The sequence below is a fragment of the Streptomyces flaveolus genome, assembly GCF_044765825.1.
Taxonomy (GTDB): domain Bacteria; phylum Actinomycetota; class Actinomycetes; order Streptomycetales; family Streptomycetaceae; genus Streptomyces; species Streptomyces flaveolus.
On the sequence record NZ_JBIWKU010000004.1, the window covers coordinates 424,430 to 537,129 of the forward strand.

The 112,700-nt window shown below is 72.7% G+C and carries 100 protein-coding genes and 2 pseudogenes (2 of these 102 running past the window's edge); 40 read left to right on the forward strand and 62 right to left on the reverse strand.

Going from position 1 to position 112,700, the window contains the following annotated elements:
• From ACIRG6_RS15065 to ACIRG6_RS15075, 3 genes are all read right to left on the reverse strand, one after another.
• Window positions 1-385, reverse strand: partial view of a nickel-dependent hydrogenase large subunit gene (locus ACIRG6_RS15065; protein ID WP_318215248.1) — the 5' portion only. 1,397 nt of this gene lie to the left of the window's left edge; the window shows 385 of its 1,782 coding nt (coding positions 1-385); its start codon is at window positions 383-385; the stop codon falls past the left edge of the window.
• Between the two features lie 90 nt (window positions 386-475).
• Window positions 476-1,564 (reverse strand): NADH-quinone oxidoreductase subunit B family protein, encoded by a 1,089-nt coding sequence (locus ACIRG6_RS15070; RefSeq protein WP_318215247.1) that lies wholly within the window; start codon window positions 1,562-1,564, stop codon window positions 476-478.
• A 54-nt stretch (window positions 1,565-1,618) separates the two neighbouring features.
• Entirely contained in the window at window positions 1,619-3,334 is a 1,716-nt protein-coding gene (locus tag ACIRG6_RS15075; protein ID WP_403322875.1) for a hydrogenase maturation protein, read from the reverse strand.
• Window positions 3,335-3,614: 280 nt separating this feature from the next.
• On the opposite strand from ACIRG6_RS15075, the gene ACIRG6_RS15080 reads away from it, so the two are divergent.
• On the forward strand, window positions 3,615-4,001 hold the full coding sequence (locus tag ACIRG6_RS15080; protein ID WP_403322877.1) for a hypothetical protein: 387 nt from the start codon (window positions 3,615-3,617) through the stop codon (window positions 3,999-4,001).
• A gap of 136 nt (window positions 4,002-4,137) precedes the next feature.
• The gene (locus tag ACIRG6_RS15085) at window positions 4,138-5,055 is read left to right on the forward strand and encodes a quinone oxidoreductase family protein (protein WP_403322879.1); all 918 of its coding nucleotides are present in this window, start codon (window positions 4,138-4,140) and stop codon (window positions 5,053-5,055) included.
• 15 nt (window positions 5,056-5,070) lie between these two features.
• Here ACIRG6_RS15085 and ACIRG6_RS15090 read toward each other — a convergent pair whose 3' ends face one another.
• Window positions 5,071-6,081, reverse strand: coding sequence for a bile acid:sodium symporter family protein (locus tag ACIRG6_RS15090; protein ID WP_403323142.1), 1,011 nt, complete (start codon window positions 6,079-6,081; stop codon window positions 5,071-5,073).
• Between the two features lie 170 nt (window positions 6,082-6,251).
• Between ACIRG6_RS15090 and ACIRG6_RS15095 the strand changes: the two genes are divergently transcribed.
• From ACIRG6_RS15095 to ACIRG6_RS15105, 3 genes are all read left to right on the forward strand, one after another.
• Complete coding sequence (locus ACIRG6_RS15095; protein WP_350714960.1) at window positions 6,252-7,139, forward strand: LysR substrate-binding domain-containing protein; 888 nt, start codon at window positions 6,252-6,254, stop codon at window positions 7,137-7,139.
• Between the two features lie 276 nt (window positions 7,140-7,415).
• Window positions 7,416-9,242, forward strand: a complete 1,827-nt coding sequence (locus tag ACIRG6_RS15100; protein ID WP_364677015.1) for an AMP-dependent synthetase/ligase — start codon at window positions 7,416-7,418, stop codon at window positions 9,240-9,242.
• Between the two features lie 83 nt (window positions 9,243-9,325).
• Complete coding sequence (locus ACIRG6_RS15105) at window positions 9,326-10,162, forward strand: aldo/keto reductase (RefSeq protein WP_403322882.1); 837 nt, start codon at window positions 9,326-9,328, stop codon at window positions 10,160-10,162.
• 73 nt (window positions 10,163-10,235) lie between these two features.
• On the opposite strand, the gene ACIRG6_RS15110 is transcribed toward ACIRG6_RS15105, so the two are convergent.
• The gene (locus ACIRG6_RS15110) at window positions 10,236-11,162 is read right to left on the reverse strand and encodes a class I SAM-dependent methyltransferase (RefSeq protein WP_364677011.1); all 927 of its coding nucleotides are present in this window, start codon (window positions 11,160-11,162) and stop codon (window positions 10,236-10,238) included.
• A 148-nt stretch (window positions 11,163-11,310) separates the two neighbouring features.
• On the reverse strand, window positions 11,311-13,047 hold the full coding sequence (locus ACIRG6_RS15115; protein ID WP_364677009.1) for a glycoside hydrolase family 6 protein: 1,737 nt from the start codon (window positions 13,045-13,047) through the stop codon (window positions 11,311-11,313).
• A gap of 517 nt (window positions 13,048-13,564) precedes the next feature.
• Between ACIRG6_RS15115 and ACIRG6_RS15120 the strand changes: the two genes are divergently transcribed.
• Window positions 13,565-16,486, forward strand: coding sequence for a glycoside hydrolase family 48 protein (locus ACIRG6_RS15120; RefSeq protein ID WP_403322885.1), 2,922 nt, complete (start codon window positions 13,565-13,567; stop codon window positions 16,484-16,486).
• Between the two features lie 231 nt (window positions 16,487-16,717).
• On the opposite strand, the gene ACIRG6_RS15125 is transcribed toward ACIRG6_RS15120, so the two are convergent.
• The 5 genes from ACIRG6_RS15125 to ACIRG6_RS15145 form a co-directional block, all read right to left on the reverse strand.
• A complete protein-coding gene (locus ACIRG6_RS15125) occupies window positions 16,718-17,374 on the reverse strand; it encodes a hypothetical protein (protein WP_364822897.1) in 657 nt (218 codons plus the stop codon).
• A gap of 114 nt (window positions 17,375-17,488) precedes the next feature.
• Window positions 17,489-18,037, reverse strand: a complete 549-nt coding sequence (locus tag ACIRG6_RS15130) for a hypothetical protein (protein ID WP_403322889.1) — start codon at window positions 18,035-18,037, stop codon at window positions 17,489-17,491.
• A 125-nt stretch (window positions 18,038-18,162) separates the two neighbouring features.
• On the reverse strand, window positions 18,163-20,037 hold the full coding sequence (locus tag ACIRG6_RS15135) for a rhamnogalacturonan lyase (protein ID WP_403322890.1): 1,875 nt from the start codon (window positions 20,035-20,037) through the stop codon (window positions 18,163-18,165).
• Window positions 20,038-20,113: 76 nt separating this feature from the next.
• Entirely contained in the window at window positions 20,114-20,854 is a 741-nt protein-coding gene (locus ACIRG6_RS15140) for a class I SAM-dependent methyltransferase (RefSeq protein ID WP_318215233.1), read from the reverse strand.
• Window positions 20,855-20,858: 4 nt separating this feature from the next.
• On the reverse strand, window positions 20,859-21,164 hold the full coding sequence (locus ACIRG6_RS15145) for a 4a-hydroxytetrahydrobiopterin dehydratase (RefSeq protein WP_239764420.1): 306 nt from the start codon (window positions 21,162-21,164) through the stop codon (window positions 20,859-20,861).
• A 141-nt stretch (window positions 21,165-21,305) separates the two neighbouring features.
• Between ACIRG6_RS15145 and ACIRG6_RS15150 the strand changes: the two genes are divergently transcribed.
• A complete protein-coding gene (locus ACIRG6_RS15150) occupies window positions 21,306-22,121 on the forward strand; it encodes a helix-turn-helix domain-containing protein (protein WP_364677001.1) in 816 nt (271 codons plus the stop codon).
• On the opposite strand, the gene ACIRG6_RS15155 is transcribed toward ACIRG6_RS15150, so the two are convergent.
• The gene (locus ACIRG6_RS15155; RefSeq protein WP_364677000.1) at window positions 22,103-22,528 is read right to left on the reverse strand and encodes a hypothetical protein; all 426 of its coding nucleotides are present in this window, start codon (window positions 22,526-22,528) and stop codon (window positions 22,103-22,105) included. The genes ACIRG6_RS15150 and ACIRG6_RS15155 overlap by 19 nt on opposite strands.
• 220 nt (window positions 22,529-22,748) lie before the next feature.
• Between ACIRG6_RS15155 and ACIRG6_RS15160 the strand changes: the two genes are divergently transcribed.
• The 6 genes from ACIRG6_RS15160 to narI all read left to right on the forward strand — a co-directional run bounded on the left by ACIRG6_RS15160 (window position 22,749) and on the right by narI (window position 31,076).
• Complete coding sequence (locus ACIRG6_RS15160) at window positions 22,749-23,612, forward strand: helix-turn-helix domain-containing protein (protein WP_350714939.1); 864 nt, start codon at window positions 22,749-22,751, stop codon at window positions 23,610-23,612.
• Window positions 23,613-23,655: 43 nt separating this feature from the next.
• Window positions 23,656-24,471, forward strand: a complete 816-nt coding sequence (locus ACIRG6_RS15165) for an SAM-dependent methyltransferase (protein ID WP_364676999.1) — start codon at window positions 23,656-23,658, stop codon at window positions 24,469-24,471.
• Window positions 24,472-24,572: 101 nt separating this feature from the next.
• Window positions 24,573-28,268, forward strand: coding sequence for a nitrate reductase subunit alpha (locus ACIRG6_RS15170; RefSeq protein ID WP_403322894.1), 3,696 nt, complete (start codon window positions 24,573-24,575; stop codon window positions 28,266-28,268).
• On the forward strand, window positions 28,268-29,863 hold the full coding sequence (gene narH, locus ACIRG6_RS15175) for a nitrate reductase subunit beta (RefSeq protein ID WP_403322896.1): 1,596 nt from the start codon (window positions 28,268-28,270) through the stop codon (window positions 29,861-29,863). The genes ACIRG6_RS15170 and narH overlap by 1 nt, the downstream gene beginning before the upstream one ends.
• Window positions 29,863-30,357, forward strand: a complete 495-nt coding sequence (gene narJ / locus ACIRG6_RS15180; protein ID WP_239764413.1) for a nitrate reductase molybdenum cofactor assembly chaperone — start codon at window positions 29,863-29,865, stop codon at window positions 30,355-30,357. Before narH ends, narJ begins: the two co-directional genes overlap by 1 nt.
• Complete coding sequence (gene narI, locus ACIRG6_RS15185) at window positions 30,354-31,076, forward strand: respiratory nitrate reductase subunit gamma (protein ID WP_364676994.1); 723 nt, start codon at window positions 30,354-30,356, stop codon at window positions 31,074-31,076. The genes narJ and narI overlap by 4 nt, the downstream gene beginning before the upstream one ends.
• 5 nt (window positions 31,077-31,081) lie before the next feature.
• Here narI and ACIRG6_RS15190 read toward each other — a convergent pair whose 3' ends face one another.
• From ACIRG6_RS15190 to ACIRG6_RS15205, 4 genes are all read right to left on the reverse strand, one after another.
• Window positions 31,082-31,507 (reverse strand): OsmC family protein, encoded by a 426-nt coding sequence (locus ACIRG6_RS15190; RefSeq protein WP_189232415.1) that lies wholly within the window; start codon window positions 31,505-31,507, stop codon window positions 31,082-31,084.
• A gap of 91 nt (window positions 31,508-31,598) precedes the next feature.
• Window positions 31,599-33,011 (reverse strand): amino acid permease, encoded by a 1,413-nt coding sequence (locus ACIRG6_RS15195; protein ID WP_365021172.1) that lies wholly within the window; start codon window positions 33,009-33,011, stop codon window positions 31,599-31,601.
• Window positions 33,012-33,095: 84 nt separating this feature from the next.
• Complete coding sequence (locus ACIRG6_RS15200; protein ID WP_381690733.1) at window positions 33,096-35,228, reverse strand: alkaline phosphatase family protein; 2,133 nt, start codon at window positions 35,226-35,228, stop codon at window positions 33,096-33,098.
• Window positions 35,229-35,353: 125 nt separating this feature from the next.
• A complete protein-coding gene (locus tag ACIRG6_RS15205) occupies window positions 35,354-35,755 on the reverse strand; it encodes a hypothetical protein (RefSeq protein WP_364676988.1) in 402 nt (133 codons plus the stop codon).
• An 83-nt stretch (window positions 35,756-35,838) separates the two neighbouring features.
• On the opposite strand from ACIRG6_RS15205, the gene ACIRG6_RS15210 reads away from it, so the two are divergent.
• Both ACIRG6_RS15210 and ACIRG6_RS15215 read left to right on the forward strand, forming a co-directional pair.
• Window positions 35,839-36,612: an MBL fold metallo-hydrolase gene (locus ACIRG6_RS15210; protein ID WP_239764406.1), complete on the forward strand. Its 774-nt coding sequence runs from the start codon at window positions 35,839-35,841 to the stop codon at window positions 36,610-36,612.
• Window positions 36,609-37,235: a DedA family protein gene (locus tag ACIRG6_RS15215; protein WP_403322900.1), complete on the forward strand. Its 627-nt coding sequence runs from the start codon at window positions 36,609-36,611 to the stop codon at window positions 37,233-37,235. The genes ACIRG6_RS15210 and ACIRG6_RS15215 overlap by 4 nt, the downstream gene beginning before the upstream one ends.
• An 18-nt stretch (window positions 37,236-37,253) precedes the next feature.
• On the opposite strand, the gene ACIRG6_RS15220 is transcribed toward ACIRG6_RS15215, so the two are convergent.
• The 5 genes and pseudogenes from ACIRG6_RS15220 to ACIRG6_RS15240 all read right to left on the reverse strand — a co-directional run bounded on the left by ACIRG6_RS15220 (window position 37,254) and on the right by ACIRG6_RS15240 (window position 42,622).
• Window positions 37,254-38,318 carry an MBL fold metallo-hydrolase gene (locus ACIRG6_RS15220; protein WP_365021175.1) on the reverse strand — a complete coding sequence of 355 codons (1,065 nt, stop codon included), beginning with the start codon at window positions 38,316-38,318 and terminating at the stop codon, window positions 37,254-37,256.
• Window positions 38,315-39,544 (reverse strand): annotated as a pseudogene (locus ACIRG6_RS15225) (aminotransferase class I/II-fold pyridoxal phosphate-dependent enzyme); the annotation flags it as partial. The gene ACIRG6_RS15220 and the pseudogene ACIRG6_RS15225, both read right to left, overlap by 4 nt.
• Window positions 39,545-40,004: 460 nt before the next feature.
• Entirely contained in the window at window positions 40,005-41,123 is a 1,119-nt protein-coding gene (locus ACIRG6_RS15230) for a hypothetical protein (protein ID WP_403322902.1), read from the reverse strand.
• Window positions 41,124-41,279: 156 nt separating this feature from the next.
• The gene (locus tag ACIRG6_RS15235; protein ID WP_364676980.1) at window positions 41,280-42,074 is read right to left on the reverse strand and encodes an RNA polymerase sigma factor SigF; all 795 of its coding nucleotides are present in this window, start codon (window positions 42,072-42,074) and stop codon (window positions 41,280-41,282) included.
• A 395-nt stretch (window positions 42,075-42,469) separates the two neighbouring features.
• The gene (locus ACIRG6_RS15240; protein WP_318215217.1) at window positions 42,470-42,622 is read right to left on the reverse strand and encodes a hypothetical protein; all 153 of its coding nucleotides are present in this window, start codon (window positions 42,620-42,622) and stop codon (window positions 42,470-42,472) included.
• Window positions 42,623-42,823: 201 nt separating this feature from the next.
• On the opposite strand from ACIRG6_RS15240, the gene ACIRG6_RS15245 reads away from it, so the two are divergent.
• From ACIRG6_RS15245 to ACIRG6_RS15255, 3 genes are all read left to right on the forward strand, one after another.
• Complete coding sequence (locus tag ACIRG6_RS15245) at window positions 42,824-43,231, forward strand: DUF2795 domain-containing protein (protein ID WP_403322905.1); 408 nt, start codon at window positions 42,824-42,826, stop codon at window positions 43,229-43,231.
• Window positions 43,232-43,252: 21 nt separating this feature from the next.
• A complete protein-coding gene (locus tag ACIRG6_RS15250) occupies window positions 43,253-43,684 on the forward strand; it encodes a CBS domain-containing protein (protein WP_350714909.1) in 432 nt (143 codons plus the stop codon).
• 112 nt (window positions 43,685-43,796) lie between these two features.
• Window positions 43,797-44,336, forward strand: a complete 540-nt coding sequence (locus ACIRG6_RS15255) for a type 1 glutamine amidotransferase domain-containing protein (protein WP_318215215.1) — start codon at window positions 43,797-43,799, stop codon at window positions 44,334-44,336.
• A 107-nt stretch (window positions 44,337-44,443) separates the two neighbouring features.
• Here ACIRG6_RS15255 and ACIRG6_RS15260 read toward each other — a convergent pair whose 3' ends face one another.
• Complete coding sequence (locus ACIRG6_RS15260; RefSeq protein WP_239764397.1) at window positions 44,444-44,722, reverse strand: DUF6158 family protein; 279 nt, start codon at window positions 44,720-44,722, stop codon at window positions 44,444-44,446.
• Between the two features lie 60 nt (window positions 44,723-44,782).
• On the opposite strand from ACIRG6_RS15260, the gene ACIRG6_RS15265 reads away from it, so the two are divergent.
• Window positions 44,783-45,904: a baeRF2 domain-containing protein gene (locus ACIRG6_RS15265; protein ID WP_364676974.1), complete on the forward strand. Its 1,122-nt coding sequence runs from the start codon at window positions 44,783-44,785 to the stop codon at window positions 45,902-45,904.
• A 29-nt stretch (window positions 45,905-45,933) separates the two neighbouring features.
• Here the strand turns inward: ACIRG6_RS15265 and ACIRG6_RS15270 are convergent, their stop codons facing one another.
• Entirely contained in the window at window positions 45,934-47,553 is a 1,620-nt protein-coding gene (locus ACIRG6_RS15270) for an ABC-F family ATP-binding cassette domain-containing protein (protein ID WP_403322908.1), read from the reverse strand.
• A gap of 120 nt (window positions 47,554-47,673) precedes the next feature.
• Between ACIRG6_RS15270 and ACIRG6_RS15275 the strand changes: the two genes are divergently transcribed.
• The 3 genes from ACIRG6_RS15275 to ACIRG6_RS15285 all read left to right on the forward strand — a co-directional run bounded on the left by ACIRG6_RS15275 (window position 47,674) and on the right by ACIRG6_RS15285 (window position 50,389).
• On the forward strand, window positions 47,674-49,188 hold the full coding sequence (locus ACIRG6_RS15275) for a bifunctional phosphatase PAP2/diacylglycerol kinase family protein (protein WP_350714899.1): 1,515 nt from the start codon (window positions 47,674-47,676) through the stop codon (window positions 49,186-49,188).
• 155 nt (window positions 49,189-49,343) lie between these two features.
• Window positions 49,344-50,165: a class I SAM-dependent methyltransferase gene (locus ACIRG6_RS15280; protein WP_364676970.1), complete on the forward strand. Its 822-nt coding sequence runs from the start codon at window positions 49,344-49,346 to the stop codon at window positions 50,163-50,165.
• A gap of 53 nt (window positions 50,166-50,218) precedes the next feature.
• Window positions 50,219-50,389, forward strand: a complete 171-nt coding sequence (locus ACIRG6_RS15285; protein ID WP_239764392.1) for a hydrophobic protein — start codon at window positions 50,219-50,221, stop codon at window positions 50,387-50,389.
• Window positions 50,390-50,423: 34 nt separating this feature from the next.
• On the opposite strand, the gene ACIRG6_RS15290 is transcribed toward ACIRG6_RS15285, so the two are convergent.
• The 13 genes from ACIRG6_RS15290 to ACIRG6_RS15350 all read right to left on the reverse strand — a co-directional run bounded on the left by ACIRG6_RS15290 (window position 50,424) and on the right by ACIRG6_RS15350 (window position 60,259).
• A complete protein-coding gene (locus ACIRG6_RS15290) occupies window positions 50,424-50,717 on the reverse strand; it encodes a gas vesicle protein K (protein WP_364822921.1) in 294 nt (97 codons plus the stop codon).
• A 1-nt stretch (window position 50,718) separates the two neighbouring features.
• Window positions 50,719-50,901, reverse strand: a complete 183-nt coding sequence (locus ACIRG6_RS15295) for a gas vesicle protein (protein WP_077799359.1) — start codon at window positions 50,899-50,901, stop codon at window positions 50,719-50,721.
• Complete coding sequence (locus ACIRG6_RS15300; RefSeq protein ID WP_364676967.1) at window positions 50,898-51,704, reverse strand: GvpL/GvpF family gas vesicle protein; 807 nt, start codon at window positions 51,702-51,704, stop codon at window positions 50,898-50,900. The genes ACIRG6_RS15295 and ACIRG6_RS15300 overlap by 4 nt, the downstream gene beginning before the upstream one ends.
• Window positions 51,701-52,027: a gas vesicle protein gene (locus ACIRG6_RS15305; RefSeq protein WP_161165809.1), complete on the reverse strand. Its 327-nt coding sequence runs from the start codon at window positions 52,025-52,027 to the stop codon at window positions 51,701-51,703. Before ACIRG6_RS15305 ends, ACIRG6_RS15300 begins: the two co-directional genes overlap by 4 nt.
• Complete coding sequence (locus ACIRG6_RS15310) at window positions 52,024-53,325, reverse strand: SRPBCC family protein (protein ID WP_365021181.1); 1,302 nt, start codon at window positions 53,323-53,325, stop codon at window positions 52,024-52,026. Before ACIRG6_RS15310 ends, ACIRG6_RS15305 begins: the two co-directional genes overlap by 4 nt.
• Window positions 53,322-54,005, reverse strand: coding sequence for a DNA primase (locus tag ACIRG6_RS15315; protein ID WP_403322913.1), 684 nt, complete (start codon window positions 54,003-54,005; stop codon window positions 53,322-53,324). The genes ACIRG6_RS15310 and ACIRG6_RS15315 overlap by 4 nt, the downstream gene beginning before the upstream one ends.
• Window positions 54,002-54,265 carry a gas vesicle protein GvpG gene (locus ACIRG6_RS15320; RefSeq protein WP_318215206.1) on the reverse strand — a complete coding sequence of 88 codons (264 nt, stop codon included), beginning with the start codon at window positions 54,263-54,265 and terminating at the stop codon, window positions 54,002-54,004. Before ACIRG6_RS15320 ends, ACIRG6_RS15315 begins: the two co-directional genes overlap by 4 nt.
• Window positions 54,266-54,270: 5 nt before the next feature.
• Complete coding sequence (locus tag ACIRG6_RS15325) at window positions 54,271-55,044, reverse strand: GvpL/GvpF family gas vesicle protein (protein ID WP_364676962.1); 774 nt, start codon at window positions 55,042-55,044, stop codon at window positions 54,271-54,273.
• On the reverse strand, window positions 55,041-55,478 hold the full coding sequence (locus ACIRG6_RS15330) for a gas vesicle structural protein GvpA (RefSeq protein WP_239764386.1): 438 nt from the start codon (window positions 55,476-55,478) through the stop codon (window positions 55,041-55,043). Before ACIRG6_RS15330 ends, ACIRG6_RS15325 begins: the two co-directional genes overlap by 4 nt.
• A 49-nt stretch (window positions 55,479-55,527) precedes the next feature.
• Window positions 55,528-55,926: a gas vesicle protein GvpO gene (locus ACIRG6_RS15335; RefSeq protein ID WP_364676960.1), complete on the reverse strand. Its 399-nt coding sequence runs from the start codon at window positions 55,924-55,926 to the stop codon at window positions 55,528-55,530.
• A gap of 111 nt (window positions 55,927-56,037) precedes the next feature.
• Window positions 56,038-56,976 carry a non-homologous end-joining DNA ligase gene (ligD, locus tag ACIRG6_RS15340; RefSeq protein ID WP_364822933.1) on the reverse strand — a complete coding sequence of 313 codons (939 nt, stop codon included), beginning with the start codon at window positions 56,974-56,976 and terminating at the stop codon, window positions 56,038-56,040.
• Window positions 56,973-58,820, reverse strand: coding sequence for a transketolase (locus ACIRG6_RS15345; RefSeq protein WP_364676956.1), 1,848 nt, complete (start codon window positions 58,818-58,820; stop codon window positions 56,973-56,975). Before ACIRG6_RS15345 ends, ligD begins: the two co-directional genes overlap by 4 nt.
• Window positions 58,817-60,259 carry an NAD(P)/FAD-dependent oxidoreductase gene (locus ACIRG6_RS15350; protein WP_364676954.1) on the reverse strand — a complete coding sequence of 481 codons (1,443 nt, stop codon included), beginning with the start codon at window positions 60,257-60,259 and terminating at the stop codon, window positions 58,817-58,819. The genes ACIRG6_RS15345 and ACIRG6_RS15350 overlap by 4 nt, the downstream gene beginning before the upstream one ends.
• 165 nt (window positions 60,260-60,424) lie before the next feature.
• Here ACIRG6_RS15350 and ACIRG6_RS15355 point away from each other — a divergent pair, with 165 nt between their 5' ends.
• Complete coding sequence (locus tag ACIRG6_RS15355; RefSeq protein ID WP_364677223.1) at window positions 60,425-61,387, forward strand: LLM class F420-dependent oxidoreductase; 963 nt, start codon at window positions 60,425-60,427, stop codon at window positions 61,385-61,387.
• A gap of 76 nt (window positions 61,388-61,463) precedes the next feature.
• Here the strand turns inward: ACIRG6_RS15355 and ACIRG6_RS15360 are convergent, their stop codons facing one another.
• Window positions 61,464-61,985, reverse strand: a complete 522-nt coding sequence (locus ACIRG6_RS15360; protein ID WP_364823503.1) for a phage holin family protein — start codon at window positions 61,983-61,985, stop codon at window positions 61,464-61,466.
• 71 nt (window positions 61,986-62,056) lie between these two features.
• On the opposite strand from ACIRG6_RS15360, the gene ACIRG6_RS15365 reads away from it, so the two are divergent.
• Complete coding sequence (locus tag ACIRG6_RS15365; RefSeq protein WP_318215201.1) at window positions 62,057-62,404, forward strand: VOC family protein; 348 nt, start codon at window positions 62,057-62,059, stop codon at window positions 62,402-62,404.
• A 38-nt stretch (window positions 62,405-62,442) separates the two neighbouring features.
• On the opposite strand, the pseudogene ACIRG6_RS15370 reads toward ACIRG6_RS15365, so the two are convergent.
• Window positions 62,443-64,443 (reverse strand): annotated as a pseudogene (locus ACIRG6_RS15370) (DUF5107 domain-containing protein).
• Window positions 64,444-64,588: 145 nt separating this feature from the next.
• On the opposite strand from ACIRG6_RS15370, the gene ACIRG6_RS15375 reads away from it, so the two are divergent.
• On the forward strand, window positions 64,589-64,936 hold the full coding sequence (locus tag ACIRG6_RS15375) for a DUF6204 family protein (RefSeq protein ID WP_318215199.1): 348 nt from the start codon (window positions 64,589-64,591) through the stop codon (window positions 64,934-64,936).
• Here the strand turns inward: ACIRG6_RS15375 and ACIRG6_RS15380 are convergent.
• The 7 genes from ACIRG6_RS15380 to ACIRG6_RS15410 form a co-directional block, all read right to left on the reverse strand.
• On the reverse strand, window positions 64,908-65,459 hold the full coding sequence (locus ACIRG6_RS15380) for a GNAT family N-acetyltransferase (protein ID WP_318215198.1): 552 nt from the start codon (window positions 65,457-65,459) through the stop codon (window positions 64,908-64,910). The two genes, ACIRG6_RS15375 and ACIRG6_RS15380, sit on opposite strands and share 29 nt — an antisense overlap.
• A 37-nt stretch (window positions 65,460-65,496) precedes the next feature.
• Window positions 65,497-66,423 (reverse strand): S66 peptidase family protein, encoded by a 927-nt coding sequence (locus tag ACIRG6_RS15385; protein ID WP_318215197.1) that lies wholly within the window; start codon window positions 66,421-66,423, stop codon window positions 65,497-65,499.
• Window positions 66,420-68,375: a S9 family peptidase gene (locus ACIRG6_RS15390; protein ID WP_403322917.1), complete on the reverse strand. Its 1,956-nt coding sequence runs from the start codon at window positions 68,373-68,375 to the stop codon at window positions 66,420-66,422. Before ACIRG6_RS15390 ends, ACIRG6_RS15385 begins: the two co-directional genes overlap by 4 nt.
• A 42-nt stretch (window positions 68,376-68,417) precedes the next feature.
• Window positions 68,418-69,737 carry a M20/M25/M40 family metallo-hydrolase gene (locus ACIRG6_RS15395; RefSeq protein ID WP_364682816.1) on the reverse strand — a complete coding sequence of 440 codons (1,320 nt, stop codon included), beginning with the start codon at window positions 69,735-69,737 and terminating at the stop codon, window positions 68,418-68,420.
• Window positions 69,730-70,563, reverse strand: a complete 834-nt coding sequence (locus ACIRG6_RS15400) for a M55 family metallopeptidase (RefSeq protein ID WP_318215194.1) — start codon at window positions 70,561-70,563, stop codon at window positions 69,730-69,732. Before ACIRG6_RS15400 ends, ACIRG6_RS15395 begins: the two co-directional genes overlap by 8 nt.
• Before the next feature lie 530 nt (window positions 70,564-71,093).
• Window positions 71,094-73,496, reverse strand: coding sequence for an MFS transporter (locus ACIRG6_RS15405; RefSeq protein ID WP_364682820.1), 2,403 nt, complete (start codon window positions 73,494-73,496; stop codon window positions 71,094-71,096).
• Window positions 73,497-73,645: 149 nt separating this feature from the next.
• Window positions 73,646-74,089, reverse strand: a complete 444-nt coding sequence (locus tag ACIRG6_RS15410) for an SRPBCC family protein (RefSeq protein WP_364823514.1) — start codon at window positions 74,087-74,089, stop codon at window positions 73,646-73,648.
• A gap of 157 nt (window positions 74,090-74,246) precedes the next feature.
• Here ACIRG6_RS15410 and ACIRG6_RS15415 point away from each other — a divergent pair, with 157 nt between their 5' ends.
• The 4 genes from ACIRG6_RS15415 (at window position 74,247) to ACIRG6_RS15430 (ending at window position 78,128) form a co-directional block, all read left to right on the forward strand.
• Complete coding sequence (locus tag ACIRG6_RS15415; protein WP_403322921.1) at window positions 74,247-75,293, forward strand: Rv2578c family radical SAM protein; 1,047 nt, start codon at window positions 74,247-74,249, stop codon at window positions 75,291-75,293.
• A 266-nt stretch (window positions 75,294-75,559) separates the two neighbouring features.
• On the forward strand, window positions 75,560-77,137 hold the full coding sequence (locus ACIRG6_RS15420) for an alpha/beta hydrolase (RefSeq protein ID WP_403322922.1): 1,578 nt from the start codon (window positions 75,560-75,562) through the stop codon (window positions 77,135-77,137).
• Between the two features lie 68 nt (window positions 77,138-77,205).
• The gene (locus ACIRG6_RS15425; RefSeq protein WP_364682828.1) at window positions 77,206-77,604 is read left to right on the forward strand and encodes a RidA family protein; all 399 of its coding nucleotides are present in this window, start codon (window positions 77,206-77,208) and stop codon (window positions 77,602-77,604) included.
• A gap of 20 nt (window positions 77,605-77,624) precedes the next feature.
• Window positions 77,625-78,128, forward strand: a complete 504-nt coding sequence (locus ACIRG6_RS15430; protein WP_364682907.1) for a GNAT family N-acetyltransferase — start codon at window positions 77,625-77,627, stop codon at window positions 78,126-78,128.
• A 21-nt stretch (window positions 78,129-78,149) separates the two neighbouring features.
• On the opposite strand, the gene ACIRG6_RS15435 is transcribed toward ACIRG6_RS15430, so the two are convergent.
• Window positions 78,150-78,743, reverse strand: a complete 594-nt coding sequence (locus tag ACIRG6_RS15435; protein WP_364682830.1) for an adenylosuccinate lyase — start codon at window positions 78,741-78,743, stop codon at window positions 78,150-78,152.
• A 376-nt stretch (window positions 78,744-79,119) separates the two neighbouring features.
• Between ACIRG6_RS15435 and ACIRG6_RS15440 the strand changes: the two genes are divergently transcribed.
• The 9 genes from ACIRG6_RS15440 to pssA all read left to right on the forward strand — a co-directional run bounded on the left by ACIRG6_RS15440 (window position 79,120) and on the right by pssA (window position 89,935).
• Window positions 79,120-80,925, forward strand: coding sequence for a 3-hydroxyacyl-CoA dehydrogenase family protein (locus ACIRG6_RS15440; protein ID WP_364682832.1), 1,806 nt, complete (start codon window positions 79,120-79,122; stop codon window positions 80,923-80,925).
• Between the two features lie 142 nt (window positions 80,926-81,067).
• Window positions 81,068-81,880 (forward strand): TetR family transcriptional regulator, encoded by an 813-nt coding sequence (locus ACIRG6_RS15445; protein ID WP_239764360.1) that lies wholly within the window; start codon window positions 81,068-81,070, stop codon window positions 81,878-81,880.
• Window positions 81,881-82,202: 322 nt separating this feature from the next.
• Complete coding sequence (gene ccrA, locus ACIRG6_RS15450) at window positions 82,203-83,546, forward strand: crotonyl-CoA carboxylase/reductase (RefSeq protein ID WP_225637585.1); 1,344 nt, start codon at window positions 82,203-82,205, stop codon at window positions 83,544-83,546.
• Window positions 83,547-83,556: 10 nt separating this feature from the next.
• The gene (locus ACIRG6_RS15455; RefSeq protein WP_364682837.1) at window positions 83,557-85,584 is read left to right on the forward strand and encodes a protein meaA; all 2,028 of its coding nucleotides are present in this window, start codon (window positions 83,557-83,559) and stop codon (window positions 85,582-85,584) included.
• On the forward strand, window positions 85,581-86,543 hold the full coding sequence (locus ACIRG6_RS15460) for an HpcH/HpaI aldolase/citrate lyase family protein (protein WP_350722995.1): 963 nt from the start codon (window positions 85,581-85,583) through the stop codon (window positions 86,541-86,543). The genes ACIRG6_RS15455 and ACIRG6_RS15460 overlap by 4 nt, the downstream gene beginning before the upstream one ends.
• 5 nt (window positions 86,544-86,548) lie before the next feature.
• A complete protein-coding gene (locus ACIRG6_RS15465; RefSeq protein ID WP_043377938.1) occupies window positions 86,549-87,061 on the forward strand; it encodes a MaoC family dehydratase in 513 nt (170 codons plus the stop codon).
• Complete coding sequence (locus ACIRG6_RS15470; RefSeq protein WP_318215181.1) at window positions 87,062-88,267, forward strand: acyl-CoA dehydrogenase family protein; 1,206 nt, start codon at window positions 87,062-87,064, stop codon at window positions 88,265-88,267.
• A gap of 170 nt (window positions 88,268-88,437) precedes the next feature.
• Window positions 88,438-89,094: a phosphatidylserine decarboxylase gene (locus ACIRG6_RS15475; protein ID WP_239764961.1), complete on the forward strand. Its 657-nt coding sequence runs from the start codon at window positions 88,438-88,440 to the stop codon at window positions 89,092-89,094.
• A 22-nt stretch (window positions 89,095-89,116) separates the two neighbouring features.
• Window positions 89,117-89,935, forward strand: coding sequence for a CDP-diacylglycerol--serine O-phosphatidyltransferase (gene pssA, locus ACIRG6_RS15480; RefSeq protein ID WP_225637618.1), 819 nt, complete (start codon window positions 89,117-89,119; stop codon window positions 89,933-89,935).
• Window positions 89,936-90,211: 276 nt separating this feature from the next.
• On the opposite strand, the gene ACIRG6_RS15485 is transcribed toward pssA, so the two are convergent.
• On the reverse strand, window positions 90,212-91,348 hold the full coding sequence (locus ACIRG6_RS15485) for a glycerate kinase (RefSeq protein WP_364682909.1): 1,137 nt from the start codon (window positions 91,346-91,348) through the stop codon (window positions 90,212-90,214).
• Window positions 91,349-91,500: 152 nt separating this feature from the next.
• On the opposite strand from ACIRG6_RS15485, the gene ACIRG6_RS15490 reads away from it, so the two are divergent.
• A complete protein-coding gene (locus ACIRG6_RS15490) occupies window positions 91,501-91,995 on the forward strand; it encodes an NUDIX hydrolase (RefSeq protein ID WP_364682840.1) in 495 nt (164 codons plus the stop codon).
• A gap of 12 nt (window positions 91,996-92,007) precedes the next feature.
• Here ACIRG6_RS15490 and ACIRG6_RS15495 read toward each other — a convergent pair whose 3' ends face one another.
• The 4 genes from ACIRG6_RS15495 to ACIRG6_RS15510 form a co-directional block, all read right to left on the reverse strand.
• Window positions 92,008-92,859, reverse strand: a complete 852-nt coding sequence (locus ACIRG6_RS15495) for an LLM class flavin-dependent oxidoreductase (protein WP_364823530.1) — start codon at window positions 92,857-92,859, stop codon at window positions 92,008-92,010.
• Between the two features lie 186 nt (window positions 92,860-93,045).
• Window positions 93,046-93,537 carry a methylated-DNA--[protein]-cysteine S-methyltransferase gene (locus ACIRG6_RS15500; RefSeq protein WP_318216380.1) on the reverse strand — a complete coding sequence of 164 codons (492 nt, stop codon included), beginning with the start codon at window positions 93,535-93,537 and terminating at the stop codon, window positions 93,046-93,048.
• A 19-nt stretch (window positions 93,538-93,556) separates the two neighbouring features.
• Window positions 93,557-95,044, reverse strand: coding sequence for an AlkA N-terminal domain-containing protein (locus tag ACIRG6_RS15505; protein ID WP_364682844.1), 1,488 nt, complete (start codon window positions 95,042-95,044; stop codon window positions 93,557-93,559).
• A 55-nt stretch (window positions 95,045-95,099) separates the two neighbouring features.
• Window positions 95,100-97,046: a heavy metal translocating P-type ATPase gene (locus ACIRG6_RS15510; RefSeq protein WP_403322929.1), complete on the reverse strand. Its 1,947-nt coding sequence runs from the start codon at window positions 97,044-97,046 to the stop codon at window positions 95,100-95,102.
• 50 nt (window positions 97,047-97,096) lie between these two features.
• Here ACIRG6_RS15510 and ACIRG6_RS15515 point away from each other — a divergent pair, with 50 nt between their 5' ends.
• Window positions 97,097-97,459 (forward strand): ArsR/SmtB family transcription factor, encoded by a 363-nt coding sequence (locus ACIRG6_RS15515; protein WP_239764355.1) that lies wholly within the window; start codon window positions 97,097-97,099, stop codon window positions 97,457-97,459.
• Here the strand turns inward: ACIRG6_RS15515 and ACIRG6_RS15520 are convergent.
• From ACIRG6_RS15520 to ACIRG6_RS15570, 11 genes are all read right to left on the reverse strand, one after another.
• Window positions 97,440-98,330: a DUF72 domain-containing protein gene (locus ACIRG6_RS15520; RefSeq protein ID WP_403322931.1), complete on the reverse strand. Its 891-nt coding sequence runs from the start codon at window positions 98,328-98,330 to the stop codon at window positions 97,440-97,442. The two genes, ACIRG6_RS15515 and ACIRG6_RS15520, sit on opposite strands and share 20 nt — an antisense overlap.
• A gap of 49 nt (window positions 98,331-98,379) precedes the next feature.
• On the reverse strand, window positions 98,380-102,294 hold the full coding sequence (locus ACIRG6_RS15525) for a glycoside hydrolase family 2 TIM barrel-domain containing protein (RefSeq protein WP_403322934.1): 3,915 nt from the start codon (window positions 102,292-102,294) through the stop codon (window positions 98,380-98,382).
• A gap of 352 nt (window positions 102,295-102,646) precedes the next feature.
• Window positions 102,647-102,994, reverse strand: a complete 348-nt coding sequence (locus tag ACIRG6_RS15530; protein WP_403322937.1) for a metallophosphoesterase family protein — start codon at window positions 102,992-102,994, stop codon at window positions 102,647-102,649.
• A gap of 171 nt (window positions 102,995-103,165) precedes the next feature.
• On the reverse strand, window positions 103,166-104,776 hold the full coding sequence (locus tag ACIRG6_RS15535; protein ID WP_403322939.1) for an alkaline phosphatase D family protein: 1,611 nt from the start codon (window positions 104,774-104,776) through the stop codon (window positions 103,166-103,168).
• A gap of 158 nt (window positions 104,777-104,934) precedes the next feature.
• On the reverse strand, window positions 104,935-105,444 hold the full coding sequence (locus tag ACIRG6_RS15540; protein WP_364682854.1) for an O-acetyl-ADP-ribose deacetylase: 510 nt from the start codon (window positions 105,442-105,444) through the stop codon (window positions 104,935-104,937).
• The gene (locus tag ACIRG6_RS15545) at window positions 105,441-106,850 is read right to left on the reverse strand and encodes a phytoene desaturase family protein (RefSeq protein ID WP_364682856.1); all 1,410 of its coding nucleotides are present in this window, start codon (window positions 106,848-106,850) and stop codon (window positions 105,441-105,443) included. Before ACIRG6_RS15545 ends, ACIRG6_RS15540 begins: the two co-directional genes overlap by 4 nt.
• A gap of 127 nt (window positions 106,851-106,977) precedes the next feature.
• A complete protein-coding gene (locus ACIRG6_RS15550; RefSeq protein ID WP_364823537.1) occupies window positions 106,978-107,826 on the reverse strand; it encodes an inositol monophosphatase family protein in 849 nt (282 codons plus the stop codon).
• Window positions 107,827-107,909: 83 nt separating this feature from the next.
• Window positions 107,910-109,748 carry a gamma-glutamyltransferase family protein gene (locus ACIRG6_RS15555; RefSeq protein WP_364682860.1) on the reverse strand — a complete coding sequence of 613 codons (1,839 nt, stop codon included), beginning with the start codon at window positions 109,746-109,748 and terminating at the stop codon, window positions 107,910-107,912.
• 102 nt (window positions 109,749-109,850) lie between these two features.
• Window positions 109,851-110,864, reverse strand: coding sequence for a CobW family GTP-binding protein (locus ACIRG6_RS15560; RefSeq protein ID WP_364682862.1), 1,014 nt, complete (start codon window positions 110,862-110,864; stop codon window positions 109,851-109,853).
• Window positions 110,861-111,499: a UbiX family flavin prenyltransferase gene (locus tag ACIRG6_RS15565; RefSeq protein WP_364682864.1), complete on the reverse strand. Its 639-nt coding sequence runs from the start codon at window positions 111,497-111,499 to the stop codon at window positions 110,861-110,863. Before ACIRG6_RS15565 ends, ACIRG6_RS15560 begins: the two co-directional genes overlap by 4 nt.
• A protein-coding gene (locus ACIRG6_RS15570; RefSeq protein WP_403322941.1) for an amidohydrolase family protein crosses the window boundary here: on the reverse strand, window positions 111,486-112,700 show its 3' portion. It continues 219 nt past the right edge of the window; 1,215 of the gene's 1,434 nt are visible here — the last part of the coding sequence; its start codon lies beyond the right edge, outside the window; it ends in the stop codon at window positions 111,486-111,488. The genes ACIRG6_RS15565 and ACIRG6_RS15570 overlap by 14 nt, the downstream gene beginning before the upstream one ends.

Here is a 112,700-nt window from a genome sequence, read left to right on the forward strand (position 1 = left end):
AGTCGACCCCGACCAGGTTCTCCTGGAAGATGTTGTGGTCGAACATGTACTCGGCGGACTCGCCGAGGTTGATGATCCACTCGCCCAGGTGCGGCGGCTTCACGCCGTACGCCATGTTCTGCGTGTACACCGAGCAGGTGGCGTGGTTGTCGCCGCAGATGCCGCAGATGCGGCTGGTGATGAAGTGCGCGTCACGCGGGTCCTTGCCGCGCATGAAGACGCTGTAACCGCGGAAGACGGACGAGGTGCTGTAGCACTCGGCGACCTTCTTCTGTTTGAAATCGATCTTCGTGTGGATGCCGAGGCTGCCCACGATCCGGGTGATCGGGTCCCACGCCATCTCCACCAGGCCGGTGCCGTCACCGGTCGTCGTCGAGGTCGCCATTGTGTCTGAGATGCCCTTCGGTCGGGTCGGGTCGGTGATCTGGTCTTCGGACGGTGCCTCGGCAGGCCGGCGGAGCGGGCGCGGCCGCGGTCACCAGGGGGGCCGGTAGCCGGTGGTGATCTCCCGGCCGGTGTGCCGCCACTTGGGCTCCTTGTCCACCGTTCTGGCCGTGATGGTCCGCAGCCTGCGGATGACCGCGCCGTAGGCGCCACTGGCGGTGCTGGAGAACTTGCCGCCGGGCGGCTCGTCCATGAACGGCATGAACTTGTCGGGGAAACCCGGCATGGTGCAGGCGATGCAGATGCCGCCCACGTTCGGGCAGCCCCCGATGCCGTTCATCCAGCCGCGCTTGGGCACGTTGCACTTCACGACCGGGCCCCAGCAGCCCAGTTTCACCAGGCACTTGGGCGAGTCGTACGACATGGCGAACTGGCCCTGCTCGTAGTAGCCGGCCCGGTCGCACCCCTCGTGGACGGTCGCGCCGAACAGCCAGTTCGGGCGGAGCTTGTCGTCCAGCGGGATCATCGGCGCCGACCCGGCGGCCTGGTAGAGCAGGTAGGTGAGGGTCTCGGCGAAGTTGTCGGGCTGGATGGGGCAGCCCGGTACGCAGACGATCGGGATGCCCGCCTTCGACGTCCAGTCCCAGCCCAGGTAGTCGGGTACTCCCATCGCGCCGGTGGGGTTTCCGGCCATGGCGTGGATGCCGCCGTACGTGGCGCAGGTGCCGATCGCCACGACGGCCAGCGCCTTGGGGGCGAGCCGGTCGATCCACTCACTGGTGGTGATGGGCTGGCCGGTCTCCGGGTTGTCCCCGAAGCCGCACCAGTACCCCTCCTGCTTGATCGCCTCGTTCGGGATGGATCCCTCGACCACGAGGACGAAGGGGTCGATCTCGCCGCGCTCGCCCTTGAAGAACCACTCGATGAAGGTGTCCGCTCCGCCGACCGGTCCGCACTCGAAGTCGATGAGCGGCCAGTGAACGGCGATTTTCGGCAGGCCAGGCAGCACACCGAGGGCGATCTCCTCGATGCTGGGCTGCATGGCGGCCGTCAGGGCGACCGAGTCACCGTCGCAACTCAGCCCGGCGTTGATCCAGAGGATGTGGATCGGCTTCTCTTCCGTGCCGGGCGCGCCGGAGGCGTCCGGCTCGGCGCTGGTGGCCGGGGGTGCTGCGTTCATCAGTGCTCCCAGGGAGGAATGCGGCAAAAGCTGACCAATGGGACCGCGATGTTGCTAAGAATCGGCCACAGCGGTCGCCGCCGCACTCGAAGAGGCCGTCCGGGCGGGCACGGCTTCCTTGCGGACGAAGGCCCGGCGCAGCGCGTGATACGGCGCTTCGGGGTCGAAAAAGATCGTGCGCATGCGTCCGAGTTCACGCTCACGGACCGCGGCCAACGGTGTGCCGCCCTCCCGGCGGTCGCGTTCGGCCTTCTTGTCGGCGAGCCGGGTACGCGCCACCGAGGAAGCCGCCCATCGCTCGGCCAGTCGGGTGACCTCGGCGGTGAACCGGGCGGGAGCGCACTCGATCACCCGGTCGACCAGTCCGATCCTCTCGGCCCGCCGGGCGCTGACGGGCAGCGCCTCCCGGGTGAGCCGTTCCGCCATGCCGGCACCCACCCGCCGCGGCAGGCTGTAGGTCCAGTACTCGGAGCCGTACAGGCCCATGTGCCGGTAGTGCGGGTTGAGCACGGAGCCGGCCCGGCACCACACCTCGTCGGCGGCCAGCGCCAGCATGACGCCGCCGGCCGCCGCGTTGCCGCCCACCGCGCTCACGACGAGGCGGTCCGTGGTGGTGAGGACGGCCTCGACGAGGTCGTTCATCGCGTTGAGGTTGGCCCAGGACTCCGCCGCCGGGTCGGGCGCCGCCTCGATGACGCCCAGGTGGATGCCATTGGAGAAGAAGTCCCGGGCGCCGCCCAGCACCAGCACGGCGGTCGGCCGTTCGCACGCCGCCCGGTAGGCGTCGAGCAGCCGTCGGCAGTGACCGGCGGACATCGCGCCGCCGGGGAACGAGAACGACAGCACGCCCACTTCCCCGGTCTCGCGGTAGCGGATGTCCGACCAGGTGTCGTCGTCCGCGGGCGGCAGGACGGGCGCCGGGACCTCCGGCAGCCCGGACAGCAGCCCGGCCAGGGCGAGCGTGGCCGGCAGCTTGCAGGCGCGCGGCGCGCCGGGACCGGTCCGGGCCCGCAGTTCGGGCAGCCACACCGCGCCGTCCGTCGTGGCCCGGCAGACCGCGCCCGCCCTGGTCGCCAGCAGTTCACCTGCGCGTCCGCGCAGGCGGGGCTCGGCGTGGCCGCCGTGCAGGAACCACTCACGACCGAGCAGTTCGTCGAGGACGCCGGGCTGGGAGTCGGCGGAGCGCAGCTTGCGCAGGACCTCCTCGGTGGGATCGTCGGCCCACGCGATACGCCGCGCCTCCTGCCGCATCGGGGGCCGGCTCCGGGCACCCGGGACTCCTGGCGCCGTGCTCTGCTTCAGGGGGGTGTACCGGCCGGACGCGAACCGGTCGACGGCCGTCAGTACCGCTTCCATGGCGGCGTCGGACAGCTCGTTGCGGTAGAGGTCGCTCTTGCCGGTGCGCGGCACGGGGAAGGTCCGGGTCGCCCACACCGGCCCGGCGTCCATCTCCTCCTCGGCCTGCAGGACCGTCACTCCCCACTCGGCGACGCCCTCGCGCACGGCCCAGTCCAGGGAGGCCGGTCCCCGGTCGCCGACCGGCCCGGGGTGCACGATCAGGCACGTCCGGGTCGTCCACACGTCACGCGGGACGACTGTCTTGAGCATGGGCGCCACGACGAGGTCGGGTGCGTGCCGGTCGACGGCGGCGCGCACGTCGTGGCCGCGGGGCGTCACCTCCACGGCCACGACGTGCCCGCGGTCCCGCAGCTCGGCGTGCACGCGCTGCGTGAGGCTGTTGTAGGCGCTGGCGATGAGCAGGATGCGCATGGCGACCCTTCCGACGGGGTTGCCGGCGGCGTCGAGGCGACCGGCTGCCTGCGATGGTCGGGCATCGGGCGCCGAGAGCGTCGACACGAATCCCGCACGTCACCCGCAGGGGTGACGCTTGTCGCCACATGGCTGCCGTCGCGGCAGGCCGCCGCATCACCCACCGGCGCCTCCCGGCCGACACGCATCGACATGTCGCGAAAGCGGATCGGTGGGAAACTTGAGAGGTCCGAGGCACGGGAAGGTGCCTTTCCACGAGAGCGGACAGGCAGGTCGGCTCATGCCTGAGGAACGCAAGTCACCGAAATCGCCGGACGACCGCGGGGCCGGCCGGCACCAGGGGTCCAAGCACCACGGCTGGTCCCCGGACGTCGACGAGACGCGACAACAGGACAATCCGAGCGCCCGCCGGTCCTTTCACGCCGAGGAGCACGCCCCCTCGCCGGGACCGGGCCGGAAGCGGTCCGAGCAGGAGCGCACCCCGACCCCCGGCGACGTGGCGAAGAGCGACGCGCGACGGGGTGAGGAGCACGGAGCGAAGCCGGAAACGGGTATGCGGGACACCGGCAGCAGAGGCCGGTCCGGCCGGCCCAGCGGCACGAAGGACGACTCCGCCTTCACCGGCGTCGACCCGGACGACGGCGGGAACAGGCGCCGGCCCGGCTGACCGGCGAGGGGTGCGACCGCCCGCGCCCCGCACACACTCGTCGGCCGCCGCGGACAGCCGCGGCGGCCGAAACCACTGGACTTCCCCATGACTTTGCCCATACCGTTGGGGCCACCAACGATATGGGGGTTCCTTGATGCGCCGCGTCCGTTACACGTCCCCCGCCGGCCCCCTGTTCCTCGAGCACGTCCCCGTGCCCGAGCCGGGCCCGGGTGAGCTGCTGGTGCGCTGCGAGGCGGTCGGCGTCACCCTGCCGGTGGTACGCAAGGTCACCGAGGCAGCCGAGCCCGTCCCGCTCGGCGGCGAGGTCGCCGGGGAGGTGGTGGCGGCCGGTGCCGGCGTGACCGGCTTCCGGGCGGGCGACCGGGTGACCGGGCTGTGCTTCGGGCACGGCTACGCCGACTTCGCCGTCCTGCGTCGGGAGATGGCCTCGCCGGTCCCCGACGGTGCCGGTGCGGTCGACGCGGTCGCGCTGGTCCGCAGCGGCCTGGTGGCGCTCGGCGCCCTGTCGGCCGCCCACCCCCGGCCGGGCGAGTCGGCGCTCGTGACGGCCGCGGCCGGTGGGGTCGGCCAGCTGGCCGTGCGGCTCGCGCGGACGCGCGGCGCGGCCCGCGTCGTGGGCGCCGTCTCCGACCCGGCCAAGGCGGACTTCGTGCGCTCCCTCGGCGCCGACGACATCGTGGTCTACGGCGACGACGACTGGGGCGAGCCCGTCGACTACGTCCTCGACGGGGTGGGCGGCGACCTGCTCACCCCGGCCGTCGCCGCCCTCGCCCCGGGCGGCCGGCTGGTGGCGTACAGCTCGGGCGGCGGGACCGTCCGGGCGTACGACCTGCTCGTCGGCGCCAGGACGGTGACGGGGTTCCAGATGGCGCGGATCGCCCGCGAGCGGCCCGAGCTGTACGAACGGTGGCGCCGGGAACTGTGGCGGCTGTTCGCGGACGGGGTGCTCCGGCCCGCCGTGCACGGCGTGTTCGGCCTGGCGGACGCGGCCCGGGCGCACGAGGCCGTCGCGTCGCGGCGCAACCTCGGAAAGGTCGTCCTCGTGCCCTGACACCGGCACGGCGGCTCAGCGGGAGCGCGCCCCCGTGCCGACGGCCGTCCGTGACGCCGCGGCCGGCTCGTCCGGAGCCGGGGCCTCGGGGTCGTGCGCCCGGCGTTTGGCGATGACGGCGCACACCATCAGCTGCATCTGGTGGAAGAGCATCAGCGGCAGCACGGCCAGCGAGGCGTGCGCGCCGAACAGGACGCTCGCCATGGGCAGACCGGAGGCGAGGGACTTCTTGGACCCGGCGAACTGGATGGCGATCCGGTCGGCCCGGCTGAAGCCCAGCGCCCTCGCCCCGTACCAGGTCAGCAGCAGCATCACGGCGAGCAGCACCGCCTCCACGACCAGCAGGCCGCCCAGCCGGACCGGGCTCACCTGGTGCCAGATGCCCTGCACCATGCCCTCACTGAACGCGGTGTAGACGACGAGGAGGATCGAACCGCGGTCGACGAGGCCGAGCACCTTCTTGTGCCGGGCGACGAACCCCCCGATCCAGCGGCGCAGCACCTGCCCGGCGATGAACGGCACCAGCAGTTGCAGCACGATCTCGACCACCGAGTCGGCGGAGAACCCGCCCCCGCTGCTGCCGAGCAGGGCCGCGGCCAGCAGTGGCGTGACGACGATGCCCGCCAGCGAGGAGAAGGAACCCGCACAGATCGCGGCGGGCACGTTGCCGCGGGCGATGGAGGTGAAAGCGATCGACGACTGGATGGTGGAGGGGACCAGGGTGAGGAAGAGCAGCCCCTGGTAGAGGGGGTCGGTCAGGAAGACCGGGACGAGCCCGCGGGCCGCCAGGCCCAGCACCGGGAAGACGACGAAGGTGCAGGCCAGCACGGTGACGTGGAGTCGCCAGTGACGCAGACCGTCCATCGCCTCACGGGTGGAGAGCCGGGCACCGTACAGGAAGAAGAGGAACGCGATCGCGATCGTGGAGGCCCCGGAGGCGACGTCGGCGCCCGCCCCGCGGGCCGGCAGCAGGGCCGCGAGGCCCACCGTTGCGAGCAGCAGCAGGACGTACGGGTCGATCGGCATCCAGCGCGGCCATCGCAGGCGTATCACGGTGCTCCACTTGCTCGTTCTCTTCTTGCTCCGGCGGGGTCACGGGTCCCCGCTCCATCCTGTGCCCCCACCCGGCGATCGGGAATCCGGTACACCGCTCTCACTGCCATCACGTATCGCGATGACCGGGTACGGTGGGGCGCGTGTACGACCCCTCCCAGCTGCGCACCTTCCTGACCGTGGCCCAGACGCTGAGCTTCACGCAGGCCGCACGGCGGCTCGGGCTGCGCCAGTCGACGGTGAGCCAGCACGTGCGGCGGCTGGAGGACGCCACCGGGCGGCAGCTGTTCACGCGGGACACGCACTCCGTGGAGCTGACCGAGGAGGGCGAGGCGATGCTGGGCTTCGCGCGCCGCATCCTGGAGGTGCACGAGCAGGCGGCGGCCTTCTTCGCCGGGACCCGGCTGCGCGGACGGCTGCGCTTCGGGGCGTCCGAGGACTTCGTGCTGACCCGGCTGCCGGAGATCCTCGAGGGCTTCCGGCAGGACCACCCGGAGGTCGACCTGGAGCTGACCGTGGAACTGTCGGGCACGCTCCACGAACAGCTGGCCGCCGGGAAACTCGACCTGGTGCTGGCCAAGCGGCGCCCCGAGGACCCGCGCGGCGAGCCGGTCTGGCACGACCGGCTGGTGTGGATCGGCGCGGAGCGGCTGCGCCTCGACCCGGACCGCCCGGTGCCGCTCATCGTCTATCCGCCGCCGGGCATCACCCGCGCGCTCGCGCTGGACGCGCTGCAACGGCAGGGCCGCGAGTGGCGCATCGCCTGCACCAGCGGCAGCCTCAACGGGCTGATCGCGGCGGCCCGGGCGGGCCTCGGCGTGATGGCGCACTCGCGGGGACTGGTCCCGCCCGGCCTGGTGCGCGTGCCGGACCGGGCCGGGCTGCCGGAGCTGGGCCGCGTCGACTTCGTGCTGGTGCACGGGCGCCGCCGCCCCTCGGCGCAGGGCGCCGCGGACGCCCTGGCGGCGGCGATCCTGGCGGGCGGCGACCGGCTGCACCCGTCCCGGCGCGCGGGACTCGCACAGGTGTGACGGAATCCGGTGCGCCCGCGCTGAAGGAGGAGACGGCGGCATCGCCGGCTCCTTGCCGGCGGTGAGCCGGTCGTACAGATTCGGTGGAGATTACGGCACCGAAACTTACTCAACCGTCAGGAAAGTGTCCGACCCTTCCCCATGTGAGCGCATTTCCTCTCAGTGACCAGCGCGAACATGAGCGCTGGTCGATTCCGCCGGGCCTCCCGTCCCCGCCCCGCGTGGGGTAGCTTTCACCGCGCTGTGCGGGGCGTCACCGGGAGCGGGGAGCGGGGTTTGCGCGAGTTCACCAACCCTCCGACGGCGTCGGCACCACCGGTGGGCGGTCTGGCCGACGTGGTCTTCCGGCATGCCCAGGAAGACCCGCAGCACATCGCCCTGGGCCGCAAGGACGAGGACGGGCGGTGGCGGGACGTGACCGCCGGCGCGTTCCGCGACGAGGTGCTGGCCCTCGCCAAGGGCCTGCTCGCCCAGGGCATCCGGTTCGGCGACCGGGTCGCCATCATGTCCCGCACCCGCTACGAGTGGACGCTCTTCGACTTCGCCCTGTGGACGATCGGTGCCCAGGTGGTGCCCGTCTACCCGACGTCCTCGGCCGAGCAGTGCCTGTGGATGCTGTACGACGCCGAGGTGACGGCGGCGGTCGTGGAGCACGAGGACCACGCGATGACCATCGCCACCGTCATCGACCGGCTGCCGCACCTGCGGGGCCTGTGGCAGCTCGACTCCGGCGCCGTCCAGCAGCTGTACGACGCCGGCGCCCACCTCGACGACGAGGTGGTGCACCGGCACCGGCAGGCGGTCACGCCCGACTCGGTCGCCACCGTCATCTACACCTCGGGCACCACGGGCCGCCCCAAGGGCTGCGTCATCTCGCACGGCAACCTCATGTACGAGGCGGACACCGTCATCAGGCGCTGGGAGCCGGTGTTCCACTCCAAGAAGGGCGACGAGGCGTCGACCCTGCTGTTCCTGCCGCTCGCGCACGTCTTCGGACGGATGGTGGAGGTCGCGGCGATCCGGGGCCGGGTCCGCTTCGGTCACCAGCCGCAGCTGAACGCCGCCGCGCTGCTGCCCGACCTGGCCGCGTTCCGGCCGACGTTCATCCTGGCCGTGCCGTACATCTTCGAGAAGGTGTTCCACGCGGCCCGGCGCAAGGCCGACAAGGAGGGGAAGTCCGGCCCCTTCGAGAAGGCCGTCGACGTGGCGGTGAAGTACGCGGAGGCGGTGGAGGCCAAGGCCTGGGGCATCGGCCCGGGCCCGTCGGCGGGCCTGCGCATGCAGCACCAGCTGTTCGACAAGCTCGTCTACACGAAGGTGCGGGCAGCGATGGGCGGACGCATCCGCAACGCCATGTCGGGCGGCTCGGCGATGGACCGGCGGCTCGGTCTGTTCTTCGCGGGCGCGGGCGTGCAGATCTACGAGGGCTACGGCCTGACCGAGTCCACGGCGGCGGCCACCGCCAATCCGCCCGAGCGCACCCGCTTCGGCACGGTCGGCCTCCCCATCCCGGGCGTCACCGTGCACATCGCGGACGACGGCGAGATCTGGCTGAACGGCGGCAACGTCTTCCAGGGCTACCTCAACAACCCGAAGGCCACCGACGAGACCCTGCACGACGGCTGGCTGGCCACCGGTGACCTGGGCTCACTGGACGAGGACGGCTACCTCACCATCACCGGCCGCAAGAAGGAGATCCTGGTGACCTCCGGCGGCAAGAGCGTCTCGCCGGGGCTGCTGGAGGAGCGCGTCCGGGACCACCCGCTGGTCAACCAGTGCATCGTCGTCGGCAACGACCGCCCCTATGTCGCCGCCCTCATCACCCTGGACCAGGAGGCGGTCGACCACTGGCTGACGATGCGCAACAAGCCCCGGATGTCCGCGGCCGAACTGGTGCACGACGCCGACCTGGAGACGGAGGTGCGGCGCGCGGTCGTCGCGGCCAACACGCTCGTCTCCCAGGCCGAGTCGATCCGCACCTTCCGCATCCTGGCCCAGCCCTTCACCGAGGAGCACGGGCTGCTGACCCCGTCGCTGAAGCTCAAGCGCAAGGCCATCGAGAACGCCTACGCCACCGAGGTCGAAGCCCTGTACCGGGCATGAGTTTCGCGGTCAGGAATGCACGACGCCTCGTGATCGTTGACGATGGGAGTACCACCTGACCACAACCGAAGGATCAAGAGCTCGTGAGCAGCAAGGTCCCCCCGATCATCCTGAACAACGGCGTCGAGATGCCCCAGCTGGGCTTCGGCGTCTGGCAGGTGCCGGACGACGAGGCCGAGACGGCCGTCGCCACGGCCCTGGAGGCCGGGTACCGCAGCATCGACACAGCGGCGATCTACGGCAATGAAGAGGGCACCGGCAAGGCCATCGCCGCTTCGGGCGTCGCCCGCGAGGACCTCTTCGTCACCACCAAGCTCTGGAACAGCGACCAGGGGTACGACTCCACCCTGCGCGCCTTCGACACGTCGCTGGCCAAGCTCGGCCTCGACTACGTGGACCTGTACCTGATCCACTGGCCGCTGCCGTCGAAGAACCGCTACGTCGACACGTACAAGGCGTTCGAGAAGCTGTACGCCGACGGCCGGGTCCGGGCCATCGGCGTCTCCAACTTCCTGCCGGAGCACCTGGAGCGGCTGATCGCCGAGACGTCGGTCGTCCCGGCCGTCAACCAGATCGAGCTGCACCCGCACCTCCAGCAGCACGCCGCCCGCGAGTTCCACGCGAAGCAGGGCATCGCCACGGAGGCCTGGTCCCCGCTCGGCTCGGGCAAGGGCATCCTGGAGATCCCGGCGATCGTGGCGATCGCCCAGAAGCACAACCGCACCCCGGCCCAGGTCGTGCTGCGCTGGCACCTCCAGCTCGGCAACGTCGTGATCCCGAAGTCGGTGACGCCGTCGCGGATCAAGGAGAACATCGACGTGTTCGGCTTCTCCCTGGACACCGAGGACCTCGCGGCGATCAGCGCGCTGAACGAGGACCGGCGCCTGGGCCCGGACCCGGCGGAGTTCGACGTCGCCTGACCCGCATGCGCACCGAGGGGCCCGGTCCGCGCGGACCGGGCCCCTCCTGCCTGTGCCGCCCGGGTCGCCGCCGTCAGTCCGCGGGCCGCACCGCCGTGTAGACGGTGTGCGCCAGCAGGACGAAGACGTCGGGCCGCCGGTGCACGCTCGCGGCGTCCCCGGGGTCGAGCAGGCGGTCGAGAGTGGCCCGGTCCTCGGCGTCGAGGCCCTCGCCGAAGCGCTCCCGCACCCGGGACAGCGAGGCGGCGACGTACGCGCGTGCCTCGTCGGAGACGGGCGCGGGCAGGTCCAGCAGGAAGCTGCGGGTGCCGGTGTGCTTCAGGCCCGCCGCGGTCAGCAGCGCCGGCCAGTCCTCGGCCTCGGCCACGGAGCCGGGAAGGCTCGCGCGCATCTCGGCGAACGCGTCCTCCTCGGCGGCGTGCAGCCGGGCCTGTAGCCCCGGGCGCCCGATGCCGATGTCCCGGGGCAGGAAGCGGGCGGGCAGCCCGCCCTCCAGGATCGCCAGCGTGCCGCCGGGGGCGAGGTGTCCGGCGAGCGCGGCGAGGGCGGCGCGCTGGTCGCCCAGGTGGTGCAGGCTCTGGCTCGCCCACAGCAGGTCGGCGGGGTAGTCGAGCTCGCCCAGGACGCCCGGCAGCTCACCGGTGAGGGTGCCGAAACGGTCGGCGACGCCGAGCCGGGCGGCCCGGTCGCGGGCCCGCTCCAGGAGGGGGCCGGCCCCGTCGACGGCGACGACCCGGGCGCCCGGGAAGGCGTCGGCGAACAGACAGGAGACGACGCCGGGTCCGCTGCCCACGTCGGCGATCAGTCCCGGCTCGGTCACCTCCCGGGCCAGCCAGGCCATCGCCCGCCGGTACAGGGGGGTGAACAGCTCCGCCTGCGCCTCCAGCAGGGGGGCCATCGCCGCCCAGTCGATGTCGTGATCGTGGTCGTGGTGATGACCGGGCTCGTGCCGGTGGTCACGCCTGTCAGGGTGGTCGTGCTGGTGGTGGTCGTGCGCCATGCCGGTCAGCCTTCCGTTCGCGAGGCCGTCAGGGTGCGACGGCTCACCGCGCCGGGGCAAGTCCTGTTGCCGCAATCGCAAAACGACCGTGCGGGGTCCGGCCGTGGGAGGCCGGACCCCGACGGTGTCTACCTACACCCGGGCCCGCTCACGGCAGGGGCGGGTAGGCGTTCTTCATCAGCTCCTGGAACTGCGCGGAGAACCACTTCCCGGAGAGCGGGGCGTCCGGGAGGGCGCCGGACATGCTGTTGCCGTTGCGGGCGTTGCCGGTGTACGTCGGGTCGCACATCCGGTCGAAGCCCTTGCCCTCGTTGTTCGGGATCTCCTTGCTCGCGCCGTCCGACTCACCCGGCGGCTTCATCCACACGTAGGCGTCGATGCCCGGCTCGGGGTTGGCCCGCGGCCGTTCGCCGAGGCCCGCTCCGGACTGGTTGCACCAGTTGCCGAGGTGGATGCGGCGGTCGTAGCGGCCGCCGTTGACGTAGGTGTCGACGTTGGTCGTGGCACCGGGGCCGGTGGGCCGCTGGGTACCGCCCCAGCCGTTGCGGGAGGTGTCGATGAGCATGCCGATCTTGCTGTCGAACCCGATCGACACCAGCTTGTCGCGCATGGCCTGGGCGTAGGAGAGCTCGTCGGTGTAGCGGTTCCAGTCGACCCACTTGGACTGGCGCACGGACGTGCCGTTCACGCTGTCCGTGATCTTGAAGTGGTCCTCCTTCAGCGCGCTGTAGTTGGCGGTGTTGACGATGAATCCGTGGACGTCGCTCAGGGTCGCGCCCTCGGTGGTGGCGGCCGTCTTGAACATGTCGGCGGAGGGGCCGAAGTTGTCGTCCCAGCCGAGCCAGCCGTGGTGGCCGGCGTCGATGTAGTTGTAGACGTTGCCGATGTCACCGAGCTTGTTCAGGGCGTAGCCGACGCCCTTCTGGTAGTTGCCGTTGGCCTTCATCACGTCGCAGTTGGGCACGGCGGTCGGCCGGCCCGAGACGTTGGTGACGAGGTTGGGCAGGGAGTCGATCTCGACCGTGGTGACGATCCGCAGCGAGGCGTACTTCGGGTCGGCGAGGATCGCGGCGATCGGGTCGATGTACTGCGTCTTGTACTTGTCGATCTCCGTCGGGCCCAGCTCGCCGTTGGAGGCCAGGGCCGAGCAGTCACGTCCGGGCAGGTTGTAGATGACGAGCTGGACGTACAGCTCGCCGGAGCCCTTCTGCTTCAGCGCCTCGTCGAGGTGGTCGCGCAGGCCCATGCCGCCGTTGACGCCGTTGATGGCCGCGATCCGGTCCAGCCAGACACCGGTGGGCTGGTTGGCGACCCGGCTGCCGCCGGGCTCGGCCGCCGCCTTCGCGGACCACTCCGGGTTCACGTATCCCTTGGCGCCGGCGTAGGGGTTGTCCACCCGGCCGGACGGACCGGTGGGGTCGGTCGGGTCCGTGGGATCCGTCGGGTCGGTCGGGTCGGTCGGTCCGCCGTCGACGTTGCAGGTCACGCCGTTGAGCGTGAAGGTCGCCGGGATCGCGTTGCTGCCGCTGTAGGTGCCCTGGAAACCGAAGCTCGCCGAACCGCCGGTGGCGAGCGTCCCGTTGTAGGACTCGTTGGCCGCCGTGACGGCGGCACCGCTCTGGCTGACCTTCGCGTTCCAGCTGTTGGTCACCTTCTGGCTGCCGGCGTAGGTCCACCCCAGCGACCAACTGGAGGTGGCGGCGCCGTTGTTGGTGACGGTCACGGCGGCGGTGAAGCCACTGCCCCAGTCGTTCTGCACCTTGTAGTCGACGGTACAGGCGGCGGCCGCCGCGCCGGCGCTCGCGGAGTGGGCGGCGAGGGCCGTGCCGGAGGCGCCGGCGACCAGCGTCAAAGCGGCGAGCATCGCGGTTCTGGTCCGGGTCATGAGTGGGGGTTCCTTCTTTCGTCGGGGTGCGGGTGCGGTCGTACGGGGCCACGCGCATGCCGGGCGCGGGCCGCTGCCGGACGGCATGGGGGCGCCGCCTCGGTCACAGGCCGGGAACGGCCCGCGGGCAGCGGCAGGCAGCCCGCGGGGGGAGCTGTGCACCGGTACATCGGACGATCGCGCGTCGGACCGGCCGCAACGGCGGCTAAAAGTCCTGAACGCGGGAGGTGGAGCGGGGGGTGTCGCACGAGCGACTCCTTGCAGTTCGGGCGCGCCGTGACGGACGCGCCGACTGATGGAACCGCTCCCACTGGTGCAGCGAAGGTAGCGCCAAGTGACGGCAAAGAACAGAGGAGTTACCGACTTTCCGTCCGCGCCGACTGTCGAATCTTTTCGACTCTTCACACACCTTGACCGCCCGGGACCCCCTCCGCACTATGGGAGCGCTCCCACTGGTTCAAGGCTTGTCGCTCCTCCCCCACTCCCCCCTCTTCGAGCCGCAGGAGGAACCAGCACCATGCATCCCCGACGCAGACGCAGACGCCATGGCACGCGGCGCCTGTGGACGGCCGCGGCGGCGGCCCTCGCACTTCCCCTGACCATGGTCGGAACCGGGTCGACTCCCGCTCGGGCGGCGGCACTTCAGTGCAGCGTGGACTACCGGACCAACGACTGGGGTTCCGGCTTCACCGCCGACCTGACCCTCACCAACCGCGGCACCGACGCCATCGACGGCTGGACGCTGACCTACGCCTACACGGGCGACCAGAAGCTGACGAACGGCTGGAACGGCACCTGGTCCCAGTCCGGCCGGACGGTCACCGTGAAGAACGCCTCGTACAACGCGCGGGTCGCGGCCGGCGCCGCCGTCTCCACCGGCGGGCAGTTCACCTACAGCGGCACCAACACCGCGCCCGCGAATTTCGCGGTCAACGGCACCCCGTGCACCGGCGCGCACCAGCCGCCGATCACCGTGCTGACCAGCCCGGAGGCGGGTGCCGTGTACTCGCAGGGTGAGGCGGTGCCCCTGGCGGCCACGGCCGCCGCCGCGGACAGCGCCACGATCAGCAAGGTGGAGTTCTACGACGACACCACCCTGCTCGGCACCGACACCAGCGCGCCCTATACGTACTCGGCCTCTGGCTTGACCGTGGGCAGTCATTCCCTGGTGGCGAAGGCGTACGACAGCATGGGCGCCTCCGCGGACTCCACCCCGGTCGGCATCACCATCGCCTCGGGACCGGCCGTGGTCGCCACGCCCGGCCAACTGGGCGTTCAGCAGGGCAAGTCGGGCACGTACGAGGTGAAGCTCTCCAAGCAGCCGGCCGCGAACGTGACCGTGACGACGGCGCGGGTGAGCGGCAACACCGGCCTGTCCGTCACCGGCGGGGCGAGCCTCACCTTCACCCCGTCGAACTGGCAGACCGCGCAGAAGGTGACCGTGGCCGCCGGCGCCTCCGGCACCGGCTCGGCGGTCTTCGAGTCGACGGCCCCGGGGCACGGCAAGGCCGCGGTGACGGTGACGCAGCTGGCGGCGGCGAAGGACTACGACGCCCGCTTCCTGGCGCTCTACGGCAAGATCACCGACCCGGCGAGCGGCTACTTCTCCCCGGAGGGCATCCCGTACCACTCGGTCGAGACACTCATCGTCGAGGCACCGGACCACGGCCACGAGACCACGTCCGAGGCGTACAGCTATCTGCTGTGGCTCCAGGCGATGTACGGCAAGGTGACCGGCGACTGGTCCAAGTTCAACAACGCCTGGGGAATCATGGAGAAGTACATGATCCCCACGCACGCCGACCAGCCGACCAACTCCTCCTACAACGCATCCAAACCGGCCACCTACGCCCCCGAGCTGGACACGCCGGAGGAGTACCCGGCGAAGCTCGACGGCACGGTGCCGGCCGGCCCGGACCCGATCGCCGGTGAGCTGAAGTCGGCGTACGGCACGGACGACGTGTACGGCATGCACTGGCTGCAGGACGTCGACAACGTCTACGGCTACGGCAACTCGCCCGGCAAGTGCGAGGCGGGTCCGTCCGACACCGGCCCGTCGTACATCAACACCTTCCAGCGCGGCGCGCAGGAGTCGGTGTGGGAGACGGTGCCGCAGCCGACCTGCGACGCCTTCAAGTACGGCGGCAAGAACGGGTATCTGGACCTGTTCACCGGCGACGCGTCCTACGCCAAGCAGTGGAAGTTCACCAACGCCCCGGACGCCGACGCGCGGGCCGTGCAGGCCGCGTACTGGGCGGACATCTGGGCGAAGGGCCAGGGCAAGGGCTCGGAGGTCTCCGGGACCGTCGCCAAGGCCGCCAAGATGGGCGACTACCTGCGCTACGCGATGTACGACAAGTACTTCAAGAAGGTCGGCAACTGCGTGGGTCCGGCGAGCTGCCCGGCCGGCACCGGCAAGGACTCCTCGCACTACCTGCTGTCCTGGTACTACGCCTGGGGCGGTGCCACCGACACCTCGGCGGGCTGGGCCTGGCGCATCGGCTCCAGCCACGCCCACGGCGGCTACCAGAACCCGCTGGCCGCGTACGCCCTGAGCAGCTATGCCGACCTGAAGCCCAAGTCGGCGACGGGCGCGGCGGACTGGGCCAAGTCCCTCGACCGGCAGCTGGAGTTCTACCGCTGGCTGCAGTCCGACGAGGGCGCCATCGCGGGCGGCGCGACCAACAGCTGGGCGGGCCGGTACGCGACGCCGCCGGCCGGTACGCCGACCTTCTACGGCATGTACTACGACGAGAAGCCGGTGTACCACGACCCGCCGTCCAACCAGTGGTTCGGCTTCCAGGCCTGGTCCATGGAACGGGTCGCCGAGTACTACCAGCAGAGCGGTGACGCGGACGCCAAGGCGGTCCTCGACAAGTGGGTCGACTGGGCGCTGTCGGAGACGACGGTCAACCCGGACGGGAGTTTCCGGATCCCGTCGACGCTCCAGTGGTCGGGCAAGCCCGACACCTGGAACGTCACGTCCCCCGGTGACAACGGCGGCCTGCACGTCACGGTCGCCGACTACACCAACGACGTCGGTGTGGCGGCCGCGTACGCCAAGACCCTGACGTACTACGCCGACCGCTCGGGCGACACGCAGGCGGCCTCGACCGCCAAGGCGCTGCTCGACGGCATGTGGGCGAACAACCAGGACGCGCTCGGCATCGCCGTCCCGGAGACCCGCGCCGACTACAACCGCTTCGACGACGGCGTCCATGTCCCGAACGGCTGGACCGGCACCATGCCCAACGGCGACACGATCGGCGCGTCGTCGACGTTCTCCTCGATCCGCTCCTTCTACCAGGACGACCCGGCCTGGTCGAAGATCGAGAGCTATCTCGCGGGCGGTGCCGCGCCCACGTTCACGTACCACCGGTTCTGGGCGCAGGCGGACATCGCCCTCGCCATGGGTTCGTACGCGGAGCTGCTCGAATAGTCCCCGCGGAGCGCTCCGCGGACGGGGCGGTCCTTCGGCTGCGGGCCGTGCGTGGCTGGTCGCGCAGTTCCCCCGCGCCCCTGGAGGGGCGCGGGGGGCCACCGCCTCTTCCCCGGTAGCGCTCGACGGCTTCGCGTGCTCGGTCCCGTCACCGGACGACGGGACCAACCTGCCGGGCGTCCCTCGTCCACGCCGAGGGACGCCCGGCCCCCGCATGTCCCCTGCCGCGCGCTACGTGATCTCGCCCGTGAAGATCGCGGTGTCCGATTCGAAGTCCGGGACGACCTCGATCTGGAGGAGCTTCTCGCCCTCGGGGAGCTCGCAGCCCCACGGCACGTTGATCGACCGTCCGGCCAGAAGCTGGGTCTCGGGACCGCCGTTCAGTCCGGTGGCGCTGTCGAAGACGGCCTCGCTGCTGTGGCCGTCCTTGCCGTAGGAGCAGTTGACGGTGAGCGCGGTGGCGTCGAGCGTCTCGCTGCCGCCGTTGTCGACCTTGACGGTGAACCTCACGTACGGCGTGCTCTCGGGCATGGCGGTGTCGGTGGACACCGCCCGCTTGAAGCCGGAGAGGCCGACGTGGACCTGGCTGTCGTAGGTGACGGTGTCGCCGAGGGCGTAGACCCCGTCGTCGGATGCCTCGGGGGCGGGTTCGGTCGCCTCGTCGGCCGCGGTGGTGTCCCCGGTGCCCACGGTCTCCGTCACGGTGACCGTGGGCGCCGGCTCGGCCTCGTCGCCGCCGGTGACACCGACGGTGACCGCGGCCGCGACCGCCGCGGCGACGACGGCCGCGGCGACCGCGATGAGCGCGGTCCGATTCTGCTTCGGGGGCTGCGGAGGCACCGGCGGCCAGTAGGGCGGCGCGGGCGGCGGCGTGGTGTGGTTGCTCAAGTTTCTTCCCCCGGAGGCGATGTCGTTGCGTGCTACATCATCCCCCGGAAACGCACCCCGTGAAGATCCCGTGACGAAATCGTGTCGGCACCACGGCACGCCCCGGTCCGCGCCCTAGCCGAGACTGGCACCGAACTCCCCGTTCTCGGCTTCCTCCGCGGAGAGCTGCACGGTTCCGCGGTGCGAGACCTCGACCTTGTAGAACTTCTCACCCTTGGGGACGCCGGGGACGGCGACGTCGAAGGCGCACGTGCCGACGAGTTCCTCGCTGTCGCCCAGCGCCCCGGTGGCGATCACGTCGCCGCTCGCCCCGTACACGGTGACACCGGCGCCTTCGCCGATGTCGTCGTAGCCGCTGTCGTAGCCGCCCGAGCAGCCGCCGTCGCCGTCGGAGGTGACCTCGTCGGTGAGGGTGAAGGTGCCCTCGAGGGTGAACGTCGCGGGTTCGCCCGGCCCGCTGTGGGCGGTGATCGCCCAGATTCCGCCGACGACTCCGGCGCCCACCGCCAGACCGAGGAGTCCGGCGGCGAGCGGGCCGAGTCTCTTCGCCTGCGCGGCCGGCGGCACGGCGGGCAGGGGAGGCGCGCCGGGCACGGTCGGCGGCTCGGCCGGGGCGGCAGGGGCGGGCGCGGTGGTGGGCTGTTCGGGAATGCTGTCGGTCATGGTCCCCCCAGGGATGTACGGAAACGGGATGCTATCGCCGCACGTCACCGCGGGAACCTGGCCTGTTGAAGATTCACCGATTCGAGATCGGGAGCGCCCCGGCCTCCTGACCGGGGCGTCCGCGGTCAGGGGGTGAACACCGCCGGCCTCGGGGCCGTTGCCATTCCGGCGCCGATGAAGAAGCTCGGGTGGGGCGGCTGGTTGTACGCCGTATTTTGCCAGGACAGGGCCGTGCGGTACTGGGTGTCGTGCAGCAGGGTCGTGATGCGGGTGTCCGTGTCGTACGGCGTGGAGTAGATGCGCAGGGCCCTGTTGTCGCCGGTCCGCCAGACGACCTCCTCGCGCCAGTCGCCGAGGATGTCGCCGGAGAGGACCGGGGTGGCCTTCGTGCCGTTGTTCGACGCCACGCCGGAGCCGGTGAGCAGGCGGGTGTCGCCGGAGGTGCCGTACTTGTCGATGCGGGTGCCGTCGAGGAGTTCGCGGACGGGGTCGCCGTCCCACCAGGACAGGAAGTTGGCGCTGGAGGGCTTGCGGCTGTTCACCACGGTGCCCTTCGGGTTGCGGATGCCGCTCTCGGCGGACGACCAGGACTCGGCGCCCGCGCTGCCGGACCAGATGTCGGCCGAGACGCCCCGGCCGTTGTCGCCGCTCGCGGGAGTGGACCAGATGACCTGGCCCGTGCGCGCGTCCGCCATCCAGGACGAGGGCTTCGAGCCGTCCTCGTCCACCTTGAACTCCTCCAGGCCCGCGCGGGACGGGTCGAGGTCGCCGACGTGCATGGCGTCGCCGTGGCCGTTCCGCGTGGTCCACAGGGCGTTGCCGTTGTCGTCGACGGCCATGGCGCCGTAGACGATCTCGTCCCTGCCGTCGCCGTCGACGTCCGCGACGGACACCTGGTGGTTGCCCTGGCCGTCGTAGCCCTTGCCGCTGTTGGTGGAGGAGTTGGTGTCGAAGGTCCAGCGGCGGGTGAAGGCGCCGCCGCGCCAGTCCCAGGCGGCGATGACCGTGCGCGTGTAGTAGCCGCGGGCCATGACCAGGGAGGGGCGGGAACCGTCCAGGTACGCCGTTGCGGCCAGGAAGCGGTCGACCCGGTTGCCGTAGGAGTCGCCCCAGGAGGAGACGGTGCCCCGGGCGGGGACGTAGTCGACGGTGCCCATGGCCTTGCCGGTCTGCCCGTTGAACATCGTCAGGTACTCGGGTCCGGACAGGACGTAGCCGGAGGAGTTGCGGTGGTCCGCCGAGGAACTGCCGATGACCGCGCCGGTGCCGTCCTTCGTGCCGTCGGCGGTCTTCATGGCGACCTCGGCCCTGCCGTCGCCGTCGTAGTCGTACACCTGGAACTGGGTGTAGTGGGCGCCGGAGCGGATGTTACGGCCCAGGTCGACGCGCCACAGGCGGGTGCCGTCGAGCCTGATGCCGTCGACGACGGTGTTGCCGGTGTAGCCGGACTGGGAGTTGTCCTTGGCGTTGGTGGGCTGCCACTTGAGGACGATGTCGAGCGCGCCGTCGCCGTCGAGGTCGCCGACGGAGGCGTCGTTGGCCTCGTAGGTGTAGGCGACGCCGTCGGGGGTGGTGCCGCCGTCGGGCGGGCTGATCGGGACGTCCTTGTAGCCGGACCGGAACTGGATCGCGTGGACCGAGTCGCCCTGCTCGGTGCCGTTCACCACGGCACGGACCGTGTAGTCGGCCTGGGAGGGGGCGCCGGCGTGGAAGTAGGTGGTGGAGCCGGTGACCGGGCTGGAGTTGACCTTCGTGCCGGCCCGGTAGACGTTGAACGCGACGTCGTCCGGGTCGGTGGCGAGCCAGCGCCAGCCGACCAGATTGCCGTCGCCGGTGTGGACGCTGACCACGCCCCGGTCGAGGGCCTCGACCTGGCGTGCGGTGGCGGCCTCGGCGGTGCCCGGGGCCAGGGTCGTCAGACCCGCCCCGACGAGGCCGGCGGCGGCGAGCGCTGCGGCCAGGACGAGGGGGCGTCTGCGGTGCTTGCGGGGGTGCCTCACGGGACGAACCTCCTGGAGGACGGATGCATTCCGCCTCTCGGTCGCCACCGGGGGCCGCCGGGTTGCCGCCCGGCGCCTACGGTTTCGCGAACGCCCTCAGGGTGAACACCGGGTCGGGGCGGGGCCGTTCCTGGTCCGGCAGCGCCTCGAGCCGGGTGGCGAAACGGTCGGCGAGCTCCCCGCCCGGCGGCAGCGTGACGAACCAGCCGCGCCGCAGGTCGGCCACCGTACGACGGGGGCTGCGGCCCTGGCCGTGGCCGGTGAAGCGGGCCTCGCCGGCCGGTGTCAGGCCGTGGGCGCGGGCGTAGGACTCGACCGCATCGGCGGCGTCGCGTGCGGTGCTGGGCGGGCGGGCGGCGAGCACGGCGTCGATGTCGCTGCCCACGTTGTGCGCGGCGCCCTTGTCGACCGTCGTCACGTACACCCCGCCGGGCCGCAGCACGCGGGCGCACTCGCCGACGATGGTGCGCACGTCCTCGGCGCCGGGGGCCAGGTGCAGCAGCCACACGCTGCTCACGGCGTCGAACTCGCCGTCCCGGAAGGGCAGCCGGCGGCTGTCGGCCAGCACGACGGCGCCGGGCAGCCGGGCGGCGGCCCGGCGGGCCATCGCGGGGGCGAGGTCGGCACCCGTCACGCGCAGGCCCGCCCGTCCGGCCGCGAGCCGTCCGGAGACGATACCGGTGCCGCAGGCGACGTCGAGCAGGCTGCGGGCGTGCGGGGGGACGAGGCTCAGGACCGCCCGGGCGGCGGCTTCGGCGCGGGGCTCTCCGCCGCGCAGGGCGTCGTAGCGTTCCGCTTCTTCGTCGTAGTCGAGCACACCGTCAGTGTGCCCCGTGGCTCCCCGCCAGGTCCTCCACCCTGCGGGCGAGCTCGGCGTCCTTCTCCGTGACGACGCCGCCCGCGCTGTGGGTGCTGACCGCCAGGGTCACCGTGTTGTAGCCGAGGGTCAGGTCGGAGTGGTGGTCGAGTTCCTCCTGCACCTGCGCGATGTGCACCACCATCGCGGCCGCCGCGAAGTGCGAGTCGAGCCGGTAGGCGCGGGTGAGGCGGTCCCCGTCGAGGGACCAGCCCGGCAGCTCGGCCAGGCGCTCCTCGATCTCCTTCTGCGACAGCGGTTCCACGGGCACGGGCTGCGCTCCTCGTCTGGTGGGGTACGGGCACGGCGCCGTACGGCTCGGTTCCCCTTCCAGCCTGCCACAGCAGAGCCGCCGTGGCCCTGGTCCGCGGCGCCGGACGAGCCGGGCCCGCGGTCGACTACCGTTCCGCGTATGACCGTACTCATGTCCGGTACCACCCCCACCGCCCAGGGCGTGGGCCCGCTGCTGCGGGCCTGGCGGGAACGGCGGCGGATCAGCCAGCTGGAGCTGTCGCTGCGCGCCGACTCCTCCGCCCGGCACATCAGCTTCATCGAGACGGGGCGTTCCCGGCCGAGCGAGGAGATGGTGCTGCGGCTCGCCGACCGGCTCGACGTGCCCATGCGGGAGCGCAACGCGCTGCTCCTTGCCGCCGGCTACGCCCCGCACTACCCGGAGACCCCGCTGGACGACCCGGCGCTGGACGCGCTGCGCGCGGGCATGGAGCGTCTGATCAGGGGTTACGAGCCCTATCCCGCGCTGGTGGTCGACGCGCGGTACGAGGTCCTGGCCGCCAACCGGGGCATCGCGATGCTGATGGACGGCCTCCCCGAGCACCTGCTCGTGCCCCGGCCGAACGCGATGCGGCTGGCCCTGCACCCCGAGGGCCTGGCGCCGCGCATCCTCAACCTGCGCGAGTGGCGCGGGCACCTGCTGGAGCAGATGCAGCGGCAGATCGCCCTGGACCGCTCACAGGCCCTGCGGGCGCTGTACGAGGAGGTCGCGGCGTACCCGGTGCCGGACGACGCCCGCGACGAGGAACCGGACGAGCCGGTGCCGTACTTCGCGCTGCCGTTGCGGATCGAGCACGAGGGCCGGACGCTGTCGTTCATCTCGTCCATCTCCACCTTCAACACGCCGATGGACGTGACGGTCGCCGAGCTGGCCATCGAGACGCTGCTCCCGGCCGACCCGGCGACGGTCAAGTACCTTCAGACGCTCATGTCCTGACGCTGCCTCAGCGCCGCGTACTGGAGCAGCGCGAATCCCGTGACGACGAGCGCCTGGAGCACCGTCCACACCGCGCCCGCCGTCGTGGGCGAGAGCCAGAGGGCCAGGGCGGCGAGACTCAGCGCCGACCAGGCCAGGTTCGCCTCCACGACGGCCCGCACCGCGAGGGCCGGCGGGTGCCGGCGTGCGGCCAGCAGGCCCACGGCGGCCGTGTACACGGCGAGGAACGCGCCGAGGCCGAGCAGCAGCCCGGAGCCGGCCCCGAGGAAGCGGCCCAGCGGCCCGGACAGGGCGAGGTAGGCGAGCGCGTTGGTGCCGGTCACGACCGCGTCCAGGGCCAGGAAGCGGCGGAGCATGAGCTGCGGCTCGAGGGTGCGGGCGAGTGCGGCGAGCTGGTTCGTGGACATGGCGAGTCACCCTCCGTCGGGATCGGGCAAGGCTGCGGGGGACCGGGGGCCGGGCCGGAGTGCGCCGGTCCGGCCCCCGGTGTGTCTCCACGATCCCGTCCGGACGGGAAACGGTCGATTACCCGAGGGGTAATGCGGTCACCGCCCCTGCGCCCCTGTGAGGCCGGCGGAGGAACATGACAGACTGCGGGGGGACTTGGGCGCGTTGGGGAGGCGTGGCGTGAGTGAGCGGCGGGTGGCACCCACCGTGGGCCAGGTGGTGCTGGGCAAGCGGCTCCAGGAGCTGCGGGAGCGGGCGGGCCTCAAGCGCGAGGAGGCCGCCAAGGTGCTCCGGGTGGCCCCGGCGACCGTTCGGCGCATGGAAATGGCCGAGGTCGCGCTGAAAATACCGTATGTCCAGATCCTGTTGACGGCGTACGGGGTGCCCGAGGACGAGGTCGCGGCGTTCGTCACGCTGGCCGAGGAGGCGAACCGGCCGGGCTGGTGGCAGCGCTACACCGACGTGCTGCCGGACTGGTTCAGCCTGTACGTGAGCCTGGAGGGCGCGGCACGGATCGTCCGCTCCTACGAGCCGCACTTCGTGCCCGGCCTGCTCCAGACCGAGGACTACGCCCGTGCGGTCCTGGACGCCGGGACGATAGGGACCGCGGGGCAGGAGGCCGTCGAACGGCACGTGTCCCTGCGCATGGAGCGCCAGCGCCTGCTGGACCGGCGGGACCCGCCGCACCTGTGGGTGATCATGGACGAGACGGTGCTGCGGCGCCCGGTGAGCGTCCACGGACGGGTGATGCGCGAACAGCTCGACCGGCTGCTGGAGTTCGCCGTCCGGGACCGGGTGACCCTCCAGGTCGCCGAGTTCGAGGACGGTCCGCACCCGGGGACGTACGCCCCGTTCACCCTGTTCCGCTTCGCCGAGCCGGAGCTGCCCGACCTGGTCTTCACCGAGTACCTGACCGGCGCGCTGTACCTCGACTCCCGCGCGGAGGTCTCCACTCACCTGGAGGTCCTGGACCACATGACGGCACGCGCCGCCTCCACCCAGCGCACCGAGAAGATCCTGCGGGAGTACCGCGAGAACTACTGACCCGGCCACCCGTCAGCACCATCCCTGAGGGAGAAGACACCGCATGACCGGATCCGACGCCGCTTCCACCCCCCTCGACACCAGCCGGCCGCATCCGGCCCGCGTCTACGACTGGTGGCTGGGCGGCAAGGACAACTACCCCGTGGACGAGGAGCTGGCCCGGAAGATCCTGGCCGTGGACGACACGGCGGTGCGCGGGGCGCGGGCCAACCGCCGGTTCATGCAGCGGGCGGTCCGTACGGTCGCCGACGCCGGGATCCGCCAGTTCCTGGACGTCGGCACGGGCATCCCCACCGAGCCGAACCTGCACCAGGTGGCCCAGGGCGTCGCTCCCGAGGCGCGGGTGGTGTACGCCGACAACGACCCGATCGTGCTCCGGCACGCCGAGGCGCTGCTGCACGGCTCGGCGGAGGGCAGCACCGAGTACGTCCACGCGGATGTCCGGGACCCGGACACCATCCTGCGGCTGGCCGGCGAGTGCCTGGACTTCGAGCGGCCGGTCGCCCTGTCGCTGGTGGCCCTGACGCACTACCTCGGGGACGCGGTGGACGGCGACGACGTGCACGGCCTGCTGAAGCGGTACGTCGACGCCCTGGCACCGGGCAGCTTCCTGATCCTCTCGCAGGTCACGCCCGACCTGAACCCGGAGGCGGTCGGCCGGGCCGCCGGTCTGTTCGCCCGCAGCGGCACGCCGTTCCACCCGCGCTCGCTCGCCGAGTTCGCGCGGTTCTTCGACGGTCTGGAGCTGCTGGGCCCCGGTGTCATCCCGGTGACCGGATGGCGGCCGGACCCCGAGGACGTGGCGGCCCAGACGGAGGGCATCGTCCCGGTGTACGCGGGGGTGGCGCGCAAGCCCTGAGCCGTCCCGGCGCCGCGCGCCCTGACCCGTACGGACGCCGCGGACAGGTGGGCGATCCCTGCGGCCCCTAGGTTCGGACCCAGGCGAGCAAGGGAGCGCACGTGACCGACACGCGGACACCGCCCACCGAGCCGGGCGCGGCGCTGCTGCGCGCGGGCCGGTTCTTCCGGCCCGGCACCGCGGCCCCCGACCTGCACAGCATCGGGCTGGTCGGCGGGCGGGAGTCGGACGCGTTCTACCGGGACCGCTGGAGCCACGACAAGGTCGTGACCTCCACGCACGGCGTGAACTGCACGGGCTCGTGCCGCTGGAACGTGTTCGTCAAGGACGGCATCATCACCTGGGAGACGCAGGCGACGGACTATCCGTCCGTCGGCCCGGACCGTCCGGAGTACGAGCCGCGCGGCTGCCCCCGGGGCGCCGCGTTCTCCTGGTACACGTACTCGCCGACCCGCGTGCGCTACCCGTACGTGCGCGGGGTGCTGCTGGACATGTACCGCGAGGCCCGGGCCCGGCTCGGGGACCCGGTGCTGGCCTGGGCCGACATCCAGGGCGACCCGGAGCGCCGGCGGCGCTACCAGCGGGCACGGGGCAAGGGCGGGCTGGTCCGGGCGAGCTGGGACGACGCGGTGGAGATGGTCGCGGCGGCCCACGTCCACACCATCGAGCACCAGGGGCCGGACCGGATCGCCGGGTTCTCCCCCATCCCGGCGATGTCGATGGTGTCGCACGCGGCCGGGGCCCGCTTCCACTCCCTCATCGGCGCGCCGATGCTGTCGTTCTACGACTGGTACGCCGACCTGCCGGTGGCCTCCCCGCAGGTCTTCGGCGACCAGACCGACGTGCCCGAGTCGGGTGACTGGTGGGACGCGGCGTATCTGATCATGTGGGGCACGAACGTGCCCGTGACCCGCACGCCGGACGCGCACTGGATGGCGGAGGCCCGTTACCGGGGCCAGAAGGTGGTCGTCGTCGCGCCCGACTACGCCGACAACGCCAAGTTCGCCGACCAGTGGCTGCACCCGCACCCGGGCACGGACGCGGCGCTGGCGCTGGCGATGGGGCACGTGGTCCTCAAGGAGTTCTTCGTCGACCGGGTCACGCCCTTCTTCGACGACTACGTGCGGCGCTTCACCGACCTGCCGTTCCTGGTGACGCTGACCGAGCGGGACGGGGCGTACGTGCCGGCGAAGTTCCTGCGCGCCGCCGACCTGGGGCAGGAGGGCCGGGACGGGGAGTGGAAGACGGTCGTGCTGGACGAGGTGACGGGCCGCGCGGTGGTGCCGGGCGGGTCGCTGGGCTTCCGCTGGAACGAGGCCGACCGGGGCAAGTGGAACCTGGACCTCGGTGACGTGCGCCCCCGGCTGAGCCTGCACGGCCACGAGGCGGCGGCGGGCGTCGAGGTGCTGCTCCCCCGCTTCGACACCGAGGGCGGCGCACACGGCCAGGGCCGCGGGGACGTCGTCCGGCGGGGCGTGCCGGCCACCCGGCTGGGCGGGGCGGGCGGGCCGCTGGTGACGACCGTGTTCGACCTGCTGCTGGCGCAGTACGGCGTGGCCCGTGCCGGGGTGCCGGGCGACTGGCCGGCGTCGTACGAGGACGCGGACGCGCCCGGCACCCCGGCGTGGCAGCAGACGCACACCTCGGTCCCGGCGGCGGCCTGTGTGCGGATCGCCCGCGAGTTCGCGCGGACCGCCGAGCGCTCCGAGGGCCGCTGCATGATCCTGATGGGCGCGGGCACCAACCACTGGTTCCACTCGGAGACGATCTACCGGACCTTCCTCGCGCTGCTCCAGCTGACCGGCTGCCAGGGCCGCAACGGCGGCGGCTGGGCGCACTACGTGGGCCAGGAGAAGTGCCGCCCGGTGACCGGCTGGGCGTCGCTGGCCGCCGCGTCGGACTGGTCCCGGCCGCCGCGCCAGATGATCGGCACGGCGTACTGGTACCTGAACACCGACCAGTTCCGCTACGACCGGTTCGGTGCGGACGTCCTGGCCTCGCCGCTCGGTGAGGGGCGGCTCGCGGGGATGACGGCCGCGGACTGCCTGGCGCTGTCGGCGCGCACGGGGTGGATGCCGTCGTACCCGACCTTCGACCGCAATCCGCTGGAACTGGGCGAGACCCCCGGTGACCCGGTGGCGAACGCCGTGGCCGAACTGCGCGCGGGCACACTGAGGTTCGCCTGCGAGGACCCGGACGCGCCGGAGAACTGGCCGCGGATCGTGACGCTGTGGCGGGCCAACCTGCTGGGCTCGTCGGCGAAGGGCGCCGAGTACTTCACCAAGCACCTGCTGGGCACGCACTCGTCGCTGCGCGCCCAGGAGGCGTCGCCCGAGGAGCGGCCCCGCGATGTGGTGTGGCACGAGGAGGCGCCCGAGGGAAAGGTCGACCTGCTGCTGTCGCTGGACTTCCGGCACACCTCCTCGACGCTGCTGTCCGACGTGGTGCTGCCGGCCGCGACCTGGTACGAGAAGCACGACCTGTCCAGCACCGACATGCACCCCTACGTCCACGCGTTCTCCCCGGCCGTGGACCCGCCCTGGCAGGCCCGCACCGACTTCGACACGTTCAAGGCGCTGGCCGAGAAGCTGAGCGAGCTGGCCGTCGGACGTCTCGGCGTCCGCAGGGACCTGGTGGCGGCGCCGCTCCAGCACGACACCCCGGGCGAGATCGCCCAGCCCGGCGGGGTCGTACGGGACTGGAAGCGCGGTGAGTGCGACCCCGAGCCGGGCAGGACCCTGCCGAACCTGACCGTCGTGGAGCGGGACTACACGGCGATCGGCGCCAAGTTCGCGGCCCTGGGGCCGCTGGTGGAGACCGAGGGGCTGCCCGCCAAGGGCATCACCCTGAGGCCGGACGAGGAGGTCGAGCTGCTGCGGCGGACGAACGGCGCGGTGCGCGGCGGCCCGGCCGACGGGCGCCCCGCGCTGGACACCGCGGTGAAGGCCGCCAACACCGTCCTCGCCCTGTCCGGCACCACCAACGGCCGCCTCGCCACGCAGGGTTTCCGCACCCTGGAGGCGAAGACCGGGCAGGAGATGGCCCACCTGGCCGCCGAGCACGAGGGCAAGCGCGTCACGTACGCGGACACGCAGGCGGCGCCCGTGCCGGTGATCACCTCGCCGGAGTGGTCGGGCAGCGAGGCCGGCGGGCGCCGGTACACGGCGTTCACCCTGAACACCGAGCACCTCAAGCCCTGGCACACCCTCACCGGCCGCCAGCACTTCTTCCTCGACCACGACTGGATCCACGAGCTGGGCGAGGCGCTGCCGGTGTACCGGCCGCCGCTGGACATGAGCAGGCTGTTCGGCGAGCCGCAGCTCGGCCCGGACGGACACCGCGAGGTGACGGTCCGCTACCTCACCCCGCACAACAAGTGGTCCATCCACTCCGAGTACCAGGACAACCTGTTCATGCTGGCGCTGTCCCGGGGCGGACAGACCATCTGGATGGCGCCCCAGGACGCGGACGCGATCGGCGTGTCCGACGACGACTGGATCGAGGCGGTCAACCGCAACGGCGTGGTCGTGGCCCGCGCCGTCGTCTCGCACCGCATGCCGCCCGGCACGGTCTACATGCACCACGCTCAGGAGCGCACGGTCAACGTGCCGCTCGCCGAGACGACCGGGAAGCGCGGCGGCATCCACAACTCGCTCACCCGGCTGCTCCTCAAGCCGACCCATCTCATCGGCGGCTACGCCCAGTTGTCCTGGGCGTTCAACTATCTGGGGCCGACGGGCAACCAGCGCGACGAGGTGACGGTGATCCGCCGCCGCGCCCAGGAGGTCGAGTACTGATGCGCCCGATGGCCCAGATCGCGATGGTCATGAACCTCGACAAGTGCATCGGCTGCCACACCTGCTCGGTCACCTGCAAACAGGCATGGACCAACCGGCGGGGCATGGAGTACGTCTGGTTCAACAACGTCGAGACCCGCCCCGGCCAGGGCTACCCCCGCCGCTACGAGGACCAGGAGACGTGGCGGGGCGGCTGGGAGCTGAACCGGCGGGGCGCGCTCAGGCTGAAGGCGGGCGGACGGCTGAAGAAGCTCGCCGGCATCTTCTCCAACCCGCGACTGCCCGAGATCAAGGACTACTACGAGCCCTGGACGTACGACTACAAGAACCTCACCGACGCCCCGCTGGGCGACGACTACCCGGTGGCGCGGCCGGTCTCGCAGCTCGACGGCAAGCCGATGAAGATCGGCTGGTCGTCCAACTGGGACGACAACCTGGGCGGCGCCCCCGCCTACGGCGAACTGGACCCGATGGTGGAGCGCACCCGCCGGGAGGCCTCGGACAAGGTGCGGTTCGCCTACGAGCAGACCTTCATGTTCTATCTGCCGCGCATCTGCGAGCACTGCCTCAACCCGTCGTGCGTGGCGTCCTGCCCGTCCGGGGCGATGTACAAGCGGTCGGAGGACGGTGTCGTCCTGGTCGACCAGGACCGCTGCCGGGGCTGGCGGATGTGTGTGACGGGGTGCCCGTACAAGAAGGTGTACTTCAACCACCGCACCGGCAAGGCCGAGAAGTGCACGATGTGCTACCCGCGCATCGAGGTGGGCCTGCCGACGGTCTGCTCGGAGACCTGCGTGGGGCGGCTGCGGTATCTCGGGGTCGTGCTGTACGACGCCGACAAGGTGACCGAGGCGGCGTCCACGCCGAACGAACGGGACCTGTACGAGGCCCAGTTGGGTGTCTTCCTCGACCCCGACGACCCCGAGGTGCGCCGGGCCGCCGAGGCCGCGGGGATCCCGCGCGACTGGCTGGAGGCGGCCCGGCGCTCCCCCGTGCACGCGCTGGTCAGCAGGTACCGGGTGGCGCTCCCGCTGCATCCCGAGTTCCGCACCCTGCCGATGGTCTGGTACATCCCGCCCCTGTCGCCAGTGGTGGACGCGCTGACGGAGACCGGGCACGACGGCGAGGACGCCGACAACCTGTTCGGCGCGATCGACACGCTGCGCATTCCGCTGGAGTACCTGGCGGAGCTGTTCACCGCGGGCGACGTCGCCCCGGTGCGGGCCTCGCTGGAGAAGCTGGCCGCGATGCGCTCCCACATGCGGGCGGTCAACCTCGGCGAGGAGACCGACCCGTCGGTCGCGGCCGCCGCCGGCCTGACGCCGACCGCGATCGAGGACATGTACCGGCTGCTGGCGATCGCCAAGTACGAGGAGCGGTACGTCATCCCCACGGCCGCCGTCGGGGACGCGCGGCGGCTGGAGGAGTCCGCGCTGCCGGACACGTGCAGCCTGGACGTCGACGGCGGCCCCGGCATGGGCGGCGACGGCCCGTTCGGCCAGGACTCGGGACGCAGGCGGCTGCCGCTGGTGCCGGTGGAGAACTTCCACATCCTGCGCCGGCGGCAGACCGCGGACGACGAGAGGGAGGTGTGATGCCCGGCTTCGAGGTCCTGTACCAGGCGGCGGCGCTCTGCCTGACCTACCCCGACGACGACTTCCGCGCCCGGCTGCCCCTGCTGCGCGAGGCCGCGCCGCAGCTGCGGGAGTTCACCGACCACGCGGCGGTGACACCGCAGGGCGCACTCCAGGCGCACTACGTGGAGGTCTTCGACTTCAAGAACCGGCACAGCCTGTACCTGAGCTGGTGGAGCGACGGCGACACCCGGCGGCGCGGGATGTCGCTGGTCCGCTTCAAGGAGCTCTACCGCGCCCACGGCCTGGAGTTCACCGGCGAGGAGCTGCCCGACTTCCTGCCGGCCGTCCTGGAGTTCACGTCGCGCACCGGGGACGTGGGGCTGCTGGTCGAGCACCGTGACGCCCTCGGCGAGCTCCACTCCCGGCTCACCGCCGCCGGCACGCCGTACGCATGTGTCCTGGCCGCCGTGTGCGCCACCCTGCCGCCCGCACCGACCGGAGCACGCCGATGACCCTCTTCCTCTGGGGCGTCCTGCCCTACGCCGCGTTCGTCCTGCTCGTCGCCGGGCTGGTCTGGCGGCACCGCTACGACCGGTTCGGCTGGACCACCCGCTCCTCCCAGGTCTACGAGTCGAAGCTGCTGAACATCGCCTCACCGGTGTTCCACTACGGCATCCTCTTCGTGCTCGTCGGCCACCTCATCGGGCTGTTCGTCCCGGCGTCGTGGACGCAGTCGATCGGCGTCGACGAACACGCGTACCACCTGTTCTCGCTGTACGGCGGCACCCTCGCCGGGGCACTGACGGTCGCCGGGATCGGGCTGCTGATCTACCGGCGCCGCACCAACGCACCGGTCTTCCGCGCCACCACGGCCAACGACAAGGTCATGTACGTCTTCCTGCTCGGCGCCATCGTGCTCGGCATGGTCGCGAAGCTGTCCGACACCTCCGGCAACGGCTACGACTACCGCACCACCATCGCCCCCTGGGCGCGCAGCCTGTTCACCCTGCACCCGAAGACGGTGCTGATGGAGGGCGTGCCGGTGCTCTACCACGTGCACGCGGTGATCGGGATGGTGCTCATCGCGCTGGTGCCCTACACCCGGCTGGTGCACATGTTCAGCGCCCCGCTGCCGTACGTGTTCCGCCCGTACGTGGTGTACCGGTCGCGCGACCCCAGACAACTGGGGCCGCGCCCGGACCGGCGGGGGTGGGAGCGGGCGGGCTCCTGACCCGGCTAGGCCAGCTTGGCCGTCAGGGTGATGGTCGTACCCGTGAGTGCCTGGCTGACCGGGCAGTTCTTCTTGGCGTCCTCGGCAGCGGCGACGAACGCGTCGTTGTCGATGCCCGGGACGGTGCCCTCCACGGTGAGGTGGATGCCCTTGATGCCCTCACCCGGCTGGAAGGTGACGTCGGCGGAGGTGGTGAGCTTGGTGGGCGGGGTGCCGGCGCCGGCCAGGCCGTGCGACAGCGCCATGGAGAAGCAGCTGGAGTGGGCGGCGGCGATCAGCTCCTCGGGGCTGGTCTTGCCGTTCGCCTTCTCGGCGCGCGACGGCCACGACACCGGCTGCTCGCCGATGCCGGACGAGTCGAAGGTGACGACGCCGCTGCCCTCGAGCAGGTTGCCTTCCCAGACGGTGTGTGCGGAGCGCGTGGTTGCCACGACGAGTCCTTTCCGGATTCCCTTGCGGTACTGGGGCGGTGGGAGCCCGTGCCCGGGTTCCCACCCCCATCCGATCACACTCCGGCTCAGCTCACCCGGAAGACCGGTCCCTGTGCGGGGTGCGCTGCCGCCGGGCCGCCATCACCGCGTAGACCAGGACGCCCGCGAACAGGAACAGCACACCCTGGTAGACCGCCGCGTAGCCGGCGCCCGCGACCAGCCACAGGGAGAACGCCGCCGCCACGGAGGCGATCACGGCGTCGCGCACCAGCCGGGCGCGGTTCACACGCTCGTGCTGCCCGGAGACCAGGTGGAAGAGCTGCGCCGCGGTGGCCAGCAGGTAGGGCACGGTCGCCGTGAAGGTGGTGACGAGGACCAGGACCTCGAAGACCTTCGCCGAGCCGGACGTGTAGTTGTAGACGGTGAGCAGGGAGGCCAGGACGACGGTGACGCCGACGCCGACCGTGGGGACACCGCGCCGCTTGCGGGCGAAGGCCGCAGGGAAGAGTCCGTCGCGGGCCGCCGCGTACGGGGTCTGGGCGCTGAGCAGGGTCCAGCCGTTGAGGCAGCCGGTCATCGACACCAGGGCGGCGAGCGCGACGGCCCAGCCGCCCCAGGCGCCGCCGAACATGGCGTTCACGGCGTCGGAGAAGGGGGCGGTGGAGTCGACCAGGCGGTCGTGGGCGACGGTGCCGAAGACGGAGAGGGTGCCGAGCAGGTAGACGAGCGCGGCGCCGGCGGTGCCGATGACGGTGGCCCGGCCGACCGTGCGGCGCGGGTCCTTGACCTCGCCCGCGCTGACCGCGGCGGACTCCACACCGAGGTAGGAGAAGAGCAGGATCGCGGCGGCGGCGGAGACCGCGCCGATGCCGCTGCCGCCGCTCGCGTTGAAGGCGCCGAGGTTGTCCGGGTCGAAGAAGAACAGTCCGCCGACCGCGACGAGCAGCAGCGGCGCGAACTTGAGCACCGTGGACACCATCTGGACGGCGCCCACGTAGCGGGTGCCGGCGAAGTTGGCGAGCGCCGGCAGCCACTGGATGACGAGCGCGGCCAGGCACGCGGTCCAGCGGTGCCCGTTCACCGGGATCAGGACGTCGAGGTAGCCGACTGCGGCGACGGCGAGCGCGGCGTTGGACACCCAGGTGGTGATCCAGTACGCCCAGGCGGCGAGGAAGCCGGCGAAGTCGCCGAAGGCCTCGCGGGCATAGACGTAGGGACCGCCGGTGCGCGGGTCGCGGGCGGCGAGCCGGCCGAAGACCAGGGCGAGGGCGATGGCGCCGACCGTGAGCACGCCGAAGGCGAGCAGGCTGATCGTGCCGAACGGGGCGACGGAGGCGGGGAGCAGGAAGATGCCGCCGCCGATGATGTTGCCCATGACCAGGGCGGTGGCGACGGGCAGCCCGAAGCGGCGGGCGTGCTTGTTGCCGTGGGGTGCCGGGCTGGGGGCGGCGGAGGTCTCCTGCGGAGCCGGAGCCGGTGGGGGGACGGTCCCGGTGACGTGCATGGGGTGGTACGCCTTCCTTGGAACTGGTGCCCGGGATCGCCGGGACGGCGTCCATGGTCCGGCACGGCCGCGAAGGGCTCCAAATCAGGCGGTTTTGTCCTGTGCGAGCCCGTCCGGGACCGCAAAAGGTGCGCTGCCGAGGCTCTGCGGCCGGGAATCGTCCAGGGGCACCTGCGGGCCGTTGGACTCGCGCAGCCAGCGGCGCAGGATCCGGTGGACGTGCTCGGCGCCGACGATGTCCGCCCCTTCGCCGTCCGGCGCGGACAGGACGGCGGGCGACAGCAGGAAGGCCCGCGACTGGGCGCCGCCGAGTCCGCCGTGGGAGCCGATCTGCTCCTCGAAGGCGAGGACCTCGCCGTCGGCCGGGTCGTGGAAGGAGTTGACCATGATGTCGGCGGTGTGCGGGAAGGAGTGCGTGCGGCGCACGGCGTCCGCGGCTCCGGGGCCGAACGGCGCGAGCGGGCCGGGCTCCTCGTCGAGCCGGTCCAGGGGGATCTCCGCGCCGCGCGCGCCGAGGACCACACCGCCGTGCTCCTCGCTGCGCACGAGCAGGAAGCCGACGCCGGGATGGTTGGCGAGGGTGGGCAGCAGCGCGGGGTGGCGGGCGTCGATCTCCTCGCGGGTCATCCGGTGCGGCACGTCCGGGAAGGAGACCAGGCCGAGGTTGCCGGAGGCCAGCACGACCGGCTCCGAGTGGCGGTGGGCGGGCCGGCGCAGTTCCTCGCCCTCCTCGACCGGCCGGTGCAGGGCGGCCCGTACGGCGGTGCGGGCCTCGGCACCGCTGCGGGTGCGCCGCGCCCGGCGTGGCACGGGCAGTCCGCAGCCGGCCCGCACCAGGTCGGCGAGGGTGAGGCCGTAGCGGGAGCGGAAGGTCTCGCCGGGGCTCTGGCCGTGGTCCGACAGGACGACGATCCGGTACCGGCGGGGCGCGTGTTCGGCGACCTTCTCGATCAGCGCGAGGGACCGGTCGAGCCGCTGGAGGACCTTCGCGGCGTCCCGGCTGCGCGGCCCGGAGTGGTGCGCGACCTCGTCGTAGGCGACCAGGTCGGCGTAGACGGCGGTGCGTCCGGCGAGCATGTCGCCCATCACGGCGGCGACGACGACGTCCCGCTCGACGACGGTCGCGAAGGCGCGCACGAAGGGGTAGAGGCCGCCGCGGGAGACGCGCGGGCGGACCTTGCGGAGGCGGGCCCGGGTGGACTGGCCGATCTCGCGGCCCACCTCGGCGACGAAGGACAGGGCGGTGCGGACCGCGTTGGCGGGGTCGGAGAAGTAGGCGAAGTAGCCGGACCGGGACCGGTTCTCCCGGCTGCGGCGGCGGGTGGCTATGGAGAGCACGAGGGCCTGTTCGTCGGCGCCGCCGCTGAACAGGTTGCCGCGGCTGGCGCCGTCGAAGGTGAGCAGTCCGCCGTCGCCGGTGTGCTCGATGGCCCGTCGCTGGAGGTCGGCGGCGCTGGTGGGGCGGTTGCAGACGACCACCTCGCCGCTGTCCTTCTCGTACCAGCGGAACGCCGGGACGTCGTGGTTGCTGCCGTGCAGGATGCCGAGCTGGCTGGCGCCGGTCTGGCTGGACCAGTCGGTGCGCCACGGGGCGAGCCGGTGGGTCGCGGAGGAGCCGTCGCGGCCGAGCCAGCGCGCGACGGTGGGCATCAGGCCCTCGTCGACCGCGTCCATCAGCACGTCGTGGCCGACGCCGTCCAGTTGCAGGAAGACGGTGCCGGGGCCGGTCGGGCAGGGCGGGCCGGATCTGCGGCGGCGGTCGGCGAGCCGGTAGAGCCGGCGCCGGTAGGCGTCGTCGTCGCGGACGGCCAGGGCGCCGCCGGTGGCCGAGGCCACGGCGGACATCACGGCGGCCACCACCACGGCGGTCTCCGGGGCGACACCGCCGCGCGCGGTCGGGTTCACGTCCAGTGCGAGGAGCAGCAGCCCGCCGTTGAGGAAGAAGACCAGCAGCCCGAGGACGAGCGCCGGCACCAGCAGCAGCAGCCGGACCAGCAGCGGCCACACCAGGGCCGACAGCAGGCCGAACGCGCCGGCGCCGACCGCGGCCGTGACGGCGATGTCGGTCGCGCTGTCACCGTCCGGGGACTGGAGCCGGAAGTCCGGGAGGATCCCCGCGAGCACCAGCATGGTGACCGTGGAGACGGCCCACACCGCGATGCTCCGCCCGACCTGACTGGCGCCCCGCCGCCAACGCCCTCCACCCACGCTCCGCACACCTCACGTCCCGGCCCGTCGTCCGCGCGGGCCCTCCCCACCCTGCCACAACGCTCCGGAACGCCTGTTTGTCCCCCCTGGCCCCGTTCACCCGGGACACGCCCGGTATCCCGGTGGGCCGGCAGTCAGCGGCCGTCGTATCCCGCCGTCGGCATCGACAGCCTGCGGTGCACGCACGCCTTCATCCGGGCGTCGTACGACGGTTCCTCGTGTCCGACCGTCTCCACCCGCACCCCGCGCCGCGCGCACTCCGCGGTGAACTCGGCCACGGACGACAGCGCGCTCTCCAGCACCCGGTGGCTGGGCGCCACGAACAGGTCCTGCCCGGAGCGCACGCCCTCCCACAGGGCGTCGTGGTCGGGGCGCAGTCCGCGGACCAGCAGTTCCCGGGTGACGACGTAGCCCTGCTCGGCGGCCCAGCGTGCGCACATGGCGTGCTGGCTGCGGGAGTCGACGAGGAACGGATCGTCGTCCAGTTGCTCCAGCGGCGTCAGACTCGCGATCGCCGTCACGCGTAGCGGCCTCATGGTGTCCCCCTCACCTCCCGTTTTCGCCGCCGACCCTACTCCTGGACGTAGGCTTCGGGGAGTCGCGCGAAGGAGGCAAAGAGGTGCCGGTGGAGCTCACGTGGTGGGGTCACGCCACCTGCACGGTCGAGGACTCGGACATACGTGTGCTCACCGACCCGCTGTTCGCCCGCAGACTCGCCCATCTGCGCCGCAGGCGGGGCCCGGTGCCGCCGTCGGACGCCTGTCGCGCGGACGTGACGCTGGTGTCCCATCTGCACGCCGATCATCTGCACGTGCCGTCGCTCGCGCGGCTCGCGCCGGGCACGCGCCTGCTCGTGCCCCGGGGCGCACGACGGGCGGTGCCGGGGCTGCGCCGGCTCGGGCACCTGAAGCTGACCGAGGTCGCGCCCGGCGACGAGACGGTGGTCGGCGACCTGCTGATACGGGCGGTGCCCGCGCGGCACGACGGGCGGCGGCTGCCGCTCGGCCCGCACCGCTCCCCCGCGCTCGGCTACGTCGTGGAGGGCGAGGGCCGTACGTACTTCGCCGGGGACACCGGCCTGTTCGACGGGATGGAGAAGGAGGTCGGGCCGGTCGACGCGGCGCTGCTGCCGGTCGGCGGCTGGGGACCGTACCTGGGACCCGACCACCTGGACGCGGGGCGGGCCGCCGAGGCGCTGGCCCGGCTGGCGCCGGCCACGGCGGTGCCGGTGCACTACGGCACGTACTGGCCGATCGGGATGGACGCCGTGCGCCCCCACGAGTTCCACACGCCGGGCGACGAGTTCGTGCGCCTGTCGGCGCTGCGCGCGCCCGACGTCGCGGTGCACCGGCTGGGGCACGGCGAGAGCGTGCGGGTGGAGGTCGCGAGGTGACCTGGCTGGGCACCGCCGTGACGACCATCCCGACCGAGCCGACGCAACAGGCGCTGGGCTATCCGTCGTTGTTCCTGCTGGTGCTGATCGGGGCGCTGGTGCCGGTGGTGCCGACGGGCGTGCTGGTGAGTTCGGCGGCGGTAGTGGCGATGCACCAGACGCTGCCGCTGTCGCTGCTGATGGTGTTCGTGACGGCGTCGCTGGCCGCGTTCTGCGGGGACATGGCGCTGTACTGGCTGGGGCGGCGCGGGGTCGGGTCGAAGAACGGCTCGCGCTGGCTGGAGGTGATCCGGTCCCGGGCGCCCGAGGACCGGCTGGAGCAGGCGCAGGAGAAGCTCGCCGAGCACGATGTCGCGGTGCTCGTGCTGTCCCGGCTGGTGCCGGCGGGCCGGATACCGGTGATGCTGGCCTGCCTGCTGGCCGAGTGGCCGTCGCGCCGCTTCGCCCGGGGCAACCTGCCGGCCTGCCTGGCCTGGGCGGCGACGTACCAGCTGATCGGCATCCTGAGCGGCTCCCTGTTCAGCAAGCCGTGGGAGGGCGTGGCGGCGGCGATCGCGCTCACGGTCCTGGTGAGCGCGGCACCGAGCGCCTGGCGCCGGCTGCGGGGGCCGGCGAAGGCGTAGGCGGCGGAGCGGGGCCGTTCACTCGTCGCCCAGCAGGCGGGAGCCGCCGACCGGCAGGTCCCACAGGTCCTCCCGGGGCAGGCCCGCCCGCTGCCAGGCGGCGCGTACGCGGGTGAGCGGTTCCATGACCGGTTCCGCCGACAGCACGAAGGTGCCCCAGTGCATCGGCGCCATCCGCCGGGCGCCGAGGTCCTGGACGGCCCGGACCGCCTCCTCCGGGTCGCAGTGCACGTCGCTGAGCCACCAGCGCGGGTCGTAGGCGCCGATGGGGAGCAGCGCGAGGTCGATGCCGGGGTAGCGGCGGCCGATGCGGGAGAACCAGTGGCCGTAGCCGGTGTCGCCGGCGAAGTACACGCGCCGGCCGTCGGCGTCGGTGAGGACCCAGCCGCCCCACAGCGTGCGGCAGGTGTCGGTGAGGCTGCGCTTGGACCAGTGGTGGGCCGGTACGAAGTCGAAGCGGACTCCGCCCAGCAGGGCCCCCTCCCACCAGTCCAGCTCGGTGACCCGGGTGAACCGGCGCCGGTGGAACCAGCGGCCGAGCCCGGCCGGGACGAACACCGGGGTGTCGCGCGGGAGCCTGCGCAGCGTCGGGGCGTCGAGGTGGTCGTAGTGGTTGTGGCTGATGACGACGGCGTCGACCCGCGGCAGGTCGCTCCAGGAGACGCCGACGGGGGTGATGCGGGCCGGGGTGCCGAGGATGCGGCGGGACCAGACGGGGTCGGTGAGCACGGTGAGCCCGCCGATGCTCAGCACCCAGCTGGCGTGTCCCGCCCAGGTGACGGCGACGGTGCGGGCGTCCACGCGGGGCAGCGGTCCGGGGGCGTACGGCAGCCTGGGGATGTCGGCGAGGCCCTCGGGGCCGGGTCTGACCGCGCCCTCGCGGGCGAATCTGGCGAAGGCCTTCAGACCGGGCAGCGGCGCGGTCAGGCGGTCGTGGAAGGTCCGCGGCCACACCCGGCGTTCGGCGAGCGGCCGGGGCTCCGCGAGCGGCGGGAAGGGGGAGGCCGTGACCGGTGGAGCGGCGGTGTCCTGGTCCGGGACGGGCGTGGTGGTGCTCGTGGTCGACCGGGGCTGCTGCGTCATCGAGGAAGCTCCCATCGCTGAGCGTCGCGGAGATCGCCGAAGACCGACTTCAGACCGGTCAACGCGGCGTGCACGTGCGGCAGTTCCAACGGGTCGGGGGAGGCGAGGCATTCCGCGCGCCGCTCGTCGGTGTCTCCCAGCAGCGGGCCGGTGGACAGCCGGACGCGCAGCGCGAGGAGGTCGTCGCCGAAGCGGTGGCCGCCGGGGGCGGGCATGCCGAGCCGGGCGGTGAGGAAGTCCTCCAGTTCCTGGGCGTCGCCGACGCCGTGGGCGCCGAGCGCGTCGCGCAGCGGGCCGAGGTCGGCGTACAGGTGGCGTCCGGCCTGCGGGGGGCGGGCGGTGGCGCCCGCGGCGACGACGGCGGTGTGCACGGCGGCGGCCACGCGCGCGTGCAGGCGTACGGCGGCCGACCGGCGGGCGGTGACCGGCTCCGGTTCGGCGAGCGCGTACCCGGCCGCGGCGGCGAGGGGCGCGGCGACGCGGGCACCGAGCGCGGTGAGCACGTCCAGCACGCGCGCGTGCAGGCCGTTCCCGGCGGCGGAGGCGGGGAAGCGGGCGACCGCGGCCGGCCAGCCGGGCGGCAGCAGGGCGCCGGCCAGGTCGGTGACGACGGTGACGTGGTCGGGCAGCATCTCGGCGGGGCTGAGCAGCACGGTGGCGTGCGGGTCGTGCAGGGTGTCGCGCCAGGTCTCGTCGCTGACCAGGTGCAGTCCCTCGCCGACGGCGGCCTCGACGGTCTCGTGCAGCAGCTCGGGCGGCGCGACGGTGCCGGTGGGGTCGTCGGCGACGGACAGCACGAGCAGCCGCGGGTCGCCGCCCTCGGCGCGGATGCGGCGCACGGTCTCCAGGAGGGCGTACGGATCGGGGACGCCGCCGGACTCGGCGGGCGTGGGGACGTGGAAGACGGGTCTGCCCAGCAGCCGCGCGTACGGCGCCCACCAGGCGGCGCAGGGGCGCGGCACCAGGATGTCGCCGCCGAGCGCGGCGGTCAGCGCGAGCAGCAGCGCGTTGGCGCCGGGGGCGGCGGCCACGTGGTCCGGGTCGGTGGGCAGGCCGCGCCGGTTCCAGTAGCCGCAGGCGGCGTCCAGCAGCGCCGGGGCGCCACCGGCGGGCTCCTCGTGACCGCGGCCCGCGGCGGCGGCGAGGACGGCGGACAGTTCGGGCAGGACGGGCAGCCCGTCACCGGGAAGGTGCGGACCCCGACGAACGGCACCGTGACCGTCGGGGGCGTGGCCTCCGGGGTGTCGCCCTCCGGGCGCGGGGTCTCCGGGGCCGTCGCCTTCGGGACCGCTCCCGGGCGTGGGACCTCCGGCGTGCTGTCCCCCGGCCGTGCGGCCTCCGGCATTGTCGCCCCCGAGCGGGCGACCTCCGGCGTCGTCGCCTCCGAGATCGTTGCCCCCGGCCGCGCGGCCTCCGGGCTGCTGCCCTCGGGGCGGGCGGCCTCCGGGGTCGTCGCCTTCGGGGGCGTGGCCGGCGGGGGTCCCGTCTGCGGGCGCCGCGTGGCGTTCGGGGGTGTCGTCTTCGGGGTCCGTCCGCCGCATGGGTGCCTCCGCGCAGTCCGTGGTGCCGAGTCCTGTCGCCGCCGGGCCCTGGTCCTCTTCCTCGCTCGTGCTCCGGTCGTGCACCAAGTACCCACCGGGCCGCCCGGCCATGGCCCCGGCCCGCGTTGCGTCGATCACCACCCCGTCAGTGGTCCCGGCTCTCCCCGCGCAGCCGCAGCCGCAGCCGGTACGCGGCTCCGCCGAACGCGCCCGCGATCAGGAGGCCGCCGGCGGCCAGGGCGGGCACGGAGTCGGTGAAGGACCCTCCCGTACCGGCCTGCACCCCGTGCTCGGCCTTCCCGCCACCGCAGGGCACGCCCTGCGGACCGGAGTTGCCGGGCCTGGCGGTGTGGCTGGTGGAAGCGGCCTGGCCGGGGAGGGCGGGCTGGTCGGAGGGGGCGGCCTCGGCGTACGGGACGGGCTCCTCGTCGGGAAGGGACGTGTTGCCCGGGACCTCCTCGTCCGGCACCGTCTCGTCGCCCGGGACGGCGGGCTCGGCGTACGGCACGGTCTCGTCGCGCGCCGTCGGCTCGCCGCCGGGGACGACGGGCTCCTCGCGCGGGGCGGCGGGTTCGTCGCGAGGCGCGACGGGCTCCTCGCGCGGGGCGGCGGGTTCGTCGCGAGGCACGACGGGCTCCTCGCGCGGGGCGGCGGGTTCGTCGCGAGGCACGACGGGCTCCTCGCGCGGGGCGGCGGGTTCGTCGCGAGGCACGACGGGCTCCTCGCGCGGGGCGGCGGACGGGCGGCAGGAGGGCTCGGGTGCGGCGCTCCCCCAGGACCGTCCGGGTTCGGGGGCCCCGCTCGCCGGGGAGGACACCGTCATCGCCGCGCTCCACGGCCTGCCCTCGCCACCGGACGCCGCCGGACAGGTGCCGTCGACGGTCCACGGCGAGGCCGGGCCCGCCGCGTCCGGGTCGCCCTGAAGGTTCCCGGCGGTGGCTACGCGCGCCGTACCGCGGTAGGCGGCCCCGGTGGTCCTGTCGTCGGCGCCGGCCACCTTCAGGAGCGCGACGGTGCCCCCTTCGAAGGCCGGGGAGACCGCGTCGAGGGCATCGGGCGCGGCCTCCCCGGCCCGGTCGCAGGTGACCGAGACGGTGACGGTGCCCCCCGGGCCGACGTCGGCCGGGCTGACCTCGGCGGCGGGTTCGCCGGCACCGGCGGGCCGTGGGGTGCCGCCCGGGTCCGCCGAGCCGGACCCGGCGAAGACGCCCAGGGCGGCACTGGCCAGTACGGCGACGGACAGGACACGGGAGGTGCGGCGCATGGGTTCGGGCTCCTTCGAGCGACGGCTGCGGGGGCACGGCACTCGCGCCCTCGGCCATCACAGCCCGCCCGGCCCGCCGGCGCGCGCCGCCGTGCGCCGTTCGCGGGACCGGGGCCCCCGTGCGGGTGAGGAACAGGTTTCGGACCGCCCGCCGGGTCAGGCCGCCGGATCCCGCAGCACCTGCTCCCGCACCCGGTCGCAGCACCGGCTGATCAGCCGGGAGACGTGCATCTGGGAAATGCCGAGCTGTTCGGCGATGCGGCTCTGGGTCATGTCGTCGAAGAACCGCATGTAGAGGATGGCGCGCTCCCGATCGGGCAGGGCGGCCAGCCGTTTTTTGACGGCCTCACGGTCGACGACGATGTCGAGGGCCGGATCGGGGGCGCCGAGGCCGTCGACGAGCGAGTAGCCGTCGTCACTGCCGGGGACCTCGGCGTCCAGGGACAGGGCCGTGAAGCTCTCCAGGGCCTCCATGCCCTCCCGGACGTCCTGCTCGCTCAGATCGGCGCGCTCGGCGATCTCGGCCACGGTGGGCCCGCGGCCGGGGGTGGTCCGGGCCAGGTCCTGAGCGGCGAAGCGGACGCGGTTGCGCAGTTCCTGGACCCGGCGCGGCACGTGCAGGGTCCACATGTGGTCACGGAAGTGGCGCTTGATCTCGCCGGTGACGGTGGGCACGGCGTAGCTCTCGAACGCGCTGCCGCGGGCGGGGTCGTACCGGTCGACGGCCTTGACCAGACCGAGGGCCGCGACCTGCCGCAGGTCATCGAAGCTCTCGCCGCGGCTGCGGAAGCGTCCCGCGAGCCGTTCGGCCATGGGCAGCCAGGCCTCGACGATCCGGTCCCGGACCGCGTGGCGCTCCGGGCCCTCGGGAAGCGTGGCGAGGCGGCGGAAGGCGTCCGCGGTGTCGGGGGCGTCGTCGTGCGGGTGCTTGGCTCCGGCTTGGATCGGCATGGTGCGTCGCAACTCCCTCGGAGTGCGGGGTCCTGTCGTGGCGCCGGGCGGGGTGCCCGGCCGGCGCGGGCCGGCACCGGGGCTCGCGGAGCTCTCCGGGGCGCGGGACGGGCGCCGGCGGTGCGACGACACGGCCCGGGGTTCGGGCGGTCACCGTGGGAGGGCGTCCGGGAGCCGGACGGACGCATCCGTGCGGCGTCACGCCGCTCCCACGGACGTGCCTCCTGTCCGAAGCACTGCACATGCCCCTGCCCCCGAGCATCCCCGTCAAACACCCCGATGCGGCATGCGGTTCCGGCGGGAGGAACAGGGGTGACGCGGCACCGTCGCGAACGCCTCCGGCCGCCTTGTCACCGCGTCGTGGCCTCGGGGGGCGGAGCCGTCTCGTCGGCCCGTCAGCGCGCCGACGGCAGTTCCGGCGCCGCGGCCGGTTCGGGATCACCGGGCGGCGGTGGGGTGCCCGGCAGCATCAGGTCCTCGTACCTGCCCAGGGCCAGCACCACGCCGAGCATGAGGACCGGGATGAACACAGCGAGCAGCACCGCCATGATCCGTCCTTCCCGAAAAGGGGTGGGCGTGGGGGGTGGTGCCCGGGGCGGGTTCCCCGTGGCCGCCGGGCAAACCCGCGGTGCACGCGTCCGTACGCTCCGTGTCGGGCAAATCGGGGCGGACCCGTCCGGGTGAATCCGTGTCGGCCGCCGGTGGCCGGGTACGCGGTCGGCACCCCCTGAGGATGTGGAGGGAGACACATGCAGCGAGGCAGTGACCGGATGAGCGTCCACCGCGACGACGAGATGAAGCACGAACTCCAGGGTCTGCTCAGGTCCGGGCACCCCACCCGCAGCGAGGAGTGGAACGACCCGGAACCGATCGCCGAGGACGATCCGGACGTCACGTACGGGCCGGTGACCCCGGGCCGCGGGCCGACGTACATGGAGGCGCTCCGGCTGGAGCTGGCCCGGAACCTGACGCGGGGCACCTTTCCCGCGGGTCCCCGGGAGCTGGGCCGCGCCCTGCGCCGCGGCAACGCGCCCGACGCCCTCGTCGAGGGTCTGGAACGGCTGCCCCACAAGGCGCGCTACGACAACGTCCAGGAACTGGCCGTCGCCCTGACCGAGAGCGGGGGGCCGGGCAGCGCCGGGCCACAGGGCGCGTAGGCGCCGGAAGGACGGGCCGTGATGGCCGAGTACGTGAGAGACGTCATGACTCCGGGTGTGGTCGCCGTCCGCCCGGACTCCTCCCTGGTCGAGGCGGCGCAGCTGATGCGCACGCAGAACATCGGTGATGTGGTGGTCGCGGACGGCCAGGACGTCGTGGGCGTGCTGACGGACCGGGACATCACGGTGCGGGCGGTGGCGGACGGCATCGACCCCATGGCGGTGAGTGTCCGCACGGTCTGCACCCCCGATCCCCTGACGGTCTCCCCCGGTGATCCGGTGGCGGACGCGGTCACGCTGATGCGTGAGCACGCCGTGCGCCGGCTGCCGGTCGTGGAGGACGGGCTGCCGGTGGGGGTGGTGAGCCTCGGCGATCTGGCCGAGGCCCGGGATCCCGACTCGGCGCTCGCCGACATCAGCCGCGCGGAACCGGACGCCGTGGACGGCACCTGACAGCGCTCCGCGGGGTCCGCAGTGCCCGCGGGGCCCGCGGCCTCGCGGCCGAACGAGACGCGTGCGCCGGGCGGTGACGGCCGCCGGCGCGCCGGAAAGGAATCCGAACCACATGCGCATCGCATTTCTGACCGCGCCCGAGGGCGTGGAGCAGGTCGAGCTGACCGAGCCGTGGCAGGCGGCGAAGGACGCGGGCCACGAGCCCGTGCTCGTCTCCACGCAGTCCGGGGAGATCCAGGCCTTCGACCACCTCGACAAGGCGGACACGTTCCCCGTCGACGAGGTGGTGGGCGAGACGTCGGCCGACTCCTTCGGCGGGCTGGTCCTGCCGGGTGGCGTGGCCAACCCGGACTTCCTGCGGATGGACGAGAAGGCCGTGGCGTTCGTCAGGGACTTCTTCGAGCAGGGCCGGCCGGTGGCCGCGATCTGCCACGCCCCGTGGACACTCGTCGAGGCCGACGTCGTACGCGGCCGCGTCGTGACCTCGTGGCCGAGCCTGCGGACCGACCTCCGCAACGCGGGTGCCACCTGGGTCGACGAACAGGTGAAGGTCTGCGACCACGGCAACAACACCCTGGTCACCAGCCGCAAGCCGGACGATCTCAAGGCGTTCTGCGAGACCTTCCTCGCGGAGTTCGCCAAGGCCGGCTGAGCCCCGCGGGGCAGCACCCGGCGTCACGAGTCCCGGCCGGCCGCGCGTATCGGTATGCGTGGCGGGCCGGGCCCGTGTGCGGGCGGCACACCGGTCGGACGCGGCGTTCAGGCGCCGGGGGCGGCGTTCTCCCCGGAGCTCCGTTCCCGGGCACCCTCGCGGGTGCGGCCCGAGGCGACCGGGCGCCGGGGGTTGCGGCGCAGCCATTCGCCCTCGAGCTGGGCCATGCGCCCGTTGTGGGCCCGCAGCGCGTCGTTCGAGCCGTACAGCAGGGTGTCGTGGCGCGTGCGGTGGATGGTCTCCAGCTCCTTCATGAGCTGCTGGTCGTCCAGGCGGCCCGGGTCCACCCCGATCGCGGTGTCGTCCCGCGTGTCGTGTTCGTTCATGCGGTCCGGGTACCCGCCCCGGAAGCACTACCACCCCCGAGCGGCATCCGGGAGGGAGCCATGGAACTCGCCTTTCTGCATCCACTCTACGAACATCAGGGTCCCTGGGCCTCCGTGTACGTCGACCTCTCCCAGCACACGGAGGACACCCCCCACGAACGTGAACTGACGGCCGCCGCGGTGGCCCGGGAGCTGGCCGCGCAGGGCGCTGACGACGCGACCTGCCGGGCCGTGCGGGAGGCCCTGGACGGGATGCGCCACTCCACCGACCCGCACGGGCGGGCGCTGTTCGCCCGGGCCGGGGAGGTGATCCTCGACCCGCCGCTGGCGCGCTCCCCGCAGGGCGGCACCGAGGCCCACTGGGCGCCGCTGCCGCACGTGGCGCCGCTGCTGGAGCTGGCGGGCGAGGACCCCGTGTGCGTCGTGGCGTACATCGACCGCAAGGGTGCCGACTTCGAGCTGCGCAGCGCGCTGGGCAGCCGGGACGCGGGCTCGGTGACCGGCCGGCAGTGGCCCGTGCACCGCACGAGCACCGTCGACTGGTCGGAGCGCCACTTCCAGCTGCGGGTGGAGAACACCTGGGAGCACAACGCGGCGGAGATCGCGGACGCGCTCGCCGTGTGCCAGGAGGAGACGGGCGCCGACCTGCTGATCCTGGTGGGTGACGACCGCGAGCGGCGGGCCGTGCACGAGCGGATGCCCAAGCGGCTGCAGGACCGGATCGTGGAGGCCGCGCACGGCGCGGGCAGCCGGCTGCTGGACGGTGACGTGGAGCGGCTGCGCGACGAGCACGTGCGCTCCCGGGCGCGGGATGACCTGGACAGGTTCCTGGCCGCCCGCGCACCCGACGGCGAGGGCCGGACCGCCGCGGCGGAGGGCGTGCCGGCGCTGATCGAGGCCGCCCGGGAGCACCGCATCGACGAGCTGCTGATCATCCCGGACGGGCCGGACACCCACCGCGAGGTGTGGATCGGCGAGGACGCCGACCAGGTGGCGATGCGCCGTACGGAGCTGAAGACGCTCGGCGAGCAGAACTCCTGGTCCGCCCGCGCGGACGACGCGCTGCTGCGCTCGGCGGTGATGACCGGAGCCCCGGCGATCTCGGTGACGCCGGCCCTGCCGCAGGACGCGGCGGACGACGCGCCGGTGGGCGGCCTCGGCGCCCTGCTGCGCTGGCGCTGAGCGCTCCCCGGATGCCTGGGGGCGGCCGGCTACCGGGCCCGTTCCACCCGCCGTTCGTCCCAGACCGGCTCCGGCGTCTCGCGGACGCGGCCGTCGCTGCCGAAGACGAGGTAGCGGTCGAAGGAGCGGGCGAACCAGCGGTCGTGGGTGACCGCGAGGACCGTGCCCTCGAAGCCCTCCAGGCCTTCCTGGAGGGCTTCGGCCGATTCCAGGTCGAGGTTGTCGGTCGGCTCGTCGAGCAGCAGGGCGGTGACGCCCTCCAGTTCCAGCAGGAGGATCTGGAAGCGGGCCTGCTGTCCGCCGGAGAGCCTCTCGAAGGTCTGCTCGGCCTGCTGGGTCAGCTCGTAGCGGCGCAGCCGGGACATGGCGGCACCCCGGTCCTGGGAGTGCTCGCTCCACAGGATGTCCAGGAGGGTGCGTCCCATCAGCTCGGGGTGGGCGTGGGTCTGGGCGAAGTGACCCGGCACCACGCGCGCGCCGAGCTTCCAGTTCCCGGTGTGTGCCACCTCCTCGCCGGCGAGCAGCCGCAGGAAGTGCGACTTGCCGGAGCCGTTGGAGCCGAGGACGGCGACCCGTTCCCCGTAGAAGACCTCCAGGTCGAACGGTTTCATCAGGCCGGTGAGTTCGAGGCCCTCGCAGGTGACGGCGCGGACGCCGGTGCGGCCGCCCTTGAGGCGCATCCTGATGTCCTGCTCGCGGGGCGGCTCGGGCGGCGGTCCGGCCTCCTCGAACTTGCGCAGCCGGGTCTGGGCCGCCGCGTAGCGCGAGGCCATCTCGTGGCTGACGGCAGCGGCCTGATGCAGCGTCAGCACCAGCTTCTTGAGCTGGGCGTGCTTCTCGTCCCAGCGGCGGCGCAGCTCCTCGAAGCGGGCGAAGCGCTCGCGGCGGGCCTCGTGGAAGGTGGCGAAGCCGCCGCCGTGCACCCAGGCGTCGGCGCCGGCGGGGCCGGGTTCGAGGGAGACGATCTTCTGGGCGGCGCGGGCGAGGAGTTCTCGGTCGTGGGAGACGAAGAGGACCGTCTTGCGGGTCTCCCTCAGCCGCTCCTCCAGCCAGCGCTTGCCGGGCACGTCGAGATAGTTGTCCGGCTCGTCGAGCAGCAGCACCTCGTCGGTGCCGCGCAGGAGCGCCTCCAGGACGAGGCGTTTCTGCTCGCCGCCGGAGAGCGTGCGCACCTGCCGCCACTGGGCCTTGTCGTAGGGGACGCCGAGCGCGGCCGTGGTGCAGATGTCCCACAGCGTCTCGGCCTCGTACCCCTGGACCTCGGCCCAGTCGGCGAGGGCCTGCGCGTAGCGCATCTGGGCGGCCTCGTCGTCGACCGTCATGATGGCGTGCTCGGCGGCGTCGACGGCGCGCGCGGCCTCGCGGATGCGGGGCGGCGCGACGGACACCAGCAGGTCCCGGACGGTCGTCCCGTCGCGCACGGAGCCCACGAACTGGCGCATCACCCCGAGGCCGCCGCCGACGGTGACGGTCCCGCCGTGCGGCTTGAGCTCCCCGGACAGCAGGCGCAGCAGGGTGGTCTTGCCGGCCCCGTTGGGTCCGACGAGGGCCACGACGGCGCCCTCGCCCACCCGGAAGGAGGCATCGCCGAGCAGCGCCCTCCCGTCGGGGAGGTAGTACTCCAGGTGCGCGGCTTCGAGATGACCCATGGGCCGGATTCTGCGGCTCCGGACGCCTTGCGGGCAAATGCTTTCCCCGGTACGGGCCGGGCCGGGGCACGTGCGGCACGCCACCCGCAGGAAACCCCGTCCGCCGGGTAGGCGGGAGGAATGAGTCCCGACGTAGACCTCACCGCCCCGACACCCGGCCCGCATCCGGTCCGCGACGGCCTGCTGCGGCTGGACCAGCGTGTGTTCGAGTCGGTCGCCGCCCGGCACTGGCCCGGCGCCGACCACCTGCTGCCCCGGCTCAGCCGCAGCGCCAACCACGGCGTGCTGTGGTTCGCGGCGGCCGCCGCGCTGGCCGCGGCCCGCACCCCGCGGTCCCGTCGCGCCGCCGTCCGGGGCCTGGCCTCGCTGAGCCTGGCCTCCTTGACGATCAACACGCTCGGCAAGCGCTCGGTCCGCCGCCCCCGCCCGGTGCTGGACCCGGTGCCGGTGGTCCGGCAGCTGAAGCGGCAGCCGATCACCACGTCCTTCCCGTCGGGACACGCCGCGTCGGCCGCCGCGTTCGCGACCGGTGTCGCGCTGGAGTCCCCGGCGTGGGGTGCCGCGGTGGCGCCGGTGGCTGCCGCGGTGGCCCTCTCGCGGGTCTACACGGGTGTGCACTTCCCGAGCGACGTGCTCGCCGGGGCGGCGCTGGGGGCGGGCGCCGCGTTCGCCGTACGGGGCATGGTGCCCACGCGCGCCCAGCTCATCCCGCCGGCCAGGCCGCGCGCCGACGTCCCGGCGCTGCCCCGGGGCGAGGGCCTGGTGATGGTGGCGAACATCGCCTCGGGCACCGCGGACCGGGTGCGCGCGCTGTGCGACGCGCTGCCCGGCGCCGAGGTCGTCGAGTGCGAGCCGGGGGACGTCGGCGCCGAGCTGGAGAAGGCGGCGGACCGCGCCCGGGTGCTCGGCGTCTGCGGCGGCGACGGCACCGTGAACGCCGCCGCGGAGATCGCGCTGCGCCACGGCGTGCCGCTGGCGGTGCTGCCGGGCGGCACGCTCAACCACTTCGCCTACGACCTGGGCGTGGAGGACGTCAAGGATCTGTGCCGGGCCCTGGAGGGCGGGGAGGGCGTGCGGGTGGACGTCGGCCGGTTCGCCTCCGGTGAGCTGCGCGGCATCTTCCTGAACACCTTCAGCCTCGGGGTGTACCCGGAGCTGGTGCGCGAGCGGGAGCACTGGTCGCCGCGGATCGGCGGCTGGCCGGCCGGGGTGCTCGCGGCGGTGCGGGTGCTGCGCGCCGACCGGCATCCGCTGGAGGCCGAGGTGCAGGGGCGCAGGCGCCCGCTGTGGATGCTGTTCGCGGGCAACGGCACCTACCACCGGATGGGTCTGGCCCCCGGCCGCCGGCTGGACCTGGCGGACGGGCAACTGGACATCCGGGTGGTGCACGGTGGCCGCCGGCCGGCCCTGCGGCTGCTCTCCGCGGCGCTCGCCGGGCCGCTGACCCGCTCCCCCGCCCACGCGGCCGTGCAGGTGGGCCGGCTCCGGCTGACCGGTGTCGCGCCGGGCACCCTGCTGGCGTACGACGGCGAGATCACCGAGACGCAGGGCGATCTGACGCTGGAGAAGCTGCCCGAGGCGCTCACCGTCTACCGGCCGCTGACCGGCAACCGGTCCTCTCAGCACGCGCTCTGACGGGCGGAAGACTTCTTTCTGACGGTACGTCAGTCCATATAGCAAAACGCCGGTCTCATCATGTGGTGCGCGGGCGTACGGTGATCCTGCTGCCGGGCGGGGTCGCCGCACCCCGCGCACCGGTGCGTCGCGCAGTCGCAAAGAGGGGATCGGCCATGTCGGGACAGCAGGAGACCGCCGTATACACGCACGGACACCACGAGTCCGTGCTGCGCTCGCACACCTGGCGCACCGCCGCCAACTCGGCCGCGTACCTGCTCGGCTCGCTGAAGCCGCACATGGCGATCCTGGACATCGGCTGCGGCCCCGGCACCATCACCGCGGACCTGGCGGAACTGGTGCCCGACGGGCACGTGACCGGCGTGGACCGGGCGCCGGAGATCGTGGAGGTGGCCCGCGCCACCGCCGCCGAGCGCGGCCTGACCCACACCGACTTCGCGGTCGCGGACGTGCACGCCCTGGACTACCCGGACGACACGTTCTGCGTGGTCCACGCCCACCAGGTGCTCCAGCACGTGGGCGACCCGGTGCGGGCGCTGCGCGAGATGAAGCGGGTGACGAGACCGAACGGCCTCGTCGCCGTCCGCGACTCGGACTACGGAGCCATGACCTGGTACCCCGCCTCCCCGGGCATGGACGCCTGGCTGGACCTGTACCGCAGGGTGGCCCGGGCCAACGGGGGCGAGCCGGACGCGGGACGCCGGCTGAAGGCCTGGGCGCTGGAGGCGGGCTTCACGGACATCACGGCGACCTCGGACACCTGGACCTTCTCGGCACCGGACGAGCGGGAGTGGTGGAGCGGCCTGTGGGCGGACCGCACCCTGGCCTCGGCCTACGCCGAACGGGCCACGGAGGGCGGCCACGCGACGGCGGAGGAGCTGCGGGCCGTGTCGGCGGCGTGGCGGGAATGGGGCAGGCGGCCGGAAGGCTGGTTCGGCGTCCTGCACGGGGAGATCCTGTGCCGAAAGGAAGCCTGAACGGCGCCTGATCGGTGCATTACGGGAAACCAGTACGACAGGAGGTACACATCATGGTCCCACTTCTGCTCGTGCTGCTTCTCGCCCTCATTCTGTTCGGCGCCGGATTCGCGTTGAAGGTGCTCTGGTGGGTCGCCCTGGTGGTCATCGTCCTGTGGCTGCTGGGATTCCTGGTCCGGGGGACGACCACAGGCGGCGGCCGAGGCCGCTGGTACAGGTGGTGAACGACAGGCGGTGAGGCTGCTGCCCCGGGGAGACTCACTCCCGGGGCAGCAGCGGTCCCAGCGGCCCGAGGTCCAGGTTCAGGTCCTCGGGCCGCAGTCCGTAGCGGTCGCGCAGCTCGGCCATGCGGTCGTCGAGCAGCATCAGGGTGAGCCCGATCCGCTCCTCCTGCTCCTCGCTCAGGTCACCCTCGTCCACGCGGCGCAGCGCCTGGCGCTCCATGAGCTGGCGCAGCAGCTCCACGATGGTCAGCACCAGTTTGACCAGGTCGCGCTCGACCGTGTCGGGATCCAGGTCGAGGTGCTTGCGGCGTTCGGGGTTCTCGGTCACGTCAGTCCCCGAACGGTGACGGCACATTGCGGTTGACCGAGCTGATCAACGCGTTGAGGTCGATGCGGACCAGGTCGACGTCCGCGATGCGCAGCGTGATGTCACCGGTGATGACCACTCCGCCGGCCAGCAGCCGGTCGAGCAGGTCCACGAGGGCGATCTCACGGCGTTCGACGACGGTCATGACTCCTCCCCCGCTGTCTCGCCCGCCGCCTTCTCACCGGAGATTTCCTCTCCCGCGAACGAATAGGCGGCCCACGGGCCGGTGAGTTCCACGCGCATTCCGGGAGTGTCGTCCTTCGTCCGGTCCACCATCTCCACGAATTCCTCGGAAACGTCCCGCGGCACCAGATAGGCGGCGTTGAGAACGTTCCGTCCGGCGGCGCCGGAGAGCGTGGGATTCTGCGGTGCGTGCAGCCGCGCGTCGGCGGCCCGCGAGGACAGGTTCGCGTGCAGTCGCATCGCGAACTCCTCGGCCCTGGACCACAGGTCCTCGTGCGCCCGCGTCTGCATGCGCCGCTGCCGCAGGTAGTCACGGCCGGTGGCGGGCTTGGGCGCGGGCTCCGCGGGGCGGTCCGGCTGGCCGGGATCCGTCTCGACGTACACCTTCACCCCCCACTCCACCCGGCCCTCCAGCCGGTCGAGGGTGCGCCGGAAGTCGTCCTCCCGCTCCTCCATCATCACGCGGACGCCGCTGTCGTCCCGGAAGACGGTGGCCAGCCGGAGCGGCAGCGGCGTGGTGACGACGGTGAGCGCGTCGACGACCTGCTGGTGGGCGCGGGCGGTCCCGGCGAGCCAGTCCAGGTCCTCCAGGTGGGCCCGCAGCGACTCCTCCGAGAAGTCGGCCTCGGGCACATGGCTGACCACGGCGACCAGACCGTGGTGGGTCAGCAGCCTGGGCGGGTCGCCCGCCACCCCGGACAGCTGGGACTGGAGGGGGACGTCGAAGGGCCGGCAGACGGCGTAGACGTACCGCAGTCCCGTCATCGTTCCTCCCTCGGTACGCGGCCCGACTCCAGCTCTCTCAGGCGTTCACGCAGCTCCGCGTTCTCCCGGGTCAGTTCGTCGCGCCGTGCGCGCGAGGAGAGCGCCGGGTCGCTCTCCCACCAGTCGATGCCCATTTCCTTGGCCTTGTCGACGGAGGCGACGATGAGCCGCAGCTTGATCGTGAGCAGCTCGATGTCGAGCAGGTTGATCCGGATGTCGCCCGCGATGACGACACCCTTGTCGAGCACCCGCTCCAGGATGTCGGCGAGATTGGCGCTCTGCCCCTGGCCATAGGGATCGGGCAGCCGGCTGGGAGTGGTCATCGACGGCTCCCGCGGTCGGCGTACTCGTCCTCGTCCGCGTACTCACCGCGGGACGCGTACTCGTCCTCGGCGTCGGCGCCGGCTTCCTCCTCCTCGTACTCTCCCTCGGGCTCCTCCTCGTAGCCGTCCTCGTCCTCGGGCTCGTCGGACTCCTCGGACTCCTCCTCCGTCTCGCCCTCGTCCTCGGCGTACGGAGCGTCCTCGTCGTCCTCCTCGTCCTCCTCGTCCTCGTAGGCGTCCTCCGCCTCGTCGGACTCCTCGTCCTCGTCGCCCTCGTCGCCCTCGTCGTGCTCGTCGCTGTCCCGGGCCTCGGGCTCCTCGCCCTCGTGGTCCTCCTCGCCCTCGTCGTGCTCGTCGCTGTCCCGGGCCTCGGGCTCCTCGCCCTCGTGGTCCTCCTCGCCCTCCTGGTTCTCCTGCTCCTCCTCCGCGACCGCGTCCTCGTGGCTGCGGACGACCTCGCCGTCGCGGATCTCGCCGCGCCAGCCGTCGTCGGCCTCGCCCTTGAAGGTGATGTGGCGGACGTAGTTCTTCAGGTCGAGGCGGGCCCGGCGGCCCTGGGCGCGCCAGATGTTGCCGGTCTTCTCGAACAGACCGCTGGGGTAGTACTCAATGACCAGGATGACGCGGGTCAGGCTGTCGGCGAGCTTGTGGAAGCTGACGACGCCCTTGGTGGTGCCCTTGGCGCCCTCCGACGTCCAGGAGATCCGGTCGTCGGGCACCTGCTCGGTGGTCTTCGCCTTCCAGCTGCGGTTGGACCAGAAGACCTTCAGCTGCCAGTCGGAGGACGTGTCGTCGGCGCGGCTCGCGCTCTTGACGCCCTTGGCGAAGGTGCTGAAGTCCTGGTACTGCGTCCACTGGTCGTAGGCCGTGCGCAGGGGCACGCCGACGTCGACGTACTCGATGATGACGGTCGGCTTCTGGCCGCCGCCCTTCTTCTTCTTGCCCTTGCCGCCGCCGAGGTTCTTGAAGGCGCCGACCACGTTGTCCTTCACCTTGCCGGCGCCGACCTCGAGCGCGGCCCGCACCGGGCTCTTGCCCTCGGCGAGCTTGCGTCCGCCGTCGAGGGCAAGCTTGGCGAAGCCGGGGCTGTTGCCCTCGGCTATGTCGTTCAGCTTGCCCGTGGTCTCGCCGAGCTTGGTTCCGACGCCGGTCAGCAGCCGGGTGACCTGGGCGGCGAGGTAGTCCTGCACCTCCGCCTTCAGGCGGTCGGCCGCCTCGCTCTGCGCCACGTCGGCGAGCGGGTTCTTCTTCGCGGCCTTTCCTGCCGAGGAGGCCGCGGAACCGAGGGTGTCGGTCATCGCTCACCACCGCCCTTCGACTGCCGGGACCCGGCGCCGCGTGCCGCGTTGCGGGCGGGGGCCGTCTTCTTGCCGGCCGCCTTCTTGGCGGGCTGTGCCCGCTTGGCGGCCGTCTTCCTCGCGGGCGCCTGCGCGGCGGCCTTCTTCGCCGGCCGCTTCGCGGGTGCCTTCTTCGCCGCCCCGCGCGCCGACTCGGACGCCTTCTTCGCGGGCCGCTCGCGGCGCCGCTCGGACTTCTGCCGCTCGTCCGGCTCGTCCGACTCGTCCGACTCGTCCCGCGGCTCCTCGTCCTCGTACTCCGAGTCCTCCGAGTCCTCGGAGTCACGGGAGTCGTCGGAGCCCACGCCCGGCGCCGCCGAGGCCACGCCGGAGAGCTGGTCGCGGACCTGCGCGGTGCGCCCGTGGAGGCGGTCGGCGAGCGCGTCGATCTGCCGCTCGACCATGGCCCCCGACGCGGCCTTGCCCACGCCCCGCAGGTCCGTGCGCAGCTGGTCCCCGATCTCCTTGAACTGCGGATTGTTCTGCAGCTGCGTGGAGACCAGTTCCGCGATGCCCTTCGGCGTCAGGTTCAGCTTCTTGCCTGCCACCATGGTGCCCACGGCGACCGCCATTTTCAGCTTCTTCGTGCGTCCCAGCAGATAGCCGGCCCCTACGGCGAGGCCCAGTCCCGTTCGATTCATGGTGCCGTCCCGTTGCCCAATCCCGCGCTGTGGCGCGTAGCGATCTCCAGCCGGTCCAGGAGCGCGTCCTCCTCCTGGTCGAACTCCTCCTCGGTGATCTCCCCGGCCTCCAACCGCTCTTCCAGTCGGGCGAGTTCGGCCCGGATCGTGGAGGGGTCGTAGTAGATGCGCTCGGCCTCCGCGAGCACCTGTCTGATGGCCCAGCCACCACCGCGTGCCGGAGCGAGCGGCAGCAGGAGGATCTCCGAGATGAGTCCCACGGCCGTCACCCCGCTCCGGCGTCCGCGCCACCGGCCGCGGTGCCCGCGGGCTCGGCCGGGCCGGGCTCGACGAAGCTGTACGGCGGCAGCGGTCCGTTCACCCGCACCTCCAGGTGCGGCATCTCCCTGCGGGCCCGCTCCACGGCGGCCAGGAACTCCTCGGCCGTCTCCCGCTTCACCAGGAAGGACACGTTGGCGAGCCAGCCGGTGGACTCGGGGCCCACGCTGACGGCGTCGGCGGCCGGCTCCAGGGCGCGCTCCAGCGTGGTGGCGTCCTCGGCCTCCTTGTCCTTGACGGCTGCGGCGACCATCTCGCCGAGCTGGATCTTGCTCTCGTAACTGCCGCCGCCCGACTTCCGGTTCGACTCCGCGAGGGCGCGGATCTCCGGGTTCTCGGCCATCACGTGGTGCAGTACCGCTTCCTCGACGTGGTTGGCCTTGATGTTGTACTCGACCCGGTCGTCCAGGGCCCGCAGCCGCTCCTGGTAGTGCTCGGCGCGCTCCGCGAGGACGCCGGTGACCGCGCTGTCGTCCGGTGCGACGCTGCCGAAGCGCATGGGCAGCACGCAGCCCTCCGCGCCCGCCTCGCTGAGCACGTTCTGGTGGGCGAGCAGCTCCCTGCGCTTGGGGCGCAGGTCCTCGGGGGCGTCGCTGACGATGGCCGCCAGGTCCCCCTCGTGGAGAACCCGCACCTCACTCGGCGGGTTGCCGACCCCTGTCAGCCCTTCCGGGAGCGAGGGGTGGGATCCTGCGGTGATGCCGTAGACGTACGTGCTCACTCCTGCTCCTCCTTGCGACGCGAGGGCGCGGACTTGCGGGCACGCGGACGCGAGGCGGTCTCCCGCTCGGAGCCGCTCTCGTCACGGGCCTGCTTGAACGCGTCCGAGATGGTGTCGGCGGCGCCGGACAGCGCCCCCTTGGACTTGCCGCGGGCACCGGACTCGGTCATCTCTCCGACCAGGTCGGGCAGGCCCGGGTCCTTGCGCGGCCCGGCCTCCAGGTCGAGCCGGTTGCACGCCTCGGCGAAGCGCAGATAGGTGTCGACACTGGCGACGACAACACGTACGTCGATCTTGAGGATCTCGATACCGACCAGGGACACGCGCACGAATGCGTCGATGACGAGCCCCCTGTCCAGAACGAGCTCGAGAACGTCGTAAAGGCCGCTGCTGCCGCCTCCGCCGCCGGTCTGTTGTGCCGGTACGACAGTCATGCCGGATGTCCTCCATCCATTCCGTGAGTGTGATGTCCGTCCGGGCGGTTCAGCGTCCGCCGGAACCTCGCGCGTCGGCGCGTCCGCGCTCGTAGCGCCTGACCCTGCGGTAACCGGTGAGCTGCCCTTCCGGGTCGAGTTCCACCAGGTAGCTGCCCATCAGGCTCATCGTGTCGGGCACCCGCTCGAGCTCGAGAACCTCGACCTCCAGCGACCAGCCCTCCTCCGTCTGCTCGAAGGACGACACGGTCTCCGCGGTCATTCCAGTGAGTTCCGCGAGCTGGGCCCGCGCCTCGCGGAGGATCTCCATCGGCCGGGGCCGACGCGCCTTCGGTGAGTTGTGTGTTTCCTGTGGTTCTTGCGAGTTCTGCGTCTTTTGAGGACTCTGTGATGTGCGTGAAGTCTTTTTCGGGGTCTGCGATTCGGACGTGTTGTTCGTGTTCGACATGGCCACCTCTCCCTCCGTGTGGCCGCAAGCGTGTTCGCCAAACCTCCACGGGCTCATGCATGTGCCACACGTCTGCGCAACCGGAGCGGTCGGCGTCCGGCCGTGCGGTGGTCAGCCGCGCAGGGCGTGCAGCCGTCGCCGGGCGGGTTCCAGCGCCCGGGCGCGGATACCGGCCCAGGGCCGGGTGCGTGCCTGCTCGACGGCGTCCGCGACGGTCCAGCGGCGGGCGTGCAGGCCCGGGTCGTCCAGCTGGTCCCAGGACAGGGGTGTCGCCACGGGCGCGCCGGGCAGGGCGCGGACGGAGTAGGGCGCCACCGCGGTCTGCGCGTAGGCGTTGCGCTGGATGTCGAGATAGAGCCGGTCGCCGCGGTCCTTCTTGCGGGCGGCGGTGGTCAGCCGGTCCGGGCGGGACGCGGCCAGGGTGTCGGCGACGTCCCGCGCGAACTCCCGCACCTCGTCGAAGTCCTGGTGGCCCTTCAGGGGAACGATCACATGCAGGCCCCGCGAGCCGGTGGTCATGAGGGCCGAGGGGAGCCCCAGCTCGTCGAGCAGCTCACCCAGCAGCCCGGCCGCCTCGCGGACCCGGGGGAAGTCGTCACCGGACGGATCGAGGTCGAAGACCATACGGTCCGGCCGGTCGGCCCGCCCGGCCCGGGACAGCCACCGGTGCAGGGTGAGGGCGGCCTGGTCGGCGAGGTACAGGAGGGTGGCCGTGTCGTCACAGACGGTGTGACATACGGTGCCGCCCTCCTTGGCCAGCTCGACGCGGGAGATCCAGTCCGGGTAGTGCTCCGGGGTGTTCTTCTGCATGAACCGGGGACCGTCCACGCCGTCCGGGTGCCGCTCCAGCATGAGCGGGCGGCCCCGCAGGTGCGGCAGCATGAACGGCGCGACGGCCCGGTAGTGGTCGACGAGATCGCCCTTGGTGTACTCCTCGGCTCCGCCGTTCCCGTCCCGGCCGCTCCCGGCGGGGAACAGCACCTTGTCGGGCCGGTGGACCTCCACGGTGCGCCGGCCGGCCCGGACGGTCCGTACGGCGTCGGGGCTCACGCGACGACCGCCTCCCCCACCAGCAGCCGGCCGGCCGCCGCGATGGAGTCGGCGTCGATGCCCGCCGCGCGGAGCTGCTCCTCGGGCGACGCCGAGCCGGGCATCGTCCGCACGGCGAGCCGGACCAGGCGCGGCACCGGCCGCCCGTCGGTGAAGGCGTCGAGGACGGCGTCGCCGATGCCGCCCTCCTCCCGGTGGTCCTCCACGGACAGCAGGCAGCCGGTCTCCTCGGCGGCCCGACGCAGCGTGTCCCGGTCCACGGGCTTGACCGAGTACAGGTCGATCACCCGGACCGCGATGTCCTCCCCGGCGAGGGCGTCGGCCGCGGCCAGCGCCTCGTGCACGGTGTCGCCCGCCGCGACGACGGTCAGCCGGTCGCGGTCCGAGGAGCGCAGCACCTTGCTGCCGCCGACGGGGAACTCCTCGTCGGGCCCGTAGATCACCTTGCTCTCGCCGCGGGAGGTGCGCAGATAGCGAATGCCCTCCAGCCCGGCCATCTCCGCGACGAGACGGGCGGTCTGGTTGGCGTCGCACGGGCACAGCACGGTGGAACCGTGGACGGCCCGCATCATGGCCAGGTCCTCCAGACCCATCTGGCTGGGCCCGTCCTGGCCGATGGCGACGCCCGAGTGCGAGCCGACGAGGTTGAGGCCGGAGCCGCTGATCGCCGCCATGCGGACGAAGTCGTAGGCACGGGTCAGGAAGGCCGCGAACGTCGTGGCGTACGGCACCCAGCCGCGCGCCGCCATCCCGACGGCGGCGGCGACCATCTGCTGCTCGGCGATGTAGCACTCGAAGTAGCGCTCGGGGTGCTTCTTGGCGAAGAACTCGGCGCGGGTGGAGTCGCCGACCTCGCCGTCGAGGGCGACGACGTCGCCGCGGGCGGTGCCGAGCGCGGCCAGTGCCTCGCCGAAGGCGTTGCGGGTGGCCAGCTCGTCGCCGATCTCGTACCGGGGCAGTTCGAGCTGCCCGGAGCCGGCCGAGTGCAGGGCCCGGGCGGACGGCGGCTCGTGCACCCGGACGGTGAGCTCGCGCGGGCCGCCGAGTTCGGCGATCGCCTCGTCGGCGTCAGGCACCGGCTTGCCGTGCTGGCCCTCGCGGTCCTCCACGGCCTGGACGCCCTTGCCCTTGAGGGTGCGGGCGATGATCGCGGTGGGCTGGCCCCTGGTGGACAGGGCCTCGCCGTAGGCGCGGTCGACGGCGTCGACGTCGTGGCCGTCGATCTCGATCGTGTGCCAGTCGAAGGCCCGGAAGCGGCGGGCGTAGGCGTCGAGGTCGTGGCCGTGCCGGGTGGGTCCGCGCTGGCCGAGCCGGTTGACGTCCACGATCAGGGTGAGGTTGTCGAGGCGCTCGTGTCCGGCGTGCTCGGCGGCCTCCCACACCGATCCCTCGGCCATCTCGCTGTCGCCGCACAGCACCCACACCCGGTAGTCGGCGTGGTCCAGCCGCTTGCCGGACAGGGCGATGCCGACGCCGACGGGCAGCCCCTGGCCAAGCGAGCCGGTGGCCGTCTCGACCCACGGCAGCCGCTGCGGCGTGGGGTGGCCCTCCAGACGGCTGCCCAGCTTGCGGAAGGTGAGCAGTTCCTCGTCGCCGATGGCGCCGGCCGCCTTGTAGGCGGAGTACAGCAGGGGCGAGGCGTGTCCCTTGGAGAGGACGAAGCGGTCGTTGCCGGGGTGGGCGGGGCGCTGGAAGTCGTAGCGGAGGTGGTTGGCGAGCAGTACCGCCATCAGGTCCGCGGCGGACATCGAGGACGTCGGGTGCCCGGAGCCCGCTGCGGCGGAGGCGCGCACGCTGTCGACGCGCAGCTGCTGACCGAGTTCGACGAGTTCACCGGTGTTCATGAGTCTCCTTCGAGGGGTCCGTCGGTACGCCTGACGGGACCGGGGGCGATTCCGGGGCCGGGCGGCGGCTGGCCGGCCGGCGGTTCGGGTCCGGGGTCGGCGGATTCGTGCTCCGTCCGCGCAGGCGCCGCCCCCGCCGGGACCCGTGCCAGCTCGGGGGACGCCGACTCCAGCGGCACCGACCAGGACCGTACGAGGCCCAGCTGCACGGCCTGCCGGGGCAGCACCGCGTCCAGCAGCCAGTCCGCCGCGACCCGGACGCGGTTGCCCGGCATCGCCGCGAGGTGGTACCCCCGGGCGACCGCGCCCGCCGCCGGGCCGGACAGCGGGACGCCGAGCGGGTTGGCCGCGGCCTTGGTACCGCCCAGGTCCACGACGAAGCCCAGGTCGCGGTGCCGGTAGGGCCGACGCTCACCGCCGAGGCCGAGCGACGCGGCGACGTTGTGGGCGCAGACCTTGCCGTGCCGCCAGGCGTGCTGCGCGGTCATCGGCGTGTACGCGCCGGGGTTGTTCGGATCGGGCACCGCCGCCACGTCGCCGCACGCGAACAGCTCGGGGCGCCCCGGCACCTGGAGGTAGGGGTCGACGAGCAGCCCGCCGCGTTCCATGGGCAGCCCGAGGGACTCCACGAGGGGGTCGGGGCGCACGCCCACGCACCACACCAGCGTGCGCGTGTCGACGGTCGTTCCGTCGGTGAGCACGACCCCGTCGTGGGTGGCCTCCTTGACCGAGGTGCCCATCCGCACGTCGACGCCCCGCTGCCGCAGCACCCGCTCGGCGGTGCGGGAGAGCCGTTCGTCCATCTCGGGCAGGACGCGCGGCGCCACGTCCAGCAGCATCCAGCGGGGCCGCATGCCCGTGCGCATCGGATGCTTGCGGACCTGCGCGTCGGTGTACATCTGGCCGTGCGCGGCGACCTCCGTGCCGGTGTATCCGGCGCCGACCACGACGAAGGTGCACCGGGCGGCGCTCTCCGCGCGGTCCCGCGCCGAAGCGGCCAGCTCCACCTGCCGGGTCACGTGGTCGCGCAGATACAGCGCCTCGGGCAGCCCGCGGAAGCCGTGGGCGTGCTCGGCGACGCCGGGAATCGGCAGCAGCTTGTTGACGCTGCCCGCGGCGAGCACCAGCCGGTCGAAGGGCAGGGTGCCCTCGCCGCCCTCCGGGTCGGTGTAGTGCACGGTGTGCCCGTCGAGGTCGATGCCGTCGGCCTCGCCGAGCACCAGCCGGACGCGCGGCAGGGTCCCGGACAGGGACACGCTGACGCGACGCGGTTCGAGAATGCCGGCGGCGACCTGGGGCAGCAGGGGCAGGTAGAGGAAGTAGTCGGTCGGGTTGAGCAGGGTGATGTCGGCCTGGTGCCGGGTGAGCCGGGACAGGGTGCGGGCCGTCCGGTACCCGGCGAAGCCGGCACCGACGATCACGATGCGGGGTCGGCTCACGGTTCGCCTCCGGGCTGTCGCGTACCTCGTGAGCCTTCCGCGTCCCCTGGGCCGGGGCACCCAAACGTCTCCGGCGGGCCCGCCGGGGCCCGGACCGCCGGTTTCCGGACCGGCGCCCGGGTACCCGGGCCAGGACCCACCCACCCCATGTCCCGGAGGCAGTCCATGCCCGAGTACGGCTATTTCCTCTCGTGCGAGCAGTACGGTCCCGCTGAGCTGATCGAGCAGGCGCGGATGGCCGAGCAGGCCGGATTCCAGGCGCTGTGGATCTCGGACCACTACCACCCGTGGAACGACGAGCAGGGACAGAGCCCCTTCGTGTGGTCGGTGATCGGCGCGCTGTCCGAGGCCGTGTCCCTGCCGGTCGAGACGGCGGTGACCTGCCCCACCGTGCGCATCCACCCGGCGGTGGTGGCCCAGGCGGCGGCGACCAGCGCGGTGATGACCGAGGGCCGCTTCCGGCTCGGCGTCGGCACCGGCGAGGCGCTCAACGAGCACATCCTCGGCGACGCGTGGCCGGCCGCGCACGTGCGTCTGGAGATGCTGGAGGAGGCCATCCTCGTCATGCGCCGGCTGCTGACCGGTGAGGAGGTCAACCACCACGGCACGCACTACACGGTGGAGAACGCCCGCCTCTACACGGTCCCCGACGAGCCCGTGCCGATCGACATCTCCGGCTTCGGTCCGGCGGCCACCAAGCTGGCGTCCCGGGTGGGCGACGGCTACATCACGATGATGCCGGACGCCTCGATGGTGGAGCAGTACCGCAAGGGCGGGGGCGGCGGCAAGCTGGTCAGCGGCGGCACGAAGGTCTGTTACGACACCGACCGGGACGCGGCGGTACGGACCGTGCACCGGCTGTGGGCCAACGAGCAGCTGCCGGGCGAGCTGGCCCAGGTGCTGCCCTCGCCGAAGCACTTCGAGCAGGCGCAGACGCTGGTCACCGAGGACATGGTGCGCGAGAACCGGGTGTGCGGCGAGGACGTGGACGAGCACGTCGCGGAGCTGAGGAAGTTCGCCGACGCCGGGTTCGACCGCGTCTACGTCAACCAGATCGGCCCCGACATGCGCGGCTTCTTCGACTTCTACCGCACGAAGGTGCTGCCGCAGCTGCGGGAGAGCACCTGATCCGCGGCTCCTCGTCCGCGCACGGCCGCGCCCCCGGACCGTCCGTCCGGGGGCGCGGCCGTTCCCGTGGGTCCGGTCAGGCGCCGCGGTGCGGTCGCTCGGGGCCGGCGTCGTCCCGGCGCGGCGCGGCGGTGTCGGTGCCGGTGCCGGTGCCGGTGTGCGTGCCGCCCGGTGCGGGGGCGGTGGGCGGCATGGGCGGGTACGGCACGCCGAGTCCGTTCGGCGGCGCGGCGGGGGTGTGGCCGCCGGCGGTGTGTTCGTGGCCGGCGGTGTGCCCGGAGCCCGGGGCGGCCCCCGGCCCCGACGCGTGCGGCCGTGCGGCGCCGCGCAGCAGACAGGCCGCGACGCCCAGGAGGGCGGCGGTGATCAGTGCGGCGGCCCAGTCGGGCAGGCCGACGGCGAGGGCGAGGCCCACGGTGAGCGCGAGGGCCGCGCCCGCGTACAGCGCGGCGGCACCGGAGGCGGCGTAGAGCGTGGCCTTGCGGCGCTGCTTCCGCGTCTGCTCGCGCAGCTCGTCGCGCACGGTCTCGCGTGCCACCTGAGCCAGTTCGTCGACCAGTTGCTTGTCCAGGTGTTCCAAGTGATCCATGCGGTCCATGCCTTGCGGGTACCCGGGGACGGCGGGTCCATGGGGCCCGCGCCGGGCAGCGGCCAACTAGGCTCGTCCGTATGGACATTCTGGGAGCCACACTGCGTATCTGTGTCGACGACCTGGACAAGGCGATCCCCTTCTACGAAGGTCTGGCCGGCGGCCCGGCGCTGCGCTTCGAGCGCGGTGGCGTCGAGGTCGCCGCGATCGGCTGCTTCCTGCTGATGAGCGGCCCCGAGTCCCAGCTCGAGGTGCTGCGCAAGGTGGCGGCGACGATCGCCGTGACGGACGTCGAGGAGACCCACCGGGTCCTGACCGAGCTGGGCGCGGACGTCATCGCGGGTCCGGTGGCCACGCCCGCGGGCCGCAACCTGATCGCCCGTCACCCGGACGGGGCGGTGTACGAGTACGTGGACCGGCGCGCGTAGGGTCCGCGCGCCGGAGTGACCGCCGGCCGGCCGGGGGCTCAGCCTCCGTCCGGCCGCATCCGGAAGTCGTGGCGGGCCGGGAGCGGCTCGTCGGTGAGCCGGGCCCAGAGCCGGCCGATGCTCTCGTCGCCCTCCCGCAGGTCGGCGACCTCGAAGCCCTCGTCGTAGACGGCCCGGGCCTCGGCGCTCCGGCCCTCGGCGTACAGCAGCTGTGCCTCGGTCAGCCGGAACCGGCCGCGGGTGCGGACCGCCTCGGGCAGCCGCTCCCACACGGCACGGGCGTCCCCCGTGCGTCCGGTCGCGAGCAGCGCCTCGATCGCCTCGCGTCCGAGCGCGGCGGTCGCCGCCCGCCACCGTTCGCCGTCGTCCTCCCGGCCCTCTTCGCGTCGCCGCGCGCACAGGTCGTCGAAGGCGTCGGCGTACCGGTCGGCGGCCCGTTCGGGGTGACCGCCCTCCCGGTCGGCCAGCGCGAGGCAGCGCAGCAGCGGCCAGCGGTCGGTGGCGCCCTGCAGGCCGCGCTCCCAACTGCGTTCCGCCTGCGCCAGGTCACCGGCGTGCCACTGGGCGATGCCGAGGTGGTACTCGGTGTCCGGCGTGGCGGGCGCCGTCTCCAGCATGTCCCGCCAGGGCCGGGCGACCAGCGTCTGCCCCGGCGGCCGGTGTCCGTCGGGCGCAGGGAGGTATCCGGCGCGCAGCAGGTGCAGCCAGGGTTCCTCGTCGTCGCCGAGGGTGCTCTCCTCGAAGGGCGTGCCGGGCAGCTTCCAGCCCGTGCGCAGCACCTCGAGCGCGCCCCAGCCCGAACCGGTGGCGAGGCGCTCGCCGGGCTCGGCGTCGGCGTACGGCTGCCAGGCCGCGTACGCGGCGTCCACGTCGGCGCGCGGCAGCGCGTGCTCCAGCCGTTCCTCCGCCCCGCGCAGCACCGCGTGCCACTCGCCCCCGGGCTCCGCGTCGAGCGGCCCGTACGCCTCCAGCTAGGACACCTCGCTCTCGGCCTCCAGTTTCACGTGCTCCAGCTGGGTGCGGGCGAGTCCGGCCTGGATCTCGCAGTAGCCGCCCGTGCCGGGTTCGGTGAGCCACTCCTGCCAACGCCGGCCACCGGGTCCCGAGCCCCACACGAAGAGCTTGCGGCCGCGCAGGACGTCGGTCGAGGTCTGCGCGAGCCCGTGCCCGTCCTCGTCGACCGCGGCGATCCAGCGGCGCCGGCCGTCGGGCACCTCGTAGAAGTAGTCGGCGGCGTAGGTGCTGTTGAGCGGGTACGTGCGGTCGGCGCCGTCGTACGACGGGACCGGGACGCGCCGCAGCCGGCGCTCGTAGCCGATGGGGGTACCTCCCACGCCTTCAAGGCAGTGGGGGAGCCAGGCCTCGTCGGCGGGGGCGAGGACGCGGCGGTCCTCGGGGACGGCGATGTTGGACCACCAGTACGTCGGCACCGGGCGCTCGTGCGGGTTGCGGATCCGGACGCCGACGCGGAGGAAGTCCGAGCCCTCGGGCAGCCACAGGTCGACCTGGAAGGGCAGGTCGCGCAGCCGCTCCCACTCCCACAGGCGCAGCATCTGCCCGCCGTCCGGTGCGGGCACCCGGGCGGCGTGCACGGGTGAGCAGGACAGGGTGGTGTGGCCGGTGGCGCCGATGTTCCATTCGATGCCGCCGGAGAACCAGGCGCCGTTGAGGGCGAAGTCGGCGGGCTGGAACACCGGGTTGACGTAGAGGAGTTCACGTTCCGTGGGCTTGTGGAAGAGGGAGGCGATCCGGCCGCCGAGGCCGGGCAGGACGGTGGCCCTCAGCCGGTCGTTCTCGATCACGAGCGCGTCCAGGGCGCGGGGCGAGCGGCTGCGTCCGTATCCGTCCCTGACGCTCACGGGCAGCAGGCTGCGCAGCGGCTCGTAGCCGACCTGGCGGGCCATGTCGCGGGGCAGGCCGGCCCGGTCCCGGTCGTCGATGCGGTGGGCCTCGTCCAGCGGGCGCAGCGGCGGCAGCGGGTTGTCCGGTCCCAGCGGCGCGGCGGGCAGCGTCAGTACCTCACGTCGGATCGTCGTCACGATTCCCCATGGAAGCCGCTCACCGGCGCGGTGAACAGGGGCGCCGCCGGTCGCGTTCGCGCGACGTGGCTCACGTTCAATTCGCTGGGCGCCGTGCCGGTGACGGCCTAATGTCGGACGGTCGGCGTATACGAAGGAGTGGCACGTGAGTGAGCAGCACACCTACCGGGTGATCGTCCGGGGCACCTGGGAGGCGCTGACGGAACAGGCGCGTGCCCGGCTGCTCGCCGAGGCCGCCGACCACGGGATGGCGAGCATGCGGTTCACCGAGGAGGGCTCGCTGTCGTACGAGCCGTCGCCGCTGAAGCACTTCTCGATGCGGTTCGTCGTGGTGTCGGACGCGGCGGACGGCGAGGAGATGGCGGGCGCGATCGCCGAGGACCGGGCGGAGACGGTGCTGCGCGGGCTCGGCTACGGGTTCGGCGACCTCAGGTCGACGGTCACCGACCTGGACACCATGAAGATCAACCGGAAGTCGCGGTCTCGACGGTGATCGCCCATCGCTGGTGGTCGCGCCAGGCCCCGTCGATGTAGAGCATCTTCGGCGAGAAGCCCTCCAGGTGGAAGCCGCAGGCGCGGGCCAGCGCGATGGAGGCGGCGTTGCCCGGCTGCACGTTGATCTCCAGTCGGTGCAGCCGCAGCGGCCCGAAGGCGTACCGCACGACGAGGTCCAGTCCCTCGCGCATCAGGCCGCGGCCCGCCGCGTGCGCGAAGGCGCCGTAGCCGAGGGCGCCGCTGAGGAAGCCGCCCCCGACGATGTTGTTGATGTTGACGAATCCGGCGATGCCGCCGCCGTCCCTCTCGCACACCAGGAACCCGGCCTTGGTCGGGTCCTCGATCAGCCGGGACGCGTAGGCGGCGTAGGCCTGCGCGCTGTCCGGCGGGAAGAGCCACGGGTGGTGCAGGTCCTTGCTCTCACGGACCCGGGCGGTGAATTCGGCACCGTCCTCGTACGTGAAGTGGCGTATGCCCACGCGGGGACCCTCGGCGAGGTGGCGGGGCGCGGTGTGCGGCATCCCGCCACTCTACGACGCACCCGGGCGGGCTGCCCGGTCAGCGCAGCGCCGGTTCGTCCAGCGTCAAGGTGCCCGCGTCCGCGTCGAGTTCCGCCGTCACTCCGAAGGGGACGGTCAGCGCCCCCGCGCAGTGGCCGAAGCCGAAGTCCTCGACGACCGGCACCCCGAGACCGGCGAGGCGGTCGGCCAGCATCGGGCGCAGCCGCTCGGCGGGCTCGCACTGCTCCCACGACCCGAGCAGCACCCCGGCGACGCCGTCGAGCCAGCCGGCGCGCAGCAGCTGGGTGAGGCAGCGGTCGAGGCGGTACGGCTCCTCCCCCACGTCCTCCAGGCACAGCAGCCCGCCGTGGGCGGAGGGCCGGGCGTGCGGGGTGCCGAGCTCGGCGGCGAGCAGGGCGAGGCAGCCGCCGAGGGTGACGCCCCGCGCGCGGCCGGGCACCATCGGCGTGCTGCCGTCGGAGGCGATGACGCGGACCGTCTCCGGGGCGAACAGGGTGGCCTTCAGGTGGTCCTGTGCCCGCGCGTTCTTGAGGAAGTCGATGCCCGCGGCCATCGGCCCGTGCAGCGTGACCAGGCCCAGCCGGCGGGCGAACGCCTCGTGCAACGAGGTGATGTCGCTGAAGCCGACGAACACCTTGGGTCCGGCCGCGCGCATTGCCTCCCAGTCGAGCAGGTCGATCATGCGCTGGACGCCGTACCCGCCGCGGGCGCACAGCACGGCGTCCACGGCCGGGTCGCACCAGGCGCTCTGGAGGTCGGCGGCGCGGTCGGCGTCGGTGCCGGCGAGGTAGTCGAAGGTGGCGTGCCGGTCCAGGACGTGCGGCGCCACGACGGGGTCGAGGTCCCAGCCGCGCAGCACGTCGAGGCCCGCCTGCAACCGCTCCTCGGGCACCGGTCCGCTGGGCGCGACGACGGCGACACGGGCGCCCGGTCCGAGCCGGGACGGACGCAGCAGGGGTTTCACTCGGTCAGCTCCAGGGTGGGGACGCCGGGCGACTCCAGCCCGAAGACCTGTGCGTAGAGGGAGAGTTCGGACTCCAGGGCGCGCACCATCGTCTCCGCCCGGCGGAAGCCGTGTCCCTCTCCCTCGAAGGCGATGTAGGCGTGCGGTACGCCGCGGCCCGCCATGCGGGTGAGGAACCGCTCGCACTGGACGGGCGGGCAGATCACGTCGTCGAGGCCCTGCAGCAGCAGGAACGGCGCGGTGACGCGGTCGGCGTGCTCGACGGGCGACCGCTCCGCGTATCGGTCCGGCACCTCGGCGAGGGGCCCGATCAGGCTGTCCAGGTACTGCGACTCGAAGTCGTGGGTCTCCCCCGTGCCCCAGCCGGTCAGGTCGAGGATCGGGTAGATGACCGTGCCGCAGGCGTAGACGTCGGTGGCGGTGAGCGACGCGGCCGCCGTCCAGCCGCCGGCACTGCCGCCCCTCACGGCGAGCCGTGCCCGGTCCGCGGCGCCCTCGTCGGCGAGGGCCAGGGCGACGGCCTCGCAGTCCTCCACGTCGACGACGCCCCACTGCTCGCGCAGCCGGTTGCGGTACTCCCGGCCGTGTCCCGTCGAGCCGCCGTAGTCGACCTCCGCGACGCCGATGCCGCGCGAGGTGAAGTAGGCGATCTCCAGGTCCAGTACCAGCGGCGACCGGCTGGTGGGGCCGCCGTGCGCCCAGATCACGTACGGCGGCAGTTCGCCGTCGGGGGCGGCGCAGGCGGGGTGGTGCGGCGGGTAGACGTGCGCGTGGATGTCGCGTCCGCCGGGGCCGGTGAAGGTGCGGATCTGCGGTTCGGGGTAGTGGGCGGGGTCCACGGCGTCGGCGTGCGGGGCACCGATCACGCGGGCCCGGCCGGTGCGCGTGTCCAGCTCCACCACCTCGTAGCCGCTGCGCGGACCGGCGCCGACGGACACCACCCGCTCACCGTGGGCGGCGAGGGTGGCCGCGAACTCGGTCCAGGGGCCGGCCGCGTCGACGACCTCGCCGGTCTCCGGGTCGAGTATGCCGAGGGCGGCGGCGCCGCGGCCGTGCAGGACGGCGATCAGGCCGCTGTCCAGCGGCGCGAACCAGCGCTGTCCGAGCTTCCACAGGGGCCCGCCGAACTCCTCCTCGCGGGTGCACAGCGGTCGCCCGTCGCGGTACAGGTTCCACCAGCCGGTGCGGTCCGAGGCGTACAGCAGGGCGCCGTCGGGGGCCCAGTCGGCCTGGGCGATCGACTCCTCGGGGCCGCCGGCGACGGTCCGGGCGTCCCGGAACGTGCCCTCGGGGCCGATGTCGGCGACGATCAGCTCGGTGCCGTCCCAGGGCATGCGCGGATGGTCCCAGGCGAGCCAGGCGGCGCGCCGCCCGTCGGGCGAGACGCGCGGGCCGGTGACGAACCGGTGCCGGTCGTCGCTGAGTTCGCGCACCGCTCCCCGGTCGTCGGCCGCCGATCCGTCCAGCGGCACCGCCGCCAGGACCCGGCGCACGTCGCTCGGTCCGTCTCCGGTGAACTCCTCCAGCACGCACCACACCTCGCCGCGTTCGGGGCGCGGTTGCGGTTCCGCCCAGCGCAGCCCGCCGCCCACCGGGGAGACGGGGGTCAGCGGACGCGGCTCGGCGCCGCCCGGCTCGTAGGCGTACAGCCGCTGGTCGGCAAAGTTCACGAAGACCACCAGCGGCCCGGCGGGGGCCGTGAGCGCGGCCCAGGGCCGGCCGCCGTACTCGATGACGCGGCTGCGCACGTTCCACGGCGCGGGCAGCACCGGTTCCTCGGTGCCGTCCGGGTACCGCCGGACCAGGGTGCGCCGGCCGCCCTCGGTGGGCCTGGGCGCCGTCCACCACACCTCGTCGCCGACGAAGCCCACGTCCTCGGGCCGCCCGTCGTGCGCGGCGGCGAGCGCCGCGTCGATCGGCGAGGGCCACGATCCGTACGCCAGAGTCTGCACTGACTCCCCCAACTTCTTCTCCAGAGCCTTGTCGAGCGGGCGCTAGGCGGTGCGCAGGAACCGGTCGAGGACGCGGACACCGAAGTGCAGTGCCTCGACGGGGACGCGTTCGTCGACGCCGTGGAAGAGGGCCTGGTAGTCGAAGCCCTCCGGCAGCCTCAGCGGCGCGAACCCGTAGCCGGTGATGCCGAGCCGCGAGAACTGCTTGGCGTCGGTGCCGCCGGACATGCAGTACGGCACGACGTGTCCCTCGGGGGCGAACTCCTCGACGGCTGCCCGCATCCTCGCGAACGTCGGCGAGTCCACCGGTGCCTGGAGGGCGACCTCGCGGTGGGCGAACTCCCAGTCCACGTCCGGCCCGGTGAGCCGGTCGAGGGTGTCGCGGAACTCGTCCTCGCAGCCGTACAGGAACCGCCCGTCGACGTGGGCGACCGCCTGGCCCGGGATGACGTTGAGCTTGTACCCGGCGTCCAGCATGGTCGGGTTGCTGCTGTTGCGGACGGTGGCCTCGACCAGCTTGGCGGCCGGTCCGAGCTTGTCCAGCAGGGCGTCGACGTCGTTCAGATCGGTGTCGATGCCGTACAGGGCGGCGAGTTCGGTGAGGGCGGCGCCGACGGTCGGGGTCAGCCGCAGCGGCCACTCGTGCTCGCCGATGCGGGTGACGGCCGCCGCGAGGCGGGTGACCGCGTTCTCCCGGTTCACCTTGGAGCCGTGTCCGGCCCGTCCGCGCGCGGTGAGCTTCAGCCAGCCGGTGCCGCGCTCGCCCGCGGCGATCGGGTAGATTTGCCGGCCGCCGCCGTCGTGGAAGGTGAACGCCCCGGACTCGCTGACGCCCTCGGTACAGCCCTCGAACAGCGCGGCGTGCCGGTCGGCGAGGAAGCCGGAGCCGTCCTCGGCGCTGGCCTCCTCGTCCGCGGTGAACGCGATCACCACGTCCCGCCGGGGCCGCACGCCCTGCCGGGCCCAGGTGCGGGCGACGGCGAGAATCATCGCGTCCATGTTCTTCATGTCGACCGCGCCGCGCCCCCAGACGACGCCGTCGCGGATCTCCCCGGAGAAGGGGTGCACGCTCCAGTCGCCGGCCTCGGCGGGCACCACGTCCAGGTGACCGTGGACGAGCAGCGCGTCGGCGGACGGGTCGGTGCCCTCGATGCGGGCCACGACGTTGGTGCGGCCCGGGGTCCGCTCCAGCAGCGTGGGCTCGATGCCGGCCTCGGCGAGCCGCTCGGCGGCGTACTCGGCGGCCGGCCGCTCCTGGCAGTCGCCGCCGCCCCGGTTGGTGGTGTCGATCCGGATGAGGTCGGAGGTGAACCGGACGACCTCGTCGAGCGCCTGCGCGTCGGTCCCCGTGTGCTCAGCCATACTGCTCCTCCACCGCCGCCGAGACGATCGTCGTGACCGCCTTGAACGTCCGGATCGCCTCGAACATCGTGTCGTGGGTGTACGCCACCTTCCGCTCCCCGACCTGCGCCACCCCGGGCACCACGGTCGAGGCCGCCGCCAGGTGCTCGGCGTCGAACTCCAGGGCGAGGGTGAACGGCCCGCCGGTCACCGGCTCGTGCCGCACCGCGAGCGCGGCGGCCTCCTTGGCCGCGGCCCGGATGTCGGCAGCGGTCCTGGCGGGTGTGCGGCACACGGCCGCGTAGCGCGACACATGGTCCTTGACCGCGACCTTCCGCGCCTCCGGCGCGTACCCGAGCGCGTCCTCGCAGGCCACGTCGTCGCCGGTGACCAGCACCACCGGCACCCCGTACTCGGCGACCACGTGGGCGTTGAGCAGGCCCTCACTGGCCCGTACGTCGTTCAGCCACACGCCGGTGAGCTGGTTGGCGAGGTAGGTGTGCGCGAGGACGCCCTCCATGCCGGCGCCGGCGTGGTAGCCGATGAAGGCGATGCCGTCCACGTCCCCGTGCTGCACGCCCTCGACCATGGACAGGGCCTTGTGCCGCCCGGTGAGCATCTCGGTCCGCTCGTCGAGCCGCTCCAGAAGCAGGTTGCGCATGCTCCAGTGCGCCTCGTTGACGAGCACCTCGTCGGCGCCGCCGTCGAAGAAGCCCTGCACGGCGGCGTTCACGTCCGAGGTGAACATCGACCGGCACCGCTCCCACTGCGGGGTCCCCGGCAGCACGTCGGCCGGCCAGGTGACTCCGGTGGCGCCCTCCATGTCGGCGCTGATGAGGATTTTCACGAATCGTGGTCCATTCGCAGGTCAGAGGCTTGCCGTGGGGCGGCGGGGATCTTCATGCCTCGAAACCGTACGCGCTGCCGGGCCGCCTCGGCCAGGCCTGTGGACAACTGTCGGTGGTCCGGACCACTGAACCCACCCCGTACGGCCCACGACCAGCCCTCCGGTCCGGTCGCCCTGTACCGAGTCGACGCCGGCACCACAGGAAGCAGCGCCGGGACCGGTCACGCCGTACGCACGAAGAGGGGCGCCGTCGTCGCGCCGGCACTGCCGCGCGAACCGCTCCGCCCGTGCCACGTCGGGTCCCAGGCGCCACGCCTCGGGCGGCAGTGTCTCGTCCTCCCCGACCAGGCCGTCCCATGCGGCCGGCCCCGGGTGGAGCGCCGTCAGCCGGGTCAGGAAGGCCACCAGCCGCGTCGCGCACTCGGCTGCGGACCCGGCCCGGGCGCCCCAGCGGGCCGGCACATGACTGAACTCGTGTGTCATCGCCGGGCAGGCTGTGTCAGGCCCCGCGCCGGCGATGCCCGTGGGTGTCAGTCCTCGTGCCCGAGCTGCAGGTCCCGTTCGGTGCGGCCGCCGCCCGCGACCTGGAGCACGGTGGCGACGGGCGGGTAGCCGGCGGCGATGACGGTGTACTCGCCGGACGACAGGTCGACGAAGCGGAAGGTGCCGTCGGGGCCGGTGGTCAGGGTGTCCACGACGTTCCCGGCCGCGTCGAGGAGCGTCACGCGCGCGTCCTCCACGGCCCGTCCGCCGCTGGCCCGCACGGTGCCGCGCAGGACGGCCCCGCCGGCCAGTTCGACGTCCTGCCGGGTCTCGCGGGCGGCCTGGACGCTGACCGGCAGGGCGGCCGGGCGGAAGGCGGGCGCGCTGGCGGCGAGGGTGTACTCGCCGGCCACCAGCTCGGTGATGACGTAACTGCCCTCGCGGGCGCTGCGGGTGGTGGCCACGACCTCGCCGTGGACGTTGGTGAGGGTGACGATCGCGTCCCGGACGGGGCTGCCGTCGGCGGTGACGACGCTGCCGGCCAGGCGACCGGCGCCGCCGAGGACCACGTCCAGCTCGACCGGGCGCTCGCCCACGGTCACGGAGACCGCCTGCGGCTGGTGACCACCGGCCGCGGCGATCAGGACGTACGACCCGGAGCCGGGCGTGGCCAGCGCGTACCGTCCGTCGTCGCCACTGGCGCCGCGGCCGATCTGCTGCCCGCCGACGTCGATCAGGGTGAGCGCGGCGCGGGGCACCACGGTGCCGTCGGGGTGCTGCACCGTGCCGCAGACGGCGATCCCGGCGGCGTAGGGCGAACGGGCCTGGGGGACGTGGGCGGTGGGCAGCGCGGTCTCGGGCTCGGTGACGGGGGCGTTGTGGGACACCAGTGGTTTCTCCTTGAGGAAGAAGGCGATGAGCAGGCCGAGGGCGAGTACCGGCACCAGGTACAGGAAGATGCGCGGCATGGCGTCGGCGTACGCCTGGATGTAGGCGTCGCGCAGCGCCGGGGGCAGGGTGTGGACGAGCTGCGGGGTGATGGACTCGGCGTCGGGCAGTCCGGTGCCCGCGCCGGCGGGAACGCGGTCGGCCAGGGCGTCGGTGAGCCGGCCCGCGAAGAGGGTGCCGAAGACGGCGGCGCCGACGCTGCCGCCGATCTGCCGGAAGTAGTTGTTGGCGCTGGTGGCGGTGCCGAGGTCGGCGGGGCGTACGGAGTTCTGCACGGCCAGGACCAGGACGGGCATCACCATGCCGATGCCGGCGCCGAGGACGGCCATCCAGATGCTGTAGTGCAGCCGGGGTGTGTCGACGTCGAGGCGGGAGAGCAGCCACATGCCGAGGACGGACAGCGCCCCGCCGAGGATGGGGTGGATCCGGTAGTGCCCGGTGCGGCTGATGAGCTGCCCGGAGATGATCGAGGCGCCGACGATGCCGCCCATCATGGGGAGCATCAGCAGGCCGGACTCGGTGGCGCTGGCGCCGTCGACCATCTGGAGGAAGGTCGGCAGGTAGCTCGCGGCGCCGAACAGGGCGACGCCGACGACGAGGCCGACCAGCGCGGTGACGTTGAAGACGGAGTCCCGGAACAGGCGCAGCGGGATCAGCGGTTCGGGTGCGAAGTGCTCGGCGATCAGGAAGAGGACGGTGGCCGCGACCGCGCCGGCGGCGAGGCCGAGGATGACCGTCGAGTCCCACGCGTACTCGGTGCCGCCCCAGCTGGTGAGCAGCACCAGGCAGGTGGAGGCGGTGGCGAGCAGCAGGGCGCCGAGGAAGTCCAGGCGGGGCTTGACGCGGGGCCGGGGCAGTTTCAGGACGACGGCGACGACGGCCATGGTGACGAGGCCGAAGGGCACGTTGATGTAGAAGCACCAGCGCCAGGAGAGGTGGTCGGTGAAGTAGCCGCCCAGCAGGGGCCCGGCGACCGAGGCGAGTCCGAAGGCGGCGCCGATCAGTCCCATGAACCGGCCGCGTTCCCTGGGCGGCACGATGTCGGCGATGATCGCCTGCACGCCGATCATCAGGCCGCCGGCGCCGACGCCCTGCACCGCGCGGAAGGCGATCAGCTGGTCCATGGTCTGCGCGCGCCCGGCGAGCGCCGAGCCGATGACGAAGACCAGGATGGCGAACTGGAAGACGCCCTTGCGGCCGAAGAGGTCGCCGAGCTTGCCGTAGATCGGCAGTCCGACGGTGGAGGTGAGCAGGTAGGCGGTGATCGCCCAGGACATCTTGTCCAGGCCGTGCAGCTCGCCGACGATCTTCGGCAGCGCCGTGGCGACGATCATCTGCTCCAGCGCGGCGAGCAGCAGGGCCAGCATCAGTCCGACGAAGACCAGCCGCACCCGGCGGGGGCTGAGCCCGGCGTCCCGGTCCGGCTCGGGAGCGGGGGCCTCGGGCGCCTCCGGGGGTGGCGCGGTGACCGGTTCGTCCTGCACCAGAGTGATCCCGCCCACGTACCGCTCCCCTCGTCGCACCTGCTCACTTTTGCCGCCAGAGGCGACAACTACGAGCAAGTGCGACAAGTTACGGCGTACGGCGCGATCAGCCGAGGATCACTCGAACCGGTGAGATGGCCAACACCCTTATTCGAAGGGGACGTTGACTACTTCTCCACCTCGGCGGCGAGCTTGGCGAGCATCGCGTCGTAGATCCGGCCCAGCCCCTTGGGCGCGAAGGTCTTCTCGAAGAAGCCGCCGATGCCGCCGGCGCCCTTCCAGGTGCTGGTGACCACGACCCGGGACCTGCCCTCGCCGGCCGGGGTGACCCGCCAGGTGGTGACCATGGAGGAGTTGCGGTCCTTCTCGACGAGCTCGCCGTCGCTCGGCTCGCTGACCTCCAGCAGGCAGTCGCGGATGCGCTTGCTGGTGGCCTGGAGCTTCCAGTGCACGAGGGTGCCCTCGCCGTCACCGCCCTCGCGGACCTCGTACTCGCTGAAGTGCTCGGGCAGCAGCTTCTCGCGCGCGCCGCTGTAGTCGGCGAGCGTGTCGAACACCGTCTCCGCGTCCGCGGCGACGATCCGCTCCGTCGTGGCCTCGACCTGCGCCATCGGGTTCCTCCAGGGCTGGTTCTCGGGGACGGGGCAAGCCAACCACCCCGCCGCCCGGCCACCAAATCCGGGGGCGCGAAACGGCGTCGTGCGACGCACCCGCACGATCAAGGGAACATGTGTTCTATTCTGTGGGGAGTGCTACCGAGGAGGCGTCATGCGCTGGGAGAACCTCACGGACTCCGACCACGCCCGGGCCGCTGATCCCGCGCTGTTCGGCGCGGACGCGGTGACCACCCGCACCTTCGACACGCCCGAGTTCCGCGGCATCACCTTCCACGAGGTGCGGGCCCGCTCGATCCTCAACCGGGTGCCGGGCGCCTCGCGGATGCCGTTCGAATGGACGGTGAACCCCTACCGGGGCTGCTCGCACGCTTGCGTGTACTGCTTCGCGCGCAAGACGCACAGCTATCTGGACCTCGACACGGGCCTCGGCTTCGACTCGCAGATCGTCGTCAAGGTGAACGCCCCCGAACTGCTGCGCCGCCAGCTGGCCTCCCGCCGCTGGCAGGGCGAGCACGTGGCGATGGGCACCAACGTCGACTGCTACCAGCGCGCCGAGGGCCGCTACCGCCTCATGCCGGGCATCATCACGGCCCTGACCGAGCGCGCGAACCCCTTCTCGATCCTCACCAAGGGCACGCTGATCCTGCGCGACCTGGACCTGCTGACCCGGGCGGCACGCGTCACGGACGTCGGCATCTCCGTCTCGGTCGGCTTCACCGACACCGAGCTGTGGCGCACGGTGGAGCCCGGCACGCCCGCACCGGAACGCCGGCTGGACGTCGTACGGACCCTGACCGGGCACGGCATCGGCTGCGGGGTGCTGATGGCGCCGGTCATCCCCTTCCTCAGCGACGAGCCGGCGCAGCTGCGCGCCACGGTCCGCGCCATCGCCGCGGCCGGCGCCGCGTCGGTGACACCCCTGGTCCTGCATCTGCGCCCGGGCGCCCGGGAATGGTTCATGGCCTGGCTGGGACAGCACCACCCGCACCTGGTACGCCGCTACGAACGCCTGTACGCGGACGGCGCCTACGCCCCGAAGTGGTACCAGCGCCGGATCACGGGCCAAGTGCACGCCCTGGCCCAGGAGTACGGCATCGGACCGACGCGCCCGGGAATGCCACGCCGGACCGAGAGCGAGCGGGCGGAGCAGGCGGACGCGTCCCCTACGACGGAGCCGGTGCAGCTGTCGTTCATGTGAGGGTCGGTGGCCGGTGGCGCGTCCCGCGCTTCGGCTGCAGCCGACGGTCCCATAAAGTCGGGCCAGGCCCGAGCTGAGGCGGCGACCGGCCCGCCCGGTCCAGCCTTGGCGCCCGCTCGGGAGCATTCGGGGGGATCCGGCGGACCAATCGGGTCACATATGGACAGTACGCGTTCCTCCGGGGGCTCTTCCCGGGACGATGCGGCGAGGACCGCGACCCTCGCGGGCCGCACTCTCCGTCAGCCTCTCCGTTCCCGGGAGTCTCCATGAGACAACGCGCAGCCGTGCTGTGCGGCGCCGCCGTCATCGCGGCCGGTGCCGTCACGGCCGTCCCCGCCGAGGCCGGCGCCCCGCTGCCCGCCGACGCCCCGCGCGCCGCCGGGATCGACTGGAAGAAGTGCGGGACGGACGACTATCCGACGCTGCAGTGCGCGTCGCTCACGGTGCCGCTCGACCACGCCCGCCCGGCCGGGAAGCGGATCACCCTGGCCCTGTCCCGCGTCCCGCACACCGCCAAGACGTACCAGGGCCCGCTGCTGGTCAACCCCGGCGGGCCCGGCGGCAGCGGTCTGACGCTCGCCGGGTTCGTGGCGTCCTCGCTGCCCAGGAAGGTGGCCGCCCAGTACGACGTCGTCGGCTTCGACCCGAGGGGGGTCGGCAGGAGCACGCCGGCCCTGGACTGCCGGCCGGGTCACTTCGCCGCGGTGCGCCCCGACACGCTGCCGGTCTCGCCGGCCGTCGAGAGCGCCAACCTCACGCGCGCGAAGTCCTTCGCTCAGGCCTGCGGCAAGAAGTACGCGGACGTCCTGCCCCACATCGACACCGTCAGCGCCGCGCGGGACATGGACGCGATCCGCGGGGCACTCGGCTCGGAGAAGATCAATTACTTCGGCTACTCCTACGGCACCTACCTGGGCGCCGTCTACGCCAAGCTCTACCCGCAGCGGGTGCGGCGCCTGGTCCTGGACTCGGTCGTCGACCCGACCGACGTCTGGTACCGCGCCAACCTCGACCAGGACCACACCTTCGACGACCGCCACCGCGCCTTCATGGCCTGGATCGCGAAGCACGACACGAGGTACGGGCTCGGTACCGACCCGGAACGGATCGAGGCCGCGTGGTACGCGATGCGGGCTGCGCTCGCGAAGAGCCCCGCCGGGGGAAAGGTGGGTGCCGCGGAACTGGAGGACACCTTCCTTCCGGGCGGCTACTACAACGGCTACTGGCCCTACCTGGCGGAGGCGTTCGCGGCGTACGTGAACGACGGGAACGCCGCCCCGCTCGTCGAGGCGTACGAGGACTTCGGCGCGCTGGACGCCTCCGGTGACAACGGCTACAGCGTCTACACCTCGGTGCAGTGCCGCGACGCCGGCTGGCCGCGCGACTGGGACGAGTGGCGCGAGGACAACTGGGCCGCGTACCAGAAGGCGCCGTTCATGACCTGGAACAACGCCTGGTACAACGCACCGTGCGCCTTCTGGCCGACGGCCTCCCGGCAGGCCGTGGACGTCGCCAACCAGCAGCTGCCGCCCGCGCTGGTGTTCCAGGCGACGGATGACGCGGCCACCCCCTACGAGGGCGGCGTCACCGTGCACCGGCTGCTGGGCGACTCCAGCCTGGTCGTCGAGGAGGGCGGCGGCAACCACGGCATCACGCTGAGCGGGAACGCCTGCCTGGACGAGCACCTGGCCGCCTATCTGGCCGACGGCACCGTGCCGCGCGGCACCGGTGAGGCCGACGCCGTGTGCGCGACGCTGCCCGCCCCGGAACCGCTGGAGTCCAAGGCGGCGTCGACGTCCTCGCGCGGCTCCACGCTGCACGGCCTGCTCGGCTTCCGGAGCTGACGCCGAGCGCTCCCGGCGTCTGACGGTCCGTCGGGGGCGCTGTCGGTGCCATGGTCCACCATGGGGGCATGAGTGAGCTGACCAGGATCGCCGCCCCCGACGGCGTCGCCCCCGCCGCCCAGTACAGCCACGTCGTCCTCGGTACGGGGCGGTTCGTGGCCGTCTCCGGCCAGCTCGCGCTGGACGAGGACGGCACGCTCGTCGGTGAGGGCGACGCGGCGGCCCAGGCACGGCAGGTCTTCGAGAACCTGCGGCGCTGCCTGTCCGCGGCCGGCGCCGGCTTCGACGACGTGGTGAAGCTGACCTTCTTCGTCACGGACATGGCGCACATGCCCGCGATCCGCGCGGCGCGCGCCGAGCACATACCCGACGACCGGCTGCCGGCCGCCTCCGCGGTGCAGGTCGCCTCGCTGGTGCGGCCGGAGTTCCTGATGGAGATCGAGGCGCTCGCGGTCGTGGCCCCGTGAGCGGGCCGCGCGTGCGGGAGATGACGCTCGCCGACTGCGACCGCGTGTCCGAGATCCGCATCCGGGGCTGGCAGTCGGCGTACCGGGACCTGATGCCGCAGCCGTACCTCGACGGACTCAGTGTCACCGAGGACGCCGAGCGGCGCCGCGCCCTCTTCACCCGGGCACCGGCCGGCCTGGTGAACCTGGTCGCGGAGGACGACGCCGGCGACGTCGTCGGCTGGGCCTGCCACGGGCCGTACCGGGAGGGCGAACTGCGCACCGCGGACGCCGAGTTGTACGCGATCTACGTCGACACCGGCCGTTTCGGCAGCGGCGTCGGGCAGGCCCTGCTGCGGGAGTCGGCGGGCCGGTGCGCAGCCGCCGGGCACCCGCGGATGCTGCTGTGGGTGCTCGAGGGCAACGCCCGCGCCCGGCACTTCTACGAGCGGGCGGGTTTCCACGCCGACGGCGCCGTGGAGTCGTTCGACGTGGACGGCGTCGCGGTGCCCGAGGTGCGGTACGCCAGGCCGCTCACCGGCTGACGGAGGGTACCGGCCGGCGGCTCACCGCTGCCCCGGGATCCGTGCCAGTGCCCGCACCGCCGCCTCGGCCAGCGCCGGGTGGGCGAGGGCGTCCTTCAGCACGGGCGCGGCCCGTTCGTCGCCGAGCGAGCCGAGCCCTTCGACACAGGCGAGCGCCACCCGCCGGTACGGGTCGTGCGGGCGCAGCCGGCGCGCCAGGGTGGTGATCAACGCGGGCACCGCCTCCGGGGCGCGCAGCTCGACCAGCAGGCGCACCGGCTGCAGGGCGTAGGCGACGCGCAGTTCGTTGGTGGCGAGGGCGGCGGCGGCGCGGGCGGTGCGCGGGTCGCCGAGCCGGGCGAGGGCATGGGCGGCCGAGGCGCAGCGCGGCGGGTCGCGGTGGTTGAGGAGCAGCACCAGGGACTCGAAGGCCCGCCGGTCCCCCGCCAGCCCCAGGCGGAACGCGGCCAGCTCCCGGGCCCACAGCGGCTGTCCGGGCTCGGTGAGCACCGCGGCCAGTGCGTCGTGGTCCCCGGTCCTGGCGAGCCGGTCGCACGCCGTCACGGCGTCCGGCGTACCGGAGGCGGCCGCCTCGGCCCGTAAGCGCTCCGTGAGCGATCGCAACTCTTCGTCCATGACACCGAGGTTAGGCGGGTCACACGCCGTGTGGGACCTACATCACGAACACCGGGGGCTGGCGCGCTCGTTACCCGCGAGTTAATCTCAGACGAGCGGGTCACCCACTCGCAGCACTCCTCACGACGGTTTGGTGACGCAGCCTTCGTGAGAGCAGATCAGCAGGTTCGGTGCCTCGGGCACCGCAGTGCGACCCGGCCTCGGGACAGGGCCGGTCGGACCCCGCCGCCGCCCGGGCGTGTGCACGCCCTGCGGACGGCACCGGGCGTGTGCGCATGCAGCCCGGCAACACCCGCACTCCTCACTCCCACGCACCCGGTGCGCCCCTCGGCGCACCCGGGCGTTCCGTCGTCACCCTCATTCCAGGAGTCCCGCGATGGCCACTCCCCAGTCCGACACCCCTCTGTCCCCGCTCCGCACCGTCGCCGTCGTCGGCCTCGGCACGATGGGCACCGGTATCGCCGAGGTCCTGGCCCGGGCCGGCCGTGACGTGGTCGGCATCGACATCAGCGAGGCGCAGGCCGCGACGGCCGTCGCCGCGCTGGAGGCGTCCACCGCCCGTGCCGTGGAGCGCGGGCGCCTGACCGAGCGGGAGCGCGCCGACGCGCTCGCCCGGGTCCGTACCGCCACGGACCTGCGGGCCGCGGCCGACGCCGACCTCGTCATCGAGGTGGCGCCGGAGTCGTACGAGATCAAGCAGCAGATCTTCCGGGAACTGGACGGGATCGTGCGCCCCGCAACGATCCTGGCGACGGGCACCAACGCGCTGTCGGTGACCCGGCTGGCCGCGGACTCGGCCCGTCCGGAGCGGGTCCTGGGCCTGCACTTCTTCAACCCGGCGCCGGCGATGAAGCTGGTGGAGGTCGTCTCCTCCGTGCTGACCGCGCCGGCCGCCGTCGCGGCGGTCACCGACCTCGCCCTGGACCTCGGCAAGGAGCCCGTCGCGGTGGGCGACCGGCCCGGTTTCGTGGCCGACGGGCTGCTGTTCGGGTACCTCAACCAGGCCGCGGCGATGTACGAGGCGAACTACGCCTCCCGCGAGGACATCGACGCCGCGATGCGGCTGGGCTGCGGGCTGCCGATGGGTCCGCTGGCGCTGCTGGACCTGATCGGCGTGGACACCGCGCGTACGGTCCTGGAGGCCATGTACTCCGCCTCCCACGACCGTCTGCACGCCCCCGCGCCCATCCTGAAGCAGCTCAGCGAGGCCGGCCTGACCGGCCGCAAGGCGGGGCGCGGCTTCTACACCTACGAGGCGCCCGGCAGCGCGGCCGTGGTGCCGGACGCCCTGACCCCGCGCGCGAGCGACACCCCGGCCGTCGGCCGTTCCGTGCGCTCCGTGGGTGTCGCGGGCTCGGGCACCATGGCGTCCGGCATCGCGGAGGTGTTCGCCAAGGCCGGGTACCAGGTCGTCCTCGCCGCCCGCAGCGCGGAGAAGGCGCAGACGGCCAAGGCCCGCGTCGGCAAGTCCCTGGCGCGCAGCGTCGACAAGGGCAGGCTCACCGCCGAGGCCGCCGCCGAGACGCTGGAGCGGATCACGCCGACGGGGACGTACGACGACTTCGCCGACGTCGAGCTGGCCGTGGAGGCGGTCGCGGAGGATCTGGAGGTCAAGCGGCAGCTGTTCGCCACGCTGGACAAGGTCTGCAAGCCCGGCGCGGTGCTGGCCACCACCACCTCGTCCCTGCCCGTCGTCGCCTGCGCCCGCGCCACCTCGCGCCCGCAGGACGTGATCGGCATGCACTTCTTCAACCCGGCGCCGGCCATGAAGCTGGTCGAGGTGGTCCGTACGGTGCTGACGGCGGACGACGTGCACGCCACCGTCCGCGAGGTCTGCGCCAAGGTCCGCAAGCACGCCGTGGACTGCGGCGACCGCGCCGGGTTCATCGTGAACGCGCTGCTGTTCCCGTACCTCAACAACGCGGTCAAGATGGTGCAGGAGCACTACGCGACGCTCGACGACATCGACGCGGCGATGAAGCTGGGCGGCGGCTATCCGATGGGCCCCTTCGAGCTGCTGGACGTGGTCGGGCTGGACGTGTCGCTGGCCATCGAGAAGGTGCTGCACCGCGAGTTCCGCGACCCGGGGCTGGCCCCGGCGCCGCTGCTCGAGCACCTGGTGGCCGCGGGCTGCCTCGGCCGCAAGACGGGTCGCGGCTTCCGCGAATATGCCCGCCGCTGAGCCGGGTCCTCCCGGCGACTGGTTCCGGTCCGAGGAGGACTGGGGCGGACTGCTCGGTCCGGCCGGGTCTCCCCCGCCCTTCGCGGGCGGGGGAATCCCCGGTCATGCGCATCGAGCTGCGCACATGCAGTACGTTCGGGTCATGTCCCAGCCCGCCAAGTCCTCACGTACACCAGCTACGCCCGACGCGCCGGAGAGCGCGGCCGGCAGCCGAGCCGCCGCCCAGCGGCTCAAAATGCGCCGGGAGCTGGCGGCCGCGGCGATGGAGCTGTTCGCGACCAAGGGGTACGAGGCGACCACCGTCGACGAGATCGCGGCCGCGGCCGGCGTCGCACGCCGCACGTTCTTCCGTCACTTCCGCTCCAAGGAAGAGGCGATCTTCCCGGACCACGACGACACCCTGGTCCGCGCCGAGGCCGTGCTCAACGCGGCGCCCGCGCACGAGCATCCGCTCGACACCGTGTGCCGCGGCATCAAGGAAGTCATGAAGATGTACGCGGCCCGGCCGGAGATCTCGGTCGCCCGCTACAAGCTCACCCGCGAGGTGCCCACCCTGCGCGAGGCGGAGATCGCGTCGGTGGCCCGCTACGAGCGTCTCTTCACCCGGTATCTGCTCGGCCACTTCGACGAGCACGCGCACGACGACGACGCCAACGACGACCCGCTGCTGGCGGAGGTCGCCGCGTCCGCCGTGGTCACCGCCCACAACCACGTGCTGCGGCGCTGGCTGCGGGCGGGCGGCCAGGGCGACGTGGAGGCGCAGCTCGACCACGCCTTCGCGATCGTGCGCAAGACGTTCGGCACGGGCATCGGCGCCGGGCGCAGTACGGCGTCCTCGCGGCCGGCCTCCTCCGCGGCCTCCGTGGAGGGCGAGGTGCTGGTGACGGTCGCCCGCACCGACGCCCCGCTGCACGAGATCATGCGCACCATCGAGCAGGCGCTCAAGGAGCGCTGACCGACTTTTCCCCTGTGACGACGGCCACCCACCGGGTGGCCGTTTTTGCATGTCAACGCCCCTTTTTCACCCCGCGTGACCCCCCATTCGATCGATCATCGCTCATATGTTGCGTAAAGATTTCATCTGAGTGCAGTTTCTGGCACTCAGTGCCTTGCGGGGTGACACGCGGTGTCATACGTTGAAGGTGTCCGGGCTGTCCCCGCACCCATCCCCTGCGCGCCCGGCGCCTGCGTCACAGGCACTTTCACCAACCCTCTGCTAGCACCGACGTACCCCTCAGCGCCCCTCCCTCAGGGCGCTCACCGCCGGAGGCAACACCGTGACCGTGAAGGACATCCTGGACGCGATCCAGTCGCCCGAATCCACGCCGGCCGACATCGCCGCGCTGCCGCTCCCCGAGTCGTACCGCGCGATCACCGTGCACAAGGACGAGACCGAGATGTTCGCGGGAATGGAGACCCGCGCCAAGGACCCGCGCAAGTCGATCCACCTCGACGAGGTGCCGCTGCCCGAGCTGGGCCCGGGCGAGGCCCTGGTGGCCGTCATGGCCTCCTCGGTCAACTACAACTCGGTGTGGACCTCGATCTTCGAGCCGCTGTCGACGTTCGGCTTCCTGGAGCGCTACGGCCGCACCAGCGAGCTGGCCAAGCGCCACGACCTGCCGTACCACATCATCGGCTCCGACCTGGCCGGCGTCGTCCTGCGCACCGGCCCGGGCGTCAACGCCTGGCAGCCCGGCGACGAGGTCGTCGCGCACTGCCTCTCCGTGGAGCTGGAGTCGTCCGACGGCCACAACGACACGATGCTCGACCCCGAGCAGCGCATCTGGGGCTTCGAGACCAACTTCGGCGGCCTCGCCGAGATCGCCCTGGTCAAGTCCAACCAGCTCATGCCCAAGCCGGGCCACCTCAGCTGGGAGGAGGCCGCGGCCCCGGGCCTGGTCAACTCCACCGCGTACCGCCAGCTGGTCTCCCGCAACGGCGCCCAGATGAAGCAGGGCGACAACGTCCTGATCTGGGGCGCGAGCGGCGGCCTCGGCTCCTACGCCACGCAGTTCGCGCTGGCCGGCGGCGCCACCCCGATCTGCGTCGTCTCCAGCGAGCAGAAGGCGGACATCTGCCGGTCGATGGGCGCCGAGCACATCATCGACCGCAACGCCGAGGACTACCGGTTCTGGAAGGACGAGAACACCCAGGACCCGAAGGAGTGGAAGCGCTTCGGCAAGCGCATCCGCGAGTTCACCGGCGGCGAGGACATCGACATCGTCTTCGAGCACCCCGGCCGCGAGACGTTCGGCGCCTCCGTCTACGTCACCCGCAAGGGCGGCACCATCACCACGTGCGCCTCGACCTCGGGCTACATGCACGAGTACGACAACCGCTACCTGTGGATGTCGCTGAAGCGCATCATCGGCTCCCACTTCGCCAACTACCGCGAGGCCTGGGAGGCCAACCGCCTCATCGCCAAGGGCAAGATCCACCCGACGCTCTCCAAGGTGTACTCGCTGGAGGACACCGGCCAGGCCGCGTACGACGTCCACCGCAACCTCCACCAGGGCAAGGTCGGCGTGCTGTGCCTGGCCCCCGAGGAGGGCCTGGGCGTGCGCGACGAGGAGATGCGTGCCCAGCACATCGACGCCATCAACCGCTTCCGGAACATCTGAGGAGCGTCACATGACTGAGCGTCAGAAGGACCGGCCGTGGCTCATGCGCACGTACGCCGGTCACTCCACGGCCGAGGCGTCCAACGAGCTGTACCGGCGCAACCTCGCCAAGGGGCAGACGGGTCTGTCGGTCGCCTTCGACCTGCCGACCCAGACCGGCTACGACTCCGACCACATCCTCGCCCGCGGCGAGGTCGGCCGGGTCGGCGTGCCCGTCGCGCACCTCGGTGACATGCGCCGGCTGTTCCAGGACATCCCCCTGGAGCAGATGAACACCTCGATGACCATCAACGCCACGGCCATGTGGCTGCTGGCGCTCTACCAGGTCGTCGCCGAGGAGCAGGGCGCGGACATCACCCGGCTCCAGGGCACGACCCAGAACGACATCGTCAAGGAGTACCTGTCCCGGGGGACGCACGTCTTCCCGCCGGGGCCGTCCCTCCGCCTGACGACGGACATGATCGCGTACACGGTCTCCCACATGCCGAAGTGGAACCCGATCAACATCTGCAGCTACCACCTGCAGGAGGCGGGCGCCACGCCGGTGCAGGAGATCGCGTACGCGATGTCCACCGCGATCGCCGTGCTCGACGCGGTGCGCGACAGCGGCCAGGTGCCGCAGGAGCGCATGGGCGACGTCGTCGGCCGCATCTCCTTCTTCGTGAACGCGGGCGTCCGCTTCGTCGAGGAGATGTGCAAGATGCGCGCCTTCGGGCAGCTCTGGGACCGCGTCACCCGCGAGCGGTACGGCATCGAGAACCCCAAGCACCGCCGCTTCCGCTACGGCGTCCAGGTCAACTCCCTCGGCCTGACGGAGGCCCAGCCGGAGAACAACGTCCAGCGGATCGTCCTGGAGATGCTGGCGGTCACCCTCTCCAAGGACGCCCGGGCGCGTGCCGTGCAGCTGCCGGCCTGGAACGAGGCCCTCGGCCTGCCCCGCCCCTGGGACCAGCAGTGGTCCCTGCGCATCCAGCAGGTGCTGGCGTACGAGAGCGACCTGCTGGAGTACGGCGACCTCTTCGAGGGCTCGAAGGTGGTCGAGGCGAAGGTGGACGAGCTGGTCCGGGAGTCGCTCGCCGAGATGGAGCGCATCCAGGAGATGGGCGGCGCGATGGCGGCCGTCGAGTCCGGCTACCTCAAGTCGCAGCTGGTCGCCTCGCACGCCGAACGCCGGGCCCGGATCGAGTCCGGCGAGGAGAAGATCATCGGCGTCAACGCCTTCCAGGGCACCGAGCCGAACCCGCTCACCGCCGACCTGGACACCGCGATCCAGACCGTCGACCCGGCGGTGGAGGCCCGCGTCATCGCCTCGCTCCAGCACTGGCGGGACACGCGCTACCAGCCGCCCTTCAACCACCCGCGCCCCTGCAAGGCGCTGGAGAAGCTGAAGGAGGCCGCCAAGGGCACCGACAACCTCATGGAGGCCACCCTGGAGTGCGCCCGCGCCGGCGTCACGACCGGCGAGTGGGCCGGGGCGCTGCGCGAGGTGTTCGGCGAGTTCCGGGCGCCGACCGGGGTGTCCTCGGCGCCGGTGGCGGTCGCCGCGGAGGAGGGCTCGGCCCTGGCCGAGGTACGCCGGAAGGTGGATCTGACGGCTCGCGACCTGGGCGTCGGCAAGCTGCGGTTCCTGGTCGGCAAGCCGGGCCTGGACGGCCACTCCAACGGCGCCGAGCAGATCGCCGTGCGGGCCCGCGACGCCGGGTTCGAGGTGGTCTACCAGGGCATCCGGCTCACCCCCGAGCAGATCGTGGACGCCGCGATCGCGGAGGACGTGCACGCGGTGGGCCTGTCCATCCTGTCCGGCTCGCACGCCCAGCTCGTGCCGGACGTGCTCGAACGGCTCCGTGTGGCCGGTGCCACAGATATACCGGTGATCGCCGGTGGCATCATCCCGAACGGTGACGCCGAAGAACTGCGGGCCGCGGGAGTGGCCGCGGTCTTCACCCCGAAGGACTTCGACATCACCGGCATCATCGGCCGGATCGTCGACGAGATCCGGAACGCGAACAAGCTCGACCCCCTGGAGGTCCCCGCATGACGACCGTCAACCGCCTTCGCCCCCGGCGCTCCTGCCTGGCCGTACCGGGCTCGAACCCGCGCTTCCTGGAGAAGGCCCAGGGCCTCCCCGCCGACCAGGTCTTCCTCGACCTGGAGGACGCCTGCGCGCCGCTGGCCAAGCCGGAGGCACGGCACACGATCGTCAAGTTCCTCAACGAGGGCGACTGGACCGGCAAGACCCGCGTCGTGCGCGTCAACGACTGGACGACCGAGTGGACGTACCGCGACGTCGTGACCGTCGTCGAGGGCGCCGGCCCGAACCTGGACTGCATCATGCTGCCGAAGGTCCAGGACGCCCAGCAGGTCGTCGCGCTGGACCTCCTGCTGACCCAGATCGAGAAGACGATGGGCTTCGAGGTCGGCCGCATCGGCATCGAGGCGCAGATCGAGAACGCGCAGGGCCTCAACAACGTCAACGAGATCGCGCAGGCCAGCCCGCGTGTCGAGACCATCATCTTCGGCCCGGCCGACTTCATGGCGTCCATCAACATGAAGTCGCTCGTCGTGGGCGAGCAGCCGCCCGGCTACCCGGCGGACGCCTACCACTACATCCTGATGAAGATCCTGATGGCCGCCCGCGCCAACAACCTCCAGGCGATCGACGGCCCCTACCTCCAGATCCGCAACGTGGACGGCTACCGCGCGGTCGCGCAGCGCGCCGCCGCCCTGGGCTTCGACGGCAAGTGGGTGCTGCACCCCGGTCAGGTCGAGGCGTCCAACGAGATCTTCTCGCCCTCGCAGGAGGACTACGACCACGCCGAGCTGATCCTGGACGCGTACGACTACTACACCTCCGAGGCGGGCGGCAAGAAGGGCTCCGCGATGCTCGGCGACGAGATGATCGACGAGGCCAGCCGCAAGATGGCCCTGGTCGTCTCCGGCAAGGGCCGCGCCGCCGGCATGCAGCGCACCAGCAAGTTCGAGATCCCGGAGGCCTGAGCGCGATGCAGTTCGGACGCACCTACGAGGAGTTCGAGGTCGGGGCGACGTACAAGCACTGGCCCGGGAAGACGGTCACGGAGTACGACGACCACCTGTTCTGCCTCCTCACCATGAACCACCACCCGCTCCACATGGACACGAACTACGCCGAGAAGACGACGGACTTCGGCAAGAACGTGGTGGTCGGGAACTACGTCTACTCCCTCCTGCTGGGCATGTCCGTGCCGGACATCTCCGGCAAGGCGATCGCCAACCTGGAGATCGAGTCGCTCAAGCACGTGGCGCCGACCTTCCACGGCGACACCGTGTACGGCCAGACCACCGTGCTCGACAAGTGGCCCTCGAAGTCGAAGAACGACCGGGGCATCGTCCACGTCGAGACCAAGGGCTACAAGCAGGACGGCACGCTGGTCTGCGTCTTCCGCCGCAAGGTGATGGTGCCGACCGAGACGTACATCAAGGAGCGCGGCGGCGAGCAGCCGGGCCGCCCCGAGCTGAAGGAACAGGGGAAGTAGATGAGCCGCCTCGCCCAGACCCACGGCCTCACGGACATCCAGCGGGAGATCCTCTCCACCGTCCGGGACTTCGTGGACAAGGAGATCATCCCGGTCGCGACCGAGCTGGAGCACCGGGACGAGTACCCGCAGGACATCGTGGACGGGCTGAAAGAGCTGGGCCTGTTCGGCCTGATGATCCCGGAGGAGTACGGGGGCCTGGGCGAGTCGCTCCTGACGTACGCACTGTGCGTGGAGGAGATCGCCCGCGGCTGGATGTCGGTGTCCGGCATCATCAACACGCACTTCATCGTGGCGTACATGCTCAAGCAGCACGGCACGCAGGAGCAGAAGGACCACTTCCTGCCCCGTATGGCCGCCGGTGACATCCGGGGCGCCTTCTCCATGTCGGAGCCGGCGCTCGGCTCCGACGTGTCGGCGATCTCCTCGAAGGCGGTGAAGGACGGCGACGAGTACGTCCTGAACGGCCAGAAGATGTGGCTGACGAACGGCGGTACGTCCTCGCTGGTGGCCGTTCTCGTCAGGAGTGACGAGGGTCACCCCGAGGGCACGGCGCCGCACAGGTCGATGACGACTTTCCTGGTGGAGAAGGAGCCCGGTTTCGGCGAGGTCCGCCCCGGTCTCACCATCCCCGGCAAGATCGACAAGATGGGCTACAAGGGCGTCGACACGACCGAGCTCATCATGGACGGCCTGCGCATTCCGGCCGACCGGGTGCTCGGCGGCGTCACCGGCCGAGGTTTTTACCAAATGATGGACGGCGTCGAGGTCGGCCGCGTCAACGTGGCGGCGCGTGGCTGCGGTGTCGCTCAGCGTGCCTTCGAGCTGGGTGTCCAGTACGCCCAGCAGCGTCACACTTTCGGCAAGCAGATCGCCCAGCACCAGGCCATCCAGTTCAAGCTGGCCGAGATGGCTACCAAGGTGGAGGCGGCGCATGCGATGATGGTGAACGCTGCACGCAAAAAGGACTCGGGCGAACGAAACGACCTGGAAGCGGGGATGGCCAAGTACCTCGCCTCCGAGTACTGCAAAGAGGTCGTGGAGGACGCCTTCCGGATCCACGGCGGCTACGGCTTCTCCAAGGAGTACGAGATCGAGCGGCTCTACCGCGAGGCTCCGATGCTGCTGATCGGTGAAGGCACCGCCGAGATCCAGAAAATGATCATCGGCCGCAGGCTGCTCGAAGAGTATCGATTCCAGGGTTAGATGTCCGGATACGGGGTGTTTTCTTGGAGAAGAAGGTCACACCCCGTAGGCACTGTTCGGCCGCCGACTCGGCTTCCTGGCTTACCCAGTTGCGGCTGATAGCCGCTACGATCGCCGGAAAGCCGCCGTCCCCCGTCAGAGCGCGGCATCATCCGCTACGAAGGTCATCCATGCCCCACAGCCAAACCTCTGCACCTCGCGACAGCCTCGCCGGCGTACGCCTCGCGCGCGGAGCATCGCCGTGGCTTCTGCCGACCGTCGCCACCGCAGCCGTCAGCCTGCTCCGCGCCCGCCGCTCGGGCGCGGCCAAGGCCGTCGCCGTCCCCACCACCGCGCTCGCGGCGGGGATGCTGTGGTTCTTCCGCGACCCCGAGCGCGAGATCACCCAGGGCCGGGTCATCTCGCCCGCCGACGGTGTGGTGCAGAGCATCATGCCGTGGAAGGACGGCCGTACCCGCGTCGCGATCTTCATGAGCCCGCTCAACGTCCACGTCAACCGTGCGCCCCTGTCGGGCACGGTGACGTCGGTCGAGCACATTCCCGGTGGCTTCGTTCCCGCCTTCAACAAGGAGAGCGAGAACAACGAGCGGGTGGTGTGGCACTTCGACACCGAGCTCGGTGACATCGAGATGATCCAGATCGCCGGCGCGGTGGCCCGCCGCATCGTCCCGTACGTGCCGCAGGGCACGAAGGTCGAGCAGGGCGAACGGGTCGGCCTGATCCGCTTCGGCTCACGCGTCGATCTCTACCTGCCGGAGGGCGTGGAGGTCGCGGTCGAGGTGGGACAGAAGACGGTGGCTGGGGTGACTCGCATTGACCGTGATTGATCCACAGACCCAGGCCGGGTGGGTGCCCGAGGCCGACGAGGTGGACGACGAGGAGGAGATGCCGCTCTCGCTCCGCCTGTCGATAGCGGACACCCTCACTCTCGGCAACGCCACGTGCGGCTTCATGGCGGTGTACTTCACCACCACCGGCATCCTGATCCCGCACCTGACGGGCAGCGAGGAGTCGGGCATGGCCCGGCACAGCGCGGCCACCGCGGTCATCCTGATGCTCTGCGCGGCGATCTTCGACCTGTTCGACGGGCTCGTGGCACGCAAGCTGCGCAGCTCGCCGATGGGCGCCGAGCTGGACAACCTGTCCGACCTGATCAGCTTCGGGCTGGCGCCGGCGTACTTCGTCCTGGTCTACGGGATGGTCGCGCACGACGCGTATCAGCGGGTCGCGGCGGTGGGCGCGATCGTGGTGCTGCTGGCGGTGGTGCTGAGGCTTGCGAGATTCTCGTGCGTCACCGTGAAGGACGGCACGTTCCAGGGCATGCCCTCGCCGTTCGGTGCGCTGACGGTGGTCTCGATCGTGCTGCTGGAGCTGCCCTTCGTGGCGACGCTCCTGGCCATCATCGGTACGGCCTGGCTGATGGTGAGCCGGGTCGAGTACCCGAAGCCGCGGGGACGCCTCGCGGTGGCGATGCTGTCGTGGATCGTCCTGTCGATGGGCCTGCTGGCCGGCTGGGCGTTCGACGCGCCGAGCGGGCAGCTGCTGCTGCAGACGGGGTGTGCGCTGCAGCTGGTGATGGGCGCGGTGATCCCCCTGTTCGCCACCGCTCGCAGGGTGAACAATTTCCGTGACAATCGGCGGGAGGCGCGAGCGGCACAGTTGCCGTAGCGGCGCGTTGGGAGGGCCCCGGACCTGGTTGGGTTCGGGGCCCTTTCGTTTGCCCGGTGCCCGGCCTCGGTGCGGGCCTCGCTGGGGGCTCCGCCCCCAGACCCCCGGCCTGTGCCCACCCACCGCCCGACTCGGTGGGCTGAAATGGGGCCGCAACAGACCACTCAGCCCGTCCGGCGTTTGAGGACGAGGCCCGTTCAGGGCCGAAGCGGGGGTCCGGGGGCGGCAGCCCCCGGGGGAACGGAATGGGAAGGGGCGGTGGGGGGCGAAACTCTGCTACGCCAGGAAGTCCCGTGCGATGCGCTCCGCGACCCGCTCCAGGATCGGCCCGGCATCGGCGATGCACTTCGCCACGTCCGGCTCCACGTCCGTCAGCGGATACGCCCGCCGGATCCCGGCCCGCCCGAGCGCCTCCGCCGGCAGCGCCAGCCGCCCGCACACCGCGACGACCTCCTTGCCCGCGGCCCGAGCCGCCGCCGCGACACCCGCCGGCGCCTTCCCGTGCAGGGTCTGCTCGTCCAGCGAGCCCTCCCCCGTGATCACGAGCTCGGCCCGCTCCAGCGCCGGCGCGAAGCCCAGCACGTCCAGCATCACCTCGATGCCGGCCCGGAACCGCGCCCCGAGCAGCAGCGCGCCGTAGCCGATACCGCCCGCGGCACCCGCACCCGGCGAGGCCGCGTACTCGGCGGCCCGGACCCCCACCGTTTCCTCCAGCACCTTCGCGAAGTGCGCGAGGGCCGCGTCCAGCGTCTCCACGTCCGCCGGGGAGGCGCCCTTCTGCGGGCCGTAGACGGCCGGGGCGCCCTTGGGTCCGGTCAGCGGATTGTCGACGTCGCTGGCGAGTACCAGCTCGACGTCCGTGAGCCGCGGGTCCAGGCCGGACAGATCGGCCGAGGCGACGTCGGCGAGACCCCCGCCGCCCGGCGCCACCGGCTCGCCGTCCGCGCGCAGGAACCGCGCGCCCAGCGCGGACAGCATCCCCGCGCCGCCGTCCGTGGTCGCACTGCCGCCGACCCCGAACACGATCGTCCGGGCGCCCGCGTCCAGCGCGGCCCGCAGCAGCTCGCCCGAGCCGTACGTGGAGGCGGTCAGCGGAGCCAGGACACCGGCGGGCAGCCGCTGCAGCCCGCTCGCCTCGGCCATCTCCACGACCGCCGTGTCGCCGCGCAGCGCGAACGCCGCGGTCACCTCGTCACCGAGGGGCCCGGCGACCCGCACTTCCCGGCGTTCGAACCCGGCCGCGACCGCCGCGGCCACGGTGCCGTCGCCGCCGTCGGCCACGGGCAGCGCCTCGACGTCGACGTCCGGCACGACCCGGCGCAGCCCGGCCGCGACCCGCTCGGCGACCTCGACGGCCGTCAGCGAACCCTTGAACTTGTCCGCGGCGACGAGCACCCGGCGGGCCCCGTCCACTGCAGCGTCAGCCACCTTGCTCTCCCCTTGCTCTTCGAGCCTTGCGCACGTCAAGGCAGTCGCGCCGCTGCGACCTTAACCGGAGCACACCCTCGCCGTCATGCCCCGACCGCTCCGTGGAACACCCCGCCCGACGGACATACCCTGCCAGGATGACGACGCTCGACTACGCCACGTACATCGCCGGACTCCCCCGCGTACTCGCCGGTGCCGCCGTGCTGTTCCGGGACGCCGCGGGCAGCGTGCTGCTCGTGGAGCCGAACTACCGGGACGGCTGGACCCTGCCGGGCGGGACCATCGAGTCGGACGACGGCGAGACCCCGCGCCAGGGCGCCCGGCGCGAGACCCTCGAGGAGATCGGGCTGGACGTCCCGCCCGGCCGGCTGCTCGCGGTGGACTGGGTGCCGGGTCTCGGCCGGCCGCCGCTGGTGTCGTACGTGTACGACGGCGGGGTCCTCGGCGAGGACGACCTCAAGGCGGTGCGTCTCCAGGAGGAGGAGCTGCTGTCCTGGCGCCTGGTACCGCGCGCCGACCTGGCCGGCCACCTCCTCGGCTCGTTGCACGGACGGGTCCTGGCCGCCCTCGACGTACTGGAGGACGGCTCGGGGACCGCCGAGCTGGAGAACGGTGTCCGGGTCGGCCGGTAGGCGGTCGACGGGTCAGAACAGGGCGTCGGTGAGGCGGTCGATCTGGTCGGGGTCCGACGACCAGCAGTAGAGGACGACCTCGTCGGCGCCGATGTCGCGGAAGGCGTCCACGGCCGCGCGGATCTCCCGGGCGGTCGTGAGCAGGCCCTTCGTCATGTACTCGGCGCGGCCGGTGAACGCGTAGTAGTCGCGCAGAGCGCCCCGGGCCCGGTCCGCCGTGCTGTCGGGGCCGAGGGCGACGCTCGCCTGGGCCACCAGACGCGGCCGGCCGGGGCGGCCGTGCCTGCGCCAGACCGCCTCGACGGCGCGGAACAGGCCGGCCATGTGCTCGGCGGGCAGGGCGGCGCCGAGGAAGCCGTCGCCGAAGCGGCCGACCCGTTCGAGGGCGGCCGGGGCGAAGCCGCCGAACAGCACCTCGGGCCCGCCGGGGGTCGCGGGGCGCGGGCCGATGGCGCCCACGTCCTGTCCGTAGGGCTCGCCCGCCCAGACGCGGCGGAGCAGGGTCATCTGCTCGTCGAGGCGGCGGCCCCGGCGGTGGATGTCGATGCCGGCGGCGAGGCAGTCGTCCTCGCGGCCGCCGACCCCGATGCCGAGGGTGAACCGGCCGCCCGACAGACGGTCGAGGGTCGCGGTCTGCTTGGCGAGGAGCGCGGTGCTGTGCACCGGGGCGATGAGGACCTCGGTCTGCACGCGGATGCGGGACGTGGCGCCCGCGAGGGCCGCGAGGGTGACCAGGGGTTCGGGGTTGTCGTAGACGAGCCGGTCGAGCAGGCCGAGCGTGCTGAAGGGGCCCGCGTCGGCGCGCCGGGCCCAGGTCAGCAGCAGGGCGGGGTCGTCGATGGGAAGGCCGAGGCCGATCTTCATGGGAGTGTCCTCCGGAGGGCATGCCTGACAGTGGCGCCGCCCTTCCATGGCTCCGCGCGGCTGTGCGCGGGCTTGCTCCCGTTCTGCGGCATCGTTCGAGAGAGCGTGTTCTGCAGAGTGCCGCGAGGCTAGTCCGTCCCGCCGGGCGTCGGCAACGCCTTTTCGTCCGTGCCCGCACGGACCGTCCTAGAACAGTGCCGCCCCCGTCGTCCCGCGTTCGAAGTCCAGCAGCCGCTGCTTGCGTTCCAGGCCGCCGCCGTAGCCGGTGAGGCTGCCGCTCGCGCCGATGACGCGGTGGCAGGGGACGATGATGCCGATCGGGTTGCGGCCGTTGGCGAGGCCGACGGCGCGGGAGGCGTTGGGGGTGCCGAGGGCGCCGGCGAGTTCGCCGTAGGTGCGGGTCTCGCCGTAGGGGATCTTCCGGAGCTGGTCCCAGACCGTGCGCTGGAAGGGGGTGCCACGGAGGCGCAGGGGGACGGTGAAGTCCAGCAGGCCGCCGGAGAAGTACGCCTCCAGTTGTTCCTCGGCCTCGGCGAAGGGCCCCTCGGCACGGGCGCCGAAGGTCTCCTCCGGCGGGCGGTGGCGCTGGTCGGTCATGTAGAGGCCGCACAGGACGCCGTCCTCGGCGACCAGGGTGAGCGGGCCGTACGGGCTGTCGATCACGGTGTGCTGTTTCAGGGATGACACGGGTCCGTCCTTACACGGGCAGGAAGTTGATCGGGTGGCTGTCGGTCGCCCACAGGTACTGGACCGCGTACGCCCGCCAGGGCCGCCAGGCCGCCGCGCGTGCGGTGAGCGCCGCCGGGGTCGAGGGCAGGCCCAGCTCCTGTGCGGCGCGGCGGATACCGAGGTCGGTGGGGAGGAAGGCGTCGGGGTCGCCGAGGGCGCGCATCGCGATGACGTCGGCGGTCCAGGGGCCGAAGCCGGGGAGGGCGAGCAGCCGGGCGCGGGTGTCCGCCCGATCGGTCTCGACGCCGAGGTTGAGCGAGCCGTCGGCGAGGTGGCGGACGAGGGTGGTGAAGGTGGTGCGGCGGGTGCGGGGCATCGCCAGCGTGTCCGGGTCCACCTCCGCCAGCGCCCCCGTCGACGGGAACAGGTGGGTCAGGCCGCCCTCGGGGTCGTCCACCGGGTCGCCGTGTGCCGTGACCAGGCGGGCCGCGTGGGTGCGGGCGGCGGCGGTGGAGACCTGCTGGCCCAGGACGGCCCGTACGGCGAACTCCGCCTCGTCGACCGTGCGCGGGACACGGCGGCCGGGCGCCTTGTCGACCAGCGGCGCGAGCAGCGGATCGGTGCGCAGCTGGTCGTCGATGGCCGTCGGGTCGGCGTCCAGGTCGAGCAGGCGCCGGCAGCGGCTGATGGCGACGGTCAGGTCGCGCAGGTCGGTGAGGGTGAGGCGGCAGGCGATGTGGTCGGGGGCGGGAGCGAGGGCGACGACGCCGTGGCCGTACGGGAGGCGCAGGGTGCGGCGGTAGGCGCCGTCCCGCCACTCCTCCACACCGGGTACGGCGGTGGCGGCGAGGTGGCCGAAGAGGTTGTCGGGGTTGAGGGGGGCGCGGAAGGGGAGGCGGAGGGCCAGCGCGCCGCCGGCGGCCTGGTCCGGCCGGTTCTTGGGGGCGCGGCGGGCGCGCAGCTCGCTCGGGGCGAGCGCGAAGACCTCGCGGACCGTGTCGTTGAAGGTGCGGACGGAGGAGAAGCCGGCCGCGAAGGCGATGTCCGCCATCGGCAGCGGGGTCGTCTCGATGAGCAGGCGGGCGGTCTGGGCGCGCTGTGCGCGGGCGAGGGCGAGGGGGCCCGCGCCCAGCTCGGCGAGCAGCTGGCGTTCGATCTGCCGGGTGCTGTAGCCGAGCCGGGCGGCGAGTCCGGGGACGCCCTCGCGGTCCACGATGCCGTCGGCGATCAGACGCATGGCGCGGGCGGTGAGGTCGGCCCGCTGGTTCCACTCCGGGGAGCCGGGGCTGGTGTCCGGGCGGCAGCGTTTGCACGCGCGGAACCCGGCCTGCTGGCAGGCCGCCGCGCTCGGGTAGAAGGTCATGTTCTCGGGCTTGGGCGGCACCACGGGGCAGCTGGGCCGGCAGTAGATGCGGGTGGTCAGGACGGCGGTGAAGAACCAGCCGTCGAAGCGCGCGTCCTTGGACCGGACGGCGCGCACGCAGCGCTCGGTGTCGGTGTGCATTCCCGTCTGCATGCGTCCAGGATGGTCCACTGGACGGATCGGGGCTGGCGAGAATCCGACATGGACCTCACGCTTCCTGGGACCCGCCGGATCGCCATGCGGACTCGCGCAGCAGCCGCAGCCCGTTGAGGCCGACCAGCACGGTAGAGCCCTCGTGCCCGGCGACGCCGAGCGGCAGCGGGAGGTGACCGACGAGGTCCCACAGGACGAGCGCGGTGATGAAGGTGCCGGCGATGACCAGGTTCTGCAGGACCAGCCCGCGGGCGCGCCGGGACAGGCGGACGACCGCGGGTACGGCCGTCAGCTCGTCGCGGACCACGACCGCGTCCGCCGTCTCCAGGGCCAGGTCGGAGCCCGCCCGGCCCATGGCGATCCCGGCGTGGGCCGCGGCGAGGGCGGGGGCGTCGTTGACGCCGTCGCCGACGAAGAGCACCTTGCGGCCGGCCCGCTCCCTCTCCCGAACGGCCTCCACCTTGCCGTCGGGCAGCAGGCCGGCGCGGACGTCGGTGATGCCGGTCGCGTCGGCCACGCGGGCGGCGGCGGACGCGTTGTCGCCGGTGAGCAGGGCGGGGGCGGTGCCGGTGAGGGCGGTGAGCGCCGCGGTGGCCGCGGCGGCGTCGGCACGGAGGCGGTCGGTGAGGGCGAGGGTGCCGAGCGGGGTGCCGTCGCGGGTGACCCGGACGGTGGTCTCGGCGCCCTCGGGTGCCTCGGCGCGGCCGACGTGCACCTCGTGGCCGCCGACGACCGCCGTGACGCCGTGTCCGGGCGTCGCGGTGAAGTCCTGGGCGGGCGCGACGCGCAGGCCGCGGGTGCGGGCGGCGGCGACGATCGCGCGGGCCAGCGGGTGCTCGCTGGGGTGCTCGGCGGCGGCCGCCAGGGCGAGGAGGGCGTCCTCGTCGAGGCCGGAGCCGGGCAGGGGGCGTACGGCGGTCACCTCGGGGGTGCCCTCGGTGAGGGTGCCGGTCTTGTCGAGGGCGGCGGTGTCGATCTCGCCGAGGCGTTCCATGGCGACCGCCGACTTGACGAGGACGCCGTGGCGGCCGGCGTTGGCGATGGCGGACAGCAGGGGCGGCATCGTGGCGAGGACGACCGCGCAGGGCGAGGCGACGATCATGAAGGTCATGGCGCGCAGCAGGGCGTCGGTGAGCTCGGCGCCGAGGGCGAGGGGGATGCCGAAGACCGTGAGGGTGGCGGCCACCACGCCGACCGCGTAGCGCTGCTCGATCTTCTCGATGAACAGCTGCGTCGGCGCCTTGGTGCGGGACGCCTCCTCGACCAGGGTGACGATCCGGGCGATCACCGAGTCGGCGGGGTCGCGGTCGACGCGGACGCGCAGGGCACCGGTGCCGTTGAGGGTGCCGGCGAAGACGTCGTCGCCGGGGCGCTTGAGGACCGGGAGGGACTCGCCGGTGATGGTGGCCTGGTCGACCTCGCCGGTGCCGTCGAGCACCGAGCCGTCGGCGCCGACGCGCTCCCCGGGCCGGACCAGGAGGACGTCGCCGACGGCGAGCTCGGCGGTCGGGACGGTCTCCTCGCGGTCCCCGGTGAGCCGGGTCGCGGTGGTGGGCGCGAGGTCGAGCAGGCCGCGCACGGAGTCGGCGGTGCGGGCGGTGGCCAGGGCCTCCAGGGCGCCGGAGGTGGCGAAGATGACGATCAGCAGGGCGCCGTCGAGGACCTGCCCGATGGCCGCCGCGCCGAGCGCCGCGACGATCATCAGCAGGTCGACGTCCAGGGTTTTCTCGCGCAGTGCGCGCAGGCCCTCGAGTGCGGGTTCCCAGCCGCCGGCGGCGTAGGCGGCCGCGTAGAGCGGGCCGTACGTCCAGGCGGGGGCGCCGCCGAGGTCCAGGGGGAGCGCCGCGAGGAAGGCGAGCAGCGACGCGAGGGCCCAGCGTGCCTCGGGCAGGGCGAGGACGCGGGTGCGGCGGGCGGGCGCCGGCCCGGCGGGCGAGGAGACGGGGGTAGGAGCGAGGGTCGTGGACACGCGGCCACCATACAGGAACACATGAAGACCCATTCATTCATTCATCCGTTCATGCGTACGGGTGGGTGCGTAAGATGACCGGCATGGGTCATGGAGCCGCCACCACCGCGCAGGACGCAGTCGAGCGTGTGCGCCTGGACGCGGACAACGTCGCCAAGGTCGCCACCACGCTCCAGGCCCTGTCCACGCCCTCCCGGCTGCTGATCCTCGCGCGGCTGCGCGAAGGCCCGCTGCCGGCCACGGAGTTGGCGGCGGAGGTCGGCATGGAGCAGTCGGCCTGCTCCCACCAGCTGCGCCTGCTGCGGAATCTGGGGCTCGTGGTGGGTGAGCGGCGCGGCCGGTCGGTGGTGTACGCGCTGCACGACCACCATGTCGCCGAGCTGCTCGACCAGGCCGTCTACCACGTGGAGCATCTGCGGCTGGGAATCAGCGACGCCTCTGAGTGAGCAGCCGCCGCATGTCCTCGGCGGCGCGTACGGCCGCGTCCGCGCAGCAGTTGTTGAACAGCACGTGCAGCTCGTCCGTCTGCCGGGCCGCGCGCCGCAACCTCGGTACCCAGGCGGCGAGTTCGGCCACGTCGTAGTCGTGCCGGAAGCGGTCCTCCTTGCTGCCCCTCCCCCACGCCGGGCTGCGGCCGTGGAACCGCACGACGGCGAGCGCGCGGCGGGTGACCGGCACGACGGGCGGCAGGGAGCCGGGCAGGCCCTGGGCCATGTCCACGCCGACGGCGGTGGCGCCGAGGCCCGTGAGCAGCGCCGCGGTGCCGTCCGCCCGGTGCGGCGCCCACCAGTCCGGGTGGCGGAACTCCACGGCGAGGGGCCTGCACCCCGTGCGCCGCGCACAGTCCCGGAGGGTGTCCTCCGCCTCCGGGCCCGGTGCGAACCAGGGCGGGAACTGGAACAGCAGCGTGCCGAGCCGTCCGGCCGCCCGCAGCGGTTCGACGGCGTCGGTGAACCGTCCCCACACCTCGTCGAGGAGCGCCGCGCCCGCCCGCCCGCGCCGCAGCAGGCCGCGCTCCTCGCCGCCGAGGCCGTCCCGCAGGTCGGCCGGGAGGGCCTCGGGACGGGTGGGGTGACCGGTCAGCAGCGAGAAGGCCTTCACGTCGAAGCGGAAGCCGTCCGGCGTGCGCTCCACCCACAGCTCGCTGTTGCGGCGGCTCGGCAACGCGTAGTACCCCGCGTCCACTTCGACGACGGGCAGCCGTGAGGCGTAGTGCCGCAGCCGCCCCTCGGCGTCCCGCCGTCCGCGTGGATACCAGCCGCTCGCGAGGAGTTGCCGGTCCGTCCACGAGCATGCCCCGACCAGAACGTCACCCATGGGAGCCCGGTTACCCCGGGCTCCCGGTTCGATCCGGTCCGATCCGGGTCTACTCGGTCGCCGTGGGCCGCCGCGAGGCCGCCATCGCGTCGCGCACGTCGGTGAGCGGGCGCAGCCGGTAGGTGTACGTGTAGTCCCGGTCGGCGAACAGCTTGAACTCGTCGTGCGTGTGCGCGCCCCAGCTGTTGTCGCCGCCCACACCCATCTGGCGGTGGTTCAGGCGCAGCACGACCTCGTCGCGCGGGGTGAGCTGGTAGTCGTGGCGCACGCCGGCCGACAGGTCCTCCGGTGTGAAGTGGGACGCGTTGGCCTCCAGCAGGGGTTCTCCGGAGGCGAGCAGGCCCGCTCCGCGGGAGTCGGTGAGCGCGATCCAGCGGACGTCGGTCTTGTTGCCGTTCTCCTGCGGGCGGATGTAGGAGGTCCACTGCTCGGCGACGGTCCCGGAGTACAGGCCGACGTCGGAACCGGTGTTGCGGTCCCAGTAGTTCTCGTCGGGGCCGCGGCCGTAGTAGTGCAGCCGGTCCAGGCGGCCGGGCAGCAGGAGCAGGGTGCCGACCTCCGGGATGTAGGGCAGGTTCGCGGCACCGGGGTGCAGGGTGTTGTCGACCTTGATCTCGGCGTTGCCGAACACCGTGTAGGTGGTGGTGTACGTCGACTCGGTCGTGGTCGGCAGGGTGCCGCTGACCCTGATCTCGACGGCCCGGTCGCCCAGGGCCCGCACGACGACGTCGGTCACGGTGCGGCGGGCGCCGGCGTCGCGCCAGGTCTGGTTGCGGGTGTGCTGGCCGTTGCCCTTGTCGTTGTCGGTGGGCGCCCGCCAGAAGTTGGGCACGGGCCCGGAGGTGATCAGGCGGGTGCCGCCGGCCTCGTACGAGGTGATGGTGCCGCTGCGCTTGTCGACGGTGACGGAGAAGCCCTTGCCGCGCACGGTGACGTCCTGGTCGCGGTCGTCGTGGCGCAGGGTGGGGACGCTCTCCAGGCGTACGGGGGTGACGGCCGGGCTGCCGGCGTCCAGCGGGAGCTGCTGCCGGGCCACCTCGAAGCCCGCCTCGGCCCACGGCGTGGCGTCCTTGGTGGTGAAGGAGAGCTGGAGGAAGTACTCGGTGCCCGGGTCCGGGTCGTCCGGCAGGCGTACGGGGACGGTGATGTCCTTGCCGGACATCGGCGGGACGTTCAGCTGGTCGCGGGTGAGTCTGCCGTGCCGTACGACCTTGCCGTCGGCGACCAGTTCCCACCGGGCGTCGAACTCGCGGAGGTCGGTGAACAGGAACTCGTTGGTGAGGGTGACGGCTCCCGGTGCGCCGCCGGGGGTGGGGGCGGCGTTGACCGCCTGGTAGACGCGCTTGACCTCGGTGGCCTTGCCGGTGTGGCCGCGGTCGGCGGTGATGATGCCGTCGGCGACGAAGGCGCCGTCGTTGGGGTTGTCGCCCCAGTCGCCGCCGTAGGCGAGGAAGGTCTTGTCCTTCGGCCGCTTCGTCGCGGTCTTCACGGTGGCCGCGTCGAACCAGAACCGCACGCCGTCGTCGCCGGGTCCGCGCCCGTCGGAGGCCAGTTCGGCGCCGGCGAGGGCACGGGCGTAGACGCGGGCGCGGCGGACGGTGCCGCTGAACTCGCGGGTCTGGGCGTCGGCGTCGGTGGCCAGGGAGAGCGGCGCGGTGTTGCTGCTGGGGCGCCGGTCGGTGGTGCGGGTGGCCTTCACCTCGCCGTCGACGTACAGGGTCAGGGTGCCGGCGTCCGCGTCGAAGACGCCCGCGATGTGGTGTTCGCGGCCGGTCCAGTCGTCCGGCACGGCCCAGGTCGCGGTGATCCACTGACCGGCCGAGTGGATGAAGAACTCCAGCTTGCGGTCGGTCTGCTTGAGCGCGTACTGGGTGTCGCCCTTGGCGAGGATGGGCTGGTGGTAGCCGGTGACGTGCGGGGTGACCCAGGCCTCCAGGGTCAGGGAGCCGGTGAGGTCGAGGCTGTCGTGGCGCTCGAAGACGGTGATGCCGGACAGGCCCTTGTCCCGGTCGAGGGTGCCGCGGGTGGCGAGGATCTCGCCGCGCAGCCCGGCCGGGCCGGACTCGGTCAGCAGGGTGCGGGCCGGGACGGGCGTGTACAGGGACTGGTCGACGAAGTCCCAGATCCAGCCGCCCTGCAGGACGTCGTACCGGCGGACGATGTCCCAGTACTTCTTGAAGTTGCCGGTGGAGTTCCCCATCGAGTGGGCGTACTCGATCATGACGTAGGGCCGGGTGTCGGAGGTGTCCTTCGCGCGCTGCTCGACGCGCTGCGGGCTGTCGTACATCTCCGAGCGGATGTCGCTGATGCCGGGGCGGTCGTCGCCCTCGTACTGGATGACGCGGGTGTCGTCGTAGGAGCGGATCCAGTCGTGCATGGCGGTGAAGGTGCTGCCGCCGCCGGCCTCGTTGCCGAGGGACCAGATGACGACGCAGGCGTGGTTCTTGTCGCGGTGGACCATGTTCTGGGCGCGGGCCACGCAGGCGGCGGTCCAGTCGGGGTGGTCGCCCGGGTACTGGCCGCGGATGCCGTGGGTCTCGAGGTTGGTCTCGTCGACGAGGTAGAGGCCGTACTCGTCGGCCAGTTCCAGCCAGTACGGGTTGTTGGGGTAGTGCGAGGTGCGGACGCTGTTGACGTTCATCCGCTTGATGATCTTGATGTCCTCGACCATGTCCTCGCGGGTCAGCGCCGTGCCGCGGACCGGGTGCATCTCGTGCCGGTTGGTGCCGCGGAAGGAAACGGGCCTGCCGTTGATCCGCATCAGCCCGTCCTTGAGGGCGAACTCGCGGAACCCGACCCGGTGGGAGAGGGTCTCCACGACCTTGCCGGACGGGTCGCGCAGGCGCAGGACGGCGGTGTAGAGGTTCGGGTGCTCGGCCGACCACAGCTTCGGCGCCGGTACGGCCTTGGCCGCGCGTACGGTGACGTCCTCGCCGGCGCGGACCGTGCCGAGGTCGGCGGGCTGCTGGAGCGGCCGGGACCAGACGGCGTGGCCGCGGGCGTCGTACAGCTGGGTCTCCACCGTGTACCGCCCGGCGTCGCCGCCGCCGTAGGAGCGCACGCTCGCGGTGACCTTCAGCTCGGCGTCGGTGTAGGTGCCGTTCAGCGGGGTGTCCAGCTTGAAGTCGCGCAGGTGCACGGCCGGGGCGGAGTAGAGGTAGACCGAGCGGAAGATGCCGCTCAGCCGGATCATGTCCTGGTCTTCCATCCAGTCGCCGTCGGAGTAGCGGTAGACCTCCACCGCGATCTGGTTGGTGCCCGGTTTCAGGTGGTCGGTGATGTCGTACTCGGACGGGGTGTAGGAGTCCTCGTCGTAGCCGACCAGTTCGCCGTTGATCCACACGTAGTGCGCGGACTTGACGCCCTCGAAGTGCAGGAAGGTGCGGCGGCCCGTCCAGTCGCGGGGCACGGTGAAGGTGCGCCGGTACTGGCCGACCGGGTTGTAGCGGGTCGGCGCGGCGGGGGGCTGCGGGTCCTCGCCGAGGCCGTTGGGTCCCCAGTACGGGTAGGTGATGTTCAGGTAGATCGGGAAGTCGTGGCCGTGCGTCTGCCAGACGGACGGGACCGGGATGGTGTCCCAGTCGCTGTCGTCGGTGTCGGTGCGGTGGAAGTCGGCGTCCCGGTCGTCGGGGCGGTCGGCGTAGGCGAACTTCCAGGTGCCGTCGAGGCTCAGCCGGTAGGGCGAGCGGGTGCGGTCGCCGGCCAGGGCCTGTCTCACGTCCGCGTACGGCATGAGCGTGGCGTGCGGCGGCTCGGTGCCGAGCCGGAAGACGCCGAAGTCGTTCCACTCGGGGGTTTCGTCGGCCCCCGCACGTCGGCCGGCCGCGAGCGCGGTGACCGGCGACGCGGACAGGGCGAGCGCGCCGAGGAGGGCGGCGCCGCCCTCCAGGAGACGGCGGCGGCTGACGACCGGGCGGGGGCGGGGGGCCGGGATACCGGCGGGTGACACGGGCGAGTGCGGCATGACCGTGGCCTTCCGTGTGGCTTCGGGGGCGGCTCAACGCACGGTGCTGCACCGGCTGTCGGCGGTGGTACGGGTGCCAACTGCCGGTGATGGAGCGGCTACCGGATCAGAGTCACCCTAGGACTCGAACACAACCGAATCAATTACCCCGTCGGACTTTGTTGGTTCCTGATGGATGGTGCCGGCCCCCGCCCGGCGCGCGGCCCGGGTCAGAACACGACGCGGTCATGGGTGGTCAGGCGCCGGTCGTCGCCCAGGACGTGGAAGGCGAGGCCGGCCGGCTGGTAGCGGTCGGCGGGGAGGTCGCCCTGCCCGGGCATGCGCAGGGTCCAGGTGACGGCCGGCGCGACGATCAGGGGGCGGGCGGCGAAGACCGAGGCGGCCTCCGTCGCAGGGTCCAGGTGACGGCCGGCCCGACGATCAGGGGGCGGGCGGCGAAGACCGAGGCGGCCGCCGTGTGGGCGTGGCCGGTCAGGACGGCGACGATCTGGGGGTGCGCGTCGAGCAGGGCGGCCGGCCGCTCGGGGGTCTCGAGCATTCCCGCACCGGGCAGGGGGTGGCGGAGCTCGACCGGCGGCTGAGGGAAGGCGATCAGCGCCGGGGTGTCCCGCGGCAGTCCGGCGAGCCGGGTGTCGACCCGGTCGAGCGTCTCGGCGTCGAGGCGCCCTTCGGCGCGGCCGGGGATGGTGAAGTCGCACATCGGGACGGCGGTCCCGCCGACGTGATGGATCCGGTCGACCGGGGACGCGCCCGGGCTGTCGGGCCGCAGGAGCGGTGCAAGCCGTCCTGCGGCAACCGCGCCCGGGCGGCCCGCCACTACCGTCGCCGGTGCCCGGGCACCGACGACGGCGGCACCGCTTCGTGAAGGCGCTCAGGCGGCCTGGACCCCGGCGACGCCCGCCTCGATCACGAACGACTTGTCGGTGCGGACCGGGGCGTCGGGGCGGGTGACCCGGTCGATCACCCGGTAGTCGGCGGTGTACCGGTCCCTGGACACGGTGCAGCGCACGTACCCGCGGCGGTCGCTGTAGTACTTCAGGTGCGGGTTCTCGTCCCAGTAGACCCGGCCGGGGTCGTGGGAGCCCGTGCCGTCACCGTTCGAGGTGATCGACGTGGTGACGAACTCGGTGCCCAGCAGCCGGGTCTCGGGGCGCTCGAAGTCGCGCCGCAGGTCGTTGGTCCAGTTGGTGTGCACGTCGCCGGTGAGCACCACGAAGTTGTCGATGCGGCGCTCCTCCACGTAGCCGAGGACCCGGTCGCGGGAGACACGGTAGCCGTCCCAGCCGTCGTTGTAGCCGCCGTCGTCCGGTCCGGCGAGGGCATCCCAGTTGGCGAAGTAGATCTGCTGCGGGACCACGTTCCAGGTGGACCGCGAGCGGGACAGGCTGCGCTCCAGCCAGGCGTGCTGCTCGTCGCCGAGGATGGTGGCCTTCGGGTCCCACTGCTCGGGGCCGGAGACCTGCCACTTGTCGCCGTACGGCTGGTCGGTGCGGTACTGGCGGGTGTCGAGGACGCTGAAGGTCGCGGTGGAACCGAACTCCAGCCGCCGGTACAGCGGCAGTGCCGTGTCCACCGGCTTGCGGAGGCGGCGCAGCGGCATGTGCTCCCAGTAGGCCTGGTAGGCGGCCCTGCGGCGGGCGGCGAAGTGGGCGGTGGTGTCGTTGCCCTGGGCGGGGTCGCCGTTCTCGGGGGTCAGGCCGGCGTAGTTGTTGTCGGTCTCGTGGTCGTCCCAGGTGACGACGAACGGGGCCGTCGCGTGCAGCAGCCTGAGGTCGGGGTCCGTCTTGTACTGGGCGTGCCGCCGGCGGTACTCGTCGAGGGTGTTCATCTCGTCACCGGCGTGCGTGCGGACCTTGCCGTTGGCTCCGGCCGCGTACTCGTACAGGTAGTCACCCAGGTGGAAGACGACGTCCGGGCGTTCCTCGGCCATGTGCCGGTACGCCGTGAACCAGCCCTGTTCCCAGTTCGCGCAGGACGCGAAGGCGAACTCGACGGTGGGCGCGGTGCCCGGTGCCGGTGCCGTGCGGGTGCGGCCGACCGGGGAGAGCGCGTTGCCGGCGCGGAAGCGGTAGTAGTACTCGTGGTGCGGCAGCAGACCCCGCACGTCGACGTGGACGGTGTGCGCCTCCTCGGGCCGGGCGTGCTCCACGCCGCGCCGGACGACCTTCCGGAACCGCTCGTCGAGGGCGACCTCCCACCGCACCGGGACGGGGCGGCGCGGCATGCCGCCGTCGGGGCCGAGCGGCTCGGGGGCGAGGCGGGTCCACAGCACGACGGCGTCGGGGAGGGGATCGCCGGACGCGACCCCGAGCTGGAAGGGGTCGCCGGGGACGCGTACCGGGGCGGCGGCGACGGGTGCGGCGCCGGTGCCGAGCAGCACCGCACCGGCGCCGGCGGCGCCCGCGAGTCCGAGGAACCCCCTTCTCCTCAGGGGGCTGCGGGAGTTGCGGGAGCTGTCCGTGCTGATGCGCGGCGTGGTCATCGAACCTCCAGAGGACGGTGGCCGGACGACAACCAGGCAAAGGGCACCGGATGAACCGCGACTGCTGCCCCCGTGGACCGCACTTGACCGTTACATGTCGAGCGGGCCGGTCGTGGGGCGGGCCGGTGACACGGGGACCGGAGGTGCGCGCGGCTCCCTCAGCCGGTCCGTGCGGCGAACGCCTCGTACGCCCGGGCGTCGAACAGGACGAACCGTGCCTCCGTCACCGACGTCTCGGTGCCGCGCACCGTCTCGACGGCGATACGGGCCGCGTCGTCCAGGGGCCAGCGGTAGACGCCCGTGGAGACGGCCGGGAAGGCGACCGTGCGGGCGCCCAGTTCGTCGGCGACCCGGAGGGACTCGCGGTAGCAGGAGGCGAGGAGGTGGGAGCGGTCCTCGGTGGCAGACCAGACCGGGCCGACCGTGTGGATCACCCAGCGGGCGTCCAGGTTGCCCGCGGTGGTGGCGACCGCCCGGCCGGTGGGCAGGCCCTTGCCGAGGTGGCCGGCGCGGAGCTCGCGGCAGGCCTCCAGGATCGCGGGGCCGCCGCGCCGGTGGATGGCGCCGTCGACGCCGCCGCCGCCGAGCAGGGAGGAGTTGGCCGCGTTGACGATCGCGTCGGCGCTCTGGCGGGTGATGTCGCCCTGGACCAGCGTGATGGTGGTCATGTCTGCCTCAGTCTCCGCCAGACGGCCTTCGCCGCGTTGTGTCCGGACATGCCGTGCACCCCGGGGCCGGGCGGGGTGGCCGACGAGCAGATGAAGACGGCCGGGTGCGGGGTGGCGTACGGGTTCAGGGAGAGCTTGGGGCGCAGCAGGAGCTGGAGCCCGGAGACCGCGCCGGAGGCGATGTCCCCGCCGACGTAGTTGGCGTTGCGGGCGGCGATCTCGGGCGGGCCCGCCGTCGCGCGGGCGAGGACGCGGTCGCGGAACCCGGGGGCGAAGCGCTCCAGTTGGCGTTCGACCGCGTCCGTGAGGTCGCCGTTCCAGCCGTTGGGCACGTGTCCGTACGCCCAGAAGACGTGCTTGCCGGCCGGGGCGCGGGTGGGGTCGACGACGCCGGGCTGCACGGTGATGAGGAACGGCCGGTCGGGCGCGCGGTCGGTGCGTGAGGCGGCGTGCAGGGCGGTGCCGATCTCCGTGCTGTCGGCGCCGACCTGCACCGTGCCGGCGGTGCGGGGCGCCTCGGCCGTCCACGGGACCGGGCCGTCCAGCGCGTAGTCGATCTTGAAGACGCCGGGGCCGTACCGGTAGTGCTCGTAGTAGTTGCCCAGGCCGGCGATGCGGGCCAGGGCCGTGGGCGAGGTGTCGAAGACGTACGCGCGCGCCGGCGGCAGGTCGTCGAGGCGCTTGACCTCGTAGTCGGTGTGGACCGTGCCGCCGAGGTCGGTGAGGTACGCGGCGAGCGCGTCGGAGACGGCCTGGGAGCCGCCGCGGGCCACGGGCCAGCCGCGGGCGTGGGCGGCGAGGGCGAAGACCAGCCCGATGGCGCCGGTGGCGAAGCCGCCGAGCGGGGCCATGACGTGCGCCACGAGCCCGGCGAAGAGGGTCCTCGCCCTCTCGTCCCGGAAGCGGCGCATCAGCCACGTCGACGGGGGCAGTCCGACCAGGCCGAAGCGGGCGAGGGTGACCGGGTCGCGGGGCAGCGCGGTGAGCGGCAGGGACATGAAGTCGCGGGCCAGCGTGTCCCACCGGGGCAGGAAGCGCTCGACCAGTCTGCGGTACGTGCCCGCGTCGCGCGGGCCGAAGGAGGCGGCGGTCTCGCCGACCGACCGGGACAGCACGGCGGCCGAGCCGTCGGGGAACGGGTGCGCCATGGGCAGCTCGGGGTGCAGCCACCGCAGGCCGTACCGCTCCAGGGGCAGGGCGCGGAACGCGGGTGAGTTGATGCCGAGCGGGTGCGCCGCCGAGCACGGGTCGTGGCGGAAGCCGGGGAGGGTCAGCTCCTCCGTGCGGGCGCCGCCGCCCACGGTGTCCCGCGCCTCGAAGACGGCGACGGAGAAGCCGCGGCGGGCCAGCTCCACGGCAGCCGTCAGTCCGTTCGGTCCCGCACCCACCACGACCGCATCGAGCATCGACGGCACCTTCGGACTCCTTCGTCAGCCGATGGCCACTCGGGGTCAGGATATGCCGGGCACCGGCACACCCCCTTGGCGGGTGACGGCCGGGCGGCCCGGCCGCTGCCAGGACCTGTCGTTCGGATCAGGCGGTCTCCCCCGCGAGCAGCGCCACCACCCGCCGGGCCGTGGCCGCGTCGCGGGCCGCGGTGAACGGCAGGTCGTTGTCACCGGTGATGCGGAAGGGTTCGCCCGTGCGGGTCAGGTGGGTGCCGCCCGCCTCCTCGACCAGGAGGAGCCCCGCGGCGTGGTCCCAGGCCGCCTCCCAGGAGAACGCCGTGGCGTCGGACTCGCCGCGCGCGACGGCGAGGTATTCGAGGCCCGCCGAGCCGCAGGCACGGGGTGCCACGCCCGGGGTGCGCAGGCCGAGCAGGGCGCGCTTCTGCTCGTCCGTCGTGTAGTCCGGGTGGGAGGTGGCCACCCGCAGGTCGTGCCCGGGCTCGGGCGGCCCGGCGTAGAGCCGCTCGCCGTCCAGGAAGGCGCCCCGGCCCCGGACGGCCGTGGCGAGCTGGTCGTGGGCGGGCGCGTAGGTCCAGGAGGCGTGCACCACCCCGTGGTGCGCCAGGGCGACCAGCGTGCAGAAGCCGGAGTCGCCGTGCACGAACTGCCGCGTCCCGTCGACGGGATCGACGATCCACACCGGCGCCTCGCCGCGGATCGCCTCGTACGAGGCGGGGTTGGCGTGCACCGCCTCCTCGCCGACCACGACCGAACCGGGCAGCAGGGCGACCAGCGCCTCCGTCAGATACCGCTCGGCCTTCCGGTCGGCGTCCGTCACCAGGTCGTGCGGCCCGGACTTCTGGTCGACCTCGTGGGCCGCGAGCCGGCGCCAGCGGGGCATGATCTCCTGGGCGGCCGCCTTGCGGACGGCCTCCTCCACGTCGTCGGCGTGCCGGGCGAGAAACTCGTCGATGGTTTCGTTGTTCTCGATCATGACTCCATGAGAGCACGCGCCACTGACAATCCTCGTCCGGGTGGTGCACTCCGGGTGGAATCGGCGTGAACACGTGGTGGGTCTCAGCGACCCACCGCGTACCCCTGTGCGCCGCGCGGGTTCGCCGCCGCGGACAGCATCCCGGTCCGCGGGTCCCGGGCGACGGCGCACAGGCGCCCCTCCGACCAGGGGTCGCCGACGGTGACGTCGTGGCCGCGGCGCCGCAGCTCCTCGACGACCTCCGCGGGCGTCCGGGACTCCACGGTGACGCTTCCCGCCCGCATGCCGCGCGGGAAGAAGGAGCCGGGGAAGCTGTCGTTGTGCCAGTTCGGGGCGTCGATGGCGCCCTGGAGGTCGAGGCCGCCGCGCACCTGTGCGCGCAGGGCGACCGCCAGGAAGAAGTGCAGCTGCCACTGGTCCTGCTGGTCCCCGCCGGGGGTGCCGAACGCCATGACGGGCACCCCGTCGCGCAGGGCGAGGGACGGGGTGAGGGTGGTGCGCGGCCGGCGGCCCGGGGTGAGTGAGTTCGGCAGGCCCTCCTCCAGCCAGGTCATCTGCAGGCGGGTGCCGAGCGGGAAGCCGAGTTCGGGCACGACCGGGTTGGACTGGAGCCAGCCGCCGCTGGGCGTGGCCGAGACCATGTTGCCCCAGCGGTCCACGACGTCGAGGTGGCAGGTGTCGCCACGGGTGCCGCCGTCGGCGTCGACGGCGGGCTCACCGGGCACCGGGGAGGCCGGGCTCTTGGCGACGGTCGGCTCGCCGACTCCCAGGGCGTCGAAACCCTCCCCCTCGACGGCCGCCACGCTCGCGCGGGCGCTGAGCCGCGGGGTGCGCCCGCCCGGCCCGCCGGGTCGCAGCTCGAAGGAGGCCTTGTCCCCGACGAGCTCGCGCCGGGCCGCGTTGTACGAGGGCGACAGCAGGTCGGCGAGCGGCACGTCGGCCGCGCCGTCGGCGTCCCCGTACCAGGCCTCCCGGTCGGCCATGGCGAGCTTGCAGCCCTCGACCAGCAGGTGGACGTAGTCGGCGGAGCCGTACCGGGGCAGCTCGGGCGGGAGCAGCGCCAGCTGCTGGAGCAGGACGGGGCCCTGGCTCCAGGGGCCGGCCTTGCACACGGTCCAGCCGTTCCAGTCGTACGTCGCCGGTGCCTCGTAGGACGCGGACCAGCCGGCGAGGTCGGCGGCCGTCAGGGTGCCGGTGTGGCGCCGGCCGCTGGTGTCCCTGGTGGGACGGGCGGCCTGCCGTACGAACGCCTCGGCGACGAACCCGGTGCGCCAGACCTCCCGGGCCGCCTCGATCTCCGCCTCCCGGTCGCCCGCCGTGGAAACGGCCTCGGCGAGAAGCCGCTTCCACGTGGCGGCGAGGGCGGGGTTGCGGAACAACTCGCCCGGGCGGGGCGGCCGTCCGCCGGGCAGGTAGATCTCCGCCGAGGAGGTCCACTCCGTCTCGAACAGCTCGCGGACGGTCTCGACCGTCTCCGTGAAGCGCTCCACGGGCGGGTGCCCGTGCTCGGCGTAGCCGATGGCGTACTTCAGTACGTCGGCGAGGTGCTTGGTGCCGTGGTCGCGCAGCAGGAGCATCCAGGCGTCGAAGGCGCCGGGCACGGCGGCGGCGAGCGGGCCGGTGCCGGGCACGAGGTCCAGGCCGAGTCCCCTGTAGTGGGCGACCGTCGCACCGGCGGGGGCGACGCCCTGCCCGCACAGCACCCGCACCTCGCCGCCCGCCGGCGCGAGGAGTATCGGCACCTCTCCGGCGGGCCCGTTGAGGTGCGGTTCGACGACGTGCAGGACGAACGCACCGGCCACGGCGGCGTCGTAGGCGTTGCCGCCGTCCTCCAGTACCGCCATCGCCGACTGGGACGCCAGCCAGTGGGTGGAGGCCACCATGCCGAAGGTGCCCTGGAGGGTGGGTCGGGTGGTGAACATGGGCCTCTCACCTCTCGGTCGGGCAGCATCGAGCCAGCAGGCTATCGAGCGTCCCGCGTCCCTGCTCCCCCGCCCCGACGCTTCCGCTCCGGCTCCGGCGGCTCACGCGTCTCCCCGCACCACCGTGGCCGGCACCGCCCGGCGGCAGCCCAGGAGGCCCGCGGTGAGCTCGTCGCGGTCGAGGTCGCGGCCGATGAAGACAACCTTGCCGGTACGCGGCTCCCGGCCCCAGGAGGAGGCGGACCGCAGCTCGAACATCCGGTGCACGCCCTGGAGGACGAAGCGGCGGGGGTGGTCGTCCAGCGCCACGATGCCCTTGAGCCGGTACAGGTCGCCGCCCCGACGCTCCAGCAGCTCCCCCAGCCACTTCTCCAGCGCCGCCCGGTCCAGGGCTCCGTGGAGCTCGACACCGACCGAGGCGACGCCGGGGTCGTGGTGGTGGTCGCGCTCGTCCAGCCAGCCGGGGTCGACGGCCATGGTGTGGGACAGATCGAAGGCGCCGATCCCGAGAACGGCCGCCAGGTCGACGTCGGCGTGGCTGGAGGTGATGATCCCGGCGGTGGCGTTGATGCCCCGCAGCCGGGTCTCCAGGGCGCGGACGTGCTCCTCGTCCACGAGGTCGACCTTGTTGAGGACGATCCGGTCGGCGAACGCGATCTGGTCGACGACCTGGTGGCCGACCCCGTCGCCGGTGGCCGCGTCGAGGTGGTCGGTGACGTGCTTGGCGTCGACGAGGGTGACGATGGCGTCGAGTGCGTAGTGCGCGGCGACGTCGTCGTCCACGAAGAAGGTTTGGGCGACCGGGTTGGGGTCGGCCATGCCGCTGGTCTCGATGAGGACCCGGTCCACGCGGTCGCGCCGGCGGAGGCTGCCGAGGATGTCGATCAGGTCGGTGCGGGCGGTGCAGCACAGGCAGCAGCCGTTCGACATCTCGAAGATCTCCTCGTCGGAGTTGACGACGAGGTCGCTGTCGATCGGGATGTCACCGAACTCGTTCTCGACGACCGCGATGCGCTGTCCGTGCTGCGCGGTGAGGATGTGGTTGACGAGGGTGGTCTTCCCGGCTCCGAGGAAGCCGGTCAGGACGGTCACCGGAATCTTCTCGCTGCTGTTCATACGTGTCCTCCGGTAGGAGAGTCGGTGGTGTCCCCGGGGCCCTGCCAGCGGGGGAACACCCCGTGCTCGATGCCGAACTGGTCGAGGATCCGTCCGGTCACATGGGCGAGCAGGTCGTCGAGCGAGGCGGGGCGGTGGTAGTACGCGGGCACGGGCGGCAGGACGACGGCGCCCGCCTCCGTCACCGCGACCATGTTCCGCAGGTGGATCAGGCTGAGCGGGGTCTCGCGGGTGGCGAGGACGAGCCTGCGCCGCTCCTTCAGGCAGACGTCGGCGGCCCTGGTCAGCAGGTCGTCGCCGTAGCCGTGGGCGATCGCCGCGAGGGTCTTCATCGAGCACGGCACGACGGCCATGCCCATGGTCGGGCAGGAGCCCGAGGCGATGTCCGCGGCGATGTCGCCGCGCCGGTGGGACACGTCGCACAGGGCCGCTACGTCGGCGGGGCGCAGGCCGGTCTCCAGCTCGACGGTGCGGTGCGCGGCCCGGGACATCACCAGGTGGGTCTCCACCGTGCCGAGGGCGCGGAGCGCGGTGAGCAGGTGGACCGCGAGCTGCGGCGCGCTCGCGCCGGTGATCCCCACGATCAGCCGGGGCCGCCGGGCGGGGGCGGGGCCCGGCTCGTCACCCCCGTGCACGGGCCGCCGCCTCGCGCGTGCCCGGACAGTGGAGGCCGGCGCGGGCGACGAGCCGTTCGGCGCGTTCCTGTGCCTCGTCCACGGCCGCCCGCTCGTCGACGCGCAGGCAGCGTCCGTGCCGGTAGACGATCTCCCCGTCGATGATCGTGACGACGACGTCGGATCCCCGGGCGGAGTAGACGAGGGTGCTCTCCAGGTCGTGCAGCGGACGCAGGTGCGGCCGTTCCAGGTCCACGACGACGAGGTCGGCGAGGCGTCCGGCTGCCAGGACGCCCGCGTCGATCCCGGCGTAGCGGGCGCCGTCCCGGGTCGCCATCTCCAGTGCGTCGCGGGCCCGGGCGGCGGTCGGGTCGAGGGTGCGCAGCCGCTGGGCGAACACCGCCTGCTTCATGCACTCGAACATGTCCTGCCGGTGCCCGCAGCTCGGCCCGTCGGTGCCCAGCGCCACCGTGGCGCCCCTGTCGCGCAGGTCGCGCAGTCGCAGGGTGCCCGAGGCGAGGTAGGCGTTGGACGCGGGGTTGTGCGCGATGCCCGCCCCCGCCGTCGCGACCTGGGTGATCTCCTCGTCGTCGAGCCAGACGGCGTGGGCCAGGGTGGCGCGCTCGTCGAGCAGGCCTTCCGCCGCCAGCCACCTCACCGGCCGGACGCCGTAGGTCTCCACGTAGCTGCGTGGGTCGTCGCCGCCCTCGCAGCAGTGGGTGTGCCAACGGGTGCCGAGCTCCGCGGCGAGTGCCGCGCTCGCCCGGACGAGATCCTGGTCGACGTAGGTGAGGTTGAGCGGGGCCGGCCAGATCTCGACCTTCGATCCGGGTGGACGGCGCCGCACGGCGTCCCGGGTGATGTCCAGTTCCTCCTTCGCGGAGTACCGGAACAGGGCCTCGGGCTGGCCGCGCCGGGCGGCGAGCGGTGTCCGTTCGCCCACGATGCCGCGTGCCACGGCTCCGCGGAGTCCGGACTGCTCGACGGCCGCGGCGACCGCCAGGGTGGTCGACAGGCCGGTGGGCGCGTAGTGGTTGTCGACGACCGTCGTGATGCCCGCCCGGATGGCCTCCACGGCGGCGAGCCGGGCACCGGCCACCGCGTCCTCGCCGGTGACGGCGATGGAGCAGGGCCACATGAACTCGCACAGCCACGGCACGATCGACATGCCCTCGCCGAGGCCGCGGACGAGGGCCTGGTAGAGGTGGGTGTGGCCGTCGAC

Excerpts from the sequence above, each read along its gene's own strand:
- ACIRG6_RS15070 (WP_318215247.1), bottom strand. The coding sequence starts at position 1,564 with ATGAACGCAGCACCCCCGGCCACCAGCGCCGAGCCGGACGCCTCCGGC.
- ACIRG6_RS15075 (WP_403322875.1), bottom strand. The coding sequence starts at position 3,334 with ATGCGCATCCTGCTCATCGCCAGCGCCTACAACAGCCTCACGCAGCGC.
- ACIRG6_RS15080 (WP_403322877.1), top strand. The coding sequence starts at position 3,615 with ATGCCTGAGGAACGCAAGTCACCGAAATCGCCGGACGACCGCGGGGCC.
- ACIRG6_RS15085 (WP_403322879.1), top strand. The coding sequence starts at position 4,138 with ATGCGCCGCGTCCGTTACACGTCCCCCGCCGGCCCCCTGTTCCTCGAG.
- ACIRG6_RS15090 (WP_403323142.1), bottom strand. The coding sequence starts at position 6,081 with ATGCCGATCGACCCGTACGTCCTGCTGCTGCTCGCAACGGTGGGCCTC.
- ACIRG6_RS15110 (WP_364677011.1), bottom strand. The coding sequence starts at position 11,162 with ATGGCGCACGACCACCACCAGCACGACCACCCTGACAGGCGTGACCAC.
- ACIRG6_RS15115 (WP_364677009.1), bottom strand. The coding sequence starts at position 13,047 with ATGACCCGGACCAGAACCGCGATGCTCGCCGCTTTGACGCTGGTCGCC.
- ACIRG6_RS15120 (WP_403322885.1), top strand. The coding sequence starts at position 13,565 with ATGCATCCCCGACGCAGACGCAGACGCCATGGCACGCGGCGCCTGTGG.
- ACIRG6_RS15130 (WP_403322889.1), bottom strand. The coding sequence starts at position 18,037 with ATGACCGACAGCATTCCCGAACAGCCCACCACCGCGCCCGCCCCTGCC.
- ACIRG6_RS15150 (WP_364677001.1), top strand. The coding sequence starts at position 21,306 with ATGACCGTACTCATGTCCGGTACCACCCCCACCGCCCAGGGCGTGGGC.
- ACIRG6_RS15155 (WP_364677000.1), bottom strand. The coding sequence starts at position 22,528 with ATGTCCACGAACCAGCTCGCCGCACTCGCCCGCACCCTCGAGCCGCAG.
- ACIRG6_RS15165 (WP_364676999.1), top strand. The coding sequence starts at position 23,656 with ATGACCGGATCCGACGCCGCTTCCACCCCCCTCGACACCAGCCGGCCG.
- narH (WP_403322896.1), top strand. The coding sequence starts at position 28,268 with ATGCGCCCGATGGCCCAGATCGCGATGGTCATGAACCTCGACAAGTGC.
- narJ (WP_239764413.1), top strand. The coding sequence starts at position 29,863 with ATGCCCGGCTTCGAGGTCCTGTACCAGGCGGCGGCGCTCTGCCTGACC.
- narI (WP_364676994.1), top strand. The coding sequence starts at position 30,354 with ATGACCCTCTTCCTCTGGGGCGTCCTGCCCTACGCCGCGTTCGTCCTG.
- ACIRG6_RS15195 (WP_365021172.1), bottom strand. The coding sequence starts at position 33,011 with ATGCACGTCACCGGGACCGTCCCCCCACCGGCTCCGGCTCCGCAGGAG.
- ACIRG6_RS15205 (WP_364676988.1), bottom strand. The coding sequence starts at position 35,755 with ATGAGGCCGCTACGCGTGACGGCGATCGCGAGTCTGACGCCGCTGGAG.
- ACIRG6_RS15220 (WP_365021175.1), bottom strand. The coding sequence starts at position 38,318 with ATGACGCAGCAGCCCCGGTCGACCACGAGCACCACCACGCCCGTCCCG.
- ACIRG6_RS15230 (WP_403322902.1), bottom strand. The coding sequence starts at position 41,123 with ATGCGCCGCACCTCCCGTGTCCTGTCCGTCGCCGTACTGGCCAGTGCC.
- ACIRG6_RS15235 (WP_364676980.1), bottom strand. The coding sequence starts at position 42,074 with ATGCCGATCCAAGCCGGAGCCAAGCACCCGCACGACGACGCCCCCGAC.
- ACIRG6_RS15240 (WP_318215217.1), bottom strand. The coding sequence starts at position 42,622 with ATGGCGGTGCTGCTCGCTGTGTTCATCCCGGTCCTCATGCTCGGCGTG.
- ACIRG6_RS15245 (WP_403322905.1), top strand. The coding sequence starts at position 42,824 with ATGCAGCGAGGCAGTGACCGGATGAGCGTCCACCGCGACGACGAGATG.
- ACIRG6_RS15250 (WP_350714909.1), top strand. The coding sequence starts at position 43,253 with ATGGCCGAGTACGTGAGAGACGTCATGACTCCGGGTGTGGTCGCCGTC.
- ACIRG6_RS15255 (WP_318215215.1), top strand. The coding sequence starts at position 43,797 with ATGCGCATCGCATTTCTGACCGCGCCCGAGGGCGTGGAGCAGGTCGAG.
- ACIRG6_RS15260 (WP_239764397.1), bottom strand. The coding sequence starts at position 44,722 with ATGAACGAACACGACACGCGGGACGACACCGCGATCGGGGTGGACCCG.
- ACIRG6_RS15265 (WP_364676974.1), top strand. The coding sequence starts at position 44,783 with ATGGAACTCGCCTTTCTGCATCCACTCTACGAACATCAGGGTCCCTGG.
- ACIRG6_RS15270 (WP_403322908.1), bottom strand. The coding sequence starts at position 47,553 with ATGGGTCATCTCGAAGCCGCGCACCTGGAGTACTACCTCCCCGACGGG.
- ACIRG6_RS15275 (WP_350714899.1), top strand. The coding sequence starts at position 47,674 with ATGAGTCCCGACGTAGACCTCACCGCCCCGACACCCGGCCCGCATCCG.
- ACIRG6_RS15280 (WP_364676970.1), top strand. The coding sequence starts at position 49,344 with ATGTCGGGACAGCAGGAGACCGCCGTATACACGCACGGACACCACGAG.
- ACIRG6_RS15285 (WP_239764392.1), top strand. The coding sequence starts at position 50,219 with ATGGTCCCACTTCTGCTCGTGCTGCTTCTCGCCCTCATTCTGTTCGGC.
- ACIRG6_RS15295 (WP_077799359.1), bottom strand. The coding sequence starts at position 50,901 with ATGACCGTCGTCGAACGCCGTGAGATCGCCCTCGTGGACCTGCTCGAC.
- ACIRG6_RS15300 (WP_364676967.1), bottom strand. The coding sequence starts at position 51,704 with ATGACGGGACTGCGGTACGTCTACGCCGTCTGCCGGCCCTTCGACGTC.
- ACIRG6_RS15305 (WP_161165809.1), bottom strand. The coding sequence starts at position 52,027 with ATGACCACTCCCAGCCGGCTGCCCGATCCCTATGGCCAGGGGCAGAGC.
- ACIRG6_RS15310 (WP_365021181.1), bottom strand. The coding sequence starts at position 53,325 with ATGACCGACACCCTCGGTTCCGCGGCCTCCTCGGCAGGAAAGGCCGCG.
- ACIRG6_RS15315 (WP_403322913.1), bottom strand. The coding sequence starts at position 54,005 with ATGAATCGAACGGGACTGGGCCTCGCCGTAGGGGCCGGCTATCTGCTG.
- ACIRG6_RS15330 (WP_239764386.1), bottom strand. The coding sequence starts at position 55,478 with ATGACTGTCGTACCGGCACAACAGACCGGCGGCGGAGGCGGCAGCAGC.
- ACIRG6_RS15335 (WP_364676960.1), bottom strand. The coding sequence starts at position 55,926 with ATGTCGAACACGAACAACACGTCCGAATCGCAGACCCCGAAAAAGACT.
- ACIRG6_RS15345 (WP_364676956.1), bottom strand. The coding sequence starts at position 58,820 with ATGAACACCGGTGAACTCGTCGAACTCGGTCAGCAGCTGCGCGTCGAC.
- ACIRG6_RS15355 (WP_364677223.1), top strand. The coding sequence starts at position 60,425 with ATGCCCGAGTACGGCTATTTCCTCTCGTGCGAGCAGTACGGTCCCGCT.
- ACIRG6_RS15360 (WP_364823503.1), bottom strand. The coding sequence starts at position 61,985 with ATGGACCGCATGGATCACTTGGAACACCTGGACAAGCAACTGGTCGAC.
- ACIRG6_RS15365 (WP_318215201.1), top strand. The coding sequence starts at position 62,057 with ATGGACATTCTGGGAGCCACACTGCGTATCTGTGTCGACGACCTGGAC.
- ACIRG6_RS15380 (WP_318215198.1), bottom strand. The coding sequence starts at position 65,459 with ATGCCGCACACCGCGCCCCGCCACCTCGCCGAGGGTCCCCGCGTGGGC.
- ACIRG6_RS15395 (WP_364682816.1), bottom strand. The coding sequence starts at position 69,737 with ATGGCTGAGCACACGGGGACCGACGCGCAGGCGCTCGACGAGGTCGTC.
- ACIRG6_RS15410 (WP_364823514.1), bottom strand. The coding sequence starts at position 74,089 with ATGGCGCAGGTCGAGGCCACGACGGAGCGGATCGTCGCCGCGGACGCG.
- ACIRG6_RS15415 (WP_403322921.1), top strand. The coding sequence starts at position 74,247 with ATGCGCTGGGAGAACCTCACGGACTCCGACCACGCCCGGGCCGCTGAT.
- ACIRG6_RS15420 (WP_403322922.1), top strand. The coding sequence starts at position 75,560 with ATGAGACAACGCGCAGCCGTGCTGTGCGGCGCCGCCGTCATCGCGGCC.
- ACIRG6_RS15425 (WP_364682828.1), top strand. The coding sequence starts at position 77,206 with ATGAGTGAGCTGACCAGGATCGCCGCCCCCGACGGCGTCGCCCCCGCC.
- ACIRG6_RS15430 (WP_364682907.1), top strand. The coding sequence starts at position 77,625 with ATGACGCTCGCCGACTGCGACCGCGTGTCCGAGATCCGCATCCGGGGC.
- ACIRG6_RS15435 (WP_364682830.1), bottom strand. The coding sequence starts at position 78,743 with ATGGACGAAGAGTTGCGATCGCTCACGGAGCGCTTACGGGCCGAGGCG.
- ACIRG6_RS15440 (WP_364682832.1), top strand. The coding sequence starts at position 79,120 with ATGGCCACTCCCCAGTCCGACACCCCTCTGTCCCCGCTCCGCACCGTC.
- ACIRG6_RS15445 (WP_239764360.1), top strand. The coding sequence starts at position 81,068 with ATGTCCCAGCCCGCCAAGTCCTCACGTACACCAGCTACGCCCGACGCG.
- ACIRG6_RS15455 (WP_364682837.1), top strand. The coding sequence starts at position 83,557 with ATGACTGAGCGTCAGAAGGACCGGCCGTGGCTCATGCGCACGTACGCC.
- ACIRG6_RS15460 (WP_350722995.1), top strand. The coding sequence starts at position 85,581 with ATGACGACCGTCAACCGCCTTCGCCCCCGGCGCTCCTGCCTGGCCGTA.
- ACIRG6_RS15465 (WP_043377938.1), top strand. The coding sequence starts at position 86,549 with ATGCAGTTCGGACGCACCTACGAGGAGTTCGAGGTCGGGGCGACGTAC.
- ACIRG6_RS15470 (WP_318215181.1), top strand. The coding sequence starts at position 87,062 with ATGAGCCGCCTCGCCCAGACCCACGGCCTCACGGACATCCAGCGGGAG.
- ACIRG6_RS15475 (WP_239764961.1), top strand. The coding sequence starts at position 88,438 with ATGCCCCACAGCCAAACCTCTGCACCTCGCGACAGCCTCGCCGGCGTA.
- ACIRG6_RS15490 (WP_364682840.1), top strand. The coding sequence starts at position 91,501 with ATGACGACGCTCGACTACGCCACGTACATCGCCGGACTCCCCCGCGTA.
- ACIRG6_RS15495 (WP_364823530.1), bottom strand. The coding sequence starts at position 92,859 with ATGAAGATCGGCCTCGGCCTTCCCATCGACGACCCCGCCCTGCTGCTG.
- ACIRG6_RS15505 (WP_364682844.1), bottom strand. The coding sequence starts at position 95,044 with ATGCAGACGGGAATGCACACCGACACCGAGCGCTGCGTGCGCGCCGTC.
- ACIRG6_RS15510 (WP_403322929.1), bottom strand. The coding sequence starts at position 97,046 with ATGGGTCTTCATGTGTTCCTGTATGGTGGCCGCGTGTCCACGACCCTC.
- ACIRG6_RS15515 (WP_239764355.1), top strand. The coding sequence starts at position 97,097 with ATGGGTCATGGAGCCGCCACCACCGCGCAGGACGCAGTCGAGCGTGTG.
- ACIRG6_RS15520 (WP_403322931.1), bottom strand. The coding sequence starts at position 98,330 with ATGGGTGACGTTCTGGTCGGGGCATGCTCGTGGACGGACCGGCAACTC.
- ACIRG6_RS15525 (WP_403322934.1), bottom strand. The coding sequence starts at position 102,294 with ATGCCGCACTCGCCCGTGTCACCCGCCGGTATCCCGGCCCCCCGCCCC.
- ACIRG6_RS15530 (WP_403322937.1), bottom strand. The coding sequence starts at position 102,994 with ATGTGCGACTTCACCATCCCCGGCCGCGCCGAAGGGCGCCTCGACGCC.
- ACIRG6_RS15535 (WP_403322939.1), bottom strand. The coding sequence starts at position 104,776 with ATGACCACGCCGCGCATCAGCACGGACAGCTCCCGCAACTCCCGCAGC.
- ACIRG6_RS15540 (WP_364682854.1), bottom strand. The coding sequence starts at position 105,444 with ATGACCACCATCACGCTGGTCCAGGGCGACATCACCCGCCAGAGCGCC.
- ACIRG6_RS15545 (WP_364682856.1), bottom strand. The coding sequence starts at position 106,850 with ATGCTCGATGCGGTCGTGGTGGGTGCGGGACCGAACGGACTGACGGCT.
- ACIRG6_RS15550 (WP_364823537.1), bottom strand. The coding sequence starts at position 107,826 with ATGATCGAGAACAACGAAACCATCGACGAGTTTCTCGCCCGGCACGCC.
- ACIRG6_RS15555 (WP_364682860.1), bottom strand. The coding sequence starts at position 109,748 with ATGTTCACCACCCGACCCACCCTCCAGGGCACCTTCGGCATGGTGGCC.
- ACIRG6_RS15560 (WP_364682862.1), bottom strand. The coding sequence starts at position 110,864 with ATGAACAGCAGCGAGAAGATTCCGGTGACCGTCCTGACCGGCTTCCTC.